General features: G+C 71.6%; 96 protein-coding genes and 1 tRNA gene (1 of these 97 running past the window's edge). 40 read left to right on the top strand and 57 right to left on the bottom strand.

Annotated features, from left to right (window positions below; genetic code table 11):
• The 6 genes in view from NVV95_RS16105 to NVV95_RS16080 are tightly spaced (at most 55 nt apart) and all read right to left on the bottom strand, a layout consistent with a single transcriptional unit that may run on beyond the window.
• On the bottom strand, positions 1–590 hold the 5' portion of the coding sequence (locus NVV95_RS16105) for a rhamnose ABC transporter substrate-binding protein (protein WP_259487567.1). The gene continues 469 nt to the left of window position 1, outside the view; 590 of the gene's 1,059 nt are visible here — the first part of the coding sequence; its start codon is at positions 588–590; its stop codon lies off the left edge, out of view.
• 55 nt (positions 591–645) lie between these two features.
• Positions 646–1,704 carry an ABC transporter permease gene (locus NVV95_RS16100; protein ID WP_259487566.1) on the bottom strand — a complete coding sequence of 353 codons (1,059 nt, stop codon included), beginning with the start codon at positions 1,702–1,704 and terminating at the stop codon, positions 646–648.
• On the bottom strand, positions 1,701–2,729 hold the full coding sequence (locus tag NVV95_RS16095; RefSeq protein WP_259487565.1) for an ABC transporter permease: 1,029 nt from the start codon (positions 2,727–2,729) through the stop codon (positions 1,701–1,703). Before NVV95_RS16095 ends, NVV95_RS16100 begins: the two co-directional genes overlap by 4 nt.
• On the bottom strand, positions 2,726–4,243 hold the full coding sequence (locus NVV95_RS16090; RefSeq protein WP_259487564.1) for a sugar ABC transporter ATP-binding protein: 1,518 nt from the start codon (positions 4,241–4,243) through the stop codon (positions 2,726–2,728). The genes NVV95_RS16095 and NVV95_RS16090 overlap by 4 nt, the downstream gene beginning before the upstream one ends.
• The gene (locus tag NVV95_RS16085; RefSeq protein ID WP_259487563.1) at positions 4,240–5,247 is read right to left on the bottom strand and encodes an aldose 1-epimerase family protein; all 1,008 of its coding nucleotides are present in this window, start codon (positions 5,245–5,247) and stop codon (positions 4,240–4,242) included. The genes NVV95_RS16090 and NVV95_RS16085 overlap by 4 nt, the downstream gene beginning before the upstream one ends.
• On the bottom strand, positions 5,240–6,481 hold the full coding sequence (locus NVV95_RS16080; protein WP_259487562.1) for a cupin domain-containing protein: 1,242 nt from the start codon (positions 6,479–6,481) through the stop codon (positions 5,240–5,242). The genes NVV95_RS16085 and NVV95_RS16080 overlap by 8 nt, the downstream gene beginning before the upstream one ends.
• A 235-nt stretch (positions 6,482–6,716) precedes the next feature.
• Here NVV95_RS16080 and NVV95_RS16075 point away from each other — a divergent pair, with 235 nt between their 5' ends.
• Positions 6,717–7,463, top strand: a complete 747-nt coding sequence (locus NVV95_RS16075; RefSeq protein WP_259487561.1) for a DeoR/GlpR family DNA-binding transcription regulator — start codon at positions 6,717–6,719, stop codon at positions 7,461–7,463.
• Between the two features lie 21 nt (positions 7,464–7,484).
• Here the strand turns inward: NVV95_RS16075 and NVV95_RS16070 are convergent, their stop codons facing one another.
• From NVV95_RS16070 to chvE, 7 genes are all read right to left on the bottom strand, one after another.
• The gene (locus tag NVV95_RS16070) at positions 7,485–8,915 is read right to left on the bottom strand and encodes a rhamnulokinase (protein ID WP_259487560.1); all 1,431 of its coding nucleotides are present in this window, start codon (positions 8,913–8,915) and stop codon (positions 7,485–7,487) included.
• A gap of 9 nt (positions 8,916–8,924) precedes the next feature.
• Positions 8,925–10,961: a bifunctional aldolase/short-chain dehydrogenase gene (locus tag NVV95_RS16065; RefSeq protein ID WP_259487559.1), complete on the bottom strand. Its 2,037-nt coding sequence runs from the start codon at positions 10,959–10,961 to the stop codon at positions 8,925–8,927.
• 128 nt (positions 10,962–11,089) lie between these two features.
• A complete protein-coding gene (locus NVV95_RS16060; RefSeq protein ID WP_259487558.1) occupies positions 11,090–11,842 on the bottom strand; it encodes a DeoR/GlpR family DNA-binding transcription regulator in 753 nt (250 codons plus the stop codon).
• A gap of 37 nt (positions 11,843–11,879) precedes the next feature.
• Positions 11,880–13,085 carry an ROK family transcriptional regulator gene (locus tag NVV95_RS16055; RefSeq protein ID WP_259487557.1) on the bottom strand — a complete coding sequence of 402 codons (1,206 nt, stop codon included), beginning with the start codon at positions 13,083–13,085 and terminating at the stop codon, positions 11,880–11,882.
• A gap of 142 nt (positions 13,086–13,227) precedes the next feature.
• Positions 13,228–14,448, bottom strand: coding sequence for a multiple monosaccharide ABC transporter permease (mmsB, locus tag NVV95_RS16050; RefSeq protein WP_259487556.1), 1,221 nt, complete (start codon positions 14,446–14,448; stop codon positions 13,228–13,230).
• Positions 14,449–14,453: 5 nt separating this feature from the next.
• Positions 14,454–15,983, bottom strand: a complete 1,530-nt coding sequence (gene mmsA / locus NVV95_RS16045; protein WP_259487555.1) for a multiple monosaccharide ABC transporter ATP-binding protein — start codon at positions 15,981–15,983, stop codon at positions 14,454–14,456.
• A gap of 99 nt (positions 15,984–16,082) precedes the next feature.
• Positions 16,083–17,207 carry a multiple monosaccharide ABC transporter substrate-binding protein gene (chvE, locus tag NVV95_RS16040; RefSeq protein WP_259487554.1) on the bottom strand — a complete coding sequence of 375 codons (1,125 nt, stop codon included), beginning with the start codon at positions 17,205–17,207 and terminating at the stop codon, positions 16,083–16,085.
• A gap of 270 nt (positions 17,208–17,477) precedes the next feature.
• On the opposite strand from chvE, the gene xylA reads away from it, so the two are divergent.
• A complete protein-coding gene (gene xylA, locus NVV95_RS16035; RefSeq protein WP_259487553.1) occupies positions 17,478–18,671 on the top strand; it encodes a xylose isomerase in 1,194 nt (397 codons plus the stop codon).
• A 24-nt stretch (positions 18,672–18,695) separates the two neighbouring features.
• On the opposite strand, the gene NVV95_RS16030 is transcribed toward xylA, so the two are convergent.
• The gene (locus NVV95_RS16030) at positions 18,696–19,409 is read right to left on the bottom strand and encodes a GntR family transcriptional regulator (protein WP_259487552.1); all 714 of its coding nucleotides are present in this window, start codon (positions 19,407–19,409) and stop codon (positions 18,696–18,698) included.
• Between NVV95_RS16030 and NVV95_RS16025 the strand changes: the two genes are divergently transcribed.
• The 3 genes from NVV95_RS16025 to NVV95_RS16015 are packed head-to-tail and all read left to right on the top strand — an operon-like array spanning position 19,300 to position 22,202.
• A complete protein-coding gene (locus NVV95_RS16025; protein ID WP_259487551.1) occupies positions 19,300–20,385 on the top strand; it encodes a DUF1989 domain-containing protein in 1,086 nt (361 codons plus the stop codon). The genes NVV95_RS16030 and NVV95_RS16025 overlap by 110 nt on opposite strands.
• Positions 20,378–21,004, top strand: a complete 627-nt coding sequence (locus NVV95_RS16020) for a flavin reductase family protein (RefSeq protein WP_259487550.1) — start codon at positions 20,378–20,380, stop codon at positions 21,002–21,004. The genes NVV95_RS16025 and NVV95_RS16020 overlap by 8 nt, the downstream gene beginning before the upstream one ends.
• A 28-nt stretch (positions 21,005–21,032) precedes the next feature.
• Entirely contained in the window at positions 21,033–22,202 is a 1,170-nt protein-coding gene (locus NVV95_RS16015) for an ABC transporter substrate-binding protein (RefSeq protein WP_259487549.1), read from the top strand.
• A 13-nt stretch (positions 22,203–22,215) separates the two neighbouring features.
• On the opposite strand, the gene NVV95_RS16010 is transcribed toward NVV95_RS16015, so the two are convergent.
• The 3 genes from NVV95_RS16010 to NVV95_RS16000 form a co-directional block, all read right to left on the bottom strand.
• Positions 22,216–23,109: an EamA family transporter gene (locus NVV95_RS16010; RefSeq protein ID WP_259487548.1), complete on the bottom strand. Its 894-nt coding sequence runs from the start codon at positions 23,107–23,109 to the stop codon at positions 22,216–22,218.
• A gap of 210 nt (positions 23,110–23,319) precedes the next feature.
• Complete coding sequence (rhaI, locus tag NVV95_RS16005) at positions 23,320–24,486, bottom strand: L-rhamnose isomerase (protein WP_259487547.1); 1,167 nt, start codon at positions 24,484–24,486, stop codon at positions 23,320–23,322.
• A 64-nt stretch (positions 24,487–24,550) separates the two neighbouring features.
• Positions 24,551–24,898 (bottom strand): L-rhamnose mutarotase, encoded by a 348-nt coding sequence (locus NVV95_RS16000; protein WP_259487546.1) that lies wholly within the window; start codon positions 24,896–24,898, stop codon positions 24,551–24,553.
• A gap of 138 nt (positions 24,899–25,036) precedes the next feature.
• On the opposite strand from NVV95_RS16000, the gene NVV95_RS15995 reads away from it, so the two are divergent.
• The 6 genes from NVV95_RS15995 to NVV95_RS15970 all read left to right on the top strand — a co-directional run bounded on the left by NVV95_RS15995 (position 25,037) and on the right by NVV95_RS15970 (position 31,971).
• Complete coding sequence (locus tag NVV95_RS15995) at positions 25,037–26,047, top strand: LacI family DNA-binding transcriptional regulator (RefSeq protein WP_259487545.1); 1,011 nt, start codon at positions 25,037–25,039, stop codon at positions 26,045–26,047.
• Between the two features lie 140 nt (positions 26,048–26,187).
• Positions 26,188–27,885, top strand: a complete 1,698-nt coding sequence (locus NVV95_RS15990; protein WP_259487544.1) for a circularly permuted type 2 ATP-grasp protein — start codon at positions 26,188–26,190, stop codon at positions 27,883–27,885.
• A gap of 5 nt (positions 27,886–27,890) precedes the next feature.
• On the top strand, positions 27,891–28,823 hold the full coding sequence (locus NVV95_RS15985; protein ID WP_259487575.1) for an alpha-E domain-containing protein: 933 nt from the start codon (positions 27,891–27,893) through the stop codon (positions 28,821–28,823).
• On the top strand, positions 28,820–29,665 hold the full coding sequence (locus tag NVV95_RS15980) for a transglutaminase family protein (protein WP_259487543.1): 846 nt from the start codon (positions 28,820–28,822) through the stop codon (positions 29,663–29,665). Before NVV95_RS15985 ends, NVV95_RS15980 begins: the two co-directional genes overlap by 4 nt.
• An 83-nt stretch (positions 29,666–29,748) precedes the next feature.
• Positions 29,749–30,657 (top strand): alpha/beta fold hydrolase, encoded by a 909-nt coding sequence (locus tag NVV95_RS15975; RefSeq protein WP_259487542.1) that lies wholly within the window; start codon positions 29,749–29,751, stop codon positions 30,655–30,657.
• A 3-nt stretch (positions 30,658–30,660) separates the two neighbouring features.
• Positions 30,661–31,971 carry an alpha/beta hydrolase gene (locus NVV95_RS15970; protein WP_259487541.1) on the top strand — a complete coding sequence of 437 codons (1,311 nt, stop codon included), beginning with the start codon at positions 30,661–30,663 and terminating at the stop codon, positions 31,969–31,971.
• Positions 31,972–32,030: 59 nt separating this feature from the next.
• On the opposite strand, the gene NVV95_RS15965 is transcribed toward NVV95_RS15970, so the two are convergent.
• The 4 genes from NVV95_RS15965 to NVV95_RS15950 form a co-directional block, all read right to left on the bottom strand.
• Complete coding sequence (locus NVV95_RS15965; RefSeq protein WP_259487540.1) at positions 32,031–34,298, bottom strand: cell wall-binding repeat-containing protein; 2,268 nt, start codon at positions 34,296–34,298, stop codon at positions 32,031–32,033.
• 94 nt (positions 34,299–34,392) lie between these two features.
• Positions 34,393–37,107 (bottom strand): glycoside hydrolase family 65 protein, encoded by a 2,715-nt coding sequence (locus NVV95_RS15960; RefSeq protein WP_259487539.1) that lies wholly within the window; start codon positions 37,105–37,107, stop codon positions 34,393–34,395.
• Between the two features lie 124 nt (positions 37,108–37,231).
• On the bottom strand, positions 37,232–37,978 hold the full coding sequence (locus NVV95_RS15955) for an HAD family hydrolase (RefSeq protein WP_259487538.1): 747 nt from the start codon (positions 37,976–37,978) through the stop codon (positions 37,232–37,234).
• Between the two features lie 127 nt (positions 37,979–38,105).
• On the bottom strand, positions 38,106–39,572 hold the full coding sequence (locus tag NVV95_RS15950; protein ID WP_375163849.1) for a CitMHS family transporter: 1,467 nt from the start codon (positions 39,570–39,572) through the stop codon (positions 38,106–38,108).
• Positions 39,573–39,741: 169 nt separating this feature from the next.
• Here NVV95_RS15950 and NVV95_RS15945 point away from each other — a divergent pair, with 169 nt between their 5' ends.
• Genes NVV95_RS15945 through NVV95_RS15930 form a run of 4 tightly spaced genes read left to right on the top strand, consistent with a single transcriptional unit; the run spans position 39,742 to position 43,714 of the window.
• Entirely contained in the window at positions 39,742–41,478 is a 1,737-nt protein-coding gene (locus NVV95_RS15945) for a sensor histidine kinase (RefSeq protein WP_259487536.1), read from the top strand.
• Complete coding sequence (locus tag NVV95_RS15940; RefSeq protein ID WP_259487535.1) at positions 41,475–42,131, top strand: response regulator; 657 nt, start codon at positions 41,475–41,477, stop codon at positions 42,129–42,131. The genes NVV95_RS15945 and NVV95_RS15940 overlap by 4 nt, the downstream gene beginning before the upstream one ends.
• Before the next feature lie 54 nt (positions 42,132–42,185).
• The gene (lplAB, locus tag NVV95_RS15935; RefSeq protein WP_259487534.1) at positions 42,186–43,235 is read left to right on the top strand and encodes a lipoate-protein ligase LplAB; all 1,050 of its coding nucleotides are present in this window, start codon (positions 42,186–42,188) and stop codon (positions 43,233–43,235) included.
• Positions 43,232–43,714, top strand: coding sequence for a heme-binding protein (locus NVV95_RS15930; protein ID WP_259487533.1), 483 nt, complete (start codon positions 43,232–43,234; stop codon positions 43,712–43,714). The genes lplAB and NVV95_RS15930 overlap by 4 nt, the downstream gene beginning before the upstream one ends.
• A gap of 168 nt (positions 43,715–43,882) precedes the next feature.
• Here the strand turns inward: NVV95_RS15930 and NVV95_RS15925 are convergent, their stop codons facing one another.
• The 6 genes from NVV95_RS15925 to NVV95_RS15900 all read right to left on the bottom strand — a co-directional run bounded on the left by NVV95_RS15925 (position 43,883) and on the right by NVV95_RS15900 (position 49,156).
• Positions 43,883–45,253 (bottom strand): HNH endonuclease signature motif containing protein, encoded by a 1,371-nt coding sequence (locus NVV95_RS15925; RefSeq protein WP_259487532.1) that lies wholly within the window; start codon positions 45,251–45,253, stop codon positions 43,883–43,885.
• Between the two features lie 76 nt (positions 45,254–45,329).
• The gene (locus tag NVV95_RS15920) at positions 45,330–46,451 is read right to left on the bottom strand and encodes a TIGR03617 family F420-dependent LLM class oxidoreductase (RefSeq protein WP_259487531.1); all 1,122 of its coding nucleotides are present in this window, start codon (positions 46,449–46,451) and stop codon (positions 45,330–45,332) included.
• Between the two features lie 69 nt (positions 46,452–46,520).
• A complete protein-coding gene (locus tag NVV95_RS15915; RefSeq protein ID WP_259487530.1) occupies positions 46,521–46,694 on the bottom strand; it encodes a hypothetical protein in 174 nt (57 codons plus the stop codon).
• 182 nt (positions 46,695–46,876) lie between these two features.
• Entirely contained in the window at positions 46,877–48,193 is a 1,317-nt protein-coding gene (locus NVV95_RS15910; RefSeq protein ID WP_259487529.1) for an acyltransferase family protein, read from the bottom strand.
• A gap of 30 nt (positions 48,194–48,223) precedes the next feature.
• The gene (locus tag NVV95_RS15905; protein ID WP_259487528.1) at positions 48,224–48,757 is read right to left on the bottom strand and encodes a cyclodeaminase/cyclohydrolase family protein; all 534 of its coding nucleotides are present in this window, start codon (positions 48,755–48,757) and stop codon (positions 48,224–48,226) included.
• Positions 48,758–48,868: 111 nt separating this feature from the next.
• Positions 48,869–49,156 carry a GNAT family N-acetyltransferase gene (locus NVV95_RS15900; RefSeq protein WP_259487527.1) on the bottom strand — a complete coding sequence of 96 codons (288 nt, stop codon included), beginning with the start codon at positions 49,154–49,156 and terminating at the stop codon, positions 48,869–48,871.
• Between the two features lie 47 nt (positions 49,157–49,203).
• Here NVV95_RS15900 and NVV95_RS15895 point away from each other — a divergent pair, with 47 nt between their 5' ends.
• A complete protein-coding gene (locus tag NVV95_RS15895) occupies positions 49,204–50,205 on the top strand; it encodes a DNA-methyltransferase (RefSeq protein ID WP_259487526.1) in 1,002 nt (333 codons plus the stop codon).
• A gap of 41 nt (positions 50,206–50,246) precedes the next feature.
• Here the strand turns inward: NVV95_RS15895 and NVV95_RS15890 are convergent, their stop codons facing one another.
• The 3 genes from NVV95_RS15890 to NVV95_RS15880 are packed head-to-tail and all read right to left on the bottom strand — an operon-like array spanning position 50,247 to position 53,586.
• Complete coding sequence (locus NVV95_RS15890) at positions 50,247–51,701, bottom strand: glycosyltransferase family 2 protein (protein WP_259487525.1); 1,455 nt, start codon at positions 51,699–51,701, stop codon at positions 50,247–50,249.
• A complete protein-coding gene (locus NVV95_RS15885) occupies positions 51,698–52,678 on the bottom strand; it encodes a glycosyltransferase family protein (protein WP_259487524.1) in 981 nt (326 codons plus the stop codon). Before NVV95_RS15885 ends, NVV95_RS15890 begins: the two co-directional genes overlap by 4 nt.
• Entirely contained in the window at positions 52,675–53,586 is a 912-nt protein-coding gene (locus NVV95_RS15880; protein ID WP_259487523.1) for a WcbI family polysaccharide biosynthesis putative acetyltransferase, read from the bottom strand. Before NVV95_RS15880 ends, NVV95_RS15885 begins: the two co-directional genes overlap by 4 nt.
• Before the next feature lie 75 nt (positions 53,587–53,661).
• Between NVV95_RS15880 and NVV95_RS15875 the strand changes: the two genes are divergently transcribed.
• The 6 genes from NVV95_RS15875 to NVV95_RS15850 all read left to right on the top strand — a co-directional run bounded on the left by NVV95_RS15875 (position 53,662) and on the right by NVV95_RS15850 (position 59,859).
• Positions 53,662–54,741, top strand: a complete 1,080-nt coding sequence (locus NVV95_RS15875) for a glycosyltransferase (RefSeq protein WP_259487522.1) — start codon at positions 53,662–53,664, stop codon at positions 54,739–54,741.
• Between the two features lie 3 nt (positions 54,742–54,744).
• Entirely contained in the window at positions 54,745–55,779 is a 1,035-nt protein-coding gene (locus NVV95_RS15870) for a siderophore-interacting protein (RefSeq protein ID WP_259487521.1), read from the top strand.
• Positions 55,776–56,852: a FecCD family ABC transporter permease gene (locus NVV95_RS15865; RefSeq protein ID WP_259487520.1), complete on the top strand. Its 1,077-nt coding sequence runs from the start codon at positions 55,776–55,778 to the stop codon at positions 56,850–56,852. The genes NVV95_RS15870 and NVV95_RS15865 overlap by 4 nt, the downstream gene beginning before the upstream one ends.
• Positions 56,849–57,907, top strand: coding sequence for a FecCD family ABC transporter permease (locus NVV95_RS15860; protein WP_259487519.1), 1,059 nt, complete (start codon positions 56,849–56,851; stop codon positions 57,905–57,907). Before NVV95_RS15865 ends, NVV95_RS15860 begins: the two co-directional genes overlap by 4 nt.
• On the top strand, positions 57,904–58,776 hold the full coding sequence (locus tag NVV95_RS15855; RefSeq protein ID WP_259487518.1) for an ABC transporter ATP-binding protein: 873 nt from the start codon (positions 57,904–57,906) through the stop codon (positions 58,774–58,776). Before NVV95_RS15860 ends, NVV95_RS15855 begins: the two co-directional genes overlap by 4 nt.
• A gap of 66 nt (positions 58,777–58,842) precedes the next feature.
• Entirely contained in the window at positions 58,843–59,859 is a 1,017-nt protein-coding gene (locus tag NVV95_RS15850; RefSeq protein WP_259487517.1) for an iron-siderophore ABC transporter substrate-binding protein, read from the top strand.
• Positions 59,860–59,919: 60 nt separating this feature from the next.
• On the opposite strand, the gene NVV95_RS15845 is transcribed toward NVV95_RS15850, so the two are convergent.
• Positions 59,920–60,405 carry an Lrp/AsnC family transcriptional regulator gene (locus NVV95_RS15845; RefSeq protein ID WP_259487516.1) on the bottom strand — a complete coding sequence of 162 codons (486 nt, stop codon included), beginning with the start codon at positions 60,403–60,405 and terminating at the stop codon, positions 59,920–59,922.
• A 109-nt stretch (positions 60,406–60,514) separates the two neighbouring features.
• On the opposite strand from NVV95_RS15845, the gene NVV95_RS15840 reads away from it, so the two are divergent.
• Positions 60,515–61,600 carry a Glu/Leu/Phe/Val dehydrogenase dimerization domain-containing protein gene (locus NVV95_RS15840; RefSeq protein ID WP_259487515.1) on the top strand — a complete coding sequence of 362 codons (1,086 nt, stop codon included), beginning with the start codon at positions 60,515–60,517 and terminating at the stop codon, positions 61,598–61,600.
• A 246-nt stretch (positions 61,601–61,846) separates the two neighbouring features.
• Positions 61,847–62,020, top strand: coding sequence for a CsbD family protein (locus NVV95_RS15835; protein ID WP_179547032.1), 174 nt, complete (start codon positions 61,847–61,849; stop codon positions 62,018–62,020).
• Positions 62,021–62,142: 122 nt separating this feature from the next.
• Here the strand turns inward: NVV95_RS15835 and NVV95_RS15830 are convergent, their stop codons facing one another.
• On the bottom strand, positions 62,143–63,612 hold the full coding sequence (locus NVV95_RS15830; protein ID WP_259487514.1) for a glycoside hydrolase family 1 protein: 1,470 nt from the start codon (positions 63,610–63,612) through the stop codon (positions 62,143–62,145).
• A gap of 143 nt (positions 63,613–63,755) precedes the next feature.
• Here NVV95_RS15830 and NVV95_RS15825 point away from each other — a divergent pair, with 143 nt between their 5' ends.
• Positions 63,756–65,210 (top strand): O-acetylhomoserine aminocarboxypropyltransferase/cysteine synthase family protein, encoded by a 1,455-nt coding sequence (locus NVV95_RS15825; RefSeq protein ID WP_259487513.1) that lies wholly within the window; start codon positions 63,756–63,758, stop codon positions 65,208–65,210.
• A complete protein-coding gene (locus tag NVV95_RS15820) occupies positions 65,207–66,547 on the top strand; it encodes an LLM class flavin-dependent oxidoreductase (protein WP_259487512.1) in 1,341 nt (446 codons plus the stop codon). Before NVV95_RS15825 ends, NVV95_RS15820 begins: the two co-directional genes overlap by 4 nt.
• Before the next feature lie 10 nt (positions 66,548–66,557).
• Here NVV95_RS15820 and NVV95_RS15815 read toward each other — a convergent pair whose 3' ends face one another.
• Positions 66,558–68,315: an MDR family MFS transporter gene (locus NVV95_RS15815; RefSeq protein WP_259487574.1), complete on the bottom strand. Its 1,758-nt coding sequence runs from the start codon at positions 68,313–68,315 to the stop codon at positions 66,558–66,560.
• A gap of 291 nt (positions 68,316–68,606) precedes the next feature.
• Here NVV95_RS15815 and NVV95_RS15810 point away from each other — a divergent pair, with 291 nt between their 5' ends.
• Entirely contained in the window at positions 68,607–68,840 is a 234-nt protein-coding gene (locus NVV95_RS15810; RefSeq protein ID WP_259487511.1) for a helix-turn-helix domain-containing protein, read from the top strand.
• On the top strand, positions 68,837–70,033 hold the full coding sequence (locus NVV95_RS15805) for a type II toxin-antitoxin system HipA family toxin (RefSeq protein WP_259487510.1): 1,197 nt from the start codon (positions 68,837–68,839) through the stop codon (positions 70,031–70,033). Before NVV95_RS15810 ends, NVV95_RS15805 begins: the two co-directional genes overlap by 4 nt.
• A 32-nt stretch (positions 70,034–70,065) precedes the next feature.
• Here NVV95_RS15805 and NVV95_RS15800 read toward each other — a convergent pair whose 3' ends face one another.
• From NVV95_RS15800 to NVV95_RS15735, 14 genes are all read right to left on the bottom strand, one after another.
• Complete coding sequence (locus tag NVV95_RS15800; protein WP_259487509.1) at positions 70,066–70,563, bottom strand: hypothetical protein; 498 nt, start codon at positions 70,561–70,563, stop codon at positions 70,066–70,068.
• The gene (locus tag NVV95_RS15795) at positions 70,563–71,039 is read right to left on the bottom strand and encodes an LpqN/LpqT family lipoprotein (RefSeq protein WP_259487508.1); all 477 of its coding nucleotides are present in this window, start codon (positions 71,037–71,039) and stop codon (positions 70,563–70,565) included. The genes NVV95_RS15800 and NVV95_RS15795 overlap by 1 nt, the downstream gene beginning before the upstream one ends.
• Positions 71,040–71,080: 41 nt before the next feature.
• A complete protein-coding gene (locus tag NVV95_RS15790) occupies positions 71,081–72,154 on the bottom strand; it encodes a WXG100 family type VII secretion target (RefSeq protein ID WP_259487507.1) in 1,074 nt (357 codons plus the stop codon).
• Positions 72,155–72,238: 84 nt separating this feature from the next.
• Positions 72,239–72,505, bottom strand: a complete 267-nt coding sequence (locus NVV95_RS15785; RefSeq protein WP_173181915.1) for a WXG100 family type VII secretion target — start codon at positions 72,503–72,505, stop codon at positions 72,239–72,241.
• Between the two features lie 118 nt (positions 72,506–72,623).
• Positions 72,624–77,075 (bottom strand): type VII secretion EssC family protein, encoded by a 4,452-nt coding sequence (locus NVV95_RS15780; RefSeq protein ID WP_259487506.1) that lies wholly within the window; start codon positions 77,073–77,075, stop codon positions 72,624–72,626.
• A 6-nt stretch (positions 77,076–77,081) separates the two neighbouring features.
• Entirely contained in the window at positions 77,082–77,840 is a 759-nt protein-coding gene (locus NVV95_RS15775; RefSeq protein WP_259487505.1) for an FHA domain-containing protein, read from the bottom strand.
• A complete protein-coding gene (locus NVV95_RS15770) occupies positions 77,837–79,516 on the bottom strand; it encodes a serine/threonine-protein kinase (protein WP_259487504.1) in 1,680 nt (559 codons plus the stop codon). Before NVV95_RS15770 ends, NVV95_RS15775 begins: the two co-directional genes overlap by 4 nt.
• Entirely contained in the window at positions 79,513–81,222 is a 1,710-nt protein-coding gene (locus tag NVV95_RS15765) for an FHA domain-containing protein (RefSeq protein WP_259487503.1), read from the bottom strand. Before NVV95_RS15765 ends, NVV95_RS15770 begins: the two co-directional genes overlap by 4 nt.
• 1 nt (position 81,223) lies before the next feature.
• The gene (locus NVV95_RS15760) at positions 81,224–82,141 is read right to left on the bottom strand and encodes a PP2C family protein-serine/threonine phosphatase (RefSeq protein ID WP_259487502.1); all 918 of its coding nucleotides are present in this window, start codon (positions 82,139–82,141) and stop codon (positions 81,224–81,226) included.
• Positions 82,138–83,448 carry an RDD family protein gene (locus NVV95_RS15755; protein ID WP_259487501.1) on the bottom strand — a complete coding sequence of 437 codons (1,311 nt, stop codon included), beginning with the start codon at positions 83,446–83,448 and terminating at the stop codon, positions 82,138–82,140. Before NVV95_RS15755 ends, NVV95_RS15760 begins: the two co-directional genes overlap by 4 nt.
• Entirely contained in the window at positions 83,445–85,895 is a 2,451-nt protein-coding gene (locus tag NVV95_RS15750; RefSeq protein ID WP_259487500.1) for a transglutaminase-like domain-containing protein, read from the bottom strand. Before NVV95_RS15750 ends, NVV95_RS15755 begins: the two co-directional genes overlap by 4 nt.
• Entirely contained in the window at positions 85,895–87,193 is a 1,299-nt protein-coding gene (locus NVV95_RS15745) for a DUF58 domain-containing protein (RefSeq protein ID WP_259487499.1), read from the bottom strand. Before NVV95_RS15745 ends, NVV95_RS15750 begins: the two co-directional genes overlap by 1 nt.
• Positions 87,190–88,164, bottom strand: coding sequence for an AAA family ATPase (locus tag NVV95_RS15740; protein ID WP_259487498.1), 975 nt, complete (start codon positions 88,162–88,164; stop codon positions 87,190–87,192). Before NVV95_RS15740 ends, NVV95_RS15745 begins: the two co-directional genes overlap by 4 nt.
• 38 nt (positions 88,165–88,202) lie before the next feature.
• The gene (locus tag NVV95_RS15735; RefSeq protein ID WP_259487497.1) at positions 88,203–94,283 is read right to left on the bottom strand and encodes an Ig-like domain-containing protein; all 6,081 of its coding nucleotides are present in this window, start codon (positions 94,281–94,283) and stop codon (positions 88,203–88,205) included.
• Between the two features lie 229 nt (positions 94,284–94,512).
• Here NVV95_RS15735 and NVV95_RS15730 point away from each other — a divergent pair, with 229 nt between their 5' ends.
• The 3 genes from NVV95_RS15730 (at position 94,513) to NVV95_RS15720 (ending at position 97,414) form a co-directional block, all read left to right on the top strand.
• Positions 94,513–95,439 (top strand): M15 family metallopeptidase, encoded by a 927-nt coding sequence (locus NVV95_RS15730; protein ID WP_259487496.1) that lies wholly within the window; start codon positions 94,513–94,515, stop codon positions 95,437–95,439.
• A 107-nt stretch (positions 95,440–95,546) separates the two neighbouring features.
• On the top strand, positions 95,547–96,074 hold the full coding sequence (locus NVV95_RS15725) for an ArsR/SmtB family transcription factor (protein WP_259487495.1): 528 nt from the start codon (positions 95,547–95,549) through the stop codon (positions 96,072–96,074).
• Positions 96,071–97,414 (top strand): MFS transporter, encoded by a 1,344-nt coding sequence (locus NVV95_RS15720; RefSeq protein ID WP_259487494.1) that lies wholly within the window; start codon positions 96,071–96,073, stop codon positions 97,412–97,414. The genes NVV95_RS15725 and NVV95_RS15720 overlap by 4 nt, the downstream gene beginning before the upstream one ends.
• Before the next feature lie 60 nt (positions 97,415–97,474).
• Here NVV95_RS15720 and NVV95_RS15715 read toward each other — a convergent pair whose 3' ends face one another.
• The 4 genes from NVV95_RS15715 to NVV95_RS15700 all read right to left on the bottom strand — a co-directional run bounded on the left by NVV95_RS15715 (position 97,475) and on the right by NVV95_RS15700 (position 101,861).
• Positions 97,475–98,515, bottom strand: a complete 1,041-nt coding sequence (locus NVV95_RS15715; protein ID WP_259487573.1) for a LacI family DNA-binding transcriptional regulator — start codon at positions 98,513–98,515, stop codon at positions 97,475–97,477.
• A 50-nt stretch (positions 98,516–98,565) separates the two neighbouring features.
• The gene (locus tag NVV95_RS15710; RefSeq protein WP_259487493.1) at positions 98,566–99,438 is read right to left on the bottom strand and encodes a carbohydrate ABC transporter permease; all 873 of its coding nucleotides are present in this window, start codon (positions 99,436–99,438) and stop codon (positions 98,566–98,568) included.
• Positions 99,435–100,460 carry a carbohydrate ABC transporter permease gene (locus NVV95_RS15705; RefSeq protein ID WP_259487492.1) on the bottom strand — a complete coding sequence of 342 codons (1,026 nt, stop codon included), beginning with the start codon at positions 100,458–100,460 and terminating at the stop codon, positions 99,435–99,437. The genes NVV95_RS15710 and NVV95_RS15705 overlap by 4 nt, the downstream gene beginning before the upstream one ends.
• Positions 100,461–100,532: 72 nt before the next feature.
• Positions 100,533–101,861 carry an ABC transporter substrate-binding protein gene (locus tag NVV95_RS15700; RefSeq protein ID WP_259487491.1) on the bottom strand — a complete coding sequence of 443 codons (1,329 nt, stop codon included), beginning with the start codon at positions 101,859–101,861 and terminating at the stop codon, positions 100,533–100,535.
• Positions 101,862–102,085: 224 nt separating this feature from the next.
• On the opposite strand from NVV95_RS15700, the gene NVV95_RS15695 reads away from it, so the two are divergent.
• Together NVV95_RS15695 and NVV95_RS15690 are read left to right on the top strand one after the other, a co-directional pair.
• Positions 102,086–103,018: an amidase domain-containing protein gene (locus tag NVV95_RS15695; protein WP_259487490.1), complete on the top strand. Its 933-nt coding sequence runs from the start codon at positions 102,086–102,088 to the stop codon at positions 103,016–103,018.
• A gap of 53 nt (positions 103,019–103,071) precedes the next feature.
• Entirely contained in the window at positions 103,072–103,677 is a 606-nt protein-coding gene (locus tag NVV95_RS15690; RefSeq protein WP_259487489.1) for a TetR/AcrR family transcriptional regulator, read from the top strand.
• Between the two features lie 89 nt (positions 103,678–103,766).
• Here the strand turns inward: NVV95_RS15690 and pgm are convergent, their stop codons facing one another.
• Positions 103,767–105,395: a phosphoglucomutase (alpha-D-glucose-1,6-bisphosphate-dependent) gene (gene pgm, locus NVV95_RS15685; protein WP_259487488.1), complete on the bottom strand. Its 1,629-nt coding sequence runs from the start codon at positions 105,393–105,395 to the stop codon at positions 103,767–103,769.
• 58 nt (positions 105,396–105,453) lie between these two features.
• On the opposite strand from pgm, the gene pheA reads away from it, so the two are divergent.
• Positions 105,454–106,386, top strand: a complete 933-nt coding sequence (gene pheA / locus NVV95_RS15680) for a prephenate dehydratase (protein WP_259487487.1) — start codon at positions 105,454–105,456, stop codon at positions 106,384–106,386.
• Here the strand turns inward: pheA and NVV95_RS15675 are convergent.
• The 3 genes from NVV95_RS15675 to NVV95_RS15665 form a co-directional block, all read right to left on the bottom strand.
• Entirely contained in the window at positions 106,383–107,798 is a 1,416-nt protein-coding gene (locus tag NVV95_RS15675; RefSeq protein ID WP_259487486.1) for a maltokinase N-terminal cap-like domain-containing protein, read from the bottom strand. The genes pheA and NVV95_RS15675 overlap by 4 nt on opposite strands.
• Positions 107,799–107,875: 77 nt before the next feature.
• Positions 107,876–108,529: a formylglycine-generating enzyme family protein gene (locus NVV95_RS15670; protein ID WP_259487485.1), complete on the bottom strand. Its 654-nt coding sequence runs from the start codon at positions 108,527–108,529 to the stop codon at positions 107,876–107,878.
• A 37-nt stretch (positions 108,530–108,566) separates the two neighbouring features.
• Positions 108,567–109,001 (bottom strand): DUF5997 family protein, encoded by a 435-nt coding sequence (locus NVV95_RS15665; RefSeq protein ID WP_259487484.1) that lies wholly within the window; start codon positions 108,999–109,001, stop codon positions 108,567–108,569.
• A gap of 42 nt (positions 109,002–109,043) precedes the next feature.
• On the opposite strand from NVV95_RS15665, the gene NVV95_RS15660 reads away from it, so the two are divergent.
• Positions 109,044–109,877: a type 2 periplasmic-binding domain-containing protein gene (locus NVV95_RS15660; RefSeq protein WP_259487483.1), complete on the top strand. Its 834-nt coding sequence runs from the start codon at positions 109,044–109,046 to the stop codon at positions 109,875–109,877.
• 36 nt (positions 109,878–109,913) lie between these two features.
• Here NVV95_RS15660 and NVV95_RS15655 read toward each other — a convergent pair whose 3' ends face one another.
• Entirely contained in the window at positions 109,914–110,972 is a 1,059-nt protein-coding gene (locus tag NVV95_RS15655) for a diacylglycerol/lipid kinase family protein (RefSeq protein ID WP_259487482.1), read from the bottom strand.
• 89 nt (positions 110,973–111,061) lie between these two features.
• On the opposite strand from NVV95_RS15655, the gene serS reads away from it, so the two are divergent.
• The 3 genes from serS (at position 111,062) to NVV95_RS15640 (ending at position 113,314) form a co-directional block, all read left to right on the top strand.
• Entirely contained in the window at positions 111,062–112,324 is a 1,263-nt protein-coding gene (serS, locus tag NVV95_RS15650; protein ID WP_259487481.1) for a serine--tRNA ligase, read from the top strand.
• Complete coding sequence (locus NVV95_RS15645) at positions 112,321–113,148, top strand: HAD family hydrolase (protein ID WP_259487480.1); 828 nt, start codon at positions 112,321–112,323, stop codon at positions 113,146–113,148. Before serS ends, NVV95_RS15645 begins: the two co-directional genes overlap by 4 nt.
• A gap of 79 nt (positions 113,149–113,227) precedes the next feature.
• Positions 113,228–113,314: transfer RNA gene (locus NVV95_RS15640), tRNA-Ser, on the top strand.
• A 43-nt stretch (positions 113,315–113,357) separates the two neighbouring features.
• Here the strand turns inward: NVV95_RS15640 and NVV95_RS15635 are convergent.
• Positions 113,358–113,612: a hypothetical protein gene (locus NVV95_RS15635; protein ID WP_259487479.1), complete on the bottom strand. Its 255-nt coding sequence runs from the start codon at positions 113,610–113,612 to the stop codon at positions 113,358–113,360.
• A gap of 105 nt (positions 113,613–113,717) precedes the next feature.
• On the opposite strand from NVV95_RS15635, the gene NVV95_RS15630 reads away from it, so the two are divergent.
• Both NVV95_RS15630 and NVV95_RS15625 read left to right on the top strand, forming a co-directional pair.
• Entirely contained in the window at positions 113,718–114,629 is a 912-nt protein-coding gene (locus tag NVV95_RS15630; RefSeq protein ID WP_259487478.1) for an alpha/beta fold hydrolase, read from the top strand.
• A gap of 79 nt (positions 114,630–114,708) precedes the next feature.
• Entirely contained in the window at positions 114,709–115,296 is a 588-nt protein-coding gene (locus NVV95_RS15625) for a DUF1349 domain-containing protein (protein WP_259487477.1), read from the top strand.
• The last annotated feature ends 47 nt before the right edge of the window (positions 115,297–115,343 follow it).

Genomic DNA, 115,343 nt, shown 5'->3' with positions numbered 1-115,343 from the left:
GCCTGGATGGCGTCGACCCACGCGTTCAGGTTGGCCGCGTTGGCCCCGCCCGAGAGGATGGCGATCGTGCCGCCCTCGTCGCCCAGGTGGTCGGCGGTGAGCTTCACGAGTCCCTCGGCGACGCCGTCGACGGTCGCCTGGTTGACGAAGACGTCGCGGCAGTCGGTGTCGGTGTCGTAGGCCACGACCTTCACACCCTGGCTCTGCGCCTGCGAGAGGTCGTTGCAGACGGCGGTGGGGTCGTTCGCCGCGATGGCGATCGCCTTCTGACCGGTCTGGATGGCGGTCTGGATGAAGGGCACCTGGTCGGCCGAACCGGTCGCCGTTGGCCCCACTTCCTTGAACGTCATGCCGAGCTCGTCGGCCGCCGCGGCCGCACCTTTGTCGGAGGCCTCGAAGTACTTGTTGCCGAGGCTCTTCGGGATGACGGTGATGCTGGAGTCACCACCCCCGCCGGCGGAGCCGCCGTCGGTGGAGCTCGCGGTGCCGGAGCCGCCGGCGCAGCCGGTGAGCAGCAGCGCGGTGGCCGCGAGGGCCGCTGTGGAGATGACCAGGGTCTTGCGGGAGAACCCGCTCGGTGTGAACCTCATTGTTCTGCCTTTCGTCGATGTGATCGTGGTGCAGGGGTGGTGGGAACGGAGTGCGTCAGGTGCCGACCGCGACCGCGGTGGCCTTCGACCGTCGTCGGCGGGAGATGAAGCCCGCGACACTCGCCACGACGACGGAGAAGATGAGGGCGACACCGGTGACGATGCTGATGGTGTCGGAGCCGATGCCGGCCAGCTGGAGCGTCTTGTTCAGGGCCGCGATCAGCACGCCGCCGGCGAGGGCGCCGAGGATGGTGCCCTTGCCGCCCCAGATCGACACGCCGCCCAGCACGATCGCCGTCACCACCTGCAGCTCGAAGCCGAGCCCGTTGGTGCCGATCGCGTTGGAGTACTGCAGCGTGAAGTAGACCCCGGTGGCCCCGGCCACCAGGCTGCTCATGACGAACAGGATGAGCCGGGTGCGGTTCACCCGCACGCCGGAGAAGGCGGCGTTCTCGGGGCTGAGGCCGATGGCGAACACCCCGCGGCCGAACGGTGTGAAGTGCAGGAGTGCGCCGAACACGAGCGCCAGGATGACGATCGCGAGCGTCACCACCGGCACGGGCAGTCCGCCGAGCGGTGCCGTCATCGCGCGGGTGATGTCGGTGGGGAAGGTGGTGATCGAGGTGGTGCCGAGCAGCCCGACCGCGATGCCGCGGAACAGGGCCAGCGTGCCGATCGTCACCGCCAGCGAGGGCAGTCCGACGATCGTGACGAGCACCCCGTTCAGCACCCCCACGAGACCACCGGCCAGCACCCCGAGCACGGCGGCGACACCGATCGGCACCCCGGCCTGGAAGGCCAGACCGAAGATCGCGCTCGAGAAGCCGAGCACGCTGCCCACCGACAGGTCGATGTCGCCCGTGATGATGATCAGCGTCACCGGCAGCAGCATGAGCAGCACCGGTGCCGCGTTCAGGATCATCGTCTGATAGGTGTACGGCTGGGCGAAGAACGGCACCGTGAAGGTGGCGATCACGACGAGCAGCACCACCGCCAGGATGATCGCGGACTCGGTTCGGAGCAGGCCCCGGCGCCACAGCGGCTTGCCGTGCTTCAGGTACTGCCGCTCGGGGGCGGGAGAGGAGGCGGACGGTGCGAGGGTGGTCTGGCTCATGACTCGCTCCCCTTTCGCTTGGCGCGCCGTGTTCGGCTGAGGAACAGCACGCGGTCGAGCAGGATGGCGCCGACGATGAAGATGCCGACGATGGCCTGCTGCCAGAGACTCGGCACCCCGAGCACCGGCAGCGCGGAACTGATCGTGGCGAGGAAGAAGGCGCCGAGGGCGACGCCCCAGATGGTGCCCGACCCGCCGACGATGGCGACCCCTCCGACGACCGCCGCGGCGACCGCCTCGAGCTCGTAGCCCGTTCCCACTCGAGCATCGCCGGTGGCGTAGATCGAGAGGTAGACCAGCCCGCCGAGACCGGCGAGGGCGCCGCTCGTCACGAAGGCGTTCAGGGTCAGGCGGCGCTCGCTGAGGCCGAAGAGCTTCGCGGCCTCGGGGTTCGAGCCGAGGGCGTACAGGTCGCGGCCGGCCCGTCGGCTGGTCATGAACCAGCCGACGATGAGCACCACGATCAGCACGAGCAGCAGCAGCACCGGGATCCCCACCCACTGCATCGTGCCGAGGGCCCTGAACTCGGGCGGGAGCCAGCTGGACCGGATGAAGTGCGGCCCGATCCAGAGGATGGCGATGCCGCGGTAGGCGTAGAGCGTGCCCAGTGTGATGACCAGCGACGGCACCCGGAGGAACGCCACGAGCAGACCGTTGATGAGACCGAGGAACGCGCCGAGCGCCACCCCGATCAGCACGACCAGCACGATCGGGATGCCCTCGACGTTCGCGAACAGCCAGCCCGAGGTGTAGGTCGACAGGCACAGGATCGACCCGATCGACAGGTCGATGTTGCGCGTGATGATGACGATCGCCTCGCCGAGCGCGATCAGGATGAGGATCGTGGGCTGCCGCAGCAGTTCACGCCAGCCGCCGTCGCTGAACAGGAACGTGGGCTGGATGGCGGCGGTCACCGCGATCAGGGCCACGATGAGCACGACGAGCCCGGACTCGCGTGCGCGCAGCAGCTTCTGCAGGCCGCTTCGTCCGGTCTCGATCGGGGGGACGGTGTGCGTGACGCTCATGCTGCGGTCTCCCTGTCGTCGCCGGCGGCGTGGGTGGCCGCGTACATGACGTTCTCGGGGGTGGCATCGGCCCGAGCGATCTCGGCCGTGATGCGGCCCTCGCGCACCACGAGCACGCGATCGGCCATGCCGAGCACCTCGGGCAGCTCCGACGAGATCATCAGCACGGCGACGCCGGTGGCGGCCAGCTCGGAGAGCAGCCGGTGCACCTCCGATTTCGTGCCGACGTCGATGCCGCGGGTGGGCTCGTCGACGATCAGGATCTTCGGCTGGGTGGCGAGCCACTTGCCGAGCACGACCTTCTGCTGGTTGCCCCCCGAGAGCATCGAGGCCTCGGTGTCGAGCGCGTGGGTCTTCACCTGCAGTCGCGTGGCCCAGGTGCGGGCGCTCGGCTCCTCCATCGAGGCCGTGATGAAGCCGAACTTCGACAGGCGGTCGCGGATGGCGAGGGTGATGTTCGACTGCACGCCCGCCTCCATCGCGAGGCCCTGCTTGCGACGGTCCTCGGGGACGAAGCCCATCCCGAGTCTCATCGCCGCGGCCGGATTCTTGGCGGGCACCGCCGAACCGCCGACGCGCACCGAACCGGAGTCGTAGCGGTCGACCCCGAACACGGCCCGGGCGATCTCGCTGCGGCCGGCCCCGACGAGCCCGGCGAAGCAGACGATCTCGCCGGCCCGCACGGAGAAGCTGACGTTCTCGAACACCCCGACGCTGGTGAGGTCGTCGACCTCGAGCACCGGGGCGCCCGCCGTGGTCTCCTGCTTCGGGAACAGGTTCTCGACGCTGCGCCCCACCATCTGGCGGATGATCGTGTCCTCGGTGGTCTCGCTGGTGGTGTTGGTGGCGATGTACGTGCCGTCGCGCATCACCGTGATCCTGTCGCAGAGCGCGAACACCTCGTCGAAGCGGTGCGAGATGAAGATGAGCCCCTTGCCCTCGTCGCGAAGCTGGCGGGCGATGCCCATCAGGCGGTCGACCTCGACCCCCGAGAGGGCGGCGGTCGGCTCGTCCATGATGATGACCTTCGCGCCGACGGAGATCGACTTGGCGATCTCGACCACCTGCTGGTCGGCGATGGAGAGGCCTCGCGCCTCGCGGTCGGGATCGATCGGCACACCGAGTCGCTGGGTGAGCTCGCGCGTCTCGCGGCGCATCCTGGCCCGGTCGAGCAGGCCCAGCTTCGTGTACGGCTGGCGGCCGACGAAGATGTTCTCGGCGACGGTGAAGTCGGGGAAGAGGGTCGGCTCCTGGTAGATCACCGCGATGCCGGCCTCTTTGGCGTCGCGGGTGCTGTGGAAGTCGACGCTCCGGCCCTCGAGCGTGAACTCGCCGCCGTCGCGCTGGTAGAGCCCGCCGACGATCTTCACGAGGGTCGACTTGCCGGCGCCGTTCTCGCCGACGAGGGCGTGGATGCTGCCGGCCTCCAGAGTCAGGTCGGCTCGCACCAGGGCGGCGACCGCGCCGAACGACTTGCTCACGCCGGTGAGCTGCAGCAGAGGCGCATCGGTCATGACGTGCTCACCTCGATCCCGATCGAGTAGCTCCGGCTCTCACCGGGCTCGAGTCGCGGCAGCACGCCGCGCTCGCGGGCGGCGGCCCGGCCCTGGATCTCAGGGGTGTTCGCCGGCTCGAGGCCGAGCACGAAGTGCTTGGTCGCGGTCAGCTTCCACTGGAAGATCGCCGGAAGGGTCTCGGAGTAGCGGAGGGTGAACCGCAGCCCCCGGTCGGGGTTGGTCACCCGGGCGACGTGCTCCTCGCCGGCGGTGTGCACGAAGACCTGCTCGCGGAACCCCACCGTGGGCTCGCCGACCGCGGCGCGCTCGTCGAAGCCGGCCGCCGCATCCGGGTCGCGGGGCTCGACGCTCGCGGCGGGGATGTCGATGGTCGAACCGGTGTCGAGCAGCGGCCAGCCGAGGTTCACGTGGTAGAGCACCATGTGCGGGCTTGCGGTCTCGGCCTCGTTGGTGACGAGGTCGTCGATGGTGAACGACGAGGAGCCGACGGGGGAGGTGATGGTTCGGCGGAGCAGGAGGTTCTCGCCGAACACCGAGGTCTGACGCACTTCGCCGACGACGGTCACGGCCTCGGTCGTCGCCTCGGTCGAGATCAGGCGGGCCGAGAGGTTGCTGTAGGGGCCGTGCATGCCCACCACGCCGTCCTCGTCGTGGGTCGGAGGGCCGAAGCTGTTCAGGCCGCAGGTGGTCACGAGCCCGCCGCCGAACGAGCGCAGCCAGCCGCGACCGTCGGAGTCGTAGGCGTCGGGGCGGGTGAAGCCCGTCGAGGAGAGCCAGGCCAGGGGCAGCCCCCGGAACGAGGCCGCACCGATGTCGAGGCCCCGGTCGGGGAGCACGTCGAACTCGAGCCCGCCCCCGTTCACGACCCGCAGACGCCGGGCGCCCCGGGAGGGCCCGTCGTCGTCGACGAAGCGGTCGACGCGCGCGATCTGGTCGAGCGAGCCGACCCGCAGGAGGGCCTCGTCGATCGGGGTGCCGAAGGCGGTGGCTGCGTCACTCAACGGGACCGAGCTCCACGTTTCCGGGCCCGAAGTGCTTCAGCACCACGAGATCGTCGGTGCTGCTGCGGTTGGTGACCGTGACACCGGCCTGGGCGGCGGGGGCGGAGACGAAGAACTCGTCCTGGCTCAGCTGCCCGAAGCGGATGACCGTGGCGGCCTGGGTGTCGTGGCCGCCGAACGAGCCGACGCCCTGCACGACGATCGCTCCGTACGCATCCTGGTCGGTGACGGTCACGCTCTGACCGGGGCGCACGGTGAGCTCTTTGGCGCTGAACGAGTCGGAGCGGAAGACGATCCAGTTCTCGACGTAGGCGCGTCCGCCGTCGGCAGCCGAGGTCTCGGTGGCGTAAGGCACCATGAAGCGGTTCGGCACGAAGTCGGTGTCGACGTTCTTCTCCCAGTCGAGCAGATCGAGCAGGAACTCGAAGTCGCCGTGGTGCTCGTGCGGCACGTCCTTCCAGAGCAGCTCGGCGGGCACCTCGCGGTTGTTGCTCCACGACTCGCACATGCAGAAGACGTCGCTCGCCGACTGCGGCTCGTAGGTGCAGATGCTGGCGGGGGCGTGCAGCACGCCGGCCGGGATGTCCCAGCCGGTGCCGAGCTGGGTGCGGTAGCCGAGGGAGTAGTCGGTGATGCGGTTGTCGCCGCCCTCGACGAAGCGCTCGAGACGCTCCTTGAGCTGGGCGCGGGTGGTGTTCGGCTGCAGGCCGAGGAAGGAGACGGCCTGGTCGCCGAGGTAGTTGTTCATGTGCGGCGAGTAGTAGTACGCCTCGGGCTTGCCGACCTTGCCGACCAGCGCGGCCTTCTCGTCGGAGTGGTGCACGTGGAACGGCAGCGGCTGCAGGTTGTCGTAGAACTTCGAGTACATGCTCCAGCCGCCGAAGCCGTTCCACAGGCGCTCGCCGATGACGTCGGCCTTGTGGTGCTCGACGAACTCGTCGAACGGCAGCAGGCCGCCCTCGGGGTCGACCACGAGGCTCAGACCCTCGTGCGCTCCCGTGAGCGGGCCGTTGTCGGCGCGGATGGTGCTGGCGAGCCAGCGCTCGTCGATCCCGCCGCGGGTCTGCTCGAAGGGGAAGTAGTCGTCGGGGTGCAGTCGGATTCGCCGGCCCGGCGTGCAGAACGCCCGCGGCACCCACGCCGGCGCGAAGCGCACCACGCCCTGGCCGGCCTCGAGCACGCGGTCGAACGCGGCGGTCTGGGAGACGACGTTGTCGTAAGTCTCGGAGGTCATCTTCGACACCCTTCACTGTTTCAGGCGTCGCCTCACGGACTCGGCGACGCTGCCGATCTTCGGGTTCACTGAACCACGAGGGGAATGTAACACCGCCTTTTCGGGTGTGTCAACGAATTGTGAGGAGACATATCCGGGTGGCGTGATTCCGGGCATCCGGAGAGCCGTTTGTTAGATCTCGGCGCCGATGTAACATCAACATCACAACCAGGTAACGGAGGCGATGATGCCCCTTTTGACCGAGTCCGAGCGGCGGCGCGAGCAGCTGCTGGCCATCCTCGAGCGCGACAACGTCGTGCGCCTCACCGAGGCCGCGGCGGCGCTCGACGTGTCGGTGATGACCGTGCGGCGCGACCTCGCCGACCTCGAGGGGGAGGGCCTGCTGCGCCGGGTGCGCGGCGGCGCGATCTCGGTGATCGGGCCCCGGCCGTTCGGCGAGCGGCAGTCGGAGCACTCCCGCGCCAAGGAGATCATCGCCGAGAAGGCGCTGGCCCTGGTGCCGCGCTTCGGGTCGATCGCGTTCGACGCGTCGACCACGGTGATCACCCTGGCGGAGCGGCTCGGGCCGCGCTCGGGTCTCACGGTGGCCACGAACTCCTACCCGACCTACGCGGTGCTGAAGGCCGCGCCGGGGGTCACCCCCATCCTGATCGGCGGCGAGACGGAGGAGTCGACCGACACCTTCGTGGGCCCCCTCGCCGTGCAGGCCGCGGAGTCGCTGCGCTACCTGCGCTTCTTCGCCTCGGCCAGTGCCATCGACAGCGGCTACGGCACCACCGAGGTCTCGCTCGCCGAGGCGCAGATGAAGCGGGCCTTCTTCCGCGTGGCGAAGGAGCTCGTGCTCTGCATCGACTCGTCGAAGCTGCAGCAGCAGTCGACCGCCGCCTCGTTCGAGCTCTCCCGGGCGGCCGTGCTGATCACCGAGCTCGCGCCGGCCGACCCGCGCCTCGACGAGTTCCGCGACGTGGTCGAGCTGCGCTGAGCCGCGGGCGCCGGGCCCCGCTCAGCGCGCCGCGGGGGAGTACCGGGTCGGCGCGAAGGTGCGCGCCACCAGCGCCCGCAGCGCCTCCAGGCTCGAGTCGCCCGCCACCAGGCCGCGCGCCCGGGCCTGCACCAGCACGTTCCCGATCGCCGTCGCCTCGACCGGCCCCGCGAGCACGGGCAGACCGGTGCGGTCGGCGGTGAGCTGGCAGAGCAACGCGTTCTGCGAGCCTCCGCCCACGACGTGCACGACCGAGACCGGCTGCCCCGAGAGCTCGGCGGCCTGCCGGATCGAGCGCGCGTAGGCGTCGGCGAGGCTCTCCAGGATGCTGCGGGTGACCTCGGCCCGCGAGCCCGGTGCCGCGAGCCCCCGATCCGCGAACCACGTCGCGATGCGGGCGGGCATGTCGCCGGGCGCGATGAACACGGGGTCGCCCGCGTCGAACACGGGCACATGACGGGTGACGGCGGTGGCGGCGGCCAGCAGCTCGGGCAGGGCGATCGGCCCGCCCGACTCGCGCTCCCACTGCCGCACCGACTCCGACAGCAGCCACAGCCCCGAGACGTTCTGCAAGAAGCGCACCCGCCCGTCGACGCCGCCCTCGTTGGTGAAGTTCGCGGCCCGGCTGGCCTCGGTGATCACCGGATGCTCGAGCTCGACCCCCACGAGCGACCACGTGCCGCTGGAGATGTAGGCGAACCCCGGCTCGGTCGCGGGCACGGCGGCCACGGCCGAGGCGGTGTCGTGCGACCCGATCGCGGTGACGGTGAGCCCGGCGGGTGCACCCAGCTCGGCGGCCACCGCGGGCAGCAGCGGCCCGATCTCGTGCCCGGGCCGCACCGGCTCGGGCAGGAGGCGGCGGGGGATGCCGAGCTGCTCGACGAGGGCGTCGTCCCAGCCACCCGTGCGTGGATCGAGCAGCCCGGTCGTGGAGGCGTTGGTCGCCTCCGCGCGGCGGCTGCCTGTCAGCCAGAAGGCGATCAGGTCGGGGATGAGGAGCATCGTGTCTGCGCGGTCGAGCCACCCGCCCTCCTGCTCGGCGGCGAGCTGGTAGAGCGTGTTGAAGGGCAGGAACTGCAGTCCGCTGCGGCGGTAGAGCTCGTCGAACGGCACCTTCTCGTGGGTGAGCTCGACACCGCGGGCGGTGCGCTCGTCGCGGTAGTGGAACGGTGTGCCGAGCATCCGCTCGCCGTCGAGGAGCGCGTAGTCGACGGCCCAGGAGTCGATGCCGATGCTCTCGAGCCCGGGTTCGTCGCGCACCGCCGACGCGAGGCCGGCGGTGACGCTGCGGTAGAGCTCGAGGATGTTCCAGTGCAGCCCGTCGGCCACCCGCACGGGGTTGTTGGGGAAGCGCGCGACGGGCACGAGCCGAAGCTCGTCGTGCCCGACGTAGCCGAGCATCACCCGCCCGCTGGTCGCCCCGAGATCGACCGCCGCCACCGCTGCCGTCATGTCCGGAGCCTAACGGAGGAAGGCCGCGGCGACGCCCGCGTCGACGGGGACGTGCAGGCCCGTGGTGTGGGTGAGGTCGCTGCCCGTGAGCACGGCCACGGCGTTCGCCACGTGGTCGGGCAGCACCTCGCGCTTCAGCAGCGTGCGCTGGGCGTAGTAGGCCCCGAGCTCCTCCTCGGGCACGCCGTAGACCGCGGCGCGCTTGGCGCCCCAGCCGCCGGCGAAGATGCCCGAGCCGCGCACGACACCGTCGGGGTTGATGCCGTTGACCTTCACGCCGAACTCGCCGAGCTCGGCCGCGAGCAGCCGCACCTGGTGCGCCTGGTCGGCCTTGGTCGCCGAGTAGGCGATGTTGTTCGGCCCGGCGAAGACGGAGTTCTTCGACGAGATGTAGACGATGTCGCCGCCCATCTCCTGCTCGATCAGCACCTTCGCGGCCGCCTTCGAGACGAGGAAGGAGCCCTTCGACATCACGTCGTGCTGAAGGTCCCAGTCCTTCTCGGTGGTCTCCAGCAGCGGCTTGGAGATCGACAGGCCCGCGTTGTTGACGACCAGGTCGAGCCCGCCGAACTGCAGCAGCGCCGCCTCGACGCCGGCCCGGATCTCGGCCTCGCTGGTGACGTCGGCCTGCACGCCGATCGCGACGTCGGTCGACCCGAGCTCGGCGGCGGCCGCCTCGGCCTTCGCGAGATCGAGGTCGGCGATGACGACGCAGGCGCCCTCGGCGGCGAGCCGGGTGGCGATGGCCTTGCCGATGCCCGAGGCGGCGCCGGTCACCAGTGCGATGCGGGTGGCGTGCGACTTCGGCTTCGGCAACCGCTGCAGCTTCGCCTCCTCGAGCGCCCAGTACTCGATGCGGAACTTCTCGGCCTCGTCGATCGGGGCGTAGCTGCTCAGCGCCTCGGCGCCCCGCATCACGTTGATCGCGTTGATGTAGAACTCGCCGGCCACGCGGGCGGTCTGCTTGTTCGCGCCGTAGCTGAACATGCCGACACCCGGCACGAGCACGATGGCCGGGTCGGCGCCGCGCATGGCGGGGGAGCCCTCGACGGCGTTGCGCTCGTAGTAGCCGGCGTAGTCCTCGCGGTAGGCCGCGTGCAGCTCCTTGAGTCGGGCGATCGAGTCCTCGACGCTCGCGTCGGCCGGGAGGTCGAGCACGAGCGGCTTGACCTTGGTGCGCAGGAAGTGGTCGGGGCAGCTCGTGCCGAGGGCGGCGAGGCGCGGATGCTCGGCCGACGCCAGGAAGTCGAGCACGACCTCGGCGTCGGTGAACGAACCGACCTGCGCCCGGTCGGTCGAGGCGAGCCCGCGGATCGTGGGCGCCAGGGCGGCGGCCTTCGCGCGGCGCTCGGCCTCGGGCAGGGCGCCGTAGCCGTCGAGCGCGGGGCCGAAGGGCTCGGGGCGGCCGTGGGCCGCGATGTACTCGGCGGCGGTGTCGATGATCCAGAGCGAGTTGCGCTCCGACTCCTCGCTCGTGTCGCCCCACGCGGTGATGCCGTGCCCGCCCAGGATGCAGCCCACCGCCTCGGGGTTCGAGGCCTTGATGGCGGCGATGTCGAGCCCGAGCTGGAAGCCGGGGCGGCGCCACGGCACCCAGACCACCTTGTCGCCGAAGATCGTGCGGGTCAGCCCTTCGCCGTCGGCGGCCGTCGCGATGGCGATGCCCGAGTCGGGGTGCAGGTGGTCGACGTGCGCGGCGTCGACGAGACCGTGCATCGCGGTGTCGATCGAAGGGGTCGCGCCGCCCTTGCCGTGCAGGGTGTAGTCGAAGGCGGCGACCATCTCGTCCTCGCGGTCGACGCCGGGGTAGACGTTCGTGAGCGCGCGCAGGCGGTCGACGCGCAGCACGGCGAGGCCCGACTCGGTCAGGGTGCCGAGGTCGCCGCCCGAGCCCTTGACCCACATCAGCTCGACGTCCTCGCCGGTGACCGGGTCGACCTCGAGGCCCTTGGCCGAGGTGTTGCCTCCGGCGTAGTTGGTGTTCTTGGGGTCGGAACCGAGTCGGTTCGAGCGCGCGATCAGCTCGGCGGCGGCCTGCGAGGTCATGGATGCTCCATTGGATGTCATGGCGTGTTAACTTCACAGAACATAACACCGCGTCGGGCCGGGGTCAACGGTTCGGCCCGGGCGGCGGCCCACTGGGCGAGTGGCTCGCGCGCTCGGCGGTTCGCCGATCAGCGCAGCTCGACGAGATCGCGGAGCGGGTCGAGCCGCGCATCCGCCGGATCGAGCTCGGTGACGAGCAGCGATATGCCCGACCACGGGATGGCGACGGCCATGGCCCGGCGCGAGAGCTTCGAGGAGTCCAGCAGCAGCACGGTCTCGCGGGCGGCGCGCACGAGCTCGCGCTTCACCTGCGCCTCCTCGATGATCGTCTCGGTGGTGCCGTGCTCGGCGTCGACCGCGCTGGCGCTGGTGAAGAAGCGGTCGTAGGTGAGCATGCCCGCCGCGGCGCAGGCGATCGGGCCGACGAAGCTCTCGGTGCGGGGCTCGAGCTCGCCGCCGATCAGCACGGCGCGCACCCCCCGCACGGTGCGCGCCCGGGCGTGGTTGTGGGCGGAGTTGGTGGCGATCACGAGCTCCGTGGCCGGCCGGAGCTGGGCGAGCAGGTGCTGCGAGGTCGAGGAGGCGTCGACCGCGATCGACCCCGTGGCCGGCACCAGGTCGAGGGCCTTCTGGGCGATCACCGTCTTCGCCGCGTCGTCGACGCCCTGCCGCTCGGTGAAGGAGCGCGCCTTGACGGTGGCGACGGCTCCGCCCCGCACGCGCGTCACCACGCCCTCGTGCTCGAGCGCCTCGAGGTCGCGCCGCACGGTCATGGTCGAGACGCCGAGGGCGGCCGCCGACTCCTCGAGCCGGATGATGCCGTGCTCGTCCAGCCGCGCCAGCAGCAGCTCGCGCCGTTCGGCGCCGATCACCGCGGCCACCGGCCCACCGCGGCGCCCCGGCCGCGAGCCCTCCGGCTCACCGCTGCCACATGCCCGCGGGGTCGGCGAGCAGCTGCTCGAAGGCGATCTCGGCCGCCCCCACGATGAGCAGCCGCGACCGCAGCTGGGCCCGTTCGATGGTGAGCTCGTCGGCCAGCTGGGCGAACGAGGCCGCCCGCACGCCGTCGACGATGCGCTCCGGATGCGCGGCGAACAGCGACCCGAGGAACCCCCCGAGCAGGATGCGGGAGGGATTGAACACGCTCACGAAGTCGGCCAGCGCTAGGGTCAGCACGTCGAGCTGCCGCGTGATCTCTGCCTCGACCGCCGGGTCGGAGCTCGTCAGCAGCAGCCGGTCGAACTCGTCGGCGTCGAGGTGCTCGCGCCCCATCGCCGCGAGCAGCCCCGCGAGGTGCACCTCGGTCTCGAGGCAGCCGACGCGGCCGCAGTGGCAGTCGGTACCGCCGCCCGCCACGCTGATGTGACCGAGCTCGGCGGCGTAGCCCTGCGCGCCCCGCAGCGGCACGCCGCCGACGAGCACGCCGCCGCCGATGCCGCTGGCGCTGCCGTTGACGTACACGAGGTCGTCGATGCCGCGGCCGGCGCCGTAGACGCTCTCGGCGATGATGCCCGCCTTGGCGTCGTTGGCGACCGTCGCCGGGTACCCCAGCGCCTCGGTCACCAGCTCGGCGAGCGGCTCGTCGTGCCAGTCGAGGTGGGGCGCCAGCGTGACCACACCGGTGTCGGCCCGCACCAGGCCGGGCACGGCGATGCCGACGCCCGCGATGCGGAAGGAGGTGTCGAGCTCGCTGCGCATCCCGTCGATGACGGCCTTGACGATGTTCACCGTCTCGCGCACGGTCGGCACGCCCGCGGTCTCGTAGCGGATGCGCTTGTGCACCACACCGCCGAGCCCCACGAGGCCGATGATGATGGCGTCGGTGTCGGGGTTCACGGCGATCGCGGCGACCTGCTCCGAGGGGGTGACCGTCGGGCTCGGTCGGCCGACGCCGCCGTGCTCGGTGCTGGCCGTCTCGTGCGCGAGGCCCAGGTCGACGAGCTCGCCGACGAGGGCGGCGATGGTCGAGCGGTTGAGGCCCAGGCGCCGCGTGAGGTCGGCCCGGGTCTGCGCGCCGCCGTGGTGCAGGGTGGTCAGGATGGTCGACAGGTTGTGCCGGCGGGTCTGGTCGTTGCTGTTGCCGACGCCGGCGCTGACCGGGCGCGGGGTACCGAGGATGGACAAAGGACCTCCTCGGACGGCGGGTGGCGGGTGGTGGGCGGCAGGTGGTGGGCGGCGGGGAACAGGGCAGCGGGCGGGGACGCGAAGGGGGCGGCCGTTGTGACGACCGCCCCCGAAGCTTAACGCCGGGTGACCGGCGCGGGTGTCAGCGGCCCGACCGCCGCTTGTTGATGATGTCGAACGCCACGGCGAGCAGCAGCACCATTCCCTTGATGGCCTGCTGCCAGGCGGCGTCGACCGAGAGGATCGACAGGCCCATGTTCAGCACGCCCATCACGAGACCACCGATGACGGCGCCGACCACGGTTCCGACACCGCCCTGCACCGCCGCTCCACCGATGAACACGGCGGCGATGGCGTCGAGCTCGTAGCTCTGACCGGCGCTCGCGACGGCCGACCCCGCGCGGGCGGTGGCGACCACACCGGCGAGGGCGGCGAGCACACCCATGTTCACGAAGATGAAGAAGTTCACCCACTGGGTCTTCACACCGCTCATCTGCGCGGCGAACAGGTTGCCGCCCATCGCGTAGACGTGGCGGCCGAACACCGTGCGGTTGAGCACGAAGGTGTACAGCAGGATGAGCACGGCGAGGATGATCAGGATGATCGGGGTGCCCGAGTACGCGCTCAGCTGCCAGGCCAGCGCCATCACGGCGATGACCAGGATGGCCGACTTCACGATCGCGGAGACGGCGGGCTCGCGCGGCAGCTCGAGCTTGCGCAGCGTGGCGCGGGTGCGCACCTGCTGCACGATGAAGGCCACCGAGGCCAGCACGCCGAGCAGCAGCGTCAGGGTGTCGCGACCGTCGAGCGCCTCGCCGAGCAGCGGCGGCAGCCAGCCGGCGCCGATGGCGGTGAACTCGTCGGGCAGTCCCGAGATGGTGCCGCCCGTGAGCAGCACCAGCGTCAGGCCGCGGAAGATCAGCATGCCGGCGAGCGTCACGATGAACGCCGGGATGCCGACGAAGGCGACCCAGAAGCCCTGCCACGCGCCGATCACGGCGCCCACCACGAGGGCGAGCAGCACGGCGGCCCACCAGGGCAGGCCCCAACTGTTCATGGCGAGGGCGGCGACAGCTCCCACCAGCGCGACGACCGAACCGACCGAGAGGTCGATGTGGCCGGCGATGATGACGATCACCATGCCGATCGCGAGGATCAGCACGTAGGAGTTCTGCTGGATCAGGTTGTTGATGTTGCCGGGCATCAGCAGGCGCCCGTTGGTCAGCACCTCGAACAGCAGGATGATGATCGCCAGGGCGGCGAGGATGCCGTACTGACGGAGGTCGACCCGCATGCGGCGGGGCGACTTGACCGGGGCCGGGCCCGAGGGCTCGGTCGGTGCTTCGGTGGCAGTGTTCGTCATCGGGGTCAGTCCCTTCCCGCGGTCATGTAGTGCATGAGTGTTTCCTGCGTCGCGTCCTCACGGACGACCTCGCCGGTGATCCGGCCTTCGGAGATGGTGTAGATGCGGTCGGAGAGACCGATCAGCTCGGGCAGCTCTGAGGAGATGACGATGACCGCCTTGCCCTCGGCCGCGAGCTGGTTGATGATGCCGTAGATCTCGTACTTCGCTCCCACGTCGATGCCGCGGGTGGGCTCGTCGAGGATGAGCACGTCGGGCCCGGTGAACATCCACTTCGACAGCACGACCTTCTGCTGGTTGCCGCCCGAGAGCTTGCCCACGATCGACGACACCGAGGGCGCCTTGATGTTCATCGAGGCGCGGTAGCCGTCGGCCACCTTGTTCTCCTGGTTGCGGTCGACCACCCCGCCCTTGGCGAGCTTCTGCAGCGCCGCGGCCGAGATGTTCTCGGAGATGTCGCCGATGAGGTTCAGGCCGAACTTCTTGCGGTCCTCCGTGGCGTAGGCCAGGCCGTTCTGGATCGCCTCGCTCACCGTGCGGGTCTGGATCTCCTTGCCCGCTTTGTAGACCTTGCCCGAGATGTTCGTGCCGTAGGAGCGGCCGAAGATGCTCATCGCGAGCTCGGTGCGCCCGGCGCCCATCAGCCCCGCGAAACCGACGATCTCGCCCGCCCGCACCGTGAAGGAGGCGTCGTCGACGACCTTCCGCTCGGTGTCGACCGGGTGGTACGCCGTCCAGTTCTCGACCCGGAAGTACTCCTCGCCGATGTCCGGCGTGCGGGGCGGGAACTGGTTGTCGAGCGGGCGGCCGACCATCGAGCGGATGATCCGCGCCTCGGTCGCGTCGGCCTCCTTCATCGAGAACGACTCGATCGTCTTGCCGTCGCGGATGATCGTGACGGTGTCGGCGATCTTGCGGATCTCCTTCAGCTTGTGGCTGATGATGATGCAGGTGATGCCCTGCTCGCGCAGGTGGTTGATCAGGGTGAGCAGGTGCTCGGAGTCGTCGTCGTTCAGCGCGGCGGTCGGCTCGTCGAGGATCAGCAGCTTCACCCGCTTGGACAGCGCCTTCGCGATTTCGACCAGCTGCTGCTTGCCGACGCCGAGCTCGAGCACCGGGGTGGCCGGGTTCTCGTTCAAGCCGACCCGGGCGAGCAGCACGGCGGCCTCGCGATTGGTCTTGTTCCAGTCGATGATGCCCCGGGAGGCGTTCTCGTTGCCGAGGAAGATGTTCTCGGCGATCGACAGGTAGGGGCTCAGGGCGAGCTCCTGGTGGATGATCACGATGCCGTCGTGCTCGCTGTCGTTGATGGTCTTGTAGGCGGTCGGGTGTCCTTCGAACTCGATCGATCCGCCGTAGCTGCCGTGCGGGTAGACACCCGACAGCACCTTCATCAGGGTCGATTTTCCGGCGCCGTTCTCACCGCAGATGGCGTGCACCTCACCGCGCTCCACGACGATCGAGACGCCGTCGAGCGCCTTCACACCGTTGAAGTCCTTGGTGATGTCGCGCATCCACAGAATCGCGTTGCTCATGGGTCGCGTCGCTCTCTTCAAGCAAAGGGGTTTGAACAGGATGATCGGCGGCGGCCTCCGTGGAGGCCGCCGCCGATGGTGTCAGCGCTTCAGCGCGGGTCAGAGCCCGACGTCGGAGGCCTTCAGGAAGCCGGAGTCGATCAGCTTCGACTGCACGTCGTCCTTGACGACGACCTCGGGGTCGAGCAGGTAGGCCGGGACGACCTTCTCGCCGTTGTCGTAGGTCTTGGTGTCGTTGGTCTCGACCTCTTCACCGGCGGCGATGGACTGGACCATCTCGAACACGCGGTCACCCAGCGCGCGGGTGTCCTTCCAGACGGTCATCGACTGCAGGTCGTTGAGGATGGCCTCGACGTTCGCCTTGTCGGCGTCCTGTCCGGTGATCACCGGGTAGTCGGCGCCGGCGGTGTAGCCGGCCGACTTCAGCGAGGCCTCGATGCCGAGGGCCAGGCTGTCGTTCGGGGAGAGCACCACGTTGACCTTCTCGCCGCCCGTGTAGAACGAGGAGAGACGGTTGTCCATCTCGGCCTGGGCGTCGTCCGAGCCCCAGCCGAGGATGCCGATGGCCTTCCAGCCGTCCTCACCCTCGGGGTTCTTGCCGGAGGGGATGACCAGCTTGCCGCTCTCGACGTATGGCTCGAGAACGTCCCACGCGCCGTGGAAGAAGAAGCCGGCGTTGTTGTCGTCGGGGCTGCCGGCGAAGGGTTCGAGGTTGAACGGACCCTTGCCGTCCTTGAGACCCAGCTTCTCCTCGATGTACTGACCCTGCAGCTGTCCGACCTTGTAGTTGTCGAAGGTCGCGTAGTAGTCCACGTCGGGGGTGCCGTTGATCAGCCGGTCGTAGGCGATGACCGTGATGTCCTGCTTCTTGGCGTCGGCCAGCACCGGGCCGAGGGTCTCGCCGTCGATGGCGGCGACCACGAGGATCTTCGATCCGCCGGCGACCTGGTTCTGGATCTGCGAGATCTGCTGCTCGGTCTTGTTGTCTGCGTACTGCAGGTCGACGGTGCAGCCGGCGTCCTGCAGCTTCTTCTGCAGGCCTTCGCCGTCGTTGATCCAGCGCTCGAGGCTGCGGGTCGGCATGGAGATGCCGACGTTGCAGTCGGCGACCTGGGCGCCGTCGGTGCTGCCGGCGTCGGTCGATCCGCCCGAGCTGCAGGCGGCGAGGCTGGCGGCGAGACCGCCGACGACAGCGAGCGCCATCAGTTTCTTCGTCATTGACATGGTGGTGTCAGTCCCTTTCGTGATGTGAAGGGGAAAGGCGCGTAGCCATTACTCCCTTGTAAGGCGTCAACTCCTGGTGCATCTTTGTTGACTCACGAAACATATACCCCTGTCGAGCGCAACGCAAAGCTTTCGTGGAGCGCGATCATGCCGTGTCCGAATCGTGATCTTTGACACCGACTCCTGGTAGCGAATATGTTGGGAGCGATAACTTTTACGCGCGCTCCTCGCCGGAGCGAGTCACCAAAGACGTTGAACTGGAGCTCGGCCATGTCCTACACCCCCACCCGCGACGACAAGTTCTCCTTCGGTCTGTGGACCGTTGGGTACAACGGCGCCGACCCTTTCGGCGGCCCGACCCGCGCCCCCCTCGACGTCGTGCACGCCGTGGAGAAGCTGTCCGAGCTCGGCGCCTACGGCCTCACCTTCCACGACGACGACCTGTTCGCCTTCGGTTCGAGCGATGCGGAGCGCCAGACCCAGATCGACCGCCTGAAGCAGGTGCTCGCCGACACCGGCGTCATCGTGCCGATGGTCACCACCAACCTGTTCTCGGCTCCCGTCTTCAAGGACGGCGGTTTCACCTCGAACGACCGCGCCGTGCGCCGCTTCGCGCTGCGCAAGGTGCTGCGCAACCTCGATCTGGCCGCCGAGCTCGGCGCCAAGACCTTCGTGATGTGGGGCGGCCGCGAGGGCGCCGAGTACGACTCGGCGAAGGACATCCGCGCAGCGCTCGAGCGCTACCGCGAGGCCGTCAACCTCCTCGGCGACTACGTCACCGACAAGGGCTACGACATCCGCTTCGCCATCGAGCCCAAGCCCAACGAGCCCCGCGGCGACATCCTGCTGCCGACCGTCGGCCACGCGCTGGCGTTCATCGAGACGCTGGAGCGCCCCGAGCTCGTCGGGGTGAACCCCGAGGTCGGCCACGAGCAGATGGCGGGCCTGAACTTCGCGGCCGGCATCGCCCAGGCGCTCTACCAGGGCAAGCTCTACCACATCGACCTCAACGGCCAGCGGGGCATCAAGTACGACCAGGACCTCGTCTTCGGCCACGGCGACCTGCACAACGCCTTCGCGCTGGTCGACCTGCTCGAGAACGGCGGCCCCAACGGCGGCGCGTCGTACGACGGCCCCCGCCACTTCGACTACAAGCCCTCGCGCACCGAGGACGAGACCGGTGTGTGGGAGTCGGCCAAGGCCAACATGCGCACCTACCTCATCCTCAAGGAGCGTGCCGCGGCCTTCCGGGCCGACCCCGAGGTGCAGGAGGCGCTCGCCGCCGCCCGCGTGCCCGAGCTCTCGGTGCCGACCCTCGGCGAGGGCGAGTCCTACGACGCCTTCCTCGCCGACACCTCGGCCTACGAGCAGTTCGACGCCGACGCCTACTTCAACGGCAAGGGCTTCGGCTTCGTGCGCCTGCAGCAGCTGGCCCTCGAACACCTCACGGGCGCCCGCTCCTAGCGCGCACCTCCCACCGACCCCGCGCTAGCGCGGGGTGAAGCGGCTCAGGATGCCGGCGAGGTCCTCGGACCCGCCGGCATCCTGCGTGAGGGCCCGCTGCTCGACGGCGGCGATGTGCGCGTCGACGAGGCGCTCGGCCTCCGCTCCGTCGCCCGCCCGCAGCGCCTCGACCAGGGCCACGTGCTCGGCGAGGCTGTCGTGCTGCGGATGCGCCTGCCCGTGCACCGCGAGGATCAGCGTCGTGCGCCCCACCACCTCCTCGAGGTACCGCCGCAGCAGCGCGTTGCCCGTCAGCCCCGCGAGCAGCATGTGGAACTCCGCCCCGAGCCGTACCGAGCGCTTGTGGTCGCCCTCGTCGGCGGCGAGCCGTTCCGCCTCGATCTGGGTGCTCAGGATGCGCTCGCCCTCGTCGCTCCAGCGCAGGGCGACGAGTCGCACCACCTCCCGCTCCAGGGCGCGGCGCACCTCGAACGCGTCGAGCGCCTCCTCCCGGCTCGGCTGCGCCACCGTGGCCGACTTGGTCTTGCCGACGTCGACGAGCCCCTCGGCCGCCAGTCGGGCGAGCGCTGCCCGCACCAGGGTGCGGCTGACCCCGAAGTGCTCGCCGAGATCGCTCTCCGGCAGCCGGGTGCCGGGCTTCAGCGCGTTCTCGCGCGAGCTGCTCGACCGCAGCCTCGCCGCCCACGAGGCCGACGACCTCTCCGGCCTGGTGGCGCGGGCACTGCGCGAGAGCGCCACCGACGCGATCGCGCCGCTGCCGGTGCCGGCCGTGTCGGGTCGGGTCGACGACTGGACGGCGCGGATCGCGCATCCGGTGACCGACCGACGCGAGCTGCTCGAGGAGTTCGTGCTCGAACCCGGAACCGGCAAGGCCGTCGAGGTGCGCGCCGGAGAGCTGCTTCGCGTCGAGCAGCTCGACGGGGCGCAGTGCGTCGACTTCAACGTGTTCAACCTGCACGACTACCGCGAGTTCTTCCACACCGGTCGCACCCGCACCCTGCACGGCATCAACCCCGGCAAGGGCGACTTCCTCTGGTCGTCGCCGCCCCGCGAGCGGGCGATGATGTTCATCCTCACCGACACGGTGCACGTCAACGACGTGGTGTTCCCGCGCTGCAGCGCCAACCTCTACAAGACCGCCTACGGCTTCGCGACGCACACGAACTGCGCCGACATCCAGGCCGAGGCGCAGCGCGAGTACGGTCTCACCCCCGACGACGTGCACGACTCGTTCAACCTGTTCATGAGCACGACGGTCGAGAACGGGATGCCCGCCATCCACCACCAGTCGTCGGTGCCCGGCGACCACGTCGAGCTGCTCGCGGTGATGGACGTGCTCGCGGTGCCGAACATCTGCGGCGCCGACGTGATGAAGACGAGCAACTTCGCGATCAAGCCGGTGCGGGTGACCCGCTGGCGGGCGTCGGCGTCCGATCTCACCGCGGTGCCCGAGCTGCGGGCCTACGACACACAGCGCACGGTCGAGCAGTTCCGGCAGCCGGTCATCCGCACCGAGCGGGCGCTCGAGCGCGATCCGTCCTACGTTCCGGCCTTCGCCAACACGCCGATCCGCTACGAGGCGGTGCCGGTGACCCTCTCCGTTGAGTCGGCCGAGCAGCTCGAGCAGCTCTGGCGGCGCGACCTCTACACCTCGGCCGGCGACGCCCTGCGCGACGTGCTGCTCGCGTGGTGGGCGGCGGCGCACCGTGCCTGACGTCGACTTCGCCGTGCTCGGCGAGTACGAGCGCTACAAGCTGATGGCGAGCCTGATCGTGCCGCGGCCGATCGCCCTCGTCACCACGGTCGACGCCGCCGGGGTGGTCAACGCCGCTCCTTTCAGCATGTTCGGGATGATCGGCGAGGAGCCTCCGCTCGTGATGCTCAGCCTCAACCGCACGAGCCCCACCGGGCGCCGCGACACCGCCCGCAACATCGACGCGAACGGCGAGTTCGTCGTGCACCTCGTCGACGAGCCGCTCGCCGAGGCCGCCGACCGCTGCGGCGAGAACCTGCCGCACGGCGTGAGCGAGCTCACCGCGGTGGGGCTCGCCACGACGCCTTCGCGCGTGGTCGCGCCGCCGAGCATCCAGGCCGCCCCGGTCGCGCTCGAGTGCGTGCTGCACGAGAAGCTCGAAACCGCGAGCCGTGAGGTGTTCTTCGGCCGCATCGTCTCGCTGCACACCCGCGACGAGCTGATCGACACGGAGACCTGGCGGGTGCGGCTCGCCGACTACGCCCCGATCGCGCGCTTCGACGCCAGTTTCTACACCACCACCCGCGACCGCTTCACGGTTCGCGGCGCCCCCTCGTCGACCGCCGTCGACGAGCTCTGAGCTCCACCCCCACCCCAAGGAGAACCCAATGTCCCGCACCCCCCGCCTCGTGCTCGCCGCCGGGGCCCTCGCCCTCACCGCGGCGACGATCTCCGGATGCTCGGCCACCGCATTCGGAACCGACTCGTCGAGCCCCGACCCCTCGCTCACCATCGGTGCCGTCGACCTCTCGGCCGACTGCCCCGCGACGGTCGTGATCCAGACCGACTGGAACCCCGAGGCCGAGCAGGGCGACCTCTACCAGCTGATCGGCCCGGATGCCCGCGTCGACGCCGGGGCCAAGTCGGTCTCGGGCCCCCTGTTCGCTTCGGGCGAGTACACCGGAGTCGACGTGGAGGTGCGCTCGGGCGGGCCGGCGATCGGCTTCCAGAGCGTGACGAGCCAGCAGTACTCCGACCCGAGCATCACGCTCGGCTACGCGAACACCGACGAGGCCGTGCAGCTCTCGGCCGACATGCCCACCACGGCCGTCTTCGCGCCGTTCGAGGTGGGTCCGCAGATCATCATGTGGGATCCGGCGACCTACCCCGACGTGAAGACCATCGCCGACCTCGGCAAGACGGATGCGGTGGTGCGCTACTTCGGCGGGGCGACGTACATGGACTATCTGACCGGGTCGGGCATCCTGCCGCTCGATCACGTCGACGGGGGCTACGACGGCACGCCCGCGAGCTTCGTGGCGGCCGACGGCGCCGACGCGCAGCAAGGCTTCGCGACGGTCGAGCCCTACGTCTACGAGAACGAGCTCGAGGACTGGCGGAAGCCGGTGGCGTACCAGCTGATCCACGACGCGGGCTACCCGATCTACGCCTCGGCGCTGTCGGTGCGGAGCGGTGACCTCGAGTCGCTCTCGCCGTGCCTGACGAAGCTGGTGCCCATCATCCAGCAGGCCACCGTCGACTACTACGCCGACCCGGCGGCGACGAACGCGCTCATTCTGAAGGCCGTCGACGAGTTCGACAACGGCTGGGTGTACACGCAGGGTGTGGCCGACTACTCGGCGGCGACCCAGGTCTCGCTCGGGCTCGTGGGCAACGGCGGCGACGACACCGTGGGCGACTTCGACCTCGACCGGGTGCAGGAGATCATGGACATCACGACGCCGCTCTTCGAGAAGCAGGGCGCGACCACTGCCCCCGACCTCTCGCCGTCGACCATCGTCACCAACGAGTTCATCGACCCGTCGATCGGGTTCTGACCTGGTCGGCGCCTCAGGGGGTGATCTCGGCCACGCGTTCGAGCGGCGGCCGGGGGCGGTCGCGCTGGGTCGCGATGGCGGTTCCGGCCGCCACGCAGACCAGCGCGATCGCGACCACCTCGAGCACGGTGAACTGCTCGTTCAGGATGAGCCAGCCGAACACTGCGGCCACCACCGGGCCGAACGAGGTGATGATGGCGTAGAGCCGCGGGGTGATGCGGCGCAGGATGAACGTGTCGAGGCTGTAGGGCAGGGCCGACGAGAGGATGCCCACCCCGACCAGCAGGGCGACGACGTTCCAGTCGACGGCCCCCGCGTCGAACGTGGCGATCGCGAACGGCAGCAGCAGCACGAGGCTGACGATGCCCGCCACGCTCAAGCCCTCCAACCCCGGGAGGCCGACGGCCACCCGGCGCGTCAGCACGATGTACGCCGCCCAGGCCGCCGCCGCGGTGAGCGCGAGGGCCACGCCCCAGCCGTCGATCGTGCCGTCGAGCCCCGTCAGCATCACGACGCCGATGCCGGCGGCGATCGCGCAGACCACGTCGAGCAGCCGCCGGCTGGTCACCAGCGCGAGCGTCAGCGGGCCGAGGAACTCGATCGTCGCCGCGATGCCGAGGCCGAGCAGGTGCACCGACTGGTAGAACGACACGTTCATCACGGCGAGGGCGACACCGAGGGCGAGCGCCGGCCACAGCCGCGCCCAGGTCAGCTCGGACCGCTTCGGCCGGTAGAACGGCAGCACCACGGCGCTCATCACGAGCTGCCGCGCGGCCACCACGACGAACGCCCCCACCACCGGGATCACGAGCCCGGCCAGTGCCGACCCGAGGTTGATGCTCACCTCGGTGCCGAGCTGCACGGCCGCCCCCACGGTGGTGCGTCGCGCCGCCGCCTCGTCCCTCACCCTCCGACCCTACGGCCTCCCTCGCTGTCGCTCGCGCCGATCGAGCCGTCGAAAACCGCCCTCTCCGGGCCTCCAGAGGGCGATTTGCGACGGCTCGATCCCGCGGATGCGCGAAAGCGACCCGGGTCTCCCACCACCGGAGACCCGGGCCGCGGCTCGGGGGTGCGGCGCCGGAGCGCCCGCCGAAGGGCGGGCGCCGACGCCAGGGGGCTAGGCGCCCCAGCCGGCCTGAACGCCGCCGGCGCGCTCGGCGACGATGCGCTCCTGGTAGCCGGAGGCCTTGAAGGCCGCGATCGGGTCGCCGGCCAGGCCGCGCGACTCGCGCCACGCCGCGAGGGGCCCGCGCACGTCGGTGTAGAAGGCGTCCATCAGGACGGCGTTCGCCCCGAGGACGTCGTTCGCGTTCTGCGCCTCGAGCAGTGCCGCGCGGTCGACGAGCAGCGCGCGCGCCGTCATCTCCTGCACGTTCAGCACCGAGCGCATCTGGCCGACGATCTTCTCCTCGACGTTGTGGCACTGGTCGAGCATGAAGGCCACGGGCGATCCGACGTCGTAGCCGCCGCCGCGCACGACCTCGTAGAGGATGCGGAACAGCTGGAACGGGTCGGCCGCCCCCACGATCAGGTCGTCGTCGGCGTAGAAGCGCGAGTTGAAGTCGAACGAGCCGAGCTTCCCGAGGCGCAGCAGCTGCGCGACGATGAACTCGATGTTCGTGCCGGGCGCGTGGTGGCCCGTGTCGAGGCAGACGAAGGCGCGGTCGCCGAGCGCCGCCACGTGGGCGTACGAGGTGCCCCAGTCGGGAACATCCGTGTGGTAGAAAGCCGGCTCGAAGAACTTGTACTCGAGCACCAACCGCTGCTCGTCGCCGAGCGCGGCGTAGATCGTCTCGAGCGAGGAGGCCAGCAGGTCCTGACGCGAGCGGATGTCGCCCTGCCCCGGGTAGTTGGTGCCGTCGGCGAGCCAGATCTTGAGGTCCTGCGACCCGGTGAGGTGCATGATCTCGATGCACTCGAGGTGGTGGTCGATCGCCTTCTGACGGGTGGCCGGGTCGCTCGAGGTGAGCGAGCCGAACTTGTAAGCCTCGTCCTGGAAGGTGTTCGAATTGACGGTGCCGAGCTCGACGCCGAGGTCGTTCGCGTAGGAGCGGAGGGCCGAGTAGTCGGAGACCTTGTCCCACGGGATGTGCAGCGCGACCTTCGGCGCGAGGCCCGTGTAGCGGTTGACCTGGGCGGCGTCGGCGATCTTCTCCTCGGGGGTGCGCGGGGTGCCGGGCGTGCCGAACACCTTGAAGCGGGTGCCCGAGTTGCCGAAGGCCCAGGAGGGGAGCTCGATCGCCTGGCGTTCGAGTTCGGAGGCGATGTCGCTGAACTGCACCATGGGAATTCGTCCTTGCTGTCGTGGTGATGATGTGGTGAAACGTTTCACTGGGCCGGGGGCCAGCCTAGGCCACCTGGTCCTCGAGATGGAAGACCTCGGTGAGACGGAGGAACCCGGTGTCGGGCGCCCCGTCGAGCTCGACGAAGAACTCGCCCATCTCGGCCTGCCAGCGGGCGTTCACCTCGGTGGCGGCCATGCCGGCCTGCGCCTCGGCGAGCGAGGGCGTCTCGAAGTAGCCGATCAGCAGCCCGTCGCCGCGGAGGAACAGCGAGTAGTTGTTCCACCCGGTGGCCTTCAGGGCCGCGGCCATGTCGGGCCAGATCGCTCGGTGGCGCTCGGTGTACTCGGGGATGCGTTCGGGCTTGACCTGCAGCTGGAAGCAGACGCGTTCGTGTCCGTCGTCGCTCGTCATCGGGCATCCTCTCGTCGTCGAGTGCGGTGAATCGATTTAACCATCGATTGTCGCAATGCGCCAGAGCAGCCCCTGCGCTACTCTCGTGAAACGTTCTACCCACCGCCGGGACGACGGCGCCGACCCCACGAGGTGTGCATGACCACGGCCAACGTGCGCGACGTCGCCGCTCTCGCCGGGGTGTCCGTCGGAACGGTCTCCAACGTGCTGAACCAGTCGAAGCCGGTGTCGGCCGAGACGGCGAAGCGCGTGCTCGACGCCATCGACAAGCTCGGCTTCGTGCGCAACGACGCCGCCCGGCAGCTGCGGGTCGGGCAGAGCCGCACGGTCGGCATGATGGTGCTCGACGTGTCGAACCCCTTCTTCGCCGACGTCGAGCGCGGCGCCGAAGACCTGCTCGGCGAGCACGGCCGGCCGCTCATCCTGGGCAACAGCGGCGAGTCGACCGCCCGCGAGCTCGCCTACCTCGACCTGTTCGAGGAGCAGCGCGTCTCGGGCCTGCTGATCACCCCCGTCGGCTCGGTGCAGCGCCGGCTCGAACGACTCCGCGAGCGCGGCTCGCCCGTGGTGCTCGTCGACCGGCACGACAACGCCCAGACGTTCAGCTCGGTGTCGGTCGACGACCTCCGCGGCGGCGAACTCGCGGCCGGGCACCTGCTCGACCTCGGTCGCCGCAACCTCGCCTTCGTGGGCGGCCCGACCGAGATCCTCCAGGTCTCCCAGCGCGCACGCGGGGCGCAGCAGGCGGCGCTCGAGCGCGACGGCGGGCGCATCCGGATGCTCGAGCTCGACACCATGCGTGCCGAAGCCGGCCGCGCGGCGGGGGAGCAGCTGCTCGCCCTGCCCGCCGTCGACCGCCCCGACGCCGTCTTCGCCGCGAACGACCTGATCGCCCTCGGACTGTTGCAGGCCCTCACCCGCGCCGGCGTGCGCGTGCCCGACGACATCGCGCTGATCGGCTACGACGACATCTCCTTCGCGGCGAACGCGGCCATCCCGCTCTCGTCGATCCGGCAGCCGGCGCGCGAGATGGGGCGGGCCGCCGCCGAGCTGCTGCTGGCCGAGATCGAGTCCCCCGGCCGAACCGAATACCGCCACATCGCCTTCCAGCCCGAGCTCGTCGTGCGCGAGTCGACGGCCGGCCGCTGACCCGCCGGCGGGGTCGCGCAAACGCGCCTTCCCTTCGGCGGAGAGGGGCTTTTGCGCGACCCGGACGCGACCCGGGCGGGCCCCCGCGCGGGGCGGACGTGCGAAACACCGCCGCAACACCCGAGCAGTAGGCTCACCGCATGGTTGACCTGTTCGACGGCTACGGCGCCACCCTGCTCACGCGATCCCGGCGTGCGGGGGCGAGCCCGTGGGACGAGATGTTCCCCGAACCCAAGTCGCAGGACGGCGTCGAGGCACGCGCCGCCTACAAGGACATCTACAGCGCCCTCGCCCGCATGACGCAGGAGGAGCTGCGCGGCCGCACCGACGCGCTGGCCAGCTCCTACCTCGCACAGGGCGTGACGTTCGACTTCGCCGGCGAGGAGCGGCCGTTCCCGCTCGATGCGGTGCCGCGCGTGATCGAGCAGAGCGAGTGGGTCGACGTCGAGGCCGGGGTGAAGCAGCGGGTCAAGGCGCTCGAGGCGTTCCTCGCCGACATCTACGGCTCGCAGGCCGCCGTGCGCGACGGGGTCATCCCGGCGGCGCTGATCAGCTCGTCGAACCACTTCCACCGCGAGGCCGCCGGCATCGTGTCGCCGAACAACGTGCGCATCCAGGTCTCGGGCATCGACCTGATCCGCGACGAGAAGGGCGCCTGGCGGGTGCTCGAGGACAACGTGCGCGTGCCCTCCGGCGTCAGCTACGTCATCTCGAACCGCCGCGTGATGGCGCAGACCCTGCCCGAGCTGTTCGTCAGCATGCGCGTGCGGCCGGTGGGCGACTACCCGAACAAGCTCCTGCAGGCGCTGCGCGCATCCGCCCCCGCCGGCGTCGACGACCCCACGGTCGTCGTGCTCACCCCCGGCGTCTACAACTCGGCCTACTTCGAGCACACGCTGCTGGCACGCCTGATGGGTGTCGAGCTCGTCGAGGGCCGCGATCTGTTCTGCTCGGGCGGCCGGGTCTGGATGCGCACGACCGCCGGCCCCACCCGCGTCGACGTGATCTACCGCCGGGTCGACGACGAGTTCATCGACCCGCTGCAGTTCCGTGCCGACTCGATGCTCGGCAGTCCGGGCCTGCTGCTCGCCGCCCGCCTCGGGAACGTCACCATCGCCAACGCGGTCGGCAACGGCGTGGCCGACGACAAGCTCGTCTACACCTACCTGCCCGACCTGATCCAGTACTACCTGGGCGAGAAGCCGATCATCCCGAACGTCGACACCTGGCGGCTCGAAGACCCGGGCGCGCTCGAGGAGGTGCTCGACCGGCTCGACGAGCTCGTGGTGAAGCCGGTCGACGGCTCGGGCGGCAAGGGCCTCGTGGTCGGCCCCGACGCCTCGCCGAAGGAGCTGGAGACCCTGCGCAACCGGCTGATCGCCGACCCCCGCGGCTGGATCGCCCAGCCCGTCGTGCAGCTCTCGACCATCCCGACCCTCGTCGAGGACGGGATGCGCCCCCGCCACGCCGACCTCCGCCCCTTCGCGGTCAACGACGGCAACGACGTCTGGGTGCTGCCCGGCGGCCTCACCCGCGTGGCGCTGCCCGAGGGCCAGCTCGTGGTGAACAGCTCGCAGGGCGGCGGCTCGAAGGACACCTGGGTCGTCGGACAGGACCCGTTCGCCCTGGTCGGGGCCGCCTCGCGCGACGCCCACGACATCCAGGGCCTCGTCGCCGAGCAGGCCGCGAACACCCAGGCCATCCCGATCATCGGGCACGGGCACCAGCCCGACCACTCGCCCGAAGACGCTCCGCGCAGCGACCAGTCGCAGCAGCAGCAGCAATCCCGGGTGTCGACGGATGCGCATCCCGGCCCCGTCACGAAGGGAGACGTGTGATGGCCATGCTGTCCCGCATCGCGGAGTCCCTGTTCTGGATCGGCCGCTACATCGAGCGCTCCGACGGGACCGCGCGCATCCTCGACGTGCACCTGCAGCTGCTGCTCGAGGACCCGTGGATCGAGGAGAACCTCGCCTGCCGCTCGCTGCTGTCGGTGATGGGCAGCGACGTGCCCGACGACAACCGCTCGCTGACGCGCGCCGACGTGCTCGCGCTGCTCGCGGTCGACCGCACGCATCCGGCGTCGATCGCCTACTCGCTCGGCGCCGCCCGCGAGAACGCCCGGCGGGCGCGCGAGATCGTCTCGACCGAGCTGTGGGAGTGCCTCAACACGACCCGCGCCCGCATGCCACGGAAGATCGCCGGCGAGAAGACGCACGAGTTCTTCGGCTGGGTGCGCGACCGCTCGGCGCTCGCCGTGGGCATCATGGACTCCAGCGCCAGCCGCGACGAGGCCTGGCACTTCTTCACTCTCGGCCGCTCGATCGAGCGGGCCGACATGACAGCGCGACTGCTGGCCACCCGCAGCCTGACCGAGGCGAGCGGCCCGTCGTGGACCACGATCCTCCGCTCCTGCGGCGCCTACGAGGCCTACCTCCGCACCTACCGGGGCGTGCCGAGCGCGCGCAACGCGGCCGAGTTCCTGCTGCTGGACCGCCTGTTCCCCCGCTCCATCCTGTACTCGGTGTCGCGCGCGGAGCAGTGCCTGCGCGACCTCGGGCCGCGCAACGAGCGCCTCGGGGTCACCGACAGCGCTCAGCGGCTGCTCGGCCAGATCAGGTCGCAGCTGGAGTACCGGCCGATCACCGAGATCCTGCACGAGCTGCCGCGCCACATGGACAGCGTGCAGGACGCGACGAGCGCCGCCAGCGAGGCCATCCGGCAGCGCTACTTCCCCACCAACCTGGCCCCGAGCTGGATCGGAGAGAGCGCATGAACCGGCTGCGCATCCGGCACGTCACCGGGTACCGCTACGAGGGCGAGGTGCAGGCCTCGTACAACGAGGCGCGCATGCTGCCCGTCTCGTCGGAGGCGCAGTTCGTGCTGCACTCCTCGCTCGAGATCGCCCCGGTCTCGTCGAACCACGGGTACATCGATTACTGGGGCACGCGGGTGTCGTCGTTCGAGGTGCTCACGCCGCACAAGGAGCTGTCGCTGACGGCGACGAGCCTGGTGGAGGTGCGCAACCGGCCGCACGCCGCGCATCCGCTCGACTGGACCGAGCTGGCCGCCCAGGCGGCGACCTCGACCACCTACGTCGAGCAGGCGAAGCAGACCCGGCTCACCACGCCGGCCGACGACCTCGTCGCCTTGGCCGAGTCGATCGCGGCCGCCCACACCTCGCCGTGCGACGCGGCGCTGGAGATCTGCACCGAGATCGGCCGGCAGGTCGAGTACGTGCAGGGCGTCACCGGGGTGCAGTCGACGGCGCGGGAGTCGTGGAAGGACAAGCGGGGCGTCTGCCAGGACATCACGCACATCGCGATCGGCGCGCTGCGCTCGGTCGGTATCCCGGCGCGCTATGTGTCGGGGTACCTGCACCCGAAGCCCGGCGCCGCGATCGGCGAGACGGTCACCGGCGAGTCGCACGCCTGGGTCGAGTGGTTCTGCGGGGAGTGGCGCGGCTTCGACCCGACGAACCTGATCGACATCGGGGAGCGGCACGTGATCGTGGGGCGCGGGCGCGACTACAACGACATCGCGCCGCTGCGCGGGGTGTACGCCGGGCCGTTCGGGTCGCAGCTGTTCGTGAAGGTGGAGATCACGCGGGAGTCGTGAGCTCGGTGGGCGGATGCTCGACTGCTCCGTTAGGGGGGTGCCGTCGCCCGGTGGCGCCACCGCGGGAGATGCCACAATGACGTATGCCTGAGCAAGCGTCGCCGAGCGCGCACTTCACCGCCGTGTTCGAGGACGCGCAGGGCGTCGCCATCACCTACTACGGCTGGACGGTGGAGCAGCCCCGCGCCGTGGTACAGATCTCCCACGGGCTCGGCGAGCACGCCCTCCGCTACGCCGCCCTCGCGGCCGAGCTGAACGAGGCCGGCTATAGCATCTACGCCGCCGATCAGCGCGGCCACGGGGCGACGGGCCTCGCCCAGCACGGCGGCGACCGCAGCAAGATGGGGCGGCTCGGTCCCGGCGGGCTGCGGGCCACGGTCGACGACATCCGTCAGCTGGGTGTGCAGGTCGCGCGCGAGCATCCTGAGGTGCCCCTCGTGCTGCTCGGTCACAGTTGGGGCTCGCTGATGGTGCAGATGCTGGTCAACACCCCCGCGCTCGCGCACTACGCCGGCGTGGTGCTGGTGGGCACGGCGTACCGGATGCCCGGGTCGATGGACGGCGGAGACCTCACCCGCCGGCACCGCCCGCGCGCAGGTCAGCCCGGCGCGCCCGGCAACGGCTTCGAGTGGCTCTCGCGCGACCTCGAGGCGCAGCAGCGTGCGGCCGACGACGAGCTGATGTTCCCCGCCGAGGTGCTGAAGCTGTTCGGGGTGGCCGACGGGCTGCGGCTGTTCGGGCGGCCGGCCCGGCACCTGGTGGCCGACGTGCCGGTGCTGATCATCGTCGGCGACGACGACATCCTCGGCGGTCGGGCGAGTGCCACGAAGCTGCGGCAGGCCTACCTCGAGCGCTCGGGGCTGAGCGACGTCGAGCTCCATGTGTACCCGGATGCCCGGCACGAGATCCTGAACGAGACCAACCGCGACGAGGTGGTGCGCGACCTGCTCGCCTGGCTCTCGCGCACCGTCGCACCGACGGCGGGGGAGTAGCCCGTGGACGCACTGCTCGAGCTCCCCATCATCGACGGCCCGCTGATCTGGGTCGTCGTCGGACTCTCGGTCGTGGTGCTCGGGTACCTGATCGTGCGTCCGCCGCGCATCCGCTGGCTGCTGACCGTGCTGGTCGGGCTGCTCGCCGGGGCGATCGTCGCATTCGGGGTGATCGCCTGGGCCGAGCTCACCGACGCCTTCGGCATCGCGCTGCCCATTCAGGTGAAGGCGATCGCGGTCGCGACCTTCGCCGCGGTGGGGGTCGCCGTGGTCAACCTCTGGCGGTCGCGGTGGTGGCGCAAGGTGATCGCGGTGCTCGGCGTGCTGCTGTTCGCGGCGTCGGGCACCCTCGGCGTGAACGCGTACTTCGGCCTGAATCCGACGGTGGCCTCGCTCCTCGGCATCACGGTCGAGCATCCGATCGTCATACCGACGCCTACACCGGGCCCCACCTCGACCGACGACCCGGATGCGGGCAAGCCCCTCTACGAGACCTGGACGGCGCCGGCGGGGATGCCGACGGTCGGCACCCAGGGCACGCAGGTCATCCCGCCCACGGCGTCGGGCTTCTCGTCGCGGCCCGCCGGCATCTACCTGCCGCCCGCGGCGCTCGTGCCGGGCGCGCCCAAGCTGCCGTTCCTGCTGCTCATGATGGGGCAGCCGGGCAACCCCGAGACCGACTTCGTGGCGGATGCGCTCGACGCCTATGCCGCGCAGCACGACGGCCTGGCGCCGATCGTGATCGTCGCCGACCAGCTGGGCGACCCCAACCAGGACCCGGTCTGCGCCGACACCGCCGCCCTCGGCAACGCCGAGACGTTCATCGTGCAGGACGTCATGAACTGGGCGCGGGCGAACCTGAACATCCTGCAGGATCCGGCCCACACGACGATCGCGGGCTACTCCAACGGGGGCGGATGCGCGTTCAAGTACGGCGCGAAGTATCCGGAGATCTTCGGCAACGTCTTCGACATCTCGGGCGAGGAGTACCCCGGGTCGGAGGAGCCGCAGCAGGTGATCGCCTCGCTCTTCGGTGGGGACGCGGCCGCGTTCGAGGCGCAGAAGCCGGAGAGCATCCTGACCTCGGGGGCGCACGCGTACCCCGACACGTTCGCGATCTTCACGGTCGGGGGTAACGACCCGGCCTTCATGCCCGAGGCGGCCTCGGCGTCGGCGGCGGCCACCGCGGCCGGCTGGAAGACGACGTACTACGTCGTCCCCGGCGCCGGTCACGTGCAGGACGCGATCCGCGGCGGCATGGAGAAGGGCTTCGAGCTCCTCTACCCGCGCCTCGGCCTGGCGCCGCCGGCGTAGCTTGGCTGTGCCGGGTAGCCCGCGGGATCCCTCGTGGGCTCGCTCGCCGACGCTCGCCATCACTCGCGCCGGAGGAAGCCTCGAAGTTGGCTGGCCACGGATTCGGTGACGGCGGCCGGTCCGCCGACGATGATGATCTTGCGCGGATTGAGCCTGCGGAGCTCGGAGGCGATCTCCCCAGGGATGCCGTCACGACGAATGAGGAGCACGGGGCCGCTCTCGGCCGCGGCTGCGGCTGCGGACGACAGGGCGTCAGGAAAGTTCTCACCTGAGGCGACGTAGACCGTTCGCGTGGACGCATCGAAGTTCGCCGCCGAGGCGTTGGCTGCGACGACGAATCGGTCGCTGCCTCCGATTCTCGAGACGGGCGCGATGGTCATCAGCGCCCCGGCGACCGAATCGGAGATGGCGTTGATGCCGCCGAGGACGACTATCTTCTCAGGCCTCAAGCGCTTCAGTTCGTCGGTGACCGCGGTCGGGATGTCATCTCGCGTGGTCAACAGAATCGGTCCGGCCGAGCGGCCGGCGAGAGCGCCGGCGACCAGTGAGTCGGGGAAGTTCTGCCCGGACGCGATGTACGCGACCTTCGCGCCATCGTGGAACATGAACGCCGATGTCGCAGCGGCCGTGGCGAAGCGGTCGGCGCCGCCGACTCTGATTGCCGGACGGCCGGTGACTGATTCGATCTCGGTCACGACCTTGTCGCTGATGACGGCTGACCCTCCGATCACGACTACGCTTCGGGGGCGGTAGCGGCGCAGCTCCGTCGCCACGTCCGCGGGAAGCTCGTCCTTCCGTACCAGCAGCACGGGGGCCCCGACGCTGCGAACGGCTGCCGCTGCAGCCGACGCCGCGAGTGCATCCGGGTAGGTCTCGCCAGAGGCCACGTAGACGAGCGAGAACGTGTCTTCGCTGAAGAGACGTTTGGAGACCGCGGCGGTGACCTCGAAGCGGTCGGCGCCTGCCACGCGGATGACATCGGGGGTGTCGGCGATATTGCGGATGAACACCTGGTCGTCGGTCGACACAGAGCCCTCGATCAAATTCGTCGAGGTTGAGACGAAGACAGCGAACCGGCCGTCACCGGAGACCACGGAGCTCACGGGCAGGATGTTGCCCGGCCTGGCCGCTCCGCCGCTCGCCCAGGGCTTGGAGAGCAGCATGACGTCGTTCGTCACCATGTTCCTCAGGTAGCTCTGCTCCGTCCCTCCGGAGTTCGTGGCTGCGGTCACTCCGTTCTCCAGTGAAGAGAACGTGATCGCGGAGCCGTTCGCAGACACGCTGGGCCGTGAGCCCTTGACGATCGCACCGGACTGGGAACGGCTCACCAGGGTGGTTACTGCCTTCGCGAGGTCGCGAGTGAAGACGTGTGGTCCGCCGGTGAGCGTTTCTCCGGTCAGATTGCTCGCCGAGGTGTCGAAAGCGACCGTTCTGCCGTCTGCAGAGATGCGCGCAGAGGCGACGTGTTCATTTGCACCCGCGGTTCCGGCTGCATCTGCACTGACCAGTGACGTCGTCGATGAGTCGAGATCGCGAAGGTAGACCTGATCTCTGGAACCCGACACCGAGGTCAGTGCGGATGCGGTCACGAACGTGACTCGCCGTCCGTCGGCGGAGATAGAGGGGAGTGTGGCGCTATCCGTCGCCGACGACGAGGGAGTCGCGGAATCCACGCTCACGGTTCGGGTGGTTCTTGCGATCAGATCGTGGACGTAGACCTGCGTGACGCCCCGCGACGGTGTGGTCGTGAGGTTCGACGCGCCGCTTTCAAAAGCAACCACGGTGCCGTCGCCGGAGATAGTCGCTTTGCCGCTCGCCGTGTTCGCGGCGGCGGCGCTGCCATCGGCGGAACTGGCGAGCTGGAAGTATCCGGTCAATCGGTCCCAGACGAGGACCTGTTGGACACCGCCCGGAAAGGCGACCCCGAGATTCGCTGCTCTCGTCGAGAAAGCTACGTAGCGACCGTCGGCAGAGACCGCCGGGTCGATCGAGTTGTCGGTGCCCGCGACGCCGGCACTCGCCGATATCATCGTCGTCTTTCCGTCGATGACGTCTCGAAGGTAGACCTGCGAGATGCCCGCTGTGGGGACATCCGTGAGATTGCTCGCCTTGGAGGAGAAGGCGACGTAGCGGCCATCGGCGGAGACGGAGGGGGAAGTTGCACCTCGATCGCCAGGGAGTGTGTCGCTGGCGCCTCGCGCGACGCTGACCAGTTGCGAACGTGCCGGTGACGGGAGCGCCGCTTCAGCAGGCGCCACCGTCGCCATCGGCGCCAGCAGAGCGCCGAGTGCCAGTACCGAGCCGACGAGCAGGGGAGATCGCATCATGTTCCAGTCCTCGACATTAGGCGAGAAATGCTCGCGTTAGTGAAGCTTGAAGCTTACGGCGAGGATGCGGTCTTCGACCGTGAGTACTTCTTACTTAGTCGAAGCCGACGATGGACTCCGGGTCTTCGACGTCGGAGACGATCGTGGGCATGGAGGCGGTGATGACCGAGCCGTCGCCGCGCACGGTGCCCTCGATGTCGGAGGTGGTGGGCGCGCCCTCGATGGTGGGGCGGTCGTCGGCCAGCGGGACCGTGACCGGCGTGCCGGGGGTGAGCAGCACGCGCGCACCCCGCACCCAGACCTCGACCGAGCGGGTCGACCCCGACTCGGGTGAGGCGTAGGTGATGGTCGATGTGGTGTCGCCCGCGCCGCCCGCCGTGGCACCGGCCTCGGCCGCAGCAACACCGGCCGCACCAGGCGCCCCGTCGATCGCCGCAGCCGGCGACGGCGCCGACGGGGCACCGGGTGCCCCGTCGATCGCCGCGGCCGGCGAGGGCGCCGACGGACCGAGGATCGTGAAGGTCATCTCATGCTGGTGCAGGTCGACCTCGATCAGCGAGCCGTGGATCGTCACGTGGAACACCAGCGACGACCACTCCTCGGGCAGCCGCGGGTCGAAGGTGAACTTGCCGAGGTAGTCGCGCATGCCGCCGAAGCCGAACGCCAGGGCGCTCCAGACGCCGCCGGTCGAGGCCACGTGGATGCCGTCGGCGGTGTTGTGGTGCAGATCGCCCAGGTCGACGAAGAGGGCGGCCTGGAAGTAGCCGAGCGCGAGCTCGCGGTAGCCGACCTCGGCCGCGATGATCGCCTGCGTCGAGGCTGACAGCGTGGAGTCGCCGGTGGTGAGCGCGTCGTAGTACTCGAAGTTCGCCCGCTTCTCGGTGGTGGAGAACTCGTCGCCCTGCAGCAGCAGAGCCAGCACCACGTCGGCCTGCTTGATCACCTGGAAGCGGTAGATCACCAGCGGGTGGAAGTGCAGCAGCAGCGGCCGCTTCGAGGCCGGTGTGTTCTCGAGGTCCCACAGCTCCTTCTCGAGGAACTGCGCGTCTTGCGGGTGGATGCCGAGGTCGGCGTCAAACAGGATGTGCATCGCCTCCGCCGCCTCCGACCACTCCTCGATCTCGTCCTCGGTGAGGTCGAGGCGCTTCGCCATGGCGGAGTAGTCGTCGGGCCACTCGTGCCGCAGCCGTCGGGTCTGCCGCACGGCCGCGCGCAGGTTGGCGCGCGCCATCACGTTGGTGAAGAGGTTGTCGTTCACGACCGTGGTGTACTCGTCGGGCCCGGTGACGCCGTGGATGTGGAAGGTCTGCGGCCCGTGGTCGCCCTCGCGCCCGCGCCAGAACCCGAGGTCGGCCCACATGCGCGCCGTCTCGACCAGGATGTCGATGGCCCCGCGGCGCAGGAAGTCGTCGTCGCCCGAGGCGGCGACGTACTGCGAGAGCGCGTGGGAGATGTCGGCGTCGATGTGGTACTGCGCCGTGCCGGCCGCGTAGTACGCCGACGACTCGAGGCCGTTGATGGTGCGCCACGGGAACAGGGCGCCGCGCTGGTTCAGCTCGATCGCCCGGTCACGGGCGGCGGGCAGCATGCCCTGGCGGAAGCGCAGCGCGTTCCGCGCCACCTGCGGCGAGGTGTAGGTGAGGAAGGGGAGCACGTAGATCTCCGTGTCCCAGAAGTAGTGGCCGCCGTAGCCCGAGCCCGAGACGCCCTTCGCGGCGATGCCGCCGCCGTCGGTGCGCGCCGTCGACTGCGCGAGCTGGAAGATGTTCCACCGCACGGCCTGCTGCACGGCCGGCTGCCCGGCGATCACCACGTCGGACCGCCGCCAGAAGTCGGCCAGCCACTCCTCCTGCCGCGCGAACACCTCTTCGATCGGCGTCTCGCGGATGCGGTCGAGCGTGCGGTTCGCCCGGTCGGCCAGCTCGGTCGTGGGCACCGTGGAGGAGGTGTGATAGGCGATCGTCTTGATCAGCCGGATGCGCTGCCCGGCCTTCGCGCGCACGCGGTAGACCTGCTTGGCGATGTCGTCGTCGATCTGCGCCGACTCGTCCCACTCGTTCGTGGTCTCGAGGTGGTGCTCGGCGCCGACCGCCAGGGTCATGCCCGAGTTCGCCGTGCGGTAGCCCAGCACGTAGCGGCCCTCGTGGATCCACTTGAAGCGCGGCAGCAGCACCCGCTCGCTGAACGAGGAGGCCTTGCGCGGATCGCCGATGCCGTTGCCTCCGGCCCCGGCGACGGGAGTGTACTCGTCGACCCGGTCTTGGCGGTTGAGGATCTGGCTCGAGATGAGCACCGAGGCGTCGGAGTCGAGCATGGTGACCTCGTAGTCGATGACGGCGAGGTGCCGGTCGGTGAACGAGACCAGGCGCCGCGAGCGGATGAGAACGCGCTTGCCCGAGGGCGTGCGCCACTCCACGACCCGCTCGAGCACGCCCGTCTTGAAGTCGAGCCGACGCGAGTACTCGATGGTGTCGGCGTCGGCCACCACGAAGGGCTCGTCGTCGACGTAGAGGCGGATGACCCGTGCATCCGGCACGTTCACGATGGTCTGGCCGACCCGGGCGAAGCCGTACGCCTCCTCGGCGTGCTTGATCTGCCAGGTGTCGTGGAAGCCGTTGATGAAGGTTCCCTCGGCATAGGCCTTGTGGCCCTCCTCGAAGTTGCCGCGGAGGCCGAGGTAACCGTTGCCGACCGCGAACAGTGTCTCGGTGCGGCCCTGCGTGTTCGTGTGGAACTCGGCTTCGGTGAGCGCCCACTCGTCGAGCGGGAACTGGCTGCGGTCGAGCGGGTCGGAGGCGATGGGGTTCATCGAGTGCTTTCTCGGGGAGGGTGCGCGGTGACGGGTCGATCGATGCTAGCGAACAGCGGATGCGCGGGGCAGCGCCTGGGGAGGAAAACCGCCCGGGACGAAGAAGTGCAGGAGAAGAAGGAGGTCAGCGCAGGGCGGGGATGAGCTCGTCGAGGTCGTCCACGACGATGTCGGCCCCCGAGTCGAGCAGCTCCTGCGCCCCGACCCCGCGGTCGACCCCGATCACGAGCGCGAATCCGCCGTCGCGCCCGGCCTGGACGCCGGAATGCGCATCCTCGACCACGATGCACTCGTCGGTCGACAGCCCGAGCAGTGCGGCGGCCCGCTGGTACGTGTCGGGCGCCGGCTTGCCCGAGATGCCCTCGGCGGCGGCGACCAGGCCGTCGACGATCACGTCGAAGCGGTCGCGGATGCCGGCCGTCGTGAGCACCGCCTCCGCGTTGCGCGAGCTCGACACGACGGCCACCTCGTACCCGGCGGCGATCGCGCGCTCGAGCATCGTGGCCGAGCCCGGGTAGGGCGCGATCCCGTCCTCGAGCAGGGCCGCCGCGAAGGCGTCGTTCTTGCGGTTGCCGAGCGCCCAGACCGTGCCCTCGCCGGCCGGGTCGTCGGGCGTGCCGTCGGGCAGCGACAGGCCGCGCGAGTCGAGCAGCGACTTCACGCCGTCGAAGCGCGGCTTGCCGTCGATGTAGAGGTAGTAGTCGTCGTCGCTGTACGGCGCGGATCCGTGCGCCTCGAGATACGGGGTGAACAACCGCGACCAGGCACGCATGTGCACGTCGACGGTCGGGGTGAGCACTCCGTCGAGGTCGAACAGGAACGCTTTCGACGAGGCGATGCGCGTCTGGTCGCGGACTGCGGTTTCGGTCATGGTCAAACGCTACGCGCTCCACGTGAACGACGTGTAATCGCCGTGTTTCGATCACGGGCACAGCGGATGCCCGCCGCGACCGTCCGCGGCGAGCATCCGCCCCCTCGATGAGAATCGGTGAGACCCCTCACCCGATGCCGATCGCGCCGATGCCGACGCCCACCGCGAGCATCACCAGCGCCACGATGACCGCGCGCCAGAGCACCTTCTTGTGGTGGTCGCCGAGGTTCACACCGGCCAGCGAGACGAGCAGCAGGATGGCGGGCACCAGCGGGCTCTGCATGTGCACGACCTGTCCGGTGATCGACGCGCGGGCCATGTCGACCGGGTCGATGCCGAACGCCGAGGCGCTCTCGGCGAGCACAGGGAGGATGCCGAAGTAGAAGGCGTCGTTCGACAGGAAGAAGGTCATCGGGATGCTCAGGAGCCCCGTGATCACGGCCGAGAACGCGCCCAGCGAGGCGGGGATGGAGGAGGCGACCCAGGCGGCCATGGCGTCGACCATGCCGGTTCCCTCGAGCACGCCGATCAGCACGCCGGCCGCGAGCACCATCGACACGACGCCGACGATCGAGGGGGCGTGGGCGACGATGCGCTCGGCCTGCTGCGAGACCCGGGGGAAGTTCACCAGGATCGCGACCGCGCTGCCCGCCATGAAGACGTAGGCGAGTGGCAGCACGTCGGCGACGAGCAGCACCATCACGGCCACGGTGAGCACGAGGTTGAACCAGAACAGCTTCGGGCGGAGGGTGGGACGGTTCGGGTCGAGCATCGTGTCGGCCATGGCGGTGTCGGCCGGGTTGACGAGGGCCTGCAGGGCTCCGGTGGAGATGCGCTCGACCTGGGTGGCGGTGCGCGCCGAGCCGCCCGAACGACCCGAGCCGCCCGAACGGCCGGAACCGCCGACCCCGGGACGCGGAGCCGACGGGCGCCGGAACAGCCCGCCTCGCGCCGAGCCGGCACGAGCATCCGGAACCTCGCCCTCGGAACCCGGCAGCGCCAGCGACCCCAGCCGCTTGCGCTCGAGCCGCCCGAGGTGCCACGCGAACAGGAAGATGACGGCGAGGCCGGCCAGCATCGACGGGATCATCGGCGTGAACACGTCGCTCGGCGAGAGCTCGAGCGCCGCCGCGGCCCGGGCGGTCGGCCCGCCCCAGGGGAGGATGTTCATGGTGCCGTTGGCGAGGCCCGCGACGCAGGTCAGCACCACGGGGCTGAGGCCGAGGCGCAGGTAGATCGGCAGCAGGGCGCTGGTGACGACGATGAAGGTGGTCGATCCGTCGCCGTCGAGCGAGATGACCGAGGCGAGCAGCGCGGTGCCCACCACGACCTTCACGGGGTCGTTGCCGACGAGGCGCAGGATCAGCCGCACCAGCGGGTCGAACAGCCCGACGTCGATCATCAGACCGAAGTAGATGATGGCGAACATCAGCAGCGCCGCGGTGGGGGCGAGGCCGCCGATCGCGTCGAGCGCCATGTCGCCGATGCCGAGGCCTGCGCCGGCGAACAGGCCGAAGATGGTCGGCACGATGATCAGGGCGAGCACGGGCGTCATGCGCTTGGTCATGATCAGCACCATGAAGGCGGCGACCATTCCGAATCCGAGTAGTACGAGCACGGGAGACTCCTTCGTCTGTTTCCGGAAGACTAGGAACAGGCCCGGTGCCGGCGCGCGCTACTGCGCATTTGCCGCGAACACCGCATTGCGCTCGTTCTGCGCATTCTGCTCATCGGGTCACCGGCCGCGGGGTTAGCATTCGGGCATGGCGACGAGGCTGCAGACGGGCGAGCGGATGCGCGGCCGCACCCTGGCGCGCCGGGCCCCCTTCACCACCCAGGTCAACCGCTCCATCGTGGCGGCGATGATCCTCGTCTCCCTCATCACGGTCGCGCTGTTCGCGCTCACCGGGTTCAACCGGCTCGTGCAGCAGACGCAGGAGTCGGCCCTCCGGGTCGCGCAGAGCGTCGCCGAGACGCCGTCGGTGCGTCAGGCGGCCGAGACGGAGAGCGACCGCGCGACGCCCTCGACGGATGCCGAGCTGATCGACGGCACGGTCGACGACTACGCCCGCGCGATCGAGCAGCGCACCGGAGCGCTATTCGTGGTGGTCACCGACGACACGGGGCGACGGCTGGCGCATCCGAACCCCGACGAGATCGGCGACCAGGTCTCGACCAGCCCCGACGCGGCCCTCGCCGGGCAGGAGACCGTCAGCTGGGAGAGCGGCACCCTCGGCGACTCGGCGCGCGCCAAGGTGCCGATCTACGGGCTGGCCGATCCGAGCCGGGTGGTCGGCGAGGTCAGCGTGGGGCTGCCGCCGGCCGAGGTGTGGTCGACGGTGCTGACGGATGCTCTGCCCGTCGCTCTCTCGTCCGCCCTCGCCCTGGGCGTCGGGGCGGTGCTCGCGGCGTTCATCACGCGGCGGCTGCGTGCGACCACCCTCGGGCTCGAACCCGAGGAGCTGCTCAGTCTGGTGCAGGACCAGCAGGCCGTGCTGCAGGGGGTCGACGACGGGGTGGTGGGGCTGTCGACCGACGGCGTGGTGACGGTGTGCAACGACCGGGCCGCGGCGCTGCTGGGGATCTCGCTGCCAGGCGCGGTGGGGCGGGAGTTCGATGACGTGGTGACGGATGCGGTTGTTCGGGAGAGGGTGGCCGGGTCGTCGGGTGCGGGCGTCGGCGCGCTCGCCGAGCCGTTGCTGGTCGCCGGGCACCTGCTCTACGTCGACGTGCACGAGGTGCGACGGGATGCGCGGCTGCTCGGCCGCGTCGTGATCGTGCGCGACGTCACCGATGTCGAGGACCTCACGCGCCGACTCACCGCGGTCGGCACGCTGGCCGGAGCGCTCCGGGAGCAGCGGCACGAGTTCGCGAACCGCATCCACGTGGTGTCGGGACTCGTGCGTGCGGGCGACACGGCGCAGGCGCTGGAGTACCTCGACGGGGTCGCGGGGCACGGTCCGGTGCGCTTCCCGGTCGAGAACGCGCAGCTCGTGCGGGAGCCGTACCTGCAGGCCTTCCTCGGTGCCAAGGCGGCCGAGGCCGAGGCGCGCGGGGTGATGCTGCGGGTGGGGCCGGATGCCGACGTGGTGGGTTCGCTCGTGCATCCGGAGGACGTCACGACCGTGCTCGGCAACCTCGTCGACAACGGGATCGACGCCGCCGCGCGCTCGGGGCGCACACCCCGGTGGGTCGAGGTGGAGGCGCTGCGGCACGGGGACGAGCTGCATCTGTCGGTGATGGACTCGGGGGACGGGGCGGGTGCCGGGTCGGCGGCGGATGCTCCGGCCGACGCTTCCCCCGAGCAGCGAGCGGAGGGCGCCGGCCCCGGCCCCGGCCCCGAGCCCGTGCACGGCCACGGCATCGGACTGCGCCTCTCGGCCGACGTCGCCCGGCGCCACGGGGGTCGGCTCTGGCTCGCGATGGCCGGGGCATCCGACCACGGAGCCGTGTTCTGCGCCGAGCTGCACGGCCAGTTCGAGAAGGAGGACGGCTCATGAGCGAGCTGCGTGTCGTCATCGTCGACGACGACTTCCACGTCGCCCGGCTGCACACCCGCATCGTCGAGGCGACCGGGGGATACACGGTGGCCGCTTCCGCGGGGTCGCTCGCCGACGCACGGCTCGCCATCGAGCAGACCCGGCCCGACCTGCTGCTCGCCGACATCTACCTGCCCGACGGCTCCGGCCTCGACCTCGTGCGCGGCTACGACCTCGACGCGATCGTGCTGAGTGCGGCGGTGACGGCCGCGGCGGTGCGCACCTCGTTCCAGCGCGGGGCGTTCGCGTACCTCGTGAAGCCCTTCGCCGACGAGGCGCTCGCCGAGGTGCTGCGCGGCTACACGCGGTACCGAAACCTGCTCGACGGTCAGCCCGAGCTCTCGCAGGAGCTGATCGACCGGGCCCGGCGGGTGCTGCACGGCTCGGCCGCCCCGTCCTCGGCGCGGCGCTCGCCGACCGAGCAGTCGGTGCTCGAGGCGCTGGCGGGGTCTCCGGATGCGCTGTCAGCCCCTGTGGTCGCCGCGCAGCTCGGCATCTCACGGGCGACGGCGCAGCGCTACCTGTCGGCGCTCGCGCACGACGGGCAGCTGCTCGTCGAGCTGCGGTACGGCAGCACCGGGCGGCCCGAGCACCGGTTCCGGCTCCCGCGCTGAGCGGCCGCGCATCCGCTCTGCCGCCCTGTCGGCGGCCAGGGCTACGCTGAACCCATGCACGGTGAATACAAGGTGCCCGGCGGCAAGCTGGTGGTGGTCGATCTCGACGAGGTCGACGGGCGCATCCAGAACTTCCGGCTGGCCGGCGATTTCTTCCTCGAGCCCGATGACGCGCTGCCGCTGATCGACGAGGCCGTGAATGGTCTGCCCGCCGACAGCGACGCCGCCACCATCGCGGCGGCCGTGCGCGGTGCGCTGCCCGAGGGGGCGGTGCTGCTCGGCTTCACGCCCGAGGCGGTGGCGGTCGCGGTGCGGCGGTCGCTCGCGCGGGCGACGAGCTGGGACGCGTACGAGTGGCAGCTCATCCACACCGGGCCGGAGACGCCGCAGATGCAGCTCGCGCTCGACGAGGTGCTCACGAACGAGGTGGGCGAGGGGCACCGCAAGCCCACGCTGCGCATCTGGGAGTGGAACGAGCCGGCGGTCGTGATCGGCAGCTTCCAGTCGCTGAAGAACGAGGTCGACGCGGCGAACGCGTCGAAGTACGGCTTCGAGGTCGTGCGCCGCATCTCGGGCGGCGGCGCCATGTTCATGGATGCGAACTCGGTCGTCACGTACTCGATCTACGCCCCGGCCGCGCTCGTGCAGGGCATGAGCTTCGCCGATTCCTACGCGTTCCTCGACGAGTGGGTGATCACCGCGCTGAAGTCGCTCGGTATCGAGGCGTTCTACCAGCCGCTGAACGACATCTCATCGGTCAAAGGCAAGATCGGCGGGGCCGCGCAGAAGCGCCTCGGCAACGGCGCCGTGTTGCACCACGCCACCATGAGCTACGACATGGACGGCGAGAAGATGACCCAGGTCTTGCGGATCGGCCGCGAGAAGATGAGCGACAAGGGCACCACCTCGGCCGCCAAGCGCGTCGATCCGCTGCGCAGCCAGACCGGGCTGCCGCGGGCCGAGATCATCGACCGGCTGATCGCAACCTTCACGGGGCTGTACGGGGCGGTGCCGTCGTCGATCACTCCGTCGGAGCGGGCCGCTGCCGAGGAGCTGGTGCGCACGAAGTTCGCGACGCCCGAGTGGATCGGACGGGTTCCGTGAGCTCGTCCTCTCCCCTTCCTGTGTTCACCGTCGACGACCTCGAGGTGGCGCCGGTCTTCGACGTGCCGTCCTTCTCGAAGTCGGATGCTCTCGACCTCGGTGTGATCGCCGCCGACCTCATCCGTGCCCGGGGTCTCGACCTCGCGGTCGACATCGTGCTGGCGGGCGACCTGGTGTTCCGGGCGAAGCTCGGTGCGACCGGGCCCGAGAACGACTTCTGGCTCGCGGGTAAGGCGGCGGTGGCGGTGTACTTCGGTGTGCCCTCGCTGCTCGTGCGGCGCCGGCACGAGGCGGCGGGCACCCGTTTCGACGGGCTCGACGAGCCCGGGGTCGACCACGCGGTGATGCGGGCCCACGGCGGCTCGATCCCGCTCTTCGTGCGCGGGGAGCTGCTCGGCACGATCACGGCGTCGGGGGAGCCCGACGTGGTCGACCACCAGCTCGCGGCGGACGCGCTCGCGGCCTACGTCGCGCGCTGACCTCTCTGAACCGGCCGGTCTTCGTCGAGGCCGTGTCGAGGCGACGGGCCTTCTGGCCCGGCTATGACCATCTCGGGCAAGCGCGTCAGCGCGCGGCAGCCGTGTACTGCCGCGCGCTTCGCGCTTGCCCTCGATGACTGTGACTGGTTTGTGTAGGTGGGCGCGTTGTCACGCTGCCGGGCGTGTGATGGTGCGTCGGCGTGTGGTCGGGATCGGGGTTTGTTCGGGATCATTCCATCGGGGCGGGATCAGATGCGGCACTCCGTCGTGCATGACCAGTTTCCAGTCCGCCTTGTGCAGGTGCGAGTGGTGGAAGTGACACAGCAGAACGCCGTTGTCGATATCGGTTCGACCCGGCGGATGATCATCCGAAACCCATTCGTCGACGTGGTGCGTCTCGCAGTACGAGGGCGGGCGGTCGCAGTTGGGCCACACGCATCCGCCGTCCCTGGCGGCGAGTGCCCGGTTCTGCGCGGCGGTGAAGAGCCGCTTCGTCTTGCCGTGGAACAGGACCTCGCCCCGGTCACCGAAGAGCGTCACCGCCATCGGCGAGCTGCAGCGCAGCTGCGCCACGGTCGACGCGGGCACGGGCTCGTCGAGTCCGTCGATGTACCCGACTCCGCGCCCGGCCTCGAGATCGGCGAGCGTCATGTGGAGGTTGACCGTCGTCGTGGCCCCGTTGATGCGGGGCATGTCCTCGGCGCCGGCTGCCCGGGCGATCAGTTCCGTGATGGTGTCGGCGTTCTTCTGCGCCGCCGTGCGATCGTCGGCGGTGACGTAGTCGCCCTCCTCCATGAACCGCGGACCACTCACGCGCGGGCTCTGCATCGCTTGTAGGCTCGACATCCAGATGCCGCCCTGCTCCGGCATCAGTGCGAACTTCCCGCGGACCATCCCGTCGGAGGACTGCCAGAGGGTCAGGGACCGCAGCTGTTGGTGCATCTCGTCCCGAGGTTCGGCGCCGTCGGGGTCGAGCACGTCCCGGAGGTGGATGGCCATCTTGGCGGTCTCGTCGGCCGAGAAGTGGCAGGCAAGAGTTTTGTCGACGAGGGTCTCCTCGGCACCTGTCACGACGTCGGGCGAGCATCCGCGGTCGGCGAGTTCGGTGCACCGACGAACGATGGTGGCCGCCGCCTCGATCGGGAGCGCACCCGAGTCGAGCGCCTCAGAGACCAGGGGGAACGGCGCCGGCCCCTCGCCGCCACCGAGCAGCACTTCGCCCCGCAGCCGCTTCCCCAATTCGAGCCGGGCCTTGCACTCTTTCGCCGATGCGCCGGTGACGTTCGCGAGCAGCGCGACCGGCGAGGTGAAGTTCTGCGACCGGCTCAGCCCCTCCTCACCGAGCTCGCGGCGCGACCGTACCGCGACCTCCCCGGCGACCCTGATCTGCCCCGCCGACGACAGTCGCCCGACCGCCTCGAGCTTCGCCATGAGCTCGAGCAAATCGTCATCCGACAGCCCGCCCACCCCAGCCGCGACCGACCCCACGACGACCCGAAGATCGTCGGCGATCTTGTCGAGCAAAGCGTCCGGATACATACTGAGATTCTATCAGAATGACCTGACGAAATCTCGATTATCGAAGATCTTTTCGACGGGCGCGCCCGCCTCTGGGCTAGGTGTTCAGGGCGGACAGGAGTTCGGGCCAGACGTCGGGCTGCACCTCGTAGGGGGTCGAGAACGAGAGGCGCTGCACCACGCCCTCGAAGCGCTCCCGCAGCTGGGACGCGACCTCGGTGGGCGAGCCCACGACGGCGAACTCGGCCAGCACGTCGTCGGTGACGAGCTGCGTCATGGCGTCCCACTCGCCCTTGACGGAGCCCGCGTGCATCCGCTCGTGCAGTTCGCCCCAGCCGTGCAGCTCGAGCACGCCCTTGTAGGCGGGGGTCGAGCCGTAGAACGCGATCTGTTTCTTGATGGCGGCGATCGCTGTGTCGAGCTCGGCACCGGTGCGGCCGACGGCCACCAGCGCGGGCAGGCTCACCTCGACCGGCTCGCCGGCCCGGTCGGCGGATGCCCGCCCGCGCTCGAGCGCCGGCAACGAGACCTCGCGGAGGTAGCGCGCCGTGGTGAAGCTGTGGCTGAGGAACCCGTCGGCGACCGCCCCAGCCGTCTCGGTCATCAGGGTGCCGACGGCCGCGAGAGCGATGCGCGGATTGCCGTGCGGGTTCGGCCCGGGGCTGAAGACGGGCGACATGAGCGTGTGCGAGTAGAACTCGCCCTCGAAGCGCAGGCGCTCGCCGGTCTCCCAGCTGGCCCAGATGGCGCGGATCGCCTCGACGTACTCGCGCATGCGCTTCGCCGGGTGCGACCAGGGCATCGAGAAGCGGCGCTCGATGTGCGGTTTGACCTGCGAGCCGAGGCCCAGCACGAAGCGTCCGCCGGAGACGAGCTGCAGGTCGTTCGCGAGCATGGCCGTGTTCATCGGGTTGCGGGCGAAGGCCACGGCGATGGCGCTCGAGAGGCGCACGCGCTCGGTGGCGCGGGCGGCCAGCGTCAGCGCCACGAACGGGTCGTGCCTCGTCTCGGTGACGAGCACGCCGTCGAACCCCTCGCGCTCGGCGACCTTCGCGGCCTCCTCGAGCTGCAGCGGGGTGCTGGCGATGTCGCCCCCGGCATCCACGGCGAATCGCCGCCCCGCATCAGATTCACCGGCCAGGAGGCTGCCGTCTCCAGCCGAGCTGCCCGGTGCTGCGTCGCGGTGCTGCGGGTGATCGTGGTTCTCGTCGGTGAGCATGCGGCAATCGAATCACACTCTTCCGCCGGGCCTTCGTCGACTGTGGACGCCCGACAACTGCGTTGCCATTCACGTCGATTCGTCTGTCGGCCGGTCGGTGCCGAGGACCGATTCGGCCGCAGATGTCGGCTCATCAGGGAGCAGGACGTGCTCGGCGGCCGGCGCCCAGCCGAATGCGCTCGACTGCACCCCGCCCGAATCGAGGATGGGCCGCACCACCGATCGGGCGAGATCGACGGTCATCGTCGAGCTCGGTCGGTCGGGTGGTCGGCGGGTGCGATCGGCGGTGCCCCGACCAGGGCGGGCTCTGCGAGCTCGGATCGCAGTCGCCGTCACACGCGCGACGACGGCGACGGCGAGGGCCACCCAGATGGCGGCCCCTGCTGGGGCGACGGCGACGTCCGCTGTCGTGAGGGTCGGATGAGTCACGGGGTTCCGCCGGTGCGGTTCAGTCGAGGATGTGGTGAGTCCGCGCGGAGGCGCTGGGCGAAGCGGTGGGCCGGGCGTTCGACCAGGCGGTGGAAGGCGGCAGCTACCGCGAGGGAGAGGGCGATCGCCACGACGGCCATGAGGACGATGCCTGGCGCGCCGAGATCCGCGAGCGCCGAGCCGGGTAGCGCCGAGAAGCCGTCGGTCAGCGCCGAGCCGGGCAGCGCCGAGAAGCCGGCGGGAGCCGGCGGGCAGAGGCCGAGGGTGCAGGCCGCGTCGTGCGCCGGCACCGCCAGGCGCACCACCGCGAGGAGGACAGGCTCGTGCACGAGGTACAGGCTGAACGAGACCAGGCCGAGCCACTGCAGCGGGCGCGACGAGAAGGCGCGGCGCACGGGCGGCCAGAGGCCGGCCAGTAGGATCAGCAGCATCGACGCCGCAAGGTGCCCGACGGTCTCGAGCGCCGAGCGGGCCGGCGGCGCGATCAGCGGAGACGTCGTCAGCTGCCAGCCCAGGAAGGCCGCCTCTGTGGTGAGCGCGAGCGCGACCACCGTCGTCACCGTCACGCCCCCGCGCCGCCGCCGAACCACCGCGTCGAGCCCAGCGGCCGCCCGGGCGAGCGCCGCCCAGTTCAGCGCCAGCACGACGCCCAGCCCGAACATCGGAAGGTAGAGCAGCGTGGGGTTGCCGAGCACCCCGCCGAGCGACGAGCAGGCGACGAGCATGACCAGCGCCAGCACGGCCGGCACCCGCTGCAGCACCGCGAGGTACAGCACGAGCAGCAGGGAGAACAGCACCTCCCACTGCAGCGTCCAGAGCGGCGAGAGCGCCCCGCTGGTGCCGGTCAGCAGGGTGGCGTCGTTGAGTAGCGCCCACGGGTCGAGATGCGTCGGATGCCCGTCGACCCACGCCCCGAACCCACTGCTCGTGCGCCGCACCAGCAGCACCGTGACCACCATGAAGGCGAGCGCCGCCCAGACCGGCAGGTAGAGCCGGGCGAGGCGCGAGAGGGTGTACCGACCGTAGTCGAAGGTGCCCGGCGGGCCGCGGGTGGCGAGTTTCGTCAGCACGACGCCCGAGAGCACGAAGAAGAGCCAGACCGCGTGCGAGGCGGCGATGCTGAACCCGTTCGTCGTGAGGGCGAGCGCCGACCCGCCGAGCCAGTCGGCCACGACGTTCTCGCGCACGACGAGCAGCGCGTGACCGAGCGCCACCGCCAGCGCGGCCAGCCCGCGCAGCCCGTCGAGCGCCGCCACGCGCCCCGCCACGCGCGCCACCGAGACGACGGTCGGAGGCGGGCGGAGCGGCAACACCGGCCCACCCTACACGATCATGAGACTATCTCAACTAGAGGTTGGGCGATGGCGCTCCACCTCCGCCAGGTCGGCGTCGAGGTTCGTGCGCGCCCCCGCGAGCCCGGCGCGCAGGGCGGCCTCCGCCACGGCGACGTCGGGGCGCAGGAACGGCGGTGCCAGCGGGGCGAGCGCCGCCAGGTCGTCGAGGGCCTCCGAGGCGAGCTGCGCGAGGTCGGCCGAGGTGCGGGCGGCCGCCGATCCGGCGGCGGTGACCGCGGCGTCGCGGGGTTCGCCGCGCGGCTCGTGGTAGGCGGCACCGAACTCCGCCGACTCCTGCGCGTCGAGGTCGGCTAGCTCGAGGGCGCGTTCGCGGCGGGCATCCGCTCGCTCTTTCACGGCGTCGGCCTCGAGCGGATGCTCGTGCCGCGTGTACCCCGCGACCATCGACGTGAGCGCGCATCCCATGGCGAGCATCACGCCCGAGGCGGCACCCCCGCCGGGGTCGCCCACCGGTTCGGCGAGCCGGCCGACCCAGGCGCGGATCGACGCGCCGCCGGTGCTCGCTCGGATCTCGTCGCTCATCGGCATCCGCCCCTCGGGTCGCGGCCGCTGTGACACGAACGGCTCGCTCACCAGCATCCACCCGGAGGCCCGATCGGCGCCGCCAGAGGTCCGCCAGAGATCCGCCAGAGGTCAGCCTCGGTCGACGAGCTCCTGGTAGTCGGGGTGCGCGTCGATGAAGTGCGCCACGAAGCTGCACTGCGGCACCACGGTGAGGGCGCTCGAGGTGCGCACGTCGTCGAGGGCGTATTCGACGAGCGCTCCGGCGAGGCCGGCCTTGCGGCGGCGGGGGTCGACCTCGGTGCGGGTGAAGACGATGCGGGATCCTTCGAGCTGGTAGTCGGCGAACCCCGCGACCTGGTCGTCGAGAGCGATGGTGTAGCGGCTCTGCCCGGGCTCGTTGCGGATCATGGTGCTCATCGGGCCCGACGATACGCCGCCGACCTTGGAACTGCCAGAATTGGGCAATGCCTGTCGCCGGATCGCCCCTCGACGACTTCGACGACGACGCCCGGGGCGAGGGGCTCGTCATCCAGGGCGACAACCTGCCCTTGATCGGGGCGTTCGCCGACGGGTCGTTCACGCTGATCTACCTCGACCCGCCGTTCAACACCGGCCGGTCGCAGGCGCGTCGCACCACCACGGTGAAGCGGGTGCCGCTGCCCTCGGCGTCGGTCGGGCATCCGGATGTCGCGGTCGCCGCCGACACCCCGGCCGCCGCCACGGGCGCACCGCCCGCAGAGCCCGCGCCGGTCGCCGAGGTCGAACCGGTTCCCGGCCGCTACGCCGGTTTCAAGGGGCGGCTCTACGACCGCATCAAGGGCGACCTGCTGCAGTACGACGACCGCTTCGACGACTACTGGTCGTTCCTCGAGCCGCGGCTGGTGGAGGCGTGGCGGCTGCTCGCCGACGACGGCACCCTCTACCTGCACCTCGACTACCGCGAGGCCCACTATGCGAAGGTGCTGCTGGATGCGCTGTTCGGGCGCGAGTGCTTTCTGAACGAGATCATCTGGGCCTACGACTACGGCGCGAAGTCGAAGAACCGGTGGCCGACGAAGCACGACACGATCCTGGTGTACGTGAAGAACCCGGCCACGTACTACTTCGACTCGGAGACCGTCGACCGCGAGCCGTACATGGCGCCCGGGCTCGTGACGCCGGAGCGCGCGGCGCGGGGCAAGCTGCCGACCGACGTCTGGTGGCACACCATCGTGTCGCCGACGGGGCGGGAGAAGACGGGGTATCCGACGCAGAAGCCCGAGGGCGTGCTGCGGCGGATCGTGCAGGCGTCGAGCCGCGAGGGCGACTGGGTGCTCGACTTCTTCGCCGGGAGCGGCACGACTGGGGCGGTGGCGGCGGCGCTCGGGCGCAACTACGTGCTCGTGGATCAGAACGAGGCGGCGATCGACGTGATCCGCCGGCGGCTGCCGGGGGCTCGGTTCGAGGCGGGGACGGCCGCGCCCTAGGGCGGCGGCACCTTCGGGGCGGCCGCGCCGGGGCGGTCGCCTCAGTCGGACCAGCCGCCGAGGTGGGCCGCGAGGTCGGGTTCGTCGGGAAGCGCCCGGAGCGGCGCCGGGCGGCGTTCGACGGTGAACTCGTCGGCGTCGGGGCGGCGGTCGCGCCGGTGCTCGGCGCGCGTCGCGGCGACGGTGAGGGTGAGCGACGTGGCCGGGTCGTGCAGCTCGATCCAGCCGAGGGTGCCGACGCCGACCTCGTCGGTCGCCCGGGCGAGGGCGGTGCAGAAGGATGCGCGGTCGGCACGCGGGACGGTGACGAGCGTGTCGGCGGTGACGGTGACGCGGGCATCCGCTCGGGTGGAGGTGGTGGCGGCGGCGCCGCCGGGGGTGGGCCCAGGAGTGGACCCGCTGGAGGTGGACCCGCCCGAGGTGGAGGCGCCGCTGGAGCTGCGGCCGAGCACCCGGGCGTCACCCGGGAAGAGGGCGGCCAGCGAATCGTCGAGCACGAGGCGCGCCGCCGGGAGCGCCTCGAGGAGGAGATTGGCGCAGACCGCGGTCGCGGCGGGGGTGCCGGGCGGGAGGGTGATGACGATGTCGGGGGCCGCGCTGCGGAGGCCGCGGCCGACCGAGCCCGGCACGCCGATGCGGTTGAGGAGGAGCAGGGTCTCGCGGTTCATCCGGCGGCGGAGGTCGTCGGGGTCGTCGGCGCGCCCGGCGAGGTCGGCGCCGTTGTGCCAGGCGACGGCGGTGGGCACGTGGGCGAGCACGGCGCCGCGGGTGAAGGCGCGGTGGGCCCACTCCCAGTCCTCGCCGCCGTACTCGTCGAAGCCCTCGTCGAAACCGCCGGTCGCGGCGAAGAAGGCGCTCGAGCAGGCGAGCACCGAGGAGATGACGTAGCGGTAGGAACGCTGGTCGGCGTCGAGCAGGTCGCGGCTCCGGGCGTAGGCGTCGTGCAGCCACGTCGGCTCGGGCAGCTCGGCGAGCGGGCCGGCGACCTCGACCGGGGCGGGTGCGAGCGGGCCCGCGACCTCGACCGGTGACGAGCCGTTCTCGAATGCCGCGTGCCGCCGACGCCCCACCGTCACGGCGTCGTCGCGCACGGCCGGCAGCCGCGTCAGCTCGGCGACGTACGACGGCTCGGGCGCGGTGTCGGCGTCGAGGAAGCACAGCACCTCACCGCGAGCGGCCGCGGCCCCCCGGTTGCGCGCCGTCGCCGCCCGGAACCCCCGGTCGGGCAGCGTGATCAGCCGCACCCCCGCCGGCACCGACGGCGCCACCGCCGAGCCGTCGTCGACCACGATCACCTCGAGCAGTTCGCGCGGATACGTCTGCCGTCCCAACGCGCCCAGCGTGCGCGCCAGATCGTCGGGCTGCTCGTAGTGCACCACGACCACCGACACCAGCGGCGGATGCTCCGCCCGCACCCCCTCGAGCACACTCCAGTCGTTCCCCGGCACCCGCGCGCCCTGCCCGCCGAGCCCGCCCGCCCCGCCCGCACCGCTCACCACGCGACCCCCCGCCAGAACTCCCGATACATCCCCGCCACCTCAGCCGTATCCGGCCCGAGCCGCACCCCATCGTCGAGCCACGTGCTCGCCGGATCATCCAGCGCCCTCGCGATCGCCGCCGCCAGCCCCTCGCCGGTCGTCACCGCCAGCGCCCCCTCGTGCAGCCCCGCCATCTCCTCCATGTACGGGCTCGCGACGACCACAGGTCGCCGCCCCGCCCCGAGCCACGACGCGAGCGACCCCGATGCCGACACGTGCTCGTGCGCGATCACCGGCACCGTCGTCGTCCGACTCCGCGAGAGCAGCGCCGCGTCGGGCAGATAGCCCGTAACCTCGAACCCCACACCCAGCGACCCGGCGAGCGACTCGAGCGCCGCGAGATCCCGCTCGTGACCGTCCGAGGCCCGCCCCAGCACCTCCACGACGACGGCCCCCGGCAGCCCCGCCACCGCCCGGATCACCCGGTCGTGTCCCTTGCCCGGGTACACGAACCCGAGCACGCCGACGGTGGGTGCAGCATCCGCCGCACCAGACAGAGGAGACGGAGGAGAGGAGGAAACCGGCGCCGGGTCGACCGGCAGCGGGATCACCGCCACCCGCGCCGACGAGAAGGCGCCTACGCCCACGTGCCGCCGCAGCAACCCCAGCTCATGCTCGCTGTTCACCACCACCCCGGCCGCCGCCCGCACCACACGCCCGTACGCCTCCGACCGCCGGCGCAGCCCGTCGGCCCCGTCCGAGGGCTGGGGCACGTCGTGCAGCGTCACGGTCACGGGGCCCGAGGCGGCCAGCGACTCCACGGCGGTCGCCGCCGCCGCGGGGTCGGCCCCGAACAGCCGGTCGGTGAAGTGCAGGTGCAGGCGGTCCGGATGCCCGGCCCCCGCCGAGGCCCCCAGCGCGTCGGCCAGCTGCTGCGCGTACCGCGTCACCCCGTGTCGCGGGTCGCCGCCGACGTGCAGGCGGGGGAGCGTCACGACGCGAGCCCGAGCAGGGCCAGGGTCGACGCGTGCCGGCTGAGCCCGGCGGCCACGGCGCCCGGATGCGCGGCGTACCACTCGAGGTGCGCCGCCCGCACCTCCTCCGCCGAGACGGTCCGCCCCTCGACGGTCCACGACGCGGAGGGCTCGTCGCCGAGACCGAAGGCCTCGATGACGGCGGCCTCCCGAGGCGCGTGCACCGAGTCCAGCAGCGGCAGCCCGGGGTCGGCCGCCGATCCGGGCAGCCCGAGCCGGTCGAGCACCCGCGTGCCGAGCGCCACCCAGACCGGGTTCCCCGGGTGATTGATCGTTCGCATGAGGTCGAAGCTCGGCGCCGCGAACAGGTCGGAGGCGACGACCGTGCCGTGCCGCTCTTCGCGCAACCGCAGGGCCTCGATGGACTCGGCGGCCACCGCCCGCACGGCCTCGACGCTGAGCGGCGTCAGCCGCAGTCCCGCCGCCGACGCCAGCACCCCCGCGTCGTGGTACGACACCAGCGGCGGGTTCGCCGAGGGATCCTCCGGCGGCCGGATGATCAGGTGCCGCGGGTACAGCCCGGCGAAGCGGATGACCGGCAGCACCGCATGCCTGGCCCCCGGCCGCGTCTGCTCGAGCAGCTCGCGCGTACCCAGCGGCAGGCCGCGGTAGCCGTCGCGGATCGGCTGGGCGACCACCGCATCCGCCCGCCCGAGCCACGCCGCGAGGAACGGCAGGTCGTCGGCCGTCAGCTCGTGCACCGGTGGGATGCGCACCGTCGTCGCGACCGACGCCGGCACGACGAGGCGCAGCGATTCGGCCTGGCAGTTGCCGAGCGCGAGCAGCACGGTCTCGTCGGCGCCGACCGCCGGCCGAGAGTAGAAGGCGCCGTAGTGACGCCGGCGGGCGTCGTCAGGGGTCGGGATCACTCTCTCCACTCTCCACCGATTGCCCGCGCCCCGCACGAGCGGAACCCCCCGCTTCGGCCTAACGTCGATCCCGACATGACTGCGCGCCTGAACCCGATCCGCGTGGCCAGCGTCCCGGCCGGGCATCCGTACGTGCGGTCCGTCGCGCCGGGGCCCGAGGCCGCCCACATCCTGCCCGACCCCGAGCTCGGCCGTCCGCCCGGGCAGTGGTGGCCGCCGGCGCTGCTCGACCCGCAGTACCTCTTCGCCGCCCTCGACGGCTTCGACCTGCTGCACGTGCACTTCGGTCTCGAGTCCGTGCCCACGCCTCAGCTGGTCGAGGCGCTCGCGCTCGTACGTGCCGCCGGGCATCCGATCGTCTTCACCGTGCACGACCTGGAGAACCCGCAGCTCACCGACCAGGCCCTGCACCGGGCGCAGCTCGACGTGATGATCGGGGCCGCCGACGAGCTGATCACCCTCACCCCGGGTGCCGCCGCCGAGATCGAGGCGCGCTGGGGCCGAATCGCCACGGTCGTGCCGCACCCCCGCATGGCCGAGCATCACCCCGTGGTCGTGCGGGTTCCGGATGCGCGGCCGCGCGTCGGCGCGCACCTCCGTGACCTCCGGCCGAACATCGACGCGCTCGCGGTGGCACGGTCGCTGGCCGCCGCCGCCGGGGCGCTCGCCGCAGCGGGGCGACCGGTCGACGCGGTGCTGCGCCTCGACGAGCGGGTGCGCGACCGCGCCGTCGCGGCCGAGCTCGAGCTCGTCGTGCGGGAGCACCCGGCCGTCACCCTCGAACGCGGACCCCGTCAGGGCGACGCCGCGCTCGAGCGCTGGATCGCGGGGCTCGACGTCGCGGTGATGCCCTACTCGCACGGCACCCACTCCGGCTGGGCCGAGCTCTGCTGGGATCTCGGAGCCGTCGTGGTCGACGACGGTCACGGCTACATCGCCGAGCAGCTGCGGGACGGTGTCGTGGTGGCCGGGTCGGGCGAAGCTCCGGAGGCCGTGCTCGACCGTGCGCTCCCGCTCGCGACGGCGCCCGGGTCGCCCGAGCGGAGCGCCGTGGTCGCGGAGCGCCGGGCCCGCCGTGAGGCCGAGCGGGCGGCCATCGCCGAGGCGCACTCCGCGGTCTACCATCGCGCTCTGAGGAGCAGCGTGCATAATTAGGTAATGCTTACCTATGTACCGCGCACCCGATCGGACCGTGACGGCCGCCCCTCGTACCGTCCGTTCCGGGCCGAGGTCGTGCGCATCGTGGAGCTCAGCCCCTGCTTCCGCCGGGTGACCTTCACCGGCCCCGACTTCGGCGACTTCGGCACTGCCGGCCTCGACCAGCGCATCAAGCTGGTGCTCCCGAACGCCGACGGCGGGATCGGCGACTGCGGCTGGGACGACCCGGCCGTGCTCGCCGACGGCTCCTGGTACGAGCGCTGGCGCACGCTGCCCGAGGAGGCGCGGAACCCGATCCGCACGTACACGGTGCGGGCGATCCGCCCGGGTGAGCGGGAGCTCGACGTGGACTTCGTGGTGCACACGAAGGCCGGGCATCCTGGAGCCGACGGGCCGGGCGCCGACGGGCCGGGCGCCGAACGGCCCGCTGCCGACGGGCCGGGCACCGCTTCGGTCGACGGGCCCGCCGCCGTGTGGCTCGCGGGCGCCCGCGCGGGCGACGAGCTGATCATCGTCGGCCCCGACGACCGCAGCAGCGACTACGACCTCGGCCTCGACTGGCGGCCGGGCGAGGCGATCGACTACCTGCTCGCCGGCGACGAGACCGCGGCGCCCGCGATCTGCGCCATCCTCGAGTCACTGCCCGCCGGCACCCGGGCGCACGCCTTCATCGAGGTGCCCTGCTCGGCCGACGCGCAGCCGGTGCAGACCGCCGCCGAGGGCTCGATCACCTGGCTCGCCCGCGACGAGGGCGGGGTGCTGCAGGACGCGGTGCGCGGCTGGCTCGACACCCACCGCGAGGCGATCGCGCCGGCCCTGGCGTCGGACGTGCAGGAGCTCGCCGACATCGACGTCGACGTGGACATGCTCTGGGACTCGCCGGTCGACGTGCACGGGCGGTTCTACGCCTGGCTCGCGGGGGAGTCCGCGGCCATCAAGTCCCTGCGCCGGCTGCTCGTCAGCGAGGTGGGGGTGGATCGCCGCAAGGTGGCGTTCATGGGGTACTGGAGACGCGGCAAGGCCGAGGGGTCATGACGCGGGCCGCTCCGGCGGCAGCATCCGCTCGCCTGATCGGGCAGCGACGGCCGGCCCGTGTGCTCGGGCTGGTGGCGCTGCTGCTCGGGGTCGTCGTGGCCGCCCTGCTGAGTCTGCTGCTCGGGTCGCGGTCGATCGACCTCGGCACGGTGCTGGGCATCCTGACCGGCGGAGGCCCGGCCGGCGCGGGCACGGGCACGGGCGCCGGCGCCGCCTCGACCGAGCAGATGGTCGTGCTCGACCTCCGGGTGCCCCGCACCATCATCGGGCTCGTCGCGGGCGCGGCGCTGGGGCTCGCCGGTGCGCTGATGCAGGGGCTGACGCGCAATCCGCTGGCCGATCCCGGGCTGCTCGGCGTGAACTCGGGGGCGTCGCTCGCGGTGGTCATCGCGATCTCGGTGTTCGGCGTCACCAGCCCGGTCGGGTACATCTGGTTCGCGTTCGCCGGAGCCGCAGCGGCAGCCGTGGTCGTCTACGCCGTCGCCTCGGGCCGAACCGGGCCGACACCGCTGAGCCTCACGCTCGCCGGCGCCGCGGTGACCGCCGTGCTGACCTCGCTGATCACCCTCGTGCTGCTGCGCGACCTCGACACGCTCAGCCAGTACCGCTTCTGGTCGGTGGGCTCGCTGGTGGGCCGCGACGCGTCGACGGTGCTGCCGCTCGTGCCGTTCCTCGTGATCGGCGCGGTGCTCGCGCTCGTGCTCGGCCGCGGGCTGAACGGGCTCGCGCTCGGCGACGACGTGGCGCGCGGGCTGGGGCAGCGGGTCGGTCTGACGCGCGTGGTGGCGGGGGTGGCGATCATCCTGCTCTGCGGGTCGGCGACCTCGCTCGCGGGGCCGCTGGTGTTCGTCGGGCTGGTCGTGCCGCACCTGGCGAGGCGGATGATCGGCACCGACTACCGCTGGATCCTGGCCTACTCGGCGCCGCTCGGGGCGATGCTGCTCGTTCTGGCCGACACCGTGGGGCGGCTGATCGCGCAGCCCGCCGAGCTCGAGGCGGGAATCGTGGTGGCGCTGATCGGCGCGCCGGTGCTGATCGTGCTGGTGCGCCGCGACCGGGCGGTGACGCGGTGAGCGGCGCGGGTGCGCTCGGGCGGGTGCGCGCCGGGGGGCGCCGCCGGCTGGTGGTGGTGGTCGGGATGCTCGCCCTGCTGCTCGGCGTGATCGCCGTGCTGGCGCTGATGCTCGGCGACCGCGTGGTGGCTCCGCAGGACGTGCTCGCGGCCGCCCTCGGCCAGGGCTCCGGCGGTGACCGCTTCGTCGTGCTCGGGCTGCGGGCGCCCCGGCTCGCGCTCTCGCTCGTCGTCGGCGCCTGCTTCGGCCTGGCCGGTGCGGTGTTCCAGGGCCTCCTCGGCAACCCGCTCGCGAGCCCCGACATCATCGGCATCTCGCAGGGGGCCAGTGCCGCGGCGGTCACGGCCGTGCTGCTATTCGGAGCGAGCGGGCTCGCGGTCTCGGGCGCCGCGTTCGCCGGTGCCCTCATCGCGGCGGCGCTGATCCTGCTGCTGGCCGGGAGGGTCGGTCGATCGGGCGCCGTCGGATCCGGTGGCGCCGCCGGCTCCCGCTTCGTGCTGATCGGCATCGCCCTCGCCTTCCTCGCCCAGGCCCTGATCGGCTACCTCCTCACCCGCGCCGACGTGCGCGACGCCCAGGGGGCGCTGCTCTGGCTCGTCGGCAGCATCGGCACGGTGCAGCTGCCGCAGCTCGTCGTCACGGCGGTGGCGGCCGGGCTGCTGGCGGTGCTGCTCGCGCTGCTCGCTCCGCGGCTGAGGATGCTGCAGCTCGGCGACGAGGCCGCCACCGCCCTCGGGGTGCGCGTCACGCCGGCGCGACTGCTGCTGCTGCTCGTGGCGGTGGCGTTCGCCGCCGTCGCGACGGGCGCCGCCGGCCCGGTGGCCTTCGTGGCCTTCGTCTCGGCGCCGATCGCGCGGCGCCTCGTGGGCGGGCTCGGTCCCGCCCTCGTCGCCAGCGCCCTCGTCGGGGCCGCCGTCGTGGCCGGAGCCGACGTTCTCGCCCAGCACGCCGTCGCCGGCCTCCAGGTGCCCGTGGGCATCGTGACCGGAATCGTGGGCGCGCCCATCCTGCTCACCCTGCTCGCGCGGGGCAACCGCACCCGAGGAGCCGCATGACCTCCCTGCCCCCCGACCGCGCCGCCGCGCGTCCGTCACCCGCACCCGCGTCGCCCGCGGTCGCCGCACCCGCGCCGCACGAGCTGCGTGCCGACGGGCTGAGCCTCGCCTACGACGGGCGCACCGTCGTCGAGGGCCTCGACGTCGTCATCCCCGACGGCCGCGTCACCGTCGTCGTCGGCCCCAACGCCTGCGGCAAGTCGACCCTGCTGCGCTCCTTCGCGCGCCTGCTCCGGCCCGAGAAGGGCACCGTCACCCTCGACGGCACCGAGGTGCACCGCCTGCCCAGCCGTCGCCTCGCCACGCAGCTGGGCCTCCTGCCCCAGCAGCCCGTCGCCCCCGAGGGCATCACGGTGGCCGACCTCGTCGGCCGCGGACGCTTCCCCCGCCAGGGCCTCTTCCGCCAGTGGACCGCCGCCGACGAGCACGCCGTCGACGAGGCCCTGCGCGCCACCGACACCCTCGCCATCGCCGAGCGCCGGGTCGAGGAGCTCTCGGGCGGCCAGCGCCAGCGCGTCTGGATCGCGATGGCCCTCGCCCAGCAGACCGACGTGCTGCTGCTCGACGAACCGACCACCTTCCTCGACGTCACCCACCAGATCGAGGTGCTCGACCTGCTGCTCGAGCGCAACCGGGTGCAGGGCATCACGATCGTGATGGTTCTGCACGACCTCAACCTGGCGGCCCGCTACGCCGACCACCTCGTCGTCATGTCGGCCGGCCGCATCGTCGCCGAGGGAGCGCCCGCCGACGTCATCACGGCCGAGACCGTGCGCACGGCCTTCGGGCTCGAGTCGATCGTCGTCGCCGACCCGGTGAGCGGATCGCCGATGGTCGTGCCGAAGGGCCGGTTCCACGACGGGGCCTGATGATCTATGGTTGTTAGGTAAGCCAAGCCTTACTACAGCATCCGATCACCCCGACTGGAGACACCCGTGCCCCGCCGCCTGAAACTCGCCGCCCTCACCGCATCCGCCCTCGCCGCCGCCCTGGTGCTGGCCGGATGCTCGACCGGGGCCTCGGGCGACGCCCCCGCCTCCGACTCCGCCGCGACCGGCGGCGACGTCACCATCGAGCACGCCTTCGGCGAGACCACCGTGCCCGCCGACCCGCAGAACGTGGTCACCCTGGGCTGGGGCAGCACCGACGCGGCCATCGCGCTCGGCACCATCCCCGTCGCGATCCCGTTCGACTCCTATGCGGGCGACGACCAGGGCGTGCTGCCCTGGGTGCGCGACGCGGTCGACGCGGCGGGCGCCCAGCTGCCCGAGATCCTGCCCGAGACCACCGACGACGAGCCTCCTTACGAGGCGATCGCGGCGGCCGATCCCGACGTGATCCTCGCGGTCTACTCGGGCATCACCGAGGAGCAGTACCAGACCCTGAGCCAGATCGCGCCGACCGTCGCCTACCCCGACCAGGCCTGGAGCACTCCGTGGCGCGACCTCGTGACCACCGTCGGCAAGGCCCTCGGCAAGAGCGAGCAGGCCACCGAGGTGCTGCAGGGCATCGACGACCAGCTCGCCGCGGCCGCCGCCGCGCATCCGGAGTTCGAGGGCAAGACGATCGCCGCCGTGGTCGACAGCGCGGGCACCTTCTACGTCTACAAGAAGGAAGACCCGCGGGTCGAGTTCATGCTCGACCTCGGCTTCGAGAGCGCCCCGGCCGTCGACGAGCTGGCGAACGGCGACTCGACCTTCTTCTACACGCTGAGCTACGAGCAGCTCGACCAGCTGAAGGCCGACGTCGTGCTCGACTACGCCGACACGCCCGAGGCCGCCGCGTCGTTCCTGACCGCCCCGCAGACCTCGGTCATCCCGGCCGTGCAGTCGGGCAACGTGGCGCAGCTCGTCGGCACGCAGTACATCGCGGCCGTCTCGCCGCCCACCGCGCTGTCGCTGCCCTGGGGCCTCGACCAGCTCGTCGACGCGCTGGCCGCCGCGACGAAGTAGCGCCGCCGACCGCCGGCGCCGGGGCCCCACACCCCGGCGCCGGCCCGTGCGAGTCACGGGTCAGAGCAGCTGGTGCATCCGTCGTCCGAGCAGCTCGCGCAGCACGATGGCGGTCGAGGTGCGCCGGATGCCCCGGCATTCCATCAGCGCCTGCGTGATGCGATACACGTCGTCGGCGTCGACCGCGATCACCTCGATCTGCAGATCGCTCTCACCCGAGATGCCGAGGCAGCCCACCACCTCGGGGATGCGCGCGATCTCGTCGATCAGCCCCTCGAACCGCGCCTGGTCGATCTCGGCGGTGACGAAGGCGCGCAGCGGTCGGCCCACGGCCGCGGCGGGCACCTTCGTGGTCTCGGGCAGCAGCACCCCGTCGTAGAGTCGGCGGATGCGCGCCTGCACCGTGCCGCGCGCGAGGTTCAGGTGCTCGGCGAGGTGGGCCACCGTGGCCCGTGGCACGCGATCGAGCTCCCTCAGGATGCGCCGGTCGGTGCCGTCGAGGAGCGGGTCGACCGTGGCGGCGGCGGCGGTCGCGTCAGATGTCATCGATCATTCCGATCAGTCTCAGGGCCTCGCACTGGGCGCGAGTGAGCGTTCTGACCACTCAGGTTAGTCACTCTTGCGCCCGATCGAGCGCGATCGCATCATGATGACCATGACGATCACCGCCGACCAGCCTGCCGCCCCCACGCACACCACCGAGCCCCCTCTGCTGTCCGCCCGCCCGCACGCCGCGGGCCACGAGCGCGTCGAGGTGGTGCGCGGAGCCCGCTCCGGGCTCGTGATGATGGTCGCCGTGCACTCGACGCGGCTCGGGCCGGCGCTCGGCGGCTGCCGGCTCTGGCGTTACGACACCGTCGCCGACGCGGTCGCCGACGCGCTGCGGCTCTCGGCCGGTATGACCGCGAAGAATGCCCTGGCCGGGCTCGCGCACGGCGGCGGCAAGGCCGTGATCATGGCTCCCGACGAGCCGCTCGACGCCGCCCGGCGCGAGGCGGCATTCCTCGACCTCGGCGATCTCGTCGCCTCCTTCGAGGGGTCGTACGTCACGGCCGAGGACGTGGCGACCGGGTCGGCCGACATGGCCGTGGTCGCCCGGCGTACGCCGTCGGTGGTGGGGCTGCCGGAGTCCGACGGCGGGCACGGCGACCCGGGCGAGTTCACGGCCCGCGGGGTGCACGCCGCCCTGCTCGCGGTGCTGCCGCGCATCGGGATCGATTCGGTCGAGGGCCTGCGGGTCACGGTCGCGGGCTTCGGCCAGGTCGGCAGCCGGCTCGCCCGAACGCTGGTGCGGTCGGGCGCGATCGTGACGGCGACCGACGTGAACCCCGCCCGTCGCGCCGCCGTCGAGGAGCTCGGCGCCGGCTGGGTCGAGCCGGCGGAGGCGCATCGACTCGAGGCCGACGTCTTCGTGCCGGCCGGGGTCGGCGGCATGCTCACGGGCGCCGTGATCGACGAGCTGCGCTGCCGGGCCGTGGTGGGCCCGGCGAACAACCAGCTCGCCGAGGCCGACGGGGGCGACCGGCTGGCGGCGCGCGGCATCCTGTACGCGCCCGACTACGTGGTGAACGCGGGCGGCGTCATCCACCTCGGCTCGCCGGGCTCGTCGCGCGAGGAGGTGCTGGCGCGCATCGACGCCCTCGGCGCGCGGCTCGACGAGGTGCTGGCGCTGGCCGAGGCGGACGGGCTCACGCCGTCGCGGGCGGCAGACCTGCTCGTGGAGCGCCGCCTCGCATCCTGACCCACCCGCCCACCGCGCCACCCACCCACCGCGCCACCCACCCACCGCGCCACCCGCCCACCGCACCGCCCGCCCGCCGCGCCACCCGCCCACCGCGCCACCCGCCCGCAGTGCCGGGTGCCGGGCGGCCGCGCACCCTGCGCACCCGAGGTGGACGCTCGCTGTGAGTCGGTTGCGGCGCCGCGCGACAGGGCCAGGGTGATTCGTGAGGGCGATCAGCCCCCACCGACGAGAGAGGAGCCCACGATGAGTGCAGGCGACAAGATCGAGAACGCGGCCGAGAAGCTGGGCGGCAAGGCCAAGGAGGCCTTCGGCAAGGCGACGGACGACGACTCGAAGGTTGCGGAGGGTCGTGCCGACCAGTCCAAGGCCGACCTCAAGAACGCGGGCGAGAACGTCAAGGATGCGTTCAAGAACTGACCCCGCACACGCGGTAGCGCAAACGGCCCTTCACCCTCGCGGGAAGGGCCGTTTCTGCGACCCGGGCGCGCTAGCGGGGCGCGTGCGGCCCGGGTCGGGCGCGTGCGGGCCGGAGCGGCGGCTCAGCCGAGCAGGGCGGCCGACGCCGGGTCGACGGCGGGGGCATCCGTCGCCGCCGCGATCTGCGCCGCATAGGCGAGCGCGCTGTCTTTCGGGGTGCGCTCGAGGGTGTCGTAGTCGACCCGCACGATGCCGAAGCGCTTGCCGTAGCCCCAGCCCCACTCGAAGTTGTCGAGCAGCGACCAGACGAAGTACCCGCGCACGTCGGCACCGGCGGCGATCGCATCCGACACCGCCTGGATGTGGTCGAGGATGTACGTCGTGCGCAGCTCGTCGTGCACGGCGCCGTCGGCCGACACCTCGTCGTCGTAGGCCGCACCGTTCTCGGTAACGTAGAGCGGCGGCAGCGTCGGGTACTCCTCGCCGAGGCGCACGAGCAGGCGGGTCAGCCCGCTCGGGTTGACCTCCCAGCCCATGCCGGTCAGTGGCAGTCCGCGCAGCGGGAAGGTGACGTACTCCGAGCCGACGAAGGGCGAGCCCACCGAGCGGATGCCCCCGGCCACCGCGTGCGGATCGGCCGGCACGAGCGACGGGTCGGCCGGCACTTCGAGCGGATGACCGCTGACCATGTCGTCGTGGTAGTGGTTCACCCCGAGGAAGTCGAGCGGCTGGGCGATGATCTCGAGGTCGCCCGGGCGCACCAGCGCGTCGTCGCCGAAGGTCAGGCCGAGGTCGGCGAGGTCGGTGCGGATGTCGTCGGGGTAATCGCCCCGCAGCAGCGGGTCGAGGAAGATGCGGTTGTTCAGCGCGTCGACCCGGCGGGCGGCCTCGAGGTCGGCGGGGTCACTGGCGTCCTTCGGCACGGCGTTGGTGAGGTTCAGTGTGATGCCGATGTGCGCGGCGCCCAGCTCGCGCAGGCGCTGCACGGCGAGGCCGTGGCCGAGGTGCTGGTGGTGCACGGCAGCGATCGCGGCGGCGGGCTCCTGGCGGCCCGGGGCGTGCACACCCGAGGCGTAGCCGAGCAGCGAGGAGCAGAACGGCTCGTTGAAGGTCGTCCAGTTGGCGACCCGGTCACCCAGCGCCCCGTGCACGATCTCGGCGTACTCGGCGAACCGGTAGGCGGTGTCGCGGTTCGCCCAGCCGCCCGTCTCCTCGACGGCCTGCGGCAGATCCCAGTGGTAGAGCGTCAGCCAGGGCAGCACGCCGGCCTCGAGCAGCTCGTCGACGAGCCGCGAGTAGAAGTCGAGCCCGGCCGGGTTCACGTCGCGGTCACCGGGGCGGATGCGCGCCCAGCTCGTCGAGAACCGGTACGACTGCAGGCCGAGCCGCTTCATCAGTGCGACGTCCTCCGGCATGCGGTGGTAGTGGTCGACGGCCACGTCGGGGGTGTCTCCGTTCAGCACCGCGCCGGGCACGCGGGAGAACGCGTCCCAGACCGAGGCCTCCTTGCCGTCCTCGAAGGCGGCGCCCTCGATCTGGGCGGCAGCGGTCGCCGATCCCCAGAGGAATCCGGGCGGGAATGAGGTGGTCATGCGGGGCACTGCTCCTTCGCCTGGTGCTGGCACGCTCGCTCCGGGTACGAGAGAGCGCTCTCTGCAGTGTACAGGCCGCCCCGTTCGTAATAGAACTTCGCATAAGGCGGGGCATCCGGATGCTCGTGCGACGCTGGTTCATCATGACCGACGACTCGCGCCCCCTCCGCTCCGGCACAGTGACCCCGAACGGCACGGCGACCCCGCACGGCTTCGCGACCCGGCAGGTGCACGCCGGCGACGTGCGCGGCGACGGCATCAACCCCCGGGTGACCCCCGTGCACCTCACCGCGGGCTTCGTCTTCGACGACTTCGAGCAGGCAGCGTACAGGTTCTCGGGGGCCGACGACGGCTTCAGCTACACCCGCCTCGCCAACCCGACGAACGCGGCGGTCGAACGCCGGATCGCAGCCCTCGAGGGCGGCACCGAGGCGGTGCTCGTCGGCAGCGGTCAGGCGGCGGTGACCGTCGCCGTGCTGGGCCTCCTGCAGGCGGGTGACCACCTCGTCTCGGCGAACAGCATCTACGAGGGCTCGCGCGGGCTCTTCCTCGACAACTTCGCCCGCCTCGGCATCGAGACCGACTTCGTCGTCGACGCGAACGACCCGCTCGCCTGGGAGCTGGCGGTGCGGCCGAGCACCCGCGCCTTCTTCGTCGAGTCGATCCCGAACCCCAAGAACGACATCGTCGACCTGGCGCTCGTGGCCGAGGTGGCGCATCGGCACGGCATCCCGCTGATCGTCGACAACACCTTCGCGACCCCCTACCTGCTGCGTCCGCTCGAGCACGGGGGCGACGTCGTCGTGCACTCGGCCAGCAAGTTCCTCGCGGGGCACGGGGCGGTGCTCGGCGGCGTGGTCGTCGCGGGGGAGACCTTCGACTGGGACGGCGCGGCCGCCGACGGCAGCCCCCGCTTCCCGCACCTGACCAGCCCGGTGCGATCGCTCGGCGGCCGCTCGTTCGCCGAGCGCTTCGGGCGCGGGGCGTTCCTCGCCTACGCCCGCGACGTCGTGGCCGCGCGGCTCGGGCCGACCCCATCGCCGCTGAACGCGTTCCTCATCCAGCAGGGCATCGAGACGCTGTCGCTGCGCGTCGACCGGCAGTCGTCGTCGGCGCTCGCCATCGCGCGGTGGCTGGAGGAGCAGCCCGAGGTCGCCGGCGTGGACCACGCCGGCCTGCCCTCGAGCGCCTACCACCAGCTGGCCCGGCGCTACCTGCCCGACGGCCAGGGCGCCGTGTTCGCCGTGACGCTGCACGGCGGGCTCGACGCGGCGAAGACCTTCTACGACCGGCTCGAGCTGTTCACGCGCATGACGCATCTGGGTGACGTGCGCTCGCTCGTGCTGCACCCGGCGACGACGACCCACGCCTGGCGCACGCCCGAGCAGCGCGCGGAGGCGGGCATCGCGCCGGGGCTGCTGCGGCTGTCGATCGGGGTGGAGGACCCGGCGGATCTGATCGCCGATCTGGCGCAGGCGCTGGCTGGGCTGCCGACGGGGGCCGATGAGGCCATCGGCACGGCCGCCGCGGCCGCTGACGCCCCGGCCTCTGACGCCCCGGCGGCGGGTGCGGGCGAACGGGCGGGCGTGCCCGCGTGAGCCGCCTGCAGCACTTCGGCTGGTTCCTCTCGCGCGGCTTCGGCCCGCACGGCTGGGGCCACCCCTACTTCGACTGGAACGACCGCTGGACGAGCCCGCAGCTCTACCAGCAGTCCGCCCGCGACCTCGAACGCGCGGGCTTCGACCTCGTCATCATCGAGGACGCCCTCTCCCTCGGCAACGCCGACACCCTCGACCTCCGCATCCGCTCCGCGTACGGCGGCCCGAAGCACGACCCCCTGCTGCTCGCGCCCTACCTCTTCGCCGCGACGGAGCATCTCGGGATCGCGCCGACCGTGAATCCGCTCGCCTACCCGCCCTACCAGGCGGCCCGCCAGTTCGCGACGCTGCAGCACCTGAGCGACGCGCGCTTCGGCATCAACGTGGTGACCGACGTCGGCTCGAGCCGCCACTTCGGCGCCGCCCCGCTCGCCCACGACCAGGCGTACAACCGGGCCGAGGAGTGGCTCACGGGCATCCGCGAGCTGTGGCACAGCTGGGGGGCGGATGCGCTCATCGCCGACCCCGCGACCGGCCGTTTCGCCGACGGCAGCCGTCTCGACCCCGTGCGGCACCGCGGCGAGCACTTCACCTTCGACGGGCCGCTGAACGCGCTGCCCTTCCCGTCGCTGGGGCCCGCGGAGCTGAGCGGCGACCCCGTCGTGGTCTCGCCCGGCGGATCGCCCCGCGGCCTCGGCTTCGCGGGCGCCCACTCCGAGGTGCAGCTCGCGCTGGCCTCGCTCGACCTCGACACCGTGCGGGCCTACCGCGCGAAGGTGCACGAGGCCGTGGCGGCCGCGGGGCGCACTCCGGCCGACATCGATGTGCTGTTCGTGTTCAAGCCGATCGTCGCGGCGAGCCCCGAGGAGGCGCAGCGCATCGTCGACGCGTCGCTGCACCCCGACGACGCGGCGCTGCACACGGTGGCCGCCGCCTGGTCGAGCGACCTCGAGACCGACCTCACCGGGCTCGACCTCGACCGCCCGGTCGACCCGGCGATCTTCGGCGACCACGTCTCGAAGGGCAGCATCCGCGGGCTGCTCGGCCGGTACGACTCGTTCGCCGACGCTACCCTGCGCGAGCTGCTCACCGCGAAGGCGCGGCTCGGCCGCATCTCGTCCCGAGAGGGCTACGTGGGCACCGCCGAGGAGATCGCCGACTTCATCGAGGAGTTCGGCGAGGAGGCCGACAACGACGGCTTCATCTTCTCGGGCGATCTGCACCCGGTGACCGTGCATCGGATGCTCGACGAGCTCGTGCCCGTGCTGCGCCGCCGCGGCATCCTGCGCTCGAGCTACGGCGACGCCGGGCTGCGCGGCAACCTCCGCTCGTTCTGACGGCGCGGGCTCAGTGCTCGCGCGGGCGCTGCGCGGGGGTGGAGGAGGTGTCGGGCAGCACGAGCGCGCCCATCTCCTCCGCAGCGAGCTGCGCCCGCACCGCGGTGTCGTCGCGCTCGGCCTCCGCCTCGCGCGCGGCAGTCGCGTCGGCCGCCGCGCTCTCCTCGAGGGCCGACTTCTGGCGCAGCGGAGTCGCCTTCAGGAAGAAGCTCAGCACGAACGCCACCAGCACCACCGCGAGGCAGACCCAGAACACCGTCGAGGTCGCGTTCGCCCACGCGTCGACGAACGGCAGCGTCAGCCGCGGGTCGGCGCCGACGAGGAACGAGGTGTCGCCGCTCAGGGCGTCGCCGAGGCTCGACGGGTCGGCCTGCGCGTTCGCGAGCACCTGCAGGATGCCGGCGTTCGCCGGGTCGGCCTGCACGGCCGGGTCGGCCGCCGCGGCCTGGGTGCCGGCGATGATCGCGGGGTCGGTGAACGAGGCGGCGAGCGTCGAGCCCAGGCGACCGAACAGCACCGAGAACACGACCGCGGTGCCGAGCGTTCCACCGATCGAGCGGAAGAAGGTCGATGACGAGGTGGCGACACCGATGTCCCGCGGGCCGGCGGAGTTCTGCGCGGCTATCGTGAGGGTCTGCATCAGCTGGCCGAGCCCCAGGCCCACCACGAGCATCCCGATCAGCACGTACCAGACCGGCTTGTCGGCCGAGACGAAGGTGAGGTAGAAGAACGCGGCGCTGAGGAGGCCGGTGCCGAGGATGGGGAACAGGCGGTAGCGGCCGGTGCGCGAGATCAGCTGGCCGGAGACGATCGAGGAGATCATCAGGCCGAGCACCATCGGGATCATCAGCAGGCCGGCCTCGGTGGGGGTGGCCCCGGTGGCGATCTGCAGGTAGTTCGGGATGGTCATCATGGCGCCGAACATGCCGAAGCCGACCAGCACACCCAGGATGGTGGCCATCGAGAAGGTCGGCGAGCGGAACAGCTTCAGCGGGATGATCGCGTCGTCGCCCATGCGGCGCTCGACCAGGATGAACATCACCAGGCCGATGGGGGCCAGCACGTAGCAGAGGATGGCGCCCCACGAGCCCCAGCCCCACTCGCGCCCCTGCTCGGCGACCAGCAGGATCGGCACGACCGTGAGGATGACCGCGACCACACCCCACCAGTCGATGCGCACCGCGCGCTTGGTGTGCGGGATGTGCAGGAACAGCAGCACGATCACCATCGCGACGGCGCCGATCGGGAGGTTCAGCAGGAAGATCCAGCGCCAGCCGGTGATGCCGAGGATCTGGTCGGCGCCCGAGAGCAGGCCGCCGAGCAGCGGGCCGATCACGCTGGAGATGCCGAAGGTGGCCAGGAAGTAGCCCTGGTACTTCGCGCGCTCGCGGGGGGCGAGGATGTCGCCCATCACGGTGAGCGCGAGCGACATCAGTCCGCCGGCGCCGAGACCCTGGATGGCGCGGTAGACCGCGAGCTCGTACATGTTCGTGGCGAGGCCGGCGAGCAGCGAGCCCACCAGGAAGATCGCGATGGCGATGATGTAGAGCGGCCGGCGGCCGAAGATGTCGGAGAGCTTGCCGTAGAGCGGGGTCGAGATGGTCGACAGGATGAGGTAGCCGGTCGTGACCCAGGCCTGCAGGCTGATGCCGTCGAGGTCGTCGCCGATGGTGCGCATCGACGTGCCGACGATGGTCTGGTCGAGCGAGGCGAGGAACATGCCGGCCATCAGGCCGAAGATGATGAACAGGATCTGGCGGTGCGTCATGCGCCCGCCCGACTCGGCGAACGCCTGGTTGCGGGCGTCGGCCTTGGCCTGACGGTTCGTGGGTTGTGCGGCGGATTCGGCGCGAGACATGGGCGTCCTCGGGGGCAGAGAAGGCGGACCGCGCAGAAACTTGCGCAGACTGCAAAGTTACACCCTCTGCACCCCGCCCTCAACCACGGCCAGACCGGCGACATCCTGCCGACCAGGCCCTCGTTGACCGGCATCGGCGCAAGAAAGCACAGGATCGGCAGGATCTTGCCTTTTCGACGAGCACGACGATAACCTGGCCCCATGCAGGAGCGAATCGGCAGAATGTCGCCGCCGAGAACTGATCGTGTCGAGATCGGCACGGCCGTGCGGCAGAACCGGCGAGCCGCGCTGCTCGATCAGCACGACCTCGCCGACCTCGCCGGCATCTCCGTGCGCACCCTGCGCGACATCGAGACGGGGCGGGGGAATCCGGGCGTCGACGCCCTGCTCTCGGTGCTCTCCGTGCTGGGCCTGCGCGTCGAGGTCGCCCGGTGACCGATCCCGGGGAGCTGACCGACCTCCGCTTCGTCGAGGCGGCCGACGTGTACAAGGCCGGGAGCCTTGCGGCGTCGCTCGAGCGGGTGCCGGGAGCGGGCATCCGCTTCTCGTATCGGCCCGACTTCGTGGCGAGCGCCGATGCCACCCCCATCGCGTCGACGCTGCCGCTCGACGCGGTCGAGGTCACCGGGGGAGGTGGCCTGCCCGCGTTCTTCGCCGGGTTGCTCCCCGAGGGCCGCCGCCTCACCGTGCTGCGGAGCGCGGTGAAGACCAGCCTCGACGACGAGCTCACCCTGCTGCTCGCGGTAGGGGCCGATGTGCCGGGAGACGTGCAGGTCGTGCCTCGGGGCACGGCTCCGGTCGATGCGCCGTCCGTGGTCACGGGCGGCCTCGCGGAGCAGGAGTTCTCCGCCGTCGTGGACGAGATCGACCGGCACGGCCTGCCCGGCGTGCAGGACAAGCTGAGCGCCGAGATGATCAGCAGCCCGCTGGCCCTCGAGGACGGTCGGTTCATTCTGAAGCTCGACCCGCCCGCCTACCCGCATCTCGTGCGGAACGAGGCGGTCCATCTGTCCGCGGCGCGGTCCCTGCGGCTCCCGGTCTCGAGTGCGACCGTCGTGCACGACCGGCTCGGCGCCGACGGGCTGCTGGTGCGGCGCTTCGACCGGGTCCGGGTGGGCGACGGATGGCGGCGACTGCCGGTCGAGGACGCGACCCAGGCGCTCGCGCTTCCCCCTGCCGACAAGTACCGCATCGACGCGGCCGACGCCGTAGCCGCGCTGTCCAGGCTGTGCGCGGCACCGGTGGTCGCGGTGCGCAACCTCTATCTGCAGTTCGTCTTCGCGTGGCTGACCGGCAACGGTGACCTGCACGGCAAGAACGTCGCGGTGCTCGGAGGCCCCGACGGCCGGACGGCGATCGCGCCGATCTACGACGTTCCGTGCACGCTGCTCTACGGCGACGACAGCCTGGCGTTGCCGATCGCGGGCCGTACCACCCGGCTGCGGCGGCGGCACTGGGCCGAGTTCGCCGATGCGATCGGTCTGCCGCAGCGGGCAGCGCGGTCGGCCGAGGCCATCGCGCTCCGCGCAGCGGGGTCGGTGGAGCTCTCCGCGCTGCCCTTCGAGGGGTCGCCGCTGAAGGGTGCTGAGCGGGAGCTGCGGTTCCGCCGGGCCGAGCTGAGGGACTGACGGAGGGGACCGCCGCGGCGTGGGCGGCGGGGTCAGCCGCCGAAGAGCTTGCCGAAGAAGCCCTTCTTCTCGGGCTCGTAGCCCGCCGCGGTGAGCGCGGCGACGAGCGGCGCCTTCACCTCGTCGGTCGTGAAGGCGTAGCCGTAGGTGTTGCCGACGTGCGTGCCCTGGCGGTCGGTCGACTCGGCGGCGACCGGGGTGGCGCCGAACTGGAAGGACACCGACTTCTGGCGGCCCGAGAACGTCGAGGTGCCGCCCGAGATGCCGATTCCGCCCGGGCGCGCGCGAGCGGTGACGCTCGAGGAGGTGTCGGTCTCGTGGAAGGTCCAGGTGCCCTCGGCCGGGTCGAGGGCGACCCGCAGCTCGTAGCTGCGGTCGATCAGGCCGGCCGCCGTGAAGGAGGCCCACTTGATGTCGGCGTACTTCCAGGTGGCGCGGACGCCGTCGGGCTCCGCGGTGTAGACGAAGGGGAGCTCGTCGCTGTTCAGCGCGAGCACGGCGTTCTGGGCGTCGGTGAGCGAAGCGGCCATCAGACGGTCGTCACCGCGCTCGACTGGATCTCGCGCAGCTCGCCCCACAGCGACAGGGCCTGCGAGCCGGTGGCGGTGGCGGTGATCTGCACCAGGTCGGCGATCGGCCCGTTCTCGACCACCGCGATGCGCACGCCCTGCATGAGCGTACCCACGCGCTCGTCGGGGTAGCTGAACTCGATGCGGTAGCCGTCGCGGCCGAGCACCTCGAGCTCCTCGCGGCCGCCTTCGACGACACCGGGGATGGCCTCGACGCGCGCGACCACCTCGTCGATCGCCGCCTGCAGCGGGTAGCCCGCGGTGAAGCGCGTCACGGCCACCACGATGTTCGGGCGGAAGGTGCCGGGCTCCACGGCCTTGCCGGCGGCCAGCACGGCCCCCGGCGCGGCCAGGGGCGACCAGTCGTCGGGCACGGTGAGACCGATGGAGGGGAAGCCGGGAGCCGCGTCGCCGGGGAAGGTCAGGGTGTTGGGCATGGTTCGAGCCTTTCTGAAGTGGAGGGGGAGGGCAAGTCGGGTCACAGCCCGAACAGGCCGCCGATGGCGTCGATGGTGTCAGAGGCGTCGATCTCGAACTCGAAGCTCACGCCGCCGCCGATGCCGAGCGCGGCGCCGACGTCGATGGTGCCGTTGAAGGTGTCGCCGTCGACCCCGACGTCGATGTTCGCGTGGCCGCCGATGCCGGCGTAGACCTCGCCGCCGACGGTGGCGGTCGCGCCGGCCACCGAGGCGGAGGCCTCGGCCTCGGCCTTCGCCCCCGCGAACGCGTCCACGCCGGCGTTCACGCCGATGCTGTCGGGGCCGATCGAGGCGCCGATGTTCGCGTTGGCTTCGGCGCCCGCCATGACGGATGCGCTGCCCTCCGCCTCGGCGAAGCCGTTCAGTGCCGAGACGGAGCCTTCGGCCTCGGCCTTGGCGCCGACGAATCCGCCCGCGCTGGCCTCACCCTCGAACCCCTCGTCCCAGCCGAAGGACCCCTCGGCCGAGGCAGTACCCTCGGCGCCCGCCAGCACGTTGGCCGAGCCCTCGCCACCGAAGGTGTCGTCGCCGAACTCGCCCTCGGCGGCCGCTCCCGCGCCCCACTGCCAGGTGCCCTCGGCCTTGCCCTCGGCGGTGCCGATGCCGGTCGAGCCCGAGACGTCGGTGTCGGAGCGGCTGCCGGTCCACGGCCCGTTGCCGTCGTCACCGCCGTCGTTCGCGCCACCCCCGCCGCCTCCGCCCCCGCCGCCCGCGGAGCCGTTGCCGGTCGAGCCGCCGCCGGAGCCCCCGGAGCCCCCGGAGCCCCCGGCACCGGACCCACCCGACCCGCCCCCGATCGAATCCGTCGACGCCGCGTTCTGCTCGTCCGCGTTCTTCAGCAGCCCCTCGCTCCCGGCCGTCAGCGCCGCGACCGCCGCCTTCAGCTGCGAGGTGTGCATGCCGTTCCAGTCGCTCCGGAACGTCACCGCGTCGGGGCCCTGCCAGGCCTGCGTCTGATTGATGCTCGAGGTGAGGGTCGTGCCGACCGTCTCGAGCTGCGAGGCGGCCGTGTCGAACTTCTTCGCGAGCGTGCGGAGCTCGTCGACATCGGCGCCGTAGAAACCACCAGGCATGACACCCTCTCAGCGTGTGCGGGGTTGGAGGACGGGGGAGGAGACAGCGAAGGGGCGGAGGCCGCAGCCCCCGCCCCGCGAACGCTAGGCGTTCGAGGTCGACTCCTGGTCGCTGGCGTTCTTCGACGCCTTCTGCGACGCGTCCTCGAGAGCGGTGATGACCTGCTTCAGCGCGGCGGTGTGGGTGGTGTTCCACTCGTTGCGGAAGCCCTCCGCGTCCGGACCGGTCCACTGCACGTTCTGCAGCGCGCTGGTGAGCGTGGTGAGGATCTGCTGCACCTGCTGCGACTGCGTGTTCAGCTGCTTGCTCAGTCCGCGAACCTGCTCGACATCGAGACCCCAAACGGCCATGATTCTCTCCTTCATCTCCGCGGCCCGGACTGTCCGGATCCGCTACTTCCTGTGAGTGCGTCTCACAAGGAAGACACTATTGACACCTGTCGCAGACGGCGATGGGGAGAAGTCCCCATCAGTCGTCCCTGGTGGCCACCTGCAGCTTCACGACCCGGCCGCCCTGCACGTAGAACCCCCGGCCAGGCGGAAGATCCGCCCGCTTGAACCGACCCAGCGAGGTGCCGAGCAGCGAGTCGCCGTCGAGATCTCCCGGCACCAGCAGCAGCCCGCGCTTGGAGTTCTTGAAGGCTCCGCCGAGGGTCCACGCCGCCGACCAGGTCGACGACTCGCTCTCGCCGATCACGAACACGTCGTCGCGCAGCGCCCGCTTCACCAGCCGGTCCACGTCGGCCTCGGCCGGGCCGCCGTTCAGCTCGCCCACGTTCTCGACGAACACCGCGAACTGCGTCGGCCTCAGCGTCTCGGCGTCCAGCTGGGCCGTGACGTCGTCGGCGAAGGCCGAAATCTGGGCCGGGTCGCTGAGCGACAGGCTCCAGAGCGGCAGAGGCGTCAGGCTCGTCTTGCGTGGCGAGATGTGCACGAGACGGATGCCCGGGTCGGCCCGTCGCAGCGCCGTCGCGATGGTCGCGAGCGCCGTCGACCGCCCGCTGCCGGCGGTTCCGGCGACGAGCATCGCTCCCGCGGGCGCGATGCCGAGGGCGCCGAGCGTGTCGTCGCGCACCCCGATCACGGGCTGCCCCGCCGCGACCGCGGGGAGCGTGCCGAGCGGGATCGCGTCACCGAGGGTCAGGATCGGTGGAGCATCCGTCACCCCCTGCCGGCGCATCGCCTCGGCGAGCTTGGAGATCTCGCGGGACTGGATCGCCACGTTCGAGTCGGCGCCGAGCACGGCCATCTGCACCTCGTTGCCGTCCATCACGCCGCGACCGGGCGGGGAGACGGCGCTGAGCGTGTCCTTCGGGGCGCCGAGCAGGGCGTAGTCGTCGTCGTTCGCCATGCGAAGTACGAGCCGGCGCTGGATGGTCGAGCCGAGCGAGGCCGGCACCGAGTTCGGCCGGTCGCCCGCCACGACGATGTGCACGCCGACCTGGCGGCCGTCGGTGGCGATCTGCGCGAAGGTCGTGAACCAGGCCGAGTGCCCGCCGAACTCGTACTGCTCCCGGAAGGCGCCGATGCCGTCGACGAGCACGAGGATGCGCGGCTCGGCGGGCGCGTCGGCGATCCGCCGGTACTCCCCGATCGATCCGGCGCGAACCGCCGAGTAGCGGATCGAGCGGTCGTCGACGAGGTCGCGCAGCATGCGGAGCAGGCGCACGACGCGCTCCTCGTCGTCGCCCGAGATGATCGCCCCGACGTGGGGCAGCTCCTCGAGCATGCTGAGGCCGCTGGAGCCGAAGTCGAGGCCGTAGACGTGCACCGGGCCGCCGCGCGGCGTGACCGCGGCCGAGACCGCGATGGTGCGCAGGGTGGCGCTCTTGCCCGAGCCACCGGTGCCGAGCACGGCCATGTTGCCGTCGCGGTCGGGCTCGTAGAACACCGTGGGCTGGCTCTGGCTGGCCGGGTCGTCGATCACGCCGAGCAGCAGCCGCTCATCCGTTCTCGGGTTGGGCAGCAGCGAGAAGTCGTAGACCGCCGCGAGCTCGTCGAGCCAGGGCTTGCGGGGCTCGGGGATCTTCGCCATCGAGGCGGCGTGACGGATGCTCGTGACCAGCCGCGCGATGTCGGTCGGCCCCTGCTCCACCGACTCGGGGGTCTCCTCGTCCTCGGGCACCTCCCACGCGGCGCCGGCGCCGAAGTCCATCTCGACGAGGTCGATCCGGGGGCGGGGCGGGGTGCTCGTGGTCCAGCCGCCCGCGTAGCCGGTCTGGAAGGGCGCGAGCCGTCCCGGTCCGGTCTTCGCGGCGCCGCGGCCCGGGATCGACTGGTCGAAGTAGGCGGCCATCGGGTCGCCGAGGATGTCGCTGGAGTCGTCGGCGTCGGCCATCCGCAGGGCGATGCGGAGGTTCGTGTTGGCGCGCAGGTTGTCCTTGATCACGCCCGCCGGTCGCTGCGTGGCGAGGATGAGGTGCAGCCCGAGCGAGCGTCCGCGCTGGGCGACGTCGACGACGCCGTCCACGAACTCCGGCACCTCGTTCACGAGCGCGGCGAACTCGTCGACCACGATCAGGAGGCTTGGCGGGGTGTCGGGGTCGCCCGTCTTCTCGAGCGAGATCAGGTCTTTCGCCTTCTTGCGGTTGAGCAGGTGCTCGCGGTAGCGCAGCTCGGCCCGCAGGCTCGTCAGGGCCCGCCGCACGAGGTGGGGGCTCAGGTCGGTGACGAGACCGACGGTGTGCGGCAGGCCGACGCACTCGGCGAAGGCGGCGCCGCCCTTGTAGTCGACGAAGAGGAAGGTGGCCCGGTCGGGGCTGTGCGCCGCCGCCATGCCGAGCACCCAGGATTGCAGGAACTCCGACTTGCCGGCACCGGTGGTGCCGCCGACGAGCGCGTGCGGTCCCTGGTTGCGGATGTCGAGGTAGAACGGCTCGGTGCCCGAGTGCCCGACCAGGGCGCGCAGCGAGCCCGCCTGCTTGCGGCGCACGTGCGGGGAGCCGTCGCGGAGCGCGATCGAGTTGCTCTCGCGCCAGCGGTCGATCACCGCCTCGGGCTCGTCGGCGAGCTCGGAGCCCACCAGGGTCAGGTACGACACCTGGCGGGGCAGGTCGGAGTCGTCGTCGACCGGCGCCCCGACGTCGACGACCGGCGAGAGCTGGCGGGCCAGGCGGTGCGCGGTGTCGGCGTCGACGGTCTCGCACTCGAGCGGGAAGGTGTGCTCGCCGAGCCGCACCTGGCCCGCGGTCGCGCCGGCGGCGTCCTGGTCGACGCTCACGAAGCTGCGACAGGCGGCCGGCAGGGCGGCGATCGAGGGTGCCGACCAGACCACGTGCACGTTCGCATCGGCACCGCGTTCGACGAGCCGGGTCAGACGCCCGCGGTCCAGCGGTGCGTCGTCCTCGATCACGACGAGCACCGACGGGGTGATCGGATGCGCGACCTCGTCGTCCCCGCTCTTGGCGTCCGGGTCGATCGGCCCGCGCGGTGAGGGGGCGCCGGCGGTGCGACGGGAGATGAGGTCCTCGAGGCGGGCGAGCAGCGCGGATCCCGAGCCGGGGTTGTCGGCCAGGTGGTCGCCGGCCAGCGGACTGTGCGGCGAGCTGGTGTGGGGCAGCCACTCCAGCCACTCCCAGGTGGAGCGGGAGCTCGGCGAGACCAGCGCCGTGACCACGAGCTCGGCGGGGGAGTGCAGGGCGGCGAGCTGCGTCACGATGCCGCGGGCGACGCCGTGCCGCTGCTCGGCGGGCCCGGCGACACCGAGGGCGCCGGCCTTCCGCAGCTCCACCACGATCGGCACGCCGTCGATCCGCGAGAAGCGGTCGGCGGTCTGCTCGACCTGGGCGTAGTACTCGGGCAGCGCGTCGTTCTCGTTCGGCGTGGTCACCACGTCGCGGCTCAGGGCCGTGCCGAGCCCGAGGCGGGCGGTCAAGAACGACGGATGCTCGGGCCGATGCGTCCACATCAGCTGACCCAGGCGCTGCACCGCGTCGATCGTCGCGGCCACCGCCGGGGCCTCGGTGAGCCGCACCGCCCGCTGCACCCGCTGGCGCTCGTGCATGGAGGCGACGAAGGCATCGAGCGACTCGGTGAACTGCTTGATCGCGTTCCGCAGCTGTGCCCGGGTCTGCAGCTTGTGGTCGAGCCAGGTTCCGATCATCAGGATCGGGCTCAGCGCGATGAAGACGAGGCTGAGGGCGTTGCCGGTCGCGGCGAACAGGATGGGGCCCATGATCAGCGGGGCGATCAGCGCCACCAGCGGGAAGCGGAGGGGCTGCGGCTGCTTCGGCGGGGTCGGTGCGGGGAACTCGGAGCCGGGGTACCTGGCCACGACCCGCGGGGAGCGGTTGAACTCGATCACGGGGGTGGACGGGGCCGCGCCGCCGAGCCGCTGCAGCGGCACCACGCAGATCGCGGTGTCGCCGAGAACGACGACGTCGGCGGAGCTCAGGGTGGTGCGTGCGACCTGTTCGCCGCCCATCAGCAGACCGTTGGCCGACTTCATGTCGACGATCTCGACCTGCTCGCCGATGTTGATGCGGGCGTGCCGCTTCGAGACCAGGCCGTCGCTCAGGCGCACGTCGATGCCCCGCTCACGGCCGATGTAGCTGGAACCGAAGGGGAGCGGGAACTCGGCCCCCGCATCCGGCCCGCTGAGCACCCGGAGCGTCGCCGCCGCGGGGCCGTGGCCGCCCGAGCTGAAGCCCTCGCTGTGCCGGGCGAGCTCGAGCACCGAGCCGGAGCGCACGCCCGCCTCGATCAGGTTGGACGTGGGGTCGACCAGGCGCTGCTCGCCGCCCGTGCCGGTGACCTGGAGGGTCAGGCCCTCCGGCACCTGGGCGCGCTGGTACTCGCTCAGCTGCGGATCGGCGAGGTGGATCGCCTCGGCGATGTCGCCCACGCTCGCCGTGGCGTCGGCGGTGATCTGCAGGTTGCTCGCCGAGCCGCCGGGGCGGCGGAGGGTGGCCTTGATGCGCATCCGGTGTTACCTGTCGTCGCTGTCGTCGTGGGGCTGGTCGAGCAGGGGGAGGTCGGCCTTCGTGACGAGGCGCGAGAGCACCGCGTACTCGACGAGTCGCGCCCGGCGGTTGGTGGCGAGGGCGCCGACGCCGCCGCGCAGACCCTCGACGCCGGTGCGGCTGAGCTTGTCGCAGACGTTGTCGAGCTTGCGGTTGAAGCGGCTGAGCGCCCAGCCGAGCCGCTCGGCCGCGAGCTGGCTCGACGGGATCTCGCTGGTGCCCGTGCCGTCGCGCTTCAGCATCGGTTCGGCCAGGGCCAGGATGAGCAGCTTCTGCGAGGCGGTGAAGGTGACCGCGCCGACCGTGGTGGCCCCGCTGCCGTCGGGCACCGGGGTGGAGTCGAAGAAGGTCGGGGCGCTGGTGTGCACGGTGAACTCGTAGCTCGTGGGGCCGGCCGTGAAGACGACGGTGGTGAGGCCGAACACGATGGGCATGCGCGCACCGGGCGCGAGCCACGCCTGCATGGTGCGGCTGGCGTCGGAGACGGTGGCGCTCAGGCGCGAGCCGACGTTGGACAGCCACCACATGCCGTCGTTGTTGGCGATCTGCAGGAAGCGGCGGTGCAGGTACTGGTTGTCGTCGATGTCCAGGTCGGCGTCGCGGCCGATCTCGAACGGCTTCGCGGGGTCGAGGGCGAACCACTCGCCGCAGAACTCCACGCTCGCGTCGGAGCGGGACGCGGGGGCGGTGGGCGGCGGGGCGGTGGTCTCGTCGGGGGAGCTCATGTCGAGCATCCGGTCGCCGCGTCGGAACCCCGGCCGTCGCTCCGCACCACGCTCACGTCGATGCACACGGGCTGTCCTCCTTCGGGAACCACCGTGACGGTGGGCTTGTCGATGCTGCGGGCCTGCTGCTCGGCGCCCGGGGTGGCGGGGGCCCAGCGGTAGGTGTCGCCGTCCTGGGGGTCGGGGTTCGTCCAGGTGAAGACGACGCCGTCGGGGCCGGGGGTGGCCACGATGTCGGTGGGGGCCTGCACGGCGGCGTTGTCGATCTGCACGGTGTCGACGGGCTCGTCGGTGGCTTCGGCGTTCTGCTCGGCGGGGCTGCCGGCGCCGCCGTTCAGCGCGAACACGAGGGCGCCGACGCCGACGAGCAGCACGAGCGCGGCGCTCGCCACGATCCACGGCACCCGGCTCCGCCGCGCACCCGTCGCGGCGGGCGCGGGTCCGGCGTCGACCGCGCCGCTGCCCGCGCGCTGCACGGTCTCCTCGAGCACGTCCTCCGCCCCGCCCGCGCGCACGCGCCCTCCTCCTCGTGGCGAGTGGTCACTTTCGGCGCTGAACACGGGGTTTTGGGGCGGAAAGTGACCACTCGCCGAAGGGGAGGGAGCTGACACAGGGGGTCGGGGAGCGGGCGCGGGCGCGACGGGTGGGGGCGTGCGGCGGCCGCGGGGTGGGGCCGGGGCCGTGGGGTCGATCGTGACGATGCCGCGGATGCGTGTGTTGCCGTCGTCCTCCTCCTCGAAGTCGTCGGAGGGGAGGGTGTCGTCGAGCACGTCGGCCGGGGTGACCGACATCGCGAGCTCGAGCTGGATCTTCTGCAGCGCCCGGGCGAACTCGAGCGCCGACGTGTACCGCTCGTCGGGCCGCTTGGCCATGGCGGTGGCGAGCACCTGCTCGAGCGAGGCGGGCACGTCCATCCGCCCGGTCGGCGCCAGCGGGGCCGACTGGATGCGCGCGATCAGGTCGAGCCCCGTGTTCGCCCCGCCCGGCACCTCGAACGGCGAGCGGCCCGCGAGGATCGTGTACACCGTCGCACCCAGGGCGTAGATGTCGGCCGCCGCCCCGCTCTGCGCCACCGCGCCGAACACCTCGGGCGGAGACCACGGGATCGACATCCCGACCGACTCCTGCTCGGCGCCGCCGCCGCTGCCGTTGGCGCCACTAGAGCCCGAGCCCACGCCGCCGACCAGCGCGACGGAGATGCCGAAGTCGGTGAGAGCCGGGCGATTGTATTCCGTGACGAGAATATTCGCCGGCTTAATGTCGCGGTGCAGGATTCCCGCGCGGTGCGAGGTCTCGACCGCACCCGCGACCTGGACGCCGATACGGAGCGCCTCGGCCACGCTGATCTTCTCGCGCCGGTACCGGGCTCCGAGGTTGGGTTTCGGGCAGTACTCCATGGCGAGGTAGGGGCGGCCGTCGCCCGCGATGTCCGCCTGGTAGATCGTGACGATCGACGGGTGCGTCGAGAGCTGCGCCATCAGGTTCGCCTCGGCGTCGAAGCTCTCCCGGGCACCCTCGGTGAGGGCCTCGGCGAGCAGCACCTTGATGGCGACGCGGCGGCGGGGCATCCGCTGCTCGTAGAGAAAGACGTCGGCGAACCCGCCCGAGCCCAGCAGCTCGACGAAGGAGAAGCCGGGGATCTCCGGCGGGGCCGAGGGCGGGCGCCGGGCGCTCACGCGATGTCCTCGAAGGCCACGGTCACGCCGTCGCCCAGGTCGATGACGTCCCCGGTCAGCACGAGCTCGGGCTCGTTCGGGCCGAGCCGCTTGGGCGGGGTGCCCTCGCGGTGCAGCACGCTGCCGTTCGTGGTGGCGAGGTCGACGGCGAGAACGTGCCGGCCCTCGAGGCGGATCTCGAGGTGGTTGCGCGAGATGTCCTGCTCGGGGCTCGCGACCGTGACGAGCACGGGCACGGCGTCGGCCTGCACGCGGTTGGCGCGGGGGCGTCGGCCGATGATGACGGGGCGGTCGAGCGCGTAGCTCTCGCCGGTCGAGAGCACGATGCGGCCGAGGGCGCCGTCGGGCAGCGCCGCGGCGGCGTCGGGGGCAGCGTCGGCGAGGCGGCGCATGGCCTCCAGTTCGGAGACCGTGACGGTGAGGCCGTCGTGGTCGTCATCGGCGCCGGCCGGGCGGGCCGGCGGGGCGGTCGCCGGGGCCGGTGGCCGCGGGGCGGGTGTGCTCGGGGCGGCGGGCGGCACGGTGGTGCCGAGCAGGGCGGGGCTTCCGGATGCGGCACCGACGCTCCCGAAACCGGGCACGCTGTCGATCAGCCCGGTGCTCGGTACGGCGGGCGCCGACGTGGCGGCGGGCGGCGGGGCCTGCGGTGCGGGCGCGGGGGCCGGTGCTGGCGCGGGAGGCGTCGGCGCCGGAGGGGCGGCCGGCGCCGGGGCGCTCTCGTCCGCGGTCTCCTCGTCGTCGTCGAGCTCGCGCACGGCGGCGTCCTCGACGGACTTCACCACCGTCGCACCCCAGAGGTGGTCGTACGCGTCGTCGGGCAGCTCGGCCTGGGTGCTCTCGAGCTCCTCGGCCTGCGCACTCCCGAGCTCGGTGGCCGCCGCGGGTGGGGGCCCAACTGGTTCGCTCTCCGACGCCACGTCCTGCGTGAGCTCGACGTCCGGGGTGGGGTCAGCGCTCGGAGCGGGCTCGGCGCTCGGGGCGGGCTCGGCGCTCGGGGCGGGCTCGGCCGAGGCTGGGAGGACGGCCTCGACGGTCGGCTCCGCGGGTGCGATCTCGCTCTCGGTCGCCACGTCCTGGGTCAATTCCACGTCGGGTGTGGGATCGGGTGTGGGCTCGACGGGAGCCACCGCGGCCGGCGCCGCTGTCGGCGGGGCTGCTGCAGCAGGCACCGGAGACGCCGACTCCAGCGCCACGACCGCCCCGGCCTCGGGCGCCACGACCGCCGCCGCCTCGGGCGCCGGCGCACCGCCCAGCGACACCGACACCGACGACGCCAGCACCACACCCGACGCGATCCCGAACCGCTCACCACCGTCGGTCGCCCCGGCGTCGGGCGTGCTGATCGTGAGCCCGGTCGCCGCCGGCACGCTGCGCTCGCTCCACGTGCTCACGTCGGCCCCCGACACGACCACCGGGTCAGACCCGTCGCGCGAACCCGAGCCGATCGACACCGACACGTCACCGCGCACGGCCACCCGCACGCCGCCCCCGTCGACCGTCGCCACCGCGAACGGCGGCAGCGCGCCGAGGCTCGCACCGAACGCCTCGGCGAGCGACGACAGCACCGCGCCGAGCCCCTCCCCCGACTCCAGCGCGGCCCAGATGCGCCCGAGCAGCGCGGCGTCCACCGTCGGCGGCAGCACCGCGATCCCCCCGGCCGCGACGACCGCGCGCCAGGCTCCGGGGCTGTACAGGATCTCACTCATCTCAGTTCCTTCCGCCCACGTCGACCGGAGGCCGGGGGATGGTGTCCTCGCCGTGCGGGTCGCGCCGCCGTCCCGGCCCGTCGGGCGAACCGGCCGCATGCGCCTCGGCACCGGCGCGGTCGTAGGCGTCGACGACCACGGCCGTGAGGTTGTCGCGCCCGCCGTGCAGCAGGCCCTCGTGCACCAGGCGGCTCGCGGCCTCCTGGCTCTCGTGCTCCTCGATCAGGATGCGCTCGATCAGTTCGTCGTCGAGCTCACCCGAGACACCGTCCGAGCAGATCAGGATGCGGTCGCCCGACTCCACCGGAACCAGCCAGTAGTCGGCCTGGTACGGCCCGCCGGCCCCCAGCGCGCGGGTGATCACGTTGCGCTCGGGGTGCGTCGCGGCGGCCGCCCGGGAGAGCGTGCCCCCGTCGAGCAGCTCCTGCACCACCGAGTGGTCGACGCTGATCTGCTCGAGCTCCCCGTCGGCCAGCCGATAGGTGCGCGAGTCACCGAGGTTGAACACGAGCCACTGCGCCCGCCCGTCGCTCTCGGCGATGGCGACACCCGACACGGTGGTGCCGGCGCGACGCAGCCCCGTCGCCGCGATGGCCGCGATCGACTCGTGCGCCCGGCCGAAGGCGTCGCGCAGCTCGGCGGCGTCGACGCTCGGCGTTCCGGTCAGCGCGGCGAAGGCGTCGACCGCGAGGGCGCTGGCGACCTCGCCGGCCTCGTGCCCGCCCATGCCGTCCGCCACCAGGAAGAGCGGCTGCGCGGCGAGGAACGCGTCCTCGTTCGCGCGCCGTCGGAGGCCCGTGTGAGTGGCGGTGCCCACCTGCAGCTGCAGCTCCGAGAGGGCGACGCCGGTCGCAGCCCCGGGCGTCACGCCGCGCGCGGCCCCGGGCGCGACGTCGCGCACCACGCTGTCGTCGCTCATGCCGAGCCCTCCACCTGCAGCACGCGCGTCCCCACGCGGATGCGGTCGCCCGCCTCCACCCGCACCCGCTCGCCGGCGTCGAGCTCGAGCTCCGCGCCGTCGCTCCGCACGAGGGCCGTGCCGTTGGTCGACCCGCGGTCGCTCACCCAGACCCGCCCGCCCTCGAGACCGAACTCGAGGTGCGTCTTCGAGACCGACAGCGTGTCACCCTGCAGCGCGATCAGCAGATCCGACGGGTCGCCACCGGGGGCCACCGGGTCGCGCCCGAGTGCACCGTGGCGCGTGATCGGCACGACCTCGCCCGTGTCGAGCCGGAACACGATCACGCCCGCCGGCACCGAGACCGGCCCCGAGCCCGACAGCCGGGTGCTCTCGAAGTCGTCCTCGGCGGGCTGGGGGGCGGATGCGCGTTCCGCGCCGGCTCCCGCGCCCGCACCCGAGGGCGCGAATCCGGGCACGTGCGCGATGGGCGCGAACGACTCGGTGGCGGGCGGCGCCGGTGGCGCGACGGGCGCAGCGGCGGGAGGCGCGGCGCCGGCGTTCCGCGCAGCGCTCGCGCGCGCATCCGGAACCGGAGCGGGAGCCGGGGACTCGTCGAGCAGCAGCTGCCCCGGGCGGGCCTTCAGCGGGTTCGGGCCCGCCTTGACGTCGATCACCCAGGTGTCGGCGAGCTTGTCGTGCCAGCCGCGGGTCATCTTGGACGCGTCCCAGAGCGGGGACAGCCAGACCACGTACTGGCCGATCAGGAAGACGAGCGAGGCGGCGGCGACCACGAGCCAGCGCAGCAGCATGCGCAGGATGCCGACCTTGCCGAGCGTCGCGAGCCGAACGATGCGCAGACCCATCAGGGCCTTGCCGGGGGAGAACCCGAGCTGAGCCTGCAGCACGATCGAGACGATCGGGTAGATCACCGAGGCGGCGAGCAGGATCACGGCGCTCGGGCCGGTGAAGGCGATCGAGGTGTCCCGGGTCTGGAACGCGACGACGCCGAGAGCCATCAGCGGCAGCACGATCACGAGCCAGAGCACGGCGCCGAACACACCGTCGAGCAGGAACGCGAGCACGCGCCGGCCGTAGCCGGCGGGGATCAGGTCGCCCTCGCGGATCGGCTCGACCGCCGGATCGGGTCGCCAGCCGTCGATCGGGGCCGACCCCGGGCCGGCGGCGGGAGCCTGGCCGGCGACAGAGCCGAGCGCCGCCGACTGGCTGCGCGCCGCCGAGGCGGGGGTGCCGCAGACGAGGCAGAACTGCGCGTTGCGCGGCACGGGCGAGCCGCACTGAACGCAGGGGTGGGCGGCATCGGTCATGGCGTGTCTCCTCCAGGCGTCGTCGCTCGGTCTGCGGGGCCAGTGTCCACCGTAGGGCCTGACCCGGCCGCCTTCGGCGCCTTCCGCCCGCGCAGCAGCGACCGCACCGACCACCGCGCCTTGAACCGCGTCCACCACGACACCGACGCCGCCATCGTGCTCACCACGGCGTCGACCTCGGTCCAGTACCGCTCCACCTCGTCGTCGGCGGGCTCACCCGGCCCGAACACGCTCGAGTCGGCCCGGGTCGCCACCTCCAGCACGGGCGCCGCGGGATACGCGGTCGCGAGCACCCGGGCGCCGTCGCGGCGGGTCACCCCGGCGGGAACCGCGGTGCCGAGGTCGCCCGCCCGGTCCACGATCTCGTCCCAGCCGCCGCTCACGCGATCGGCCGGACGCGCCGCCAGCCGCCGCCGCTTGCGGCGCCGCAGCTTCAGCAGCGCGATCGCGAGCAGCGGCCCGAGCACGAGCAGGAGCAGCACGAGGCCGCCACCGACCGCCAAGGCCACGGGCAGGAAGTCGAAGCCGTCCTTCTCGGCGTCCTGCTGCTCGGTGTCCTCGGTGCGGATGTCCGGCGGCAGCTCCGCGGGGGCCTGCGGCGGGGGCGGCGGCTGCAGCACCTGGGCCTTGGGGTCGGACTTCGGCTTCGGCGCCTCCTCGAGCGGCACCTGGTCCTCGGGCGGCGTCGGGTCGAACGGCACCCAGCCGGCGCCGTCGAACGGCACCTCGACCCAGGCGTGCAGGTCGTCGCCCGTGATCTCCTGCGTCGCCTCGGGCCCCGCGTACTCGTCGGGGTGGAAGCCCATGACGACGCGCGCGGGCATGCCGAGCGAACGCACCATCAGCGCCATGGCGACCGCGTACTGCTCGTCGTCGCCGACCATCTGCTCGGCCGAGAGCATGCTCGCGATGCGCTCGGCGCCGTGCCCGGCCCGCGAGACCGCCTCGCCCTCGAGCCCGTGGCTGAAGAAGCCGTTCTGGCTGAGGTTCGCGGCGAGGTTGCGCACCTTCTCGATCGGGGTGTCGGCGTCGCCCACGTACTCGGCGGCCAGTGAGCTGACGACATCCGGCACCCCGGTCGCCCGCGGCATCGCGATCGAGGAGACCTTGCGGCTGGCGAGCTGCTCGTCGTTGAAGGTGGGCGGCAGCACGGCGTCGACGGTGTAGCCGTCCCCGTCCCGCAGGCCGAGGGTGTCGAGCGCCACCCCGGTCGCCGCGTTGTAGTGCAGGGCGCCCTCGAGCTGGTCGGCGCGGTCGCCGGTGAAGCGCAGGCCGTCGAGGTACCCGACGTCGGGCATCCAGACCCCGGTCAGGCCGGTGACGCCGATGTCGAGGCTCACGGGGTCGCCGACCACGTCGTTCGCGATCTCGCTCGAGACGCGGGTGAAGGTGCCCGAGCCCGCCGACCCGTCGCCGGCCACGTCGTAGACGATGCCGTCGTAGCTGTCGAGGGTCGCGAGGCGGATGCGCGCATCCGTCGGCAGGCCCTTCACCGTGAACAGCGACTCCTCCTTGAAGTCGCGCACGTAGCTGCGGAAGCCCACGAGCGGGCTCGCGTAGTCGTGCAGGTCGAGCGGCGGCACGACGCTGTCGCGGAGCACCTCCCGGGCTGACGCGGGAACGAGCAGCCCGCCGGTGACGGCGCCCACCACGAGGGCACCCACCACGAGGCCGGCACCGGCGGCGAGCCGGGTGGTGCGCAGCGCCTTCGCGGTCGCGGGGTCGAGCGAGCTGCCGCCGCCGAGGTCGGTGCCGCGCGAGGCCCGGGCCCGGGCCTCCTGGCGGCGCCAGGCCGTCCAGACGAGGGCGACGCCCGCGAAGGCGAGCCCCTGCACCACGGGGAACGCGGCCTCGCGCGTGCCGAAGGCGATGCCGAGCACGAACAGCAGGGTGAGCGGCAACAGGGTCCAGCCGGCGTGCTTCAGCCGCAGCGCGAAGCTCGTGGCGAGCACGGTCGCGACCAGCGCCGACAGGAACGGCACCACCAGCGTGCCGTCGAACTGACCCACCGGCACCACGAGGGTGAGCGCGTCCTTCCACGAGAACACGATGCCGAGCACGAGGGTGCGCAGCGTGTCGCGGGTGGGGATGACGCCGAAGATCGTGGTGCCGGGCGCCGCGAGCGGCCCGCCGAGCAGCAGGTAGACCACGACGGTGACGGCCGCGACGACGAGCAGGTTCCACGACAGCCGCCAGCCGGCGGCGCCGATCAGGATGCCGAGCACCGCGCCGCCGACGCCAGCCACCAGGTAGCCCACACCGCCGAAGGCCGGCCCGAGGGTGAGCACCGAGACGATCGCGAGCAGCAGCACGACCCCCGCATCGGTCGCGATCGACCAGGCCGGGCGGGCCGTCGTCGGCAGGGGCGGCAGCAGGGGGGTGGATGCCCGGGCGGCACGGCGCGGGCTGGCCGCACTGGCGCGGCGGGGGCTCGGGGCGTCGGTCATCAGCTGTTCGCCCTCCGCAGAGCGCCGGGCAGGTCGGTGAGGTCGCCGACGGTCAGCAGCGTGAGGTCGCCGAGCTTGCGCAGCGACATCCGCTCGCCGGGCCGGGAGGCGATCGCGATCACGCGCACGCCGAGCGGGATGTGGATCGTCGAGGCCTGCAGCTGCGTGGGGGTGACGCCGCTGCCGAAGAGCAGGAACGCGACCGACGCCTGCGGCACCGCGGTGCCCGTGGTCTTGGCGAGCTGCACGACCGTCTCGCGGCTGGTCTCGCTCTGCTCGACGGCCGAGAGCTCGTCGAGCAACCGCCGGCCGGTCTCGACGTGCAGCGAGCTGGAGGGCGTGAGCACGGTGATCTCCCGCTCCTCGATCAGCGCCTGAACGGCGAGCGACCCGCAGACCGAGACGGCGAGCTCGAACTCCTCGTCGCCGGCCTCGCCCTCGGAGTAGTCGGCGCGGTTCGTCGAGAGCGCGATGGCGAGGTGCGAGCGCCGGGTCTCCTCGAACTGGCGCACCATCAGCTTCCCGGTGCGGGCGGAGGTCTTCCAGTGGATGTACCGCCGGTCATCCCCCGGCACGTACTCGCGCAGGGCGTGGAACGACACGTCGTTCTCCGAGAGCACCCGGCTCTCCACGCCCTCGAGGTCGCGCAGGAAGCCCGACGACGAGCCGCCGAGCGAGATGGTGCGCGGATGCACGTACAGATCGACCGGGTCGGTCCAGCGCAGCTCGCGCCGCAGCAGCCCGAGCGGGTCGCCGCGCACCGAGCGCACGGGCCCCACGACGATCACCGCACGGCGGCCGGTCGGGATGCCGAACAGCTCGTCGTGCTCGGCCTCGGGGGCGAGGCGCGGCAGCTGGAACGAGGCGAAGGCCGAGCCGACGGGCAGCTCGATGCGGGCGGGCAGCAGAGGGCGGGCCGAGGTGTTCGAGACGGCGAGCCGGCCGACGGCGCGCTCGCCCACGACCACGCGGGTGAGCGCGAGGTCGAGCCGCACGGCGTAGGCCGATCGCCCCACCGCGAAGCCGATCGCGATCAGCAGTGCCGCCAGCAGCACGAAGCCGATCACCAGCAGCTCGCGCCAGCCGAGCACCGCACCCACGACGATCGCGACGACCGTCACGGCCAGCACCGCCCAGCCGAAGCCCGAGACGGTGCCGAGCACCGGGCGCACGGCGGGCGCGACCGCGGAACCGGCGCGCCGCGCCGTCGTCGACACCGCGGGCCAGCCCGTCTCCGTCACCCAGCGCGCGGGTGCCGATCCCCGGATCGCCCGCGCCCCCTCCGCCGCCCGGCTCATGCAGCCGGTTGCCTCGACTGCGGCGCGGCGACGTCGGCCAGCACGCGCGCGAGCACGCCCTCGGCGGTCGCGCCCGAGAACTCGGCCTCGGCGTCGAGCACGAAGCGGTGGGTCCAGACCGGCCCGGCGAGCTCCTTGATGTCGTCGGGCAGCACGAAGTGCCGGCCCTGCGAGGCTGCCCAGACCTTGGCGGCGCGGATCAGCGCCATCGCGCCACGCACCGAGACGCCGAGGCGCGACTCGGGGGCGTTGCGGGTCTCCTCGGCGAGCTGCGCCGTGTAGCGGAGGATGGCCGGGTCGACGTGAACGGTCGCCGCGAGGTCGGCCATGTCGGCGACCGCCGAGGTGGTGATCACGGGAGAGAGCCCCGACGACGGGTTGCGGTTCGCGGAGCCGGCGAGGATCTGCTCGGCCGAGGCGAGGTCGGGGTAGCCGATGCTCGTCTTGATCAGGAAGCGGTCGAGCTGCGCCTCGGGCAGCCGGTAGGTGCCGGCCTGCTCGATCGGGTTCTGCGTCGCGATCACGAGGAAGGGGCGCCCGACCTCGTGGGCCACGCCGTCGACCGACACACGGGACTCCTCCATCACCTCGAGCAGCGCCGACTGGGTCTTGGGGCTCGCGCGGTTGATCTCGTCGGCGAGCACGATCGAGGCGAAGATCGGGCCCTTGTGGAAGTCGAACTTCCGGGTGTCCTGGTCGTAGATGGTCACACCGGTGACGTCGGAGGGCAGCAGGTCGGGCGTGAACTGGATGCGCTGGCTGGTGCCCTGCACCGTCGCCGCGATCGCCTTCGCCAGGCTCGTCTTGCCGGTTCCCGGGGCATCCTCGAGCAGCACGTGGCCCTCGGCGATCATCGCCATGAGGGTCAGGCGCACCACGTGGTCCTTGCCCAGCACGGCCAGCCCCACGTTCTGGGTCAGCCGGTCGAAGGTGCCGGCGAACCACGTCGCCTGCTCGGGGGTCATCGTCATCGTTCCTCTTTCATCGGTATCCGCTGTCGTCGCGGGTGTCAGCGTCTGACCTTCATCGGCGTGCCCTCGCAGTTCATGCGGGAGGCCTGATTCTCGAGCGAGTAGGCGCCCGTGTCCTGCGTGTACCAGTTGAGCTCCTTCGAGCCGTTGCCGTTGCCGTCGACCGGGATGGTCGTGCTCAGGTACTCGCCGCCGGTCCACTCGCAGAACACGCTGGACTGGCCCAGGAAGTTCTCGACCGTGATCTTCATGCGCACGCACGGCGGGCCGTTGGTCAGACCCGTTCCGTCGCAGCTCTTCCACGACGAGAGGAAGGCGCCCTTCGGAGGTGCGTCCTTGCTCGAGGCTCTGGTCTCGTTCGAGGACGTCTGGCCGGCCGAGTCCTTCACGACCACGCGGATCGAGTGGGACTCGCTGTAGGCGTCGCCCACCGTGACGGTCCCGTTCCCCGCGTTCGAGCTCAGGTTGCCGTCGATGTAGACCTCGATCGAGGTGATCGGTCGCCCGTTGCCCGCGGGCGCGCTCCACGACAGCGTCACCGACTTCGCGTTCCCGCTCGCCGAGACCGACGGCTGGGCCAGCGGGCCGAAGGGCACACCGGTGTTCGAGTCACCGCTGGCCGGGCCCTCGTAGTTGGTGCCGTCGAGTGGAGTGGTCGCCCGTACCCGGACCGAGTAGCTCGTGCCGTTCTGCAGCCCGGCGATCTGGTACGTCTGTGCATTGCCCGGGATGGCGGTCCAGCCGCTCCCGTTCAGGCTGTACTGGTAGATCAGCTCGCCCTGGGTGGCGCCGTTGCCGTCGGCGCTCGCGCCCCGGTCGAAGGTGACGCTGCCGTCGCCCTCCGAGGTGATCGTGGCGGGCCCGGCCGCGCCCGGCGGGGTGAAGCTGCGGCGCGGGGCCGACGCCGCCGACGGAGCTCCCTCACCGGCCTTGTTGGTCGCGGTGACCGAGAACGAGTAGTCGCTCTCGGAGGTGTCCAGCCGCACGGTCTGGTCGGTGGACGTCAGACCCGGCAGGGTGTCGACCGGGCTGCCGCCGCGCAGGATCGTCAGCGTGTACTTCAGGTTGTCGTCGCCGTTGCCCGATGGCTTGCCCCAGGCCACGTTGATCTGCGATTGGTTGCCGACGGGGTCGAGCCGGGTCGTGCTGGGCTGGCTCGGGGCCTCGGGCTTGCCGGCCGGGATCTCGGTCGCCGAGAACGAACTGAAGTCCGAGGGCTCGGGCGCCTTGTTCACGGCCTGCACCCGCACCTGGTACGCGGTGCCGTTCTCCAGGCCCTCCCAGACGATCGAGTTGCCCGTCACGCCGTAGCGGGAGGGGGCTCCTCGCGCCGGGGCGGGGGAGATCTCGAGGTTGAACGACTGCACCGCTGAGCCCGGGGTCGGGGGCGTCACCCAGCTCACCTCGAGGCTCTTGTCACCGAACTTCAGGGTCGGCGGCTGGGGCTGGTCGGGACGGGCATCCGGTCGAGCGACAGCCGAGGAGGGCGACGGGTCGGAGATGCCGACCGAGTTCGTCGCGGTGACGGTGAAGGTGTATTCCACGTCGTTCGTGAGCCCGTCGAGCGTGCAGGTGGTCGAGGCGCAGCTCTTCGTGTAGCCCTGCGGGCTGGTCACCGTGTAGCTCGTGATCTCGGCGCCGTTGTTGACGGGCGGGGCCCAGTTCAGCACCACCGTGCGGTCCTGGATGCTCGTGACCGTCGGCGTCGCCGGGGCGTCGGGTCGGCCCTGCACGGTCAGCAGGATGCGGCCGTCGGCGCGCCTCGAGGGGTCCCCCGTGGCGTCGATGATGCCGTACCGCACGATCATGGTGCCGACGTAGTCCGCGGCCGGGGTGACCGACACCGTCGATCCCGAGAAGTCGGCGTTGCCGGTACCGGTCTCGATGGCGACCTCGGTGATGGTCAGCGGGGTGTCGGGGAAGGGGTTGAAGTCGTTGTCCAGCACCGGCACCGAGACGGTCTGGCCCTGGTTCGCCTGTGGCACGACGTCGTCGGTCGCCGACGGGGGCGTCCGAGTCGTGGCGAGCACCGAGATCTGGACCGCTCCGCGCACCGGCGGGTTGACTCCGTCGGAGACCTCCACGTCGAGGGTGGAGGGGTTCAGCGGCGCGTCGGCGTCGGCGCGGGCCACGAGTGTCGAGCCGTCGAGCCGCACCGAGACGCCGGCGGGGGCGTCGCCCACGATCGCGAAGGTCAGGGCCTCGAGCTCGCCCTCGTCGGGGTCCTCGGCGGCGGAGCGCAGATCGATCGCCTGCTCGTCCTCGCCGGCCGCGACGGTGACGGCGGCGCCCTTGAAGGTCGGCGGGGTGTTGTAGTCCGAGACGACGGTGATCGGGATGACGAGGGTCGCAGTGCGGCCCTCCGGGTCGTCGGGCCCCGTGCCGTCGGTGACCTCGAAGCTCAGGGCGTCCGGCCCGTCGTAGCGCGGCTTCGGCGTGTAGCGCAGCGTGTTCTCGTCGACGAGCAGCTCGTCGCCGTTCGAGTTCGCCGCGCGCACCGTGTCGGCCTCCGTGATGCGCACCGACTTGCCCTCGCCGACGAGCACGTAGTCCGACAGCTCGACGTCGACGGTCTGGCCGTCGTTCACCACGAGCGGCTCGATGCCCGGCCGCAGCACGGGCGGCAGGGTGTCGCTGCCCGGCACGTTCACGAACGCCGAGGCCGTCAGGCCGTCCTGGTCGGTGACCGTGTAGGTGATGATCTGCGAGGTCGGCAGCAGGGTGATCTGCAGGTTGCCGTTTGAGAGCGGGGTGGCGGCCGGGTCGGCACTGGTGACGGTCAGTCCGTCGATGGTGCCGTCGGGGTCGTCGTCGTTCTCCTTCACGTTCACGTCGACGGTCTCGCGGTCGAGCATGTCGGCGACGGGAACCTGGTCGTCGCGGGCGATGGGCGAGGCGAGCGGAGCATCCGGACTCACCTGCATCAGCAGCGTGCCCGTCGCCGTCGCGCCCCAGCGGTCGACGATCGTGTACTGCAGCGTGTAGTCGCCCGCCGTGTCGGGGGCGGTGACGAGCACGCGGCCGCCCTCGACCGACGCGGTGACCCCGTCGGGCACGGTGAGGCCCTCTGAGCGGATGGCGATCGGGTCGCCGTCGGGGTCGTTGTCGTTCTCCATCACGTCGACGGCCACGGTGCGCCCGGGCCGCGCGCTGATGGCGTCCTTCACCGCGTAGGGCGGCTGGTTCGACTCGCTCGCCGGGATGATGCCGACGAGCACCGAGGCCGTCGCCGTGGCGCCCAGCCGGTCGCGCACCGTGTAGGTGAAGGTGTCGGTCCCGGATGCGTCGGGGTACGCCTCGTAGACGAGCCACGCCTCCCCGACCTCCGTGATGCGGCCCTTGCCGGGCGCCGAGCTCTGGCCGACGAGCTCCACCGAGTCGCCGTCGGGGTCGATGCCGTCGAGCGGGATCGGGATGCGCACGGTGGTGCCCTGCAGCGCCCGGATCGTGACGTCCTGCGGGCGCGGGGGAGCGTTGGTGCCGTCGTCGGGGCCGACGATGCGGATGGTGATGTAGCCGGCGTCCTTCTGGCCCTGCGAGTCGACGGCCTCGTAGGTGGCGTAGACCGTCTTGGGCTCGGGGCCGGCCTTGAAGCGCACGGTGTCGCCGGCCACGAAGATGCTGCCGTCGGCCGGGTCGACGAGGGGCTCGATCAGGGTCGGCGAGAGGGTCAGCGTGTCGCCGTTGGGGTGGGTGTCGTTCGCCAGCACCGGGATGGTGACGATGTCGTTCACGCGCACCGTGACCTCGTCGTCCTCGGCGTTCGGCGGCAGCAGGCGGTCGGGAGCGGCGATCGGCGTGATGAAGACCTCGCCGCGGGCCGAGGCGGCGCCGTTCGAGACCGTGTAGGTGATGGTGAGCGGGTCGTTCAGCCCGCGATCGGTGATGCGCAGGATCTCGTGCTCGAGCACCTCGACGCTGACCCCAGCCTCGGCCGGCACCTGCACCGACTGCACGGCGAGGATGCCGCCGTTCGGGTCGGTGTCGTTCGCCAGCACGTTGACGAGCGTGGTGCCGCCGTTCGGCAGCTGGGCGGTGTCGCGCACGGCGATCGGCGGGTCGTCGCTGTCGGTGACGGGCAGCACGGTGACCCGGACCAGGCCCTCGGCGGTCTTCGGGCCGTCGGAGACGAGGTACTGCACGTAGTAGTCGCCGGGGGTGCTGCTGGTGAAGTCGAAGGTGCCGGTGGTGTAGTCGGGTTGGATGGTGGCGCCCGGCGTCTCCGTGACCTTCGCGAGTCGCAGCGGCGCGCCCGAGGGGCTCAGGTCGTTGTCCATGGGCGCGACGGTCACCCGCTCGTCGACGGTCGTGACGACCGTGTCGCCGTTGGTCACCGGGGCGAGGCTGCCCGGGTCGCGCACCTGGAAGCGCACGGTGCCCTCGGTCTCGGTGCGGCCGTCGGAGACGACGACCGTCACCTCCTTCGGGCCCGTGTTCTGGTCGATGCTCGTGAAGGTGAGCTGGCCGTCTGGACGGTACTGCACCTGGTCGTCGGTGCCGCTCGAGGCGCCGACGACGTAGAGGTCGTCGCCGTCGGGGTCGATGAAGTCGGGCAGCACGTTGTGGCTCACGCTGGCGCCGAGCTCGACGAGCACGTCGGTGACCCGCTTCTGCTTCGGCGGGGAGTTCTCGCCGTCGCCGCTGACCTTCAGGCGCACGGTGGCGCTGTCGCTGCCGCCGCGACCGTCGTCGACGGTGTACGTGAAGCTCGCGGTGCCCGAGGCGTCGGGCGAGACCACGACCTGCAGGGCTGCTCCGTTCAGGATGCGCTGCACCTCACCCACACCGGGCTGCGAGCCCTCCAGCTTCGCCGTGAGCATGTCGCCGTCGGGGTCGAGGTCGTTGTCGAGCACGGGCAGCACCACGGTGCGGCCCGCCCGCACGCCGAAGTCGTCGTCCTCGGCCGTCGGCGGGGTGTTCTCCTCTGAACGGTCGGGCAGCAGCACCTGCAGCTCGTCCTCGGTGCTGTCCTCCTCCTCGTCGGAGTCGCTCTGCTCGGGCGGCGGAGCGATGTCGTCCCAGTTGTCGACCTTCTTCATGTCCTGGTTCACCAGGAAGACGACACCGGTCGAGACGTCGTTCAGCACCACGACGTCGCGGTTCACGCGGAAGCGCAGCTCGGCGTTCGCCGCCAGCCCGTCGATCTGGTCGTCGACGTCGTTCGCGTCGCCGGAACAGTCGCGCACGAACGCCCCCGATCCCGACCAGGCGGCGTACGCGCATCCGTTCAGGAAGACCGGGGCGGCCGGCGTGCCCGGTTCGGCCCCGCCCGCCTGCACCACGGTGGCCTCGCCGCCGTCGAGCGGCTGGCGGATGAGGGAGGTCTTCGTGGCGATCAGCACGTCGGAGGCGGCCGGACCCGTGGGCTGCACGACCCCGCCCGACGCGTCGGCCAGCTCGACCGCACGGCCGCCGGGGAGGTGAACCGTGCCGGAGCTCGCGTCGAAGACGACGGCCTGGTCGCCGACCGTGGTCAGCGTCAGCCGCGCGCCCTCCTCGACCTCGGGGAAGTCGGTGCTGGTGGGCTCGACCGGCAGGGCGCCGTTCTCGTCGCGGTCGAACTCGAGCAGCTTGCCGGCCGAGGTCGAGAGCGCGTGCACGTTGCCGGCCGCGTCGGCCACCGCCGCGCCGGCTCCGCCGAGCTCGGCGAGCGGTTCGTCGGGGTCGAGCTGCAGGCCGGCGGCGTTCGAGGAGGGCCCGGCCCACAGCTCGCCGGTCTCCCGGTCGAGCACGGTCAGGTTGGGCCCGCCGAGCGACACCGACGACTCAGGCGGCAGGATGAGCGGCGCCTCGAGCGCCATGGTGACGGGGTTGACCGGGGTGAGCGAGGAACCGCTCGCGTCGAGCATGAGCACCGTCTCGTCGCGCTGCAGCACGTCGAATTCGGTGGAGGAGGTGCGGAGACCGCCGTCGATCACCTGGGCGGGGTGGTTGAGGTGCCCCAGCAGCAGACCGGTGGGCTTCGTCACCCAGACTCCACCGTCGTTGAGGTCGACGTCGGCGGTCTCGATACCCTCGTAGAGGAACGCCATCGTGGTCACGCCGATCGCCAGCGCGGCGATGGTGGCCACCGACGCCGTCGTCGCCTTGCGACGGCGGATCGCCTCGAACAGCCTCACACGGGTCTCCACATCGTCAACGGTGTCCAGCGGTGTGGGTAAGACAGCGGTTCAGGACGCGTGGGTGGGCGATCTCTGCGGCTCTCGACTTCGGGTGGGGAGAGCCCCGCACATCGGCAATTCAAGCATGGTTCCGAATTTCCGCCCAAATCGGGTGGCACCATTTCGAGGGGGTACAACTCCCCATTGCGCACCGGGCGCCTCAGGTGCTCCCCGCTATGCTCGTCGGGTGTCGAGGTCGAGGGAGCGACGGCAGCAGCGGGTGCTGCGCCGCCGTCGCGCAGTGCTCATCGGCGCCGTCTCCCTCGTGGTGGTGGCGCTCCTCGTGGGCGGCGCCCTCGCGGTGTCCGGCGTGCTGCGGCCGGCGGGCGGGGTGGCCGCGGCCCCCACCGCGCTGCCGGCGCCGTCGTTCACCGCCGCACCCTCCGCAACCCCCACGTCGGATCCCGACCCGGCGCCCGCCGCCTCCGCGACCGCGGCACCGCCCCCCTCCGCCTCCCCCGAGCCGACCACCCCGCCGGCTCCGCCCGCCTTCGACCGATCGGCGAACTCCGTGGACGATCCGCTCAGCCCCTGGGTCGTGGTGAACAAGCTGCGCCCCATCCAGAACGGCGCCGACTACTCCCCGCCCGACCTCGTCGACCTCCCCGGCGACATCCCGAACCCGAACGGCTACCAGCTGCGCGCCGACGCGGCGTCGGCCCTGGTCGACATGTTCCATGCGGCCCAGGCCGAGACGGGCATCCAGCTCGTCGCGCAGAGCGGCTACCGCTCGTACAGCGTGCAGGTGCGCGCCTACGACTACTACGTGAACTCGCTCGGCGTCGAGGGCGCCGACCTCACGAGCGCCCGCCCCGGCTTCAGCGAGCACCAGACCGGCATGGCGATGGACATCCTCGACACGGTCTCCGGATGCTCGACCGACGGTCGCTGCTTCGCGAACACCCCCGCCTACACCTGGCTGCAGCAGAACGCGTACCGCTTCGGCTACGTGCTGCGCTACCCCGACGGCGGCACCCCGGTCACGGGCTACGAGTTCGAGCCGTGGCACTGGCGCTGGGTCGGGGTGCCGCTCGCGACGGAGCTGCACGGCACGGGCATCCCCACCCTCGAGGAGTACTTCGGCCTCCCCGCGGCGCCCGGCTACGCCGGCTGACCCCGGCCGCTCCCCACCGCTCCTCGCCCGGCCGCCGCGTGTCTCGCCCGCCGCGACCCCCAAAGAGCTATTTGACGGTCGGATGCGCGGCCGCGCACGATGGCTCCATGTCCTCCCTCGACGTGCTCCGTGCCACCGCCCACCCCGTGCGCCTCCGTCTGCTGTCGCTGCTGACGGGCGCCGCTATGAGCGCGGCCGAGGCCGGACGCGAGCTGCGCGTCTCGCAGGCCGCCGCCAGCTATCACCTGCGGGTACTCGAGCGGGCCGGGCTCATCCGCGTGGTCGAGGTCGTGCGGCTGCGCGGAGGTGAGGCGAAGCGCTACCGGCACGAGTCGTCGGCCGAGCCGTTCCGCCTCGCGGAGTCGATCGCGTCGGGCGGGGGAGCGTCGGAGGAGCGGAGCGAGTATGTCGAGGCGGTGATCGACGAGCTGCGACGGCGCTCGGCCCTGCGCGTGGAGGGGGCCCACCTGACGACCGACGCCGAGCTCTGGGTCGACCCGGCGGTCTGGCGACGGGTCGTCGCAGCCGTCGGCGCGGCCTCGGCCCTGCTGCACGATGAGGCCCGCCCGGCGCGCACCCCCGGCACGGCTCCGGTCTCGATGACGGCTGCGCTGTTCCCGCTGCGGCGGCCGTGAGCGCGGGGCGCCCGGCACTGCCCGGGCCGCTCCGCCATCGCGCCTTTCGCTGGCTGCTCGCGGCACGCACGACGAGCATCCTGGGCAATGCGGTCGCGCCGATCGCCCTGGCCTTCGCCGTGCTCGACCTCACGGGCTCGGTGACCGACCTCGGTCTCGTCGTCGCGGCCCGTTCGGTGACCAACGTCGCCGTGCTGCTCGCCGGTGGCGTGCTCGCCGACCGGCTGCCGCGCGACCTCCTGCTGGTGGGGGCTTCGCTCGCCGCGGCCCTCACGCAGGCGGCGGTCGCGACCCTGGTGCTCACCGGCACGGCGTCGATCCCGGCGCTCGTGCTGCTCGGGATGCTCAACGGCGCGGTCGCGGCGGTCAGTCTTCCCGCGGCGGCGGCGCTCGTGCCCGAGACGGTGCCGTTCGGCGAACTGCGCGCGGCTAACGCGCTGCTGCGCCTCGGGCTGAACGGCTCGACCATCGTCGGCTCCGCCGCCGGCGCCGCGCTCGTGGCGGGGGTCGGACCGGGCTGGGGGCTCGCGATCGACGCGGCCGGGTTCGCGCTGGCCGGGCTGCTGTTCTCGCGGCTGCGGCTGCCCCGGGCATCCGTCGCCCCGTCGGCGCCGGGTCGTCGCGGGCTGCTGCCCGGCCTGCGTGGGGCGCTCGCCGAGCTGCGTCACGGCTGGCGGGAGTTCACCCGGCGGCGCTGGGTGTGGGTGGCGGTGCTGCAGTTCGGCGTGCTGAACGCCGCGTTCGTCGGGGCGACCACCGTGCTCGGGCCTCTCGTGGCCGACGAGACCGTGGGCCGCGCGGGTTGGGGCCTCGTGGTCGCGGCGCAGGCCGGCGGACTGGCGCTCGGCGCGGTGCTCGCGCTGCGCTGGCGACCGAGCCGGGCGCTCGCCGCGGGGGTCGGGGGGATGCTGCTGACGACCGTGCCGATCGCGGCGCTGGCCGCCGTCGCCGCCGGCGGCGCGCCCGCACCCGCGTCGGCCGCCCTGCCCGCCCCCGCCGCCCTTCCCGCGTCCGCCGCCCTGCCCGCCCCCGCCGCCCTGCCCGCGCTCCTCCTCCCCGCGCTGATCCTCGCCTTCGCGCTCGGCGGGATCGCCCTCGAATTCTTCGCCATTGCCTGGGACCAGTCGCTCCAGACCCACGTGCCGCGCGAGGCCCTGTCCCGGGTCTACTCATTCGACATGGTGGGCTCGTTCCTGGCGATCCCGGTGGGCGAGGTGCTCGTGGGGCCGCTGGCGCAGGGCCTCGGAACGCCGCCGACCCTGATCGGCTGCGCCGCGCTGGTCGTCGCGGCGACCGCGGCGGCGCTCGCCGTGCCGGCGGTGCGACGCCTGCGCGTGTGAGCGATTCGAGCGAACCGCCCCCGAGCGGCCCGCCCCCGCGCTGCCCGCGCGGGCGGTCGCCTAGGCGTCGCGCGGGGCCGTCGACGCGCGCACGACCAGCGACGTCGGCATCATCGTGACCCGGTCGACCGGCTTGCCCTCGATGCGCCGCACCAGCACCTCGGCCATCGTGCGCCCGAGCTCGAGCGACGGCTGGTCGATCGTGGTCAGCGCCGGCACCGCGGTCGAGCCGAAGTAGTTGTTGTCGAAGCCCGCGACCGCGATGTCGTGCGGGATGCGCAGCCCCCGCTCGAGGATGACCGAGTAGGCCCCCGCCGCCATCTGGTCGTTCGCCGCGAACAGCCCGTCGATCGGCTCGCCGCGGTCGAGCAGCCGGCGCATCGCCTCGGCGCCGGAATCGGGCGTGAAGTCGCCGTACTCCACCAGCGCGGCCGGGAGCCCCGCCGAGTCCATCGCGCGCCGCCAGCCGCGCAGGCGGTCGAAGCCGGGAGGCATGTCCTGCGGGCCGGCGATCGTCGCGATCGAACGGCGGCCGGTCGCGATGAGGTGCTCCGTCGCCTCGGCCGCGCCCGCCACGTTGTCGACGTCGACGAAGTAGCTCTCGCTCTCGCTCTCGAGCAGCGGCCGGCCGCCGTAGACGATCGGCAGCGACAGGTCGAGCCGGTCGTAGGAGTGATCACCCTCGTGGTGCGAGACCACGAGCGCCCCGTCGGCGTTGCCGCCGAGCAGGTAGCGCCGCGTCTTATCCGAGCGCATCTCCGAGGCGATCAGCATGTTCAGCGTGAAGTCGGTGTCGGAGAGGTACAGCGCCACACCCTGCACCACGGTCGCGAAGAACGGGTCGCTGAACAGCTTGGCCGTCGTCTCCGGCACCACCAGCGCGATCACCTGGGTGCGTCGGCTGACGAGCGACCGCGCCGCGCGGTTCGGAACGTAGTTGAGCTTCAGGATGGCCTCGTTCACGGCCTCGGCGATCGCATCCGACACGTTGGGAGCGGCGTTGACCACCCGCGACACGGTCGCCCGCGACACCCCGGCGGCGGCCGCCACCATCTCGAGCGTGGGGGCCGGATGCGCGTCCCGCCCACGCCCCGACGACATCTCGCTCACGGGGCCTCCTCAGGTCTGACGGTTCCAGTGTAGGTCGCGCGTCAACCCTTGACCGCGCCCGCCATGATGCCCGAGACGAGCTGCTTGCCCGCCAGCACGAACAGCAGCAGCAGCGGCAGGGTGGCGAGCACCGCACCGGTCAGCACGATCGAGTAGTCGACGTACTTGGCCGACTGCAGCTGGCTCAGTGCGACCTGCAGCGTCGGGTTCTGCGGCACCACGAGCAGCGGCCAGAGGTAGTCGGTCCACGCGGTCATGAAGGTGAACAGTCCCAGGATGGCCATCGCCGGGCGGGCGGCCGGGATCCCGACGTGCCAGAACGTGCTCAGCATGCTGGCGCCGTCGACCCGGGCGGCCTCGATCAGCTCGTCAGGGATGACGTCGACGAGGTACTGCCGCATGAAGAACACGCCGAACGCGGTGACCAGGGTGGGCACGATCACGGCGCCGAGGGTGCCGGTCCAGCCGAACTGCTTCATCACCATGAACAGCGGGATGATGCCGAGCTGGGTGGGCACCGCGAGGGTGGCGATGACGAAGACCAGCAGGCCCTCGCGGCCGCGGAACTTGAGCTTCGCGAAGGAGTAGCCGGCGAGCGTCGAGAACAGCACGACCGAGACGGTGATCACGCTCGAGACGATGATGCTGTTCAGCAGCGAGGTCCAGAACGGCACCGTGTTCATCACCTCGCCGACGTTCTGCCAGAACTGCCCGCCGGGCAGGAGCGGCGGCCAGGTCTCGGTGAGCACCGAGCTCGGGCTGGTGCCGGCGATGAACGACCAGTAGAGGGGATAGGTGCCGGCGACGAAGAACACGATCAGCAGGCCGTAGGTCAGGAACCCGGGCCGCTTGTCGATGCCGAGCGGCTTGCGTCGCCGGGTGACGGCGGGGGCCGGTGCGGTGGTCGTGGTCACGAGCGCTTTCCCTTCTTGATGGCCTTCTTCGCGATGAACCGCGACTCCACCGAGGCGATGCGCCGGGAGATCAGGAAGTTCAGCACGCCGAAGAGCACGATGATGAGGAACAGCAGCCAGGCGACCGCGGAGGCCTTGCCGAAGTTCTGCCGGTTGAAGGCGAGGTCCCAGAGGTAGAGCACCGTCGTCTGGTACTGCCGCTGCGGGCCGCCCGGGGTGGCGGTGGTGGGGTTGAAGAGCTTGGGCTCGGTGAAGATCTGCAGGCCGCCGACCGTGGCCGTGATGACCACGAAGATCATGGTGGGGCGGATGCTCGGCAGGGTCATCGAGAAGAAGCGACGCACCGGGCCGGCACCGTCGAGCGCCGCCGACTCGTAGATGTCTCGCGGCACCGCCTGCATCGCGGCGAGCAGGATCAGGGCGTTGTAGCCCGTCCACCGCCAGTTCACCATGCTCGCGATCGCGAGGTGGGAGGGCAGCGTCTCGGTCTTCCACATCACCGGGTCGATCGAGAGGGTCTGCAGCACGTTGTTGATCAGGCCGTACTTCTCGTCGAAGGCGCTCGAGAAGATGAGCGTCACCGCGACGGGGGTGACGACGTAGGGGATCAGCACGCTCATCCGCCAGAAGGTCTTGGCGCGGATGTTCTGGTCGAGCACGGCGGCGATCAGCACGGCGCCGACCAGCTGCGGGATGGCCGAGAGAAGGAAGATGCTGACGGTGTTGAACAGCGAGTTCCAGAAGAAGGGGTCGGTGAGTTCGGCGACGTAGTTGTCGAGGCCCACGAAGCCGGCGGGGCCGGAGAGCAGGTTCCACTCGTTCAGCGACACGACGAAGGTGTAGACGAGCGGGAACAGCCCGACCAGGCCGAAGAGCACGAAGAACGGGGCGATGTAGAGGTAGGGGGAGGCCTTCACGTCGAAGCGGCTGCGCCAGTACGCGAAGGGGGTGCGCTGCTTCGGGCGATAGGGCTCGTGCGGCGTCGTGTCCGATGACGTCGGCGGCGTGAGGGTGGCGGTCATGGCGGCTTCCTGGTGGCTGCGGCGGGGTCGAGAAGAAGGGGTGGGCGGCCCAGGCCGCCCACCCCCGGGTGACTACTTGTTGACGACGAGCTGGTTCAGTAGCTCGAGCGCGTTGTCCCAGGCGGCGGCGCCGTCGGCCTTGCCCGAGTCGATCTGCTGGATCGCGGGGCCGAACACCTGCGACTGGATGACCGAGTCGTCCGGGCCCTTGTACTGGGCCACGACACCGTCGGCGCGCTGGGCGAGGATCTCACCGATGGGGGCGTCGTTGAAGAACGTCGACAGCTCGTTCGTGCCCGTCACGGCGGGGTCGGTCTGGGCGGCCGTCACGCTGGGGAAGGTGCCGGCGACACCGAAGGCCGTGGCCTGCGACTTCGCGTCGGTGAGGTAGGCGGCCAGCTCGGCGGCCTCCTTCGGGTGCTTGGACTGGGTGGGAACGGTCAGGAAGCTGCCGCCCCAGTTGGCCGCGCCGCCGGGGAAGACGTTCGCGAAGTCCCAGCCGGTGGAGGCGTCGCCGCCCGCGGCGGTGACCTGGCCCTTCACCACCCCGAGCATCCAGCCCGGGCAGACGAAGGTGGCGAAGGTCTGGTCGGTGAAGGCCTTGCCCTTGCCCCAGTCCCAGGCCGTCTGGTTGGCCGACAGGCCCGACTCGGTGGCGGAGGAGAGGGTCGTCCAGAGCTTCTCGAGGTCCTTGTTGCCCTCGACGTTCAGCTCGCCGTCCTTCGTGTAGTAGCCCTCGGGCTGCTGGTTCACCATGGCGTTCCAGAGAAAGCCGGACTGGTCGTAGAACGCCTTGCCGGTGGCCGCCTTGTACTGCTGGCCCACCTCGAAGTACTTGTCCCACGTGGCGTCGTCGCCGCCGAAGAGCGTCGCGACCTCCTCGCGGTCGGTCGGCAGGCCGGCCGCCTCGAACGCGGTGCGGTTGTAGCACAGGCCCTCGGGGCCGATGTCCGAGCCGTAGCCGATGATGCGGCCGTCCTTGTCGGTGGCCTGGGCGAGCTTCCAGTCGACCCAGCGGTCCTTGATCTCGTCGGCGCCGTAGTCCTTGAGGTCGGTGAACTGATCGGAGACCTGCATGACGGCGCTCAGCCAGCCCTCCTCGACGGCCTGCACGTCGGGCAGCCCGGCGCCGGCGGCCGCCTTGGTCTGCCAGTCGGTCTTGGCGTTGTCGCCGGTGTCGATGTTGGTCGGCTTGATCGTGATGTTCGGGTGGTCGGCCTCGTACTGGGCGTAGAGGTCGTCGTAGCCCATCGTGCCGAACGTCGTGACGGTCAGCTCGACCTTGTCGCCGGAGCCTCCCGACGAGGACGAGTCGCCGGCCGAGCATCCGGTGGCGAGAAGGGCGATGGCGGCCGCGCCCGCGACGGCGGCTACGGCTTTTGTGCGTCGTGAAAGACTCACGGTCACTCCTTTGTGCGTGTCTATGAGAGCGCTCTATCACGCGACCGTGCGTGCTGTGAGAGCGCTCTCTTGGGATTACCAGGAGCGTAAGCGCCCGCCCATCCGACGTCAAGGAGGTTGATGGAAATTCGTGCCGTTCAGTGCTCGCTGACGGCCGGGCGGGGCGGTGTCAACCCCATCCCCCTCATAGGGGGCACAAATGAAGCTGTGATGCCATGGACCTCATGCCCCGAAGCAGTACCCGACGTCCTTCCGCGCGTCCGTCCCGCCGCCGCCCGCTCACCCTCCTCGTGGCCGCCTTCGCGGTCGCGTCGCTCGCCCTGACCGGATGCGCATCCGGCGGTTCGGGCGACGGCTCCGGCTCGGCGGCCTCCGCCGACTCGGCCGCCGCCGACGCCCGGGTCGCCCTCGAGGCGCTCTCGCCCGCGAGCGGCAGCCTCACCGGCGGTGCCGAGGTCACGGTGGCCGGATCGGGGTTCGCGGGCGACTCGCCTGTCGCCTCGGTGCGATTCGGCACCGAGACCGCGCCCGCCTTCACCGTCGTCGACGACCGCACCCTGACCGTGGTGACCCCCGCATCCGTCGACTACGCCGTGGGCGCCGTGCCCGTGACCGTCGCGCTCGAGGACGGATCGGAGGTCGTGCTCGACGGCGGCTTCGGCTACGAGGTGCAGACCCCGGTCGACAGCCAGCTGAACTACGCCTTCACCTACTGGAAGGACTACAACCTCGCCGAGTGGGGGCAGTTCCCCGACAACGACTGCGGCAACTTCGTGAACCAGGCGATGCTCGCCCGCGGCTGGGTGCAGGACGAGAACTGGTACAGCGAGTACGCGACGACGGGCGACTACAGCTACAGCTGGATCCGCGGCAACGAGATGGATGCCTACTACGCCTCCCGGCCCGACACCACGCGCCTCGAGCTGACCCAGCGCGACCAGGTGAAGCTCGGCGACGTCGTGATGTTCGACTGGGACCCGCAGAACGACAACGGCGTCGACCACACGATGATCGTCTCGAAGGTCACACCGAACCTCGACGGCACCATCGCGATCAAGCTCGTCGGCCACACGGTCGACGCGCAGTACCGCGACCTCGACACGGCCATCACGGTCGAGAACCCGGGCGGCACGGCGCACTTCTGGTCGATCGCCTAGGCCGCGCTCCGGCGTGGTCCGGGGCGCTCCGGGCAGGCGTTAGCCTGGGTCGCATGAAAGCGCGAGACTCGGGTGGGCGACCTCGGGAGTACCGCATGTCGGTGCGCGCCGAGTCGGCCGAGGCGACGGGCGAGCGCATCATGGACGCGATGATGGCGCGCTTCGCCGACACGCCCTACGAGCGCATTCGCCTCGACGACGTCGCCGCCGACGCGGGGGTGGCGGTGCAGACGGTCATCCGCCGCTTCGGGGGCAAGCCCGGGCTGCTGACCACGGTGGTGGAACGCGAGCTCGGCCGCATCTCCGCGGCCCGCGAGGCCGCCGCGCAGTCCTCCGTCGAGGCGACGCTGGAGGCGCTGGTCGCGCACTACGAGGTGTACGGGGCGCTCATCCTGAAGACCTACTCGGAGGCGCCGCTCGTGCCCGGCCTCGACGACCTCGCCGCGCGCGGCCGGGCGTACCACGTGGACTGGTGCCGCCGAACCTTCGAGCCGCACCTCGACCCGGAGCTCGACGGCGCCACCCGCCGCCTGCGCCTCGCCCAGCTCGTCGCCGTCTGCGACGCGACGACCTGGCGCATCCTGCGCGCCGACGGCGGCCTCACCCCCGCGGAGACGACGACGGCGCTCCGCGCCTTCGTCGCCCCCCTCCTGCCCTAGCCCGCCGAGCCGTCGAAAAACGCCCTCTCAGGGCTCCGAGAGGGCGATTTGCGACGGCTCGATGCCGCGGAGGGGGGCGGGGCGCGGGGTTAGGCGCCGAGGGCCGCGTCGACGATGAGCTTCGCCTCCGCCTGGACGCGGCGGAGGTGCTCCTCGCCCACGAAGGACTCGGCGTAGATCTTGTAGACGTCCTCGGTGCCCGAGGGCCGGGCCGCGAACCAGGCGTTGTCGGTGACGACCTTGACGCCGCCGACCGCCGCGCCGTTGCCCGGCGCGTGCGAGAGCTTCGCCAGGATCGGGTCGCCGGCGAGCTCGGTGGCCGTGATGGCGTCGCCGTCGAGCTTGCCGAGGGCCGCCTTCTGCGCCTTGGTGGCCGCGGCGTCGACGCGCTCGTAGACGGGCGAGCCGAACTCGGCGGTCAGCTCGGCGTACAGCTGCGAGGGCGTCTTGCCCGTCACCGCGAGGATCTCCGACGCGAGCAGCGCGAGCAGGATGCCGTCCTTGTCCGTGGTCCACACCGTGCCGTCGAAGCGCAGGAACGACGCCCCCGCCGACTCCTCGCCGCCGAACGCGACCGATCCGTCGATCAGCCCCGGCACGAACCACTTGAAGCCGACCGGCACCTCCCAGAGGGTGCGGCCGAGCGAGCCCGCGACCCGGTCGATCATGGAGCTGGAGACGAGCGTCTTGCCGATCGCCGCATCCGGCTGCCAGCCCTCGCGCCGCGAGTACAGGTACTGGATGGCGACGGCCAGGTAGTGGTTCGGGTTCATGATGCCGGCGTCGGGGGTGACCACGCCGTGACGGTCGGCATCCGCATCGTTGCTCGTGGCGATGTCGTACTTGTCGCGGCTGGCGACCAGGGAGGCCATGGCGTAGGGCGAGCTGCAGTCCATGCGGATCTTGCCGTCCCAGTCGAGCGTCATGAACGCCCACTGCGGGTCGACCGTCTCGTTGACGACCTCCATGTTGAGGCCGTAGCGATCCCGGATGAGCGACCAGTACTCCACCGAGGCCCCGCCCAACGGGTCGGCGCCGATGTGGATGCCCGACTTCTGGATCGCGTCGAGGTCGATCACGTTCACCAGGTCGGCGACGTAGTGCTCGCGGAAGTCGTAGGTGCCCGAGGGCGCGCCCTCGCCGCGACCGACGCGCTTGACGTCGGCGAGGCCGCCCGCGATCAGCTCGTTCGCGCGGTTCGCGATCCAGCCCGTGGCGTCGGAGTCGGCCGGGCCGCCGTGCGGGGGGTTGTACTTGAAGCCGCCGTCGGCGGGCGGGTTGTGCGAGGGGGTGACCACGATGCCGTCGGCCTGGTCGTCGTGCCCGGCGCGGTTGTAGGCGAGGATCGCGTGCGAGACGGCGGGCGTCGGCGTCCAGCTGTCGCGCGAGTCGGTCCAGACGGTGACGCCGTTGGCGGCCAGCACCTCGAGCGCGGTGTCCTCCGCGGGCTTCGAGAGCCCGTGGGTGTCGCGGCCCATGAACAGCGGGCCGGTGATGCCCTGATCGGCCCGGTACTCCACGATCGCCTGCGTGATGGCGGCGATGTGGTCCTCGTTGAAGGCCGTGTTGAAGCTCGAGCCGCGGTGCCCGCTCGTGCCGAACGCCACCTTCTGCTCGGGGTCGTTCACGTCGGGGTGCAGCTCGTAGTACGCGCTCACGAGCGCGTCGACGTCGATCAGGTCTTCGGGGAGGGCCACTGTGCCGGCTCGTTCGAACATGCCCCAAGTCTGGCACCCGTCGCCCGCCCGTGCCATCGCCGCTCGATAGGCTCGGGGCATGTCGGAGACGTACAGCTACCTCGGCCCCTCGGGAACCTTCACCGAGGCCGCCCTCGCGCAGGTGCCCGAGGCGCAGGGCAAGGAGTGGCGCTCGGTCAACAACGTCGGCGAGGCGTTCGACGACGTGGTCTCGGGCCGCAGCGTCGCCGCGATGATCGCCATCGAGAACTCCATCGAGGGCGGGGTCACGTCGACGCTCGACGCGCTGGCGAACATCCCGAACCTGCGCATCGTGGGGGAGTACCTCGTGCGGGTGCAGTTCGTGCTCGTGGCGCGGCCGGGCACGCGGCTCGATGACGTGCGGGTGGTGAACGCGCATCCGGTCGCCTACGCCCAGACCCGCAGCTGGCTGGATGCGAACCTGCCGACGCACGGCCACATCCCGTCGACGTCGAACGTGGCCTCGGCGCTCGCGCTGTTCGAGAACGACCTCGCCGACGCGGCCGTGGCGCCGCCGCAGATCGTGCAGCACCACGCGCTCGAGGTGCTGGCCGAGAACATCGCCGACAACGCCAACGCGGTCACTCGCTTCGTGCTCGTCTCGCGCAGCACGGCGCTCCCGGCGCCGACCGGGGCCGACAAGACGAGCATCATCGCCGAGCTCCCGGATGACCGTTCCGGAGCCCTGCTCGAACTGCTCGAGCAGTTCTCGACGCGCGGGGTGAACCTGTCGCTGCTGCAGTCGCGGCCGATCGGCGACGCCCTCGGGCGCTACCGCTTCGTGATCGACGCCGACGGGCACATCACCGACGAGCGGGTGGCGGATGCGCTGCTGGGCGTTCGCCGGTTCAGCCCCAGTGTGATCTTCCTGGGCTCGTACCCGCGGGCCGATCAGGCGCCGGTCGAGTACGTCGACCGCTACGGCGACGAGGTCTTCCGCGAGGCCCGCGACTGGCTCAGTGGCCTGATCGCAGGAGACCCCACCCCCTAGCGAGGACGGTTGGCCAGCCGTTCGATCGCGTCGACCGGGATCGAGACCCAGTCGGGGCGGTTGCGCGCCTCGTAGCTGACCTCGTAGAGCGCCTTGTCGAGCTCGAACGCGTCGAGCAGCACGCGCTGCGCCCGCAGGTCGAGCCCCGAGCGCGAGACGTAGCCGTCGATGAACGCGTCCCGCGCCTCGTGCGCCCAGGCCCGCGCCGCCTCGGCGTGATCCGACTGGGCGAGGGTGCCGGCCACGTAGTCGAACGAGCGCAGCATCCCGGCCACGTCGCGCAGGGTCACGTCGGGCTCGCTCCGCTCGGCGAGCGGCCGGAGCGGCTCGCCCTCGAAGTCGAGCAGCACCCACCCGCGCCCCGGCACCGCGAGCACCTGCCCGAGGTGGTAGTCGCCGTGGATGCGCTGGAACGCCGGCCACGACGCCTCCGCCGCCGCGGCGAACACCGCGTCGACCGCGCTCGCTTGCGATGCCAGCGACGGCACCTCGGCGAGTGCCTGCGCAGCCCGGTCGCGGAAGCTCGCCACGATCGCATCCCTGTCCGAGGCCGACGCTTCGTGCACCGGGAATAGGCGCGCCAGCTCGGTGTGCACCTGCGCCGTCGCCTCGCCGAGCGCCCGCGCGAGCTGCTCGAACGACTCCCCGGCCTCGGCCGAACGCAGCGCCACGCGCCAGGCGTCCTCCACCTCGGGGATGAACTCCTGCGCGAAGGCCAGGTGCCCGGATGCGCGCCCGCCGTCGACCCGGGGATCGTTCCACGACCCCGAGACCGACCCCACGGCGCGCGGCACGAGGCGCGAACCGGCGTCGCTCAGCGCCGACTGCACCACCACGTCGGGATTCTGCCCGTCGCTCAGCACCCGGAACAGCTTGCAGATCACCGGCTGCGCCGGCTTGCCGTTCAGGTGCACGAGATCGAAGATGATCGAGGTGTTCGACTGCTCGCCGCGCAGCACGCGCGAGTCGGTGACGCGGATCTCGGGGCTCGTGAGCGCGTGATGCCCCGCCGCCTCGGTGCCGTCGGGCGATTCGCCCGCGACGGCTTCGTCGTCGATCATCAGCGCGAGCAGTGCCCGTGTGAAGGCCGGATCGTGCGGCGCGTCGTAGACGTAGACCGCTCCGCTCGGCCCGTCGACGCGCTCCACGAGAGCGCGCTCGCCACCGAGCAGCGGCGCCGACCGGAACGACAGCGGCACCTGGTAGAGCACGGGAGCCGGCCCCGACTCGTCGAGGAGCAGATGCGTCTCGAGGCCGACCTGGTGCTTGTGGTCGACCAGGGTCCAGACGCCGACGCGGGTGAGCGCGGGGCTCTGCTCCGACGACGCGTACCAGCGCTGCTCACGCATCCAGTCGGCGAGTTCGGGTCGCACGTCCGAGTAATTGTCCAGGCTCACCGTGGGCACGCTCATGCTCGAAACCGTACGCCGGGGGCCGCCGGCCCGCCAGGGCGGGTCATCGCTTCGCAGTGCCTTCCGAGGCCGGCGCGCTACCCGATCGACCGGGCGAGCCGCAGCCCCACGTCGTCGTGCGTCGAGCGCGGCGGGGCCCCGCGCCGCACGTCGGCCCGCACGTTCCAGACGTCGTCGGCGAATCCGCCGCCCCGGAACACCCGCGCTCCGCGCGAGGGGTCGTCGTCGGGGTCGAGCAGGTCGAAGCACCACTCCGAGACGTTACCGAGCGTGTCGAAGAGCCCGAAGAGGTTCGGATGCCGTGCCCCGACGTCCTGCGGCGACCGCACCCCGTCGGCGGCCGACCACGCGACCTCCCCGAGCGGCCCGTAGACCGGCCCCGTCGACCCGGCGCGGCAGGCGAACTCCCACTCCGCCTCGCTCGGCAGGCGGAACCCCTCGGAGTCGCGGTGCCAGACCACGTCCTCGCCGTCCACCCCGTAGGCGAGGTCGAGTCCCTCCCACTCCGAGGCGGCGTTGCACAGGCGCACGGCGCGCAGCCAGCTCAGCTCGACGGCCGGGCGGCGCGGATGCGCGGCACCGACCCCGATCAGCTCGGCCACCAGCTCCTCGGTGACGGGGAAGACGCCGAGCTCGAACGCCTCGAAGCGCTCGGTGCGGCGAAGGCCCCGCCGGGCATCCACGATCTGGATCGAGCCCGCCGGGATCGAGGCCAGCTCGATGTCGCTCACGCTGAAATCGCAGTCGAGTACCCCGAGTGAGCGCAGCTCACTCGGCGCTGGCGTCGCGGCGACGATCCTCAGGATCGTCGCTTTCAGCTCCAGCGCGCTTACCGGCTCTCACGTCGTTGATGCGGTGGTTCTCCTCGCGCACGAGGGCCTGCGTGCGGCGCTCGGTGACGAGCCACTCGGGCGGCGCCTCGAGCAGCTCCTTGATCTCGGCGGTGGTGAGCGCATCCGTCACCCCGGCGCGGGCGAGGCCCGAGATCGAGACGCCGAGCTTGCGCGCCACGACGTCGCGCGGGTGCGGGCCGTTCAGCCGCAGCACGACGAGCCACTCGGGCGGCGACTGCAGCAGCTCATTCAGGGTCTCGCGGGTCATCGGCTCCTCCTGCAGCTCCGCGGGGGCGGCGGGCAGGTAGATGCCGAGCTTCTTCGCGGCGGTCGCCGGCTTCATGGTCTGCGGCGTCTTGGAGGGGCTCATCCCGACAGCGTATCCTGGGCGGGCTCGACGAAAGGGGGCGGAATGGTGCTGCGCGTCGCCTTCGTACCCGGCGTCACCCCGTCGAAGTGGGTGCGCATCTGGGGTGAGCGGTTCCCCGACGAGCGGCTCGAGCTGCGTGCGCTCGACACCGTGGCCCTGGGGGCGACCGACGAGCTGGCGGTGCTCTTCGAGGTTCCGGATGCTCCCGCCGACGCGTCGCCGTCGGCCGACGTCGAGCCCGCCTCCGAGGCTCCGACGTCATCCGGGCCGGCCGACGATGAGCCCGCTTCCGGTCCCTCCTCCGGTCCCGCCGACGTCGTGATCGCGCGGCTGCCCGTGCGCACCGAGGGCGTCCACGCCATTCCGCTCTACGAGGAGCTGCCGGTCGTCGTCGTACCCGCCGACGACGAGATCACGGCGGTCGACGAGATCGCCCTCGACGAGCTCGAGGCGATGCTCGGCGAGCGCCTGCACGCCCCCGCCGCAACCCCCACCGGCGGCCCCGACGCGGTCGCGCTCGTCGCGGCGGGCGTCGGCGCCGTGCTGCTGCCCAAGTCGCTCGCCCGCCTCTGGGCCCGGAAGGACGTCGACTCCCGCCCCGTGACCGGCGCCCCGTCGACCACGGTCGCGCTGGTCTGGCGCACCGACCTCCCGGCCGACCGCGCGGCCCTCGTCGCCGAGTTCGTCGGCGTGGTGCGCGGGCGCACGGCCAACACCTCCCGGGCCGCCGCGTCCGCCGAGCCCGCGGTCAAGCAGAAGCCGACCGCCAAGGCGAAGGCGCGCGCCGCCGAGGTGCGGGCGGCCGAGGCCAAGGCGAAGGCGGCGCGACGCAAGACGGTGGCGCCGGGGCGCACTCGTCCGCGACGGGCTCGCTGAGCATCCGCTCGCCGTTCGCCGTGAGGAGCCCTGGGGTCAGGGCTGACCGGGCGCCGTGGACGCCTCGACTGCCTTCGCCGACGTAGCCGCCGAGGCACCGACGCTCGGCGCTACCGCCGGCACCCGCACGAGCAGCGCCGCCGGAGCGACCCGGCTGCGCACGGCCCGCGCGGTGCCCCACTCGTCGCCGTCGAGCTGGATCTCCTCCTCGGTCTCGAGCCGCAGCTCGAAGTCGCGACCCTTCGCGTAGGTGACCGAGCGCACGTCGTGATTGAGGTCGATGATGCGCCGGCCCGCCGCCGACTTGCGCAGCACGCCGTTCTCGAAGGCGATCTTGTTCCACACCTTCAGCCAGCCGAACGGGCCCTCGGGTCGCAGCGCGACGATGTCGAGCAGCCCGTCGTCGGGCTCGGCGTTCGGGATGAGCAGCAGCCCGCCGGGCAGCAGCCCGCAGTTGCCCACGATGACGGTGTGCGCCGAGGTGGAGCGCCAGGCGGAACCGTCCATGCGGAAGCGCAGCTTCACCGGACGCAGCTCGGGCAGCGCCCGGCCGATGCCGTCGACGTAGGCGAGCCAGCCCACCCGCTTCTTCAGCGCCTTGTTGGTCTTCGCGATCATCTTGGCGTCGAGCCCGAGGCCGGCCATGACGAGGAAGACGTGCTCGGCGGTGGATCCGTCGCCGCGGGTCACCTCGATCACGCCCAGGTCGATGGCGCGGTCGTGGCCGGTGAACGCCGTGGTGACGGCGAGCTCGACATTGGTGAGGTTCAGCTCGAGGTTGCGGGCCAGCAGGTTTCCGGTGCCCACCGGGAGGAGACCGAGCGGCACGCCGGTGTCCCGCAGGGCCTCGGCGACGGCGCGCACCGTGCCGTCGCCGCCCGCGGCCATCACGACGGACGCCCCCAGGGCGACAGCCGTCGCGGTCGCCTCGCCGCCCGCCTCGTGGGCGGTGGTCTCGAACCACAGCGTCGGGCCCCAGCCGGCCGCCGTCTCGGCGGCCTCGACGAGCGCACGCAACTTCGCCGCGTCGACCTTGACCGGATTGACCACGATCGCCGCCCGCGGGGGTGTGCGCGTCTCCGCTTCCCGTCCCACGGGATCACCGTATCGTGCGGGAGCGCGGGCCCGGCCCGGCGCTTTCCGTCAGACGTCGAGCGTCGGGGGCGGCCCGTAGACTGGAGGGCGTGATCGATCCCGTTCTCTTGCGTGAAGCCCCCGATGTCGTCCGAGCCTCGCAGCGTGCGCGGGGAGCATCCGTCGAGCTCGTCGACACCGCCCTCGCGGCAGACCTGTCGCGCCGCGCAGCGCTGACCGAGTTCGAGACCCTGCGGGCCGAGCAGAACGCCTTCGGCAAGACCGTCGCGGCCGCCCCCAAAGACGAGAAGAAAGCCCTCGTGGCCCAGGCTCAGGAGCTCGCCGCCTCGGTGAAGGCCGCGCAGCAGCGGGCGACGGATGCGGAGGCGGCGTTCACCGACTCGGCCCGGCGCATCCAGAACATCGTCGTCGACGGCGTGCCGTCGGGTGGGGAAGAGAACTTCGTCACCCTGCGCGAGGTCGGCACCAAGCCGTCGTTCGGCTTCGAGCCGCGCGACCACGTCGAGCTCGGCGAGTCGCTGAAGGTCTTCGACCTCGCCCGCGGCGCCAAAGTCTCGGGCGCGCGCTTCTACTTCCTCACGGGCATCGGCGCCCGGCTCGAGATCGCGCTGATGAACCTCGCGCTCGACCGCGCGCTCGCCGCGGGCTTCACCCCGCTGATCACCCCCACGCTGGTACGGCCCGAGACCATGGACGGCACGGGCTTCCTCGGCGAGCACGCCGACGAGGTCTACTACCTGCCCGCCGACGAGCTGTTCCTCACCGGCACGAGCGAGGTGGCGCTCGCCGGGTTCCACATGGGCGAGATCCTCGACCTGTCGGCCGGATCGCTGCGCTATGCGGGATGGTCGACCTGCTACCGCCGGGAGGCGGGGTCGCACGGGAAGGACACGCGGGGCATCCTGCGCGTTCACCAGTTCAACAAGCTCGAGATGTTCAGCTACGTGCTGCCCGAGAACGCCGAGGCCGAGCACGAGGCGCTGCTGTCGTACCAGGAGGGCATGCTCACCGACCTCGGCCTCGCCTACCGCGTGATCGACGTGGCGGCGGGCGACCTCGGTTCGAGCGCCGCCCGCAAGTTCGACACCGAGGCCTGGGTGCCGTCGCAGCAGACCTACCGCGAGCTCACCTCGACCTCGAACTGCACCACCTACCAGGCCCGCCGCCTCGACACCCGCTACCGCACGGAGTCGGGCAAGACGGCGCCGGTCGCGACCCTGAACGGCACGCTCGCCACCACGCGGTGGATCGTGGCGCTGCTCGAGACGCACCAGCAGGAGGACGGGTCGGTCGTCATCCCCGAGGTGCTGCGGCCGTACCTCGGCGGGCTCGCCGTGATCGAGGCGCCGTGAGCGGCACTGATGCGTCGGCTGCCTCGTCTGGAGCTTGGCTCGTCGCGCTCGACATCGACGGCACCGTGCTGCACGAAGACAGCTCGCTGAGCGACATCGTCGGCGCCGAGGTGCGCCGCGCGGCCGCCGACGGGCACGAGGTCATGCTCGCCACCGGCCGCTCCTCGGTGCACACGCTGCCCGTGGTGGCGCAGCTCGGCATCACGCCGGAGTACCTCGTCTGCGCCAACGGCGCGGTCACGATGAAGCGCGACGCGTCGGCGCCGCTCGGCTACCGGCAGGAGCACGTGGAGGTGTTCGATCCGGGGCCGGTGCTCACGACCATCCGCTCGCATCTCGCCGAGGCCGTGTTCGCGGTGGAGGACGACGCGGGCAACTTCATGTACACCGAGTCGTTCCCGCAGGCGGCGCTCGGCGAGCAGACGCGGCTGGTGACGTTCGAGGAGATGCTGGGCATCCGCGCGACGCGCATCGTGGTGGTCTCGCCCGACCACGACATGGAGGACTTCCTCGCGGTCGTCGACCGCATGGGGCTGCACCGGGTGTCGTACTCGATCGGCTGGACGGCGTGGCTCGACATCGCGCCCGACGGCGTGAACAAGGCGACCGGGCTCGAGCGGGTGCGCGCGGCGCTCGACATCCCGCGCTCGCGGGTGATGGCGATCGGCGACGGGCGCAACGACCTCGACATGTTCCGCTGGGCGGGGGAGTCGGGGCGGGCCGTGGCCATGGGACAGGCGCCCGACGACGTGATCGCGGCGGCGACCGAGGTCACGGCGTCGGTGTACGACGACGGGGTGGCGCAGGCGCTCGCGACGATCTGAATCCGCCCTTTTCCTGTGCTCGCAGGTGGGCGGGTATGCTCATGGCTGATCGTCAGGGCCTTCGGGCGCGCGACGGTCGGGAGGGCTGTCCGAGCGGCCGATGGAGCCAGTCTTGAAAACTGGTGGGGTGTCAAAGCCCTCAAGAGTTCGAATCTCTTGCCCTCCGCAACGCGTCGCGCGGTAGAGCGGGCGGATGCTCGTGCCGCGGGTCAGCGGCCCTCTTCGCTGTACGGGGTGACGGCGTCGTCGCCGTCCTCGGGGGTGGCGCCGTCGGCCTCGCCGTCACGCTCGCCGGCGAGCGGATCGGCGATCCCGCGGAACGCCTCGCCGAGCACGCCGCCCGTTTCGTCGTCGTCGGGCGCGTCGCCGACCGTGCCCCGGTCGTCGCCCTCGAGCCCCTGGGCCAGGCCGTTGGTCTGGTCGAACGGCTCGTTCTGGCCGGAGGTGGTGGTGTCGTCGCTCATGATGGTCTCCTTCGACCTCGGTGTGCTGACTCCCAGTTGAGGCACGGTCGGCCGGTGCCGGCAACCGCCCCCGGCGGTGTCGGGGGTGCGTGGTTCAGTTGTGGCATGACGCTGGGAGAACTGCGCACGGTGCTGACCGCCGATCTCGAGATCGCCTTCCACGACAGCGGGTCGAATGCCGGCCTGGCGGCTGACGCGCCGACGGCCGTGCTCGTGCACGGGTTCCCGTACGACGTGCTGAGCTTCGAGGAGGTGGTGCCGGTGCTCGCCGCGCGAGGAGTGCGGGCGATCACCCCGTACCTGCGGGGCTACGGGCCGACCCGGTTCCGCGACCCGGCCACGCCCCGCTCGGGTCAGCAGGCCGCCGTCGGGCAGGACCTCCTCGATCTCATCGACGCCCTCGCCCTCGAGCGACCAGTCGTCGCGGGCTTCGACTGGGGCGGCCGCGCGGCCTGCATCGCGGCCGCCGTCCGCCCCCAGGTCATCGGCGGTCTCGTCACCGTCGGGGGTTACGCCATTCAGGACATCGCCGCCTCGATCGATCCCGCCTCGCCTCTCGACGAATACCGCGACTGGTACCAGTGGTACCTTCACACCGACCGCGGCCGGGCCGGGCTCGAAGCCGACCGCGACGGGCTCTGCGGTCTGCTCTGGCGGTTGTGGTCGCCCGAGTGGGCCGGCGCGTCCGCGGCTTTCGCCCGCAGCGCCCCTAGCCTGCACAACCCCGACTTCGTCGACGTCGCCGTGCACTCCTACCGGCATCGCCACCGCCACGCCGAGGGCGATCCCCGCTTCGCCGAGCTCGAGGCCTTCCTGGCGACGACGCCGCCCATCGGGGTTCCGACGATCTCGCTCGACGCGCTCGCCGACGGCTTCGGCCCCGACGATTCTCGGCGCACCCGCGACCGCTTCACGGGCCCGTTCTCGATCGTCGCGCTCCCCGGCGTCGGTCACGACGTGCCGCAGGAGGCGCCGCAGGACTTCGCCGACGCGGTCGCGACCCTCGCGGGCCGCTGAACCGTTCCCCCGCCCACACCGGCCCCGCCTACACGAGCCCCGCCTACACGAGCCGGTGGAGCGCCGGTAGCGTGGAGGGATGAGCGACGGCACGAGCATCCCCTGGTCCGATGGTAGCTGGACGCATCCGCCCGTGTCGGCCGAGGAGGAGGGCGGCGCGCTGGTCGTCACCGCGGTCGAGGGAAGTGACGCCTGGCGCGAGACGTACTACGGCTTCGTGCACGACAGCGAGCACGGGCTGCTCGCGCCGTTCGCGGTCGGTGAGGCGATGGAGGTCGAGTTCGACGCGGACTTCGCCGAGCAGTTCGACCAGGCGGGGGTGTTCGTGCGGGCATCCGTCGACCGCTGGGTGAAGGCCGGGGTGGAGTTCGCCGACGGGCTGCTGCAGCTGGGCGCCGTGGTGACCGACGGGCGGTCGGACTGGTCGGTCGCGCCGGTGCAGACGTGGCTCGGGCGGCGGGTGCTGGTGCGGGTGAGCCGCGGCCCGGATGCGCTGATCGTGCGCGCCGGGGTCGACGGCGGGCCGCTGCAGTTCGTGCGCGTCCTGCCGTTCGACGGGGCCCTCTCGGCGGCGGCCGGGCCCCACCTCGCGGCGCCGTCGCGCCCGGGCCTCGCCGTGCGCTTCCACGCCTGGCGCCGCACGGCGGCCGAAGCCTCGCTGCACTGACGCCGCGCCCCCGCGCGCCCGCGCGCCCGCGCCCCAGCGCGGCGGCC

This window comes from Herbiconiux gentiana (assembly GCF_024978135.1).
In the GTDB taxonomy this organism is placed as follows: Bacteria; Actinomycetota; Actinomycetes; order Actinomycetales; family Microbacteriaceae; genus Herbiconiux; species Herbiconiux gentiana.
The sequence above is the reverse complement of the archived record's forward strand: the minus strand, read 5'-3'. Positions and strand labels throughout refer to the sequence as shown.

Coding starts and splice junctions, on each gene's coding strand:
- NVV95_RS16100 (WP_259487566.1), bottom strand. CDS start 1,704: ATGAGCCAGACCACCCTCGCACCGTCCGCCTCCTCTCCCGCCCCCGAG.
- NVV95_RS15940 (WP_259487535.1), top strand. CDS start 41,475: ATGAGCGAGCTGCGTGTCGTCATCGTCGACGACGACTTCCACGTCGCC.
- NVV95_RS16095 (WP_259487565.1), bottom strand. CDS start 2,729: ATGAGCGTCACGCACACCGTCCCCCCGATCGAGACCGGACGAAGCGGC.
- NVV95_RS15740 (WP_259487498.1), bottom strand. CDS start 88,164: ATGACGATGACCCCCGAGCAGGCGACGTGGTTCGCCGGCACCTTCGAC.
- NVV95_RS15870 (WP_259487521.1), top strand. CDS start 54,745: ATGCTTACCTATGTACCGCGCACCCGATCGGACCGTGACGGCCGCCCC.
- NVV95_RS15695 (WP_259487490.1), top strand. CDS start 102,086: ATGCCCCGAAGCAGTACCCGACGTCCTTCCGCGCGTCCGTCCCGCCGC.
- NVV95_RS15985 (WP_259487575.1), top strand. CDS start 27,891: ATGCTGTCCCGCATCGCGGAGTCCCTGTTCTGGATCGGCCGCTACATC.
- NVV95_RS15865 (WP_259487520.1), top strand. CDS start 55,776: ATGACGCGGGCCGCTCCGGCGGCAGCATCCGCTCGCCTGATCGGGCAG.
- NVV95_RS16065 (WP_259487559.1), bottom strand. CDS start 10,961: ATGACCTCGCAGGCCGCCGCCGAGCTGATCGCGCGCTCGAACCGACTC.
- NVV95_RS15810 (WP_259487511.1), top strand. CDS start 68,607: ATGCAGGAGCGAATCGGCAGAATGTCGCCGCCGAGAACTGATCGTGTC.
- NVV95_RS15675 (WP_259487486.1), bottom strand. CDS start 107,798: ATGAGCGTGCCCACGGTGAGCCTGGACAATTACTCGGACGTGCGACCC.
- NVV95_RS15660 (WP_259487483.1), top strand. CDS start 109,044: ATGGTGCTGCGCGTCGCCTTCGTACCCGGCGTCACCCCGTCGAAGTGG.
- NVV95_RS15625 (WP_259487477.1), top strand. CDS start 114,709: ATGAGCGACGGCACGAGCATCCCCTGGTCCGATGGTAGCTGGACGCAT.
- NVV95_RS15915 (WP_259487530.1), bottom strand. CDS start 46,694: ATGACCGTCGATCTCGCCCGATCGGTGGTGCGGCCCATCCTCGATTCG.
- NVV95_RS16015 (WP_259487549.1), top strand. CDS start 21,033: ATGTCCCGCACCCCCCGCCTCGTGCTCGCCGCCGGGGCCCTCGCCCTC.
- NVV95_RS15900 (WP_259487527.1), bottom strand. CDS start 49,156: ATGAGCACCATGATCCGCAACGAGCCCGGGCAGAGCCGCTACACCATC.
- NVV95_RS15785 (WP_173181915.1), bottom strand. CDS start 72,505: ATGGCCGTTTGGGGTCTCGATGTCGAGCAGGTTCGCGGACTGAGCAAG.
- NVV95_RS15855 (WP_259487518.1), top strand. CDS start 57,904: ATGACCTCCCTGCCCCCCGACCGCGCCGCCGCGCGTCCGTCACCCGCA.
- NVV95_RS16080 (WP_259487562.1), bottom strand. CDS start 6,481: ATGACCTCCGAGACTTACGACAACGTCGTCTCCCAGACCGCCGCGTTC.
- NVV95_RS15980 (WP_259487543.1), top strand. CDS start 28,820: ATGAACCGGCTGCGCATCCGGCACGTCACCGGGTACCGCTACGAGGGC.
- NVV95_RS15765 (WP_259487503.1), bottom strand. CDS start 81,222: ATGAGTGAGATCCTGTACAGCCCCGGAGCCTGGCGCGCGGTCGTCGCG.
- NVV95_RS15705 (WP_259487492.1), bottom strand. CDS start 100,460: ATGACCGCCACCCTCACGCCGCCGACGTCATCGGACACGACGCCGCAC.
- pgm (WP_259487488.1), bottom strand. CDS start 105,395: ATGTTCGAACGAGCCGGCACAGTGGCCCTCCCCGAAGACCTGATCGAC.
- NVV95_RS15795 (WP_259487508.1), bottom strand. CDS start 71,039: ATGCCCAACACCCTGACCTTCCCCGGCGACGCGGCTCCCGGCTTCCCC.
- NVV95_RS15845 (WP_259487516.1), bottom strand. CDS start 60,405: ATGACATCTGACGCGACCGCCGCCGCCGCCACGGTCGACCCGCTCCTC.
- pheA (WP_259487487.1), top strand. CDS start 105,454: ATGTCGGAGACGTACAGCTACCTCGGCCCCTCGGGAACCTTCACCGAG.
- NVV95_RS15635 (WP_259487479.1), bottom strand. CDS start 113,612: ATGAGCGACGACACCACCACCTCCGGCCAGAACGAGCCGTTCGACCAG.
- NVV95_RS15780 (WP_259487506.1), bottom strand. CDS start 77,075: ATGCGCATCAAGGCCACCCTCCGCCGCCCCGGCGGCTCGGCGAGCAAC.
- NVV95_RS15800 (WP_259487509.1), bottom strand. CDS start 70,563: ATGGCCGCTTCGCTCACCGACGCCCAGAACGCCGTGCTCGCGCTGAAC.
- NVV95_RS15840 (WP_259487515.1), top strand. CDS start 60,515: ATGACGATCACCGCCGACCAGCCTGCCGCCCCCACGCACACCACCGAG.
- mmsB (WP_259487556.1), bottom strand. CDS start 14,448: ATGACGAACACTGCCACCGAAGCACCGACCGAGCCCTCGGGCCCGGCC.
- lplAB (WP_259487534.1), top strand. CDS start 42,186: ATGCACGGTGAATACAAGGTGCCCGGCGGCAAGCTGGTGGTGGTCGAT.
- NVV95_RS15630 (WP_259487478.1), top strand. CDS start 113,718: ATGACGCTGGGAGAACTGCGCACGGTGCTGACCGCCGATCTCGAGATC.
- NVV95_RS15815 (WP_259487574.1), bottom strand. CDS start 68,315: ATGACGCACCGCCAGATCCTGTTCATCATCTTCGGCCTGATGGCCGGC.
- NVV95_RS16070 (WP_259487560.1), bottom strand. CDS start 8,915: ATGACGGCAGCGGTGGCGGCGGTCGATCTCGGGGCGACCAGCGGGCGG.
- NVV95_RS15975 (WP_259487542.1), top strand. CDS start 29,749: ATGCCTGAGCAAGCGTCGCCGAGCGCGCACTTCACCGCCGTGTTCGAG.
- NVV95_RS15750 (WP_259487500.1), bottom strand. CDS start 85,895: ATGACCGACGCCCCGAGCCCCCGCCGCGCCAGTGCGGCCAGCCCGCGC.
- mmsA (WP_259487555.1), bottom strand. CDS start 15,983: ATGAGCAACGCGATTCTGTGGATGCGCGACATCACCAAGGACTTCAAC.
- NVV95_RS15920 (WP_259487531.1), bottom strand. CDS start 46,451: ATGCTCACCGACGAGAACCACGATCACCCGCAGCACCGCGACGCAGCA.
- NVV95_RS15905 (WP_259487528.1), bottom strand. CDS start 48,757: ATGAGCGACGAGATCCGAGCGAGCACCGGCGGCGCGTCGATCCGCGCC.
- xylA (WP_259487553.1), top strand. CDS start 17,478: ATGTCCTACACCCCCACCCGCGACGACAAGTTCTCCTTCGGTCTGTGG.
- NVV95_RS15925 (WP_259487532.1), bottom strand. CDS start 45,253: ATGTATCCGGACGCTTTGCTCGACAAGATCGCCGACGATCTTCGGGTC.
- NVV95_RS15825 (WP_259487513.1), top strand. CDS start 63,756: ATGACCGACGACTCGCGCCCCCTCCGCTCCGGCACAGTGACCCCGAAC.
- NVV95_RS15830 (WP_259487514.1), bottom strand. CDS start 63,612: ATGACCACCTCATTCCCGCCCGGATTCCTCTGGGGATCGGCGACCGCT.
- NVV95_RS15690 (WP_259487489.1), top strand. CDS start 103,072: ATGAAAGCGCGAGACTCGGGTGGGCGACCTCGGGAGTACCGCATGTCG.
- NVV95_RS15745 (WP_259487499.1), bottom strand. CDS start 87,193: ATGAGCCGGGCGGCGGAGGGGGCGCGGGCGATCCGGGGATCGGCACCC.
- NVV95_RS15725 (WP_259487495.1), top strand. CDS start 95,547: ATGTCCTCCCTCGACGTGCTCCGTGCCACCGCCCACCCCGTGCGCCTC.
- NVV95_RS16090 (WP_259487564.1), bottom strand. CDS start 4,243: ATGACCGATGCGCCTCTGCTGCAGCTCACCGGCGTGAGCAAGTCGTTC.
- NVV95_RS16000 (WP_259487546.1), bottom strand. CDS start 24,898: ATGACGAGCGACGACGGACACGAACGCGTCTGCTTCCAGCTGCAGGTC.
- NVV95_RS15950 (WP_375163849.1), bottom strand. CDS start 39,572: ATGGTCGCCGCCTTCATGGTGCTGATCATGACCAAGCGCATGACGCCC.
- NVV95_RS15755 (WP_259487501.1), bottom strand. CDS start 83,448: ATGACCGATGCCGCCCACCCCTGCGTTCAGTGCGGCTCGCCCGTGCCG.
- NVV95_RS15875 (WP_259487522.1), top strand. CDS start 53,662: ATGACTGCGCGCCTGAACCCGATCCGCGTGGCCAGCGTCCCGGCCGGG.
- NVV95_RS15960 (WP_259487539.1), bottom strand. CDS start 37,107: ATGAACCCCATCGCCTCCGACCCGCTCGACCGCAGCCAGTTCCCGCTC.
- chvE (WP_259487554.1), bottom strand. CDS start 17,207: ATGTCAATGACGAAGAAACTGATGGCGCTCGCTGTCGTCGGCGGTCTC.
- NVV95_RS15990 (WP_259487544.1), top strand. CDS start 26,188: ATGGTTGACCTGTTCGACGGCTACGGCGCCACCCTGCTCACGCGATCC.
- rhaI (WP_259487547.1), bottom strand. CDS start 24,486: ATGGTGCAGTTCAGCGACATCGCCTCCGAACTCGAACGCCAGGCGATC.
- NVV95_RS15965 (WP_259487540.1), bottom strand. CDS start 34,298: ATGATGCGATCTCCCCTGCTCGTCGGCTCGGTACTGGCACTCGGCGCT.
- NVV95_RS15760 (WP_259487502.1), bottom strand. CDS start 82,141: ATGAGCGACGACAGCGTGGTGCGCGACGTCGCGCCCGGGGCCGCGCGC.
- NVV95_RS15895 (WP_259487526.1), top strand. CDS start 49,204: ATGCCTGTCGCCGGATCGCCCCTCGACGACTTCGACGACGACGCCCGG.
- NVV95_RS15955 (WP_259487538.1), bottom strand. CDS start 37,978: ATGACCGAAACCGCAGTCCGCGACCAGACGCGCATCGCCTCGTCGAAA.
- NVV95_RS15835 (WP_179547032.1), top strand. CDS start 61,847: ATGAGTGCAGGCGACAAGATCGAGAACGCGGCCGAGAAGCTGGGCGGC.
- NVV95_RS15775 (WP_259487505.1), bottom strand. CDS start 77,840: ATGAGCTCCCCCGACGAGACCACCGCCCCGCCGCCCACCGCCCCCGCG.
- NVV95_RS15715 (WP_259487573.1), bottom strand. CDS start 98,515: ATGTCGTCGGGGCGTGGGCGGGACGCGCATCCGGCCCCCACGCTCGAG.
- NVV95_RS15790 (WP_259487507.1), bottom strand. CDS start 72,154: ATGCCTGGTGGTTTCTACGGCGCCGATGTCGACGAGCTCCGCACGCTC.
- NVV95_RS15945 (WP_259487536.1), top strand. CDS start 39,742: ATGGCGACGAGGCTGCAGACGGGCGAGCGGATGCGCGGCCGCACCCTG.
- NVV95_RS15665 (WP_259487484.1), bottom strand. CDS start 109,001: ATGAGCCCCTCCAAGACGCCGCAGACCATGAAGCCGGCGACCGCCGCG.
- NVV95_RS15995 (WP_259487545.1), top strand. CDS start 25,037: ATGACCACGGCCAACGTGCGCGACGTCGCCGCTCTCGCCGGGGTGTCC.